This window comes from Sanguibacter antarcticus, from assembly GCF_002564005.1.
GTDB classification, from domain to species: domain Bacteria; phylum Actinomycetota; class Actinomycetes; order Actinomycetales; family Cellulomonadaceae; genus Sanguibacter; species Sanguibacter antarcticus.
Map to the genome: position 1 here is coordinate 1,667,522 of NZ_PDJG01000001.1, position 114,161 is coordinate 1,781,682.

Genomic DNA, 114,161 nt, shown 5'->3' on the forward strand with positions numbered 1-114,161 from the left:
GGCTGAAGGGACGGGAAGTTCACCCTCCAGATCGTAGGTAGCGAATCGGTCGACGGCTAGATTGCCTGGCATGGCCGATGGGGGAACCGAGCATGCAGACCAACCTGATGAGAGCTTCATCTATCTACGGTTGGCCGGGGATCGGTTCGACGCTCCGGGGATGCCTGCGAACAGCATCATCGAGGTACAGCGGCTCAGTGAGCTGATCTACGACGTTGCCCGAGGAGTATGGCTAGAGCAGAATCCAGGACGGTCACGAGTGCCGTCCGCGTTCGTTGCTGCTCTGGACCTTCGTCTTGTCTCGATCGGCGAGGGCAGTGCACTACCCGTCCTTCGTCTCCCGCGTCCGACTGCTGAGGATGAGGAGTTCCTGCCGGTCTTCGATACTGCTCGCGAAGTGATCCTGGACACGTTTGCGAGCGTGTCGGACGACCGCCGGCTCCCCGACTACTTCCCGCGAGCCGCGCTGCCCGCTCTGCGTCGCGTGGGGAAGACCTTGGCGGACAGCGACTCGATGACCTTGGGGAACCCGCGACGGGCACTCCCAGACGCCCAAGAACCGAGGCGGGTCGAAGTCGGCGTCGAGACCGTAGAGATCCTCGAGTGCATCGATGCCGCCTTGGCAGCCCAGCCAGGCCCCGCAGAGCTCGAGGGTGTGGTGACTGAGTTCGACGGGTATCGTGGGCGCTTCGAGCTCAGAGATCTGCATGGCGTGATCCACGTCTGCAAACTAGCAAGCTTCGAGCGCGAGGTTAGTGAGGCCGTCAAGGCCGCTCTCGCCCCTGACGGCGTTACGGCGCCAGACGTAGTGGTCTCGGGCATCGGCGTTCGAGACATCCGCGACAGATTGAACGACCTGTGGGACGTCCACGACGTGCGCGTGATTCGGACCTACCGAGAGAAGGCGCTCATGCAAAAGCTCTCAGTCGTTAAGGGACTCCGGCATGGCTGGTGGGGCGGAAGTAGCGAGGCCCCCGATCGCGACGCGGTCCGCTCCCTCGAGGCGGCTCTCCCGCGGCTCGGCCTCCTCGATGTCGCTCTTGCTATAGGAGCAAACGCCGAGGGGTCAGTTGTCCTCGAGTGGACACGCGGAACGACGGCATACACGGCGCACCTTGAGCCCGGCGGAAACCTCTTCCTCTGCTCGGACAACACCGACACCGACGAACTCGATGAGCGTCAACTGGACTACTCGGAAGCGCGTCTGGTCCGCTTCGTAGAGAGCGGACGAATCGATGTCTGAGCCCCAACCCGCACTCATCAGCGAGGCAGACACAGTCCTCTGCCGACAGGTACCCAGCGCGCTTCTGGATGAGGCTTGCGGCATCATGTCCACGGCCTTCACTCCCTCGCCGAGAGACGCCGGGCGGCTCTCGACTCTCCATGCCGTCGACCCCTATGAGGCTCACCGCCGTTACACGGAAGAGCTCGAGCTGGAATCGGCGGGAACCTGGGGCATTGAGGTCGGACTCGCATCCAGCCTGCACCTCCCCGCTTACGAGGACTCCTGTCTGCCTGGCATGCCAGCGGACCATGCCTCTGTGGTGTTCACTGCCCACACGAAGGGCCAGCAAGCACAGAGGGCTCGGAAGTTGCGCGACGCTGCTCTATCGCAGGGCCCCCTCTTCACGCCGTAGCCCTCCCTTCACGCCGTGGCCCCCAAGCGCCCCGCTCACCTCACGGTGAGCGGGGCGCACTCGAGGCAACGGCAGCCCCCGACGAGGACGACCGCGTGTGACCGATCCCGACTACCGCCACCCCGTCGCGTCCCTCTGGCAGGCCGTCACGAACGCTGCCGGTGTCCCGAGGGGCGCGACGTAGGAGTACGCGTCCGCGCCGCGACCTCGTCGAGCACCGCGTCCCCTCGACCGACATTCGCCCCTGGCCCATCGCAGGGACCCCACCCGCAGGAGGCTGACATGTCCTATTCCAACGGCTCGGTTCCGTCCGAACTGCTCACGCCCGCTCGCTTTGTAGCCGTTTCCGTTCATGGCCATGGCGGGCGACCCGTCAAGCCCGTTTTCTTCACATCAGGGTCCAGAGCCGAGTCGAGGCTTGCCATCGCTTGGTACTTCTTGACGAAAACTGCTAAGGAATCGAACGCTCCAGCCTCTATCGCCCAGCGAAGGAGCATGGGGGTGTCAGCGTGCCGGATCTCACCGCCCGGGACGTGCTTGGCATCCATGTGCTGCATCTTGAGGACACTTGCTTGCTGCTTTATCTTCGCCGTCCCCGCCTCTTCGTCGCAGACCAGGATGACTTTCTTACCCGTGCGGGCGAGAAGCACGCCGTGGAGTATGGCCATGTTCTCGCCCCGGTCCTTCCGAGACGCGTACATGTCATCGAAGTCCATGCTGAAGACACTGCGGCAGCACGCTCGTAGCTCATCTGTGGGTTCGTCGGAGATCACGTTCTTGAAGCGATCCGGGAACCTCGGCCACACCTCTGCGGCCCGCTTGAACTGCTTGTGCCGCATCGGCGTGTCAAAGATCTCGAAGTCTACGGCTTCCGGCACGTTGACGACGTTGTGGCCCAGCGCGGCGAGTAGCTGAGGAACGCAATCAGTGGTGAGGAACTTGAAGATGGGGCCGGTGTCAAGGATGTGCATCAGTCGGCGTCACCCATGAGCAGCGCCAACTCCTCCGGTGTGAGAGGGGTACCGACAGCAGTCGGGCGCTCACGTGCGGCATCTTCGGCTTCCAAAAGGGGCACGATCCCTGCGGCCTCCAACTGCGCGGTAATGCGGTCCGGGTCGCGCTGGCCGTCCAGCCGTGCGATGGTCGCGGGCGTGACAAGGCCCCAGCGGTATCCCTCGACAGCTCGTGCGAGCAACGCCTGAGGCCCCCGGGGCGTATTGGACTCCAAGGTGAGCGAGGCGTACTCCGCGTGCCAGCCGAACTGGGAGGCTAGTCGACCGGCGGATAAGGCGCTCCAGTCCTGGCACGTTTCTTGATCGATGGCCTTGGCATCGCGTAACTGGATCGCGACGATGTTGGGCGAAGCCTTGTACTTCTGCACGAGGTCCGACAGCAAAGCGGTCGTGGGCGCGAGCCCCTGAACCGCAGCGCGCGCGGCCTCCAATGGTATGAGGAGGTGCCGGGCGAAGGCATCGGCCTGGATCTCCTGAGGTGTGCGCTCGTCCCACTCGCTGTGGTCGAGGGTCCGATCCACGCTGCCAATACGAAAGTGCCCGAGCTCATGAGCGAGCGTGGACCTGAGCCGCATCGGGTGCTCGGTGCACCCAACTGCCATCAGATACCGATCACCGAAGCGCATGGTCATCCCATGGCCAGGCATTGATGTGTTGACGTATGCGACACCCACGCCCGTCTTCTGCTCTATCAGGCGCGCCATGTTGACGATCGGCTCTGTTCCGAGACCGAACTCGCCTCGGAAGGCGGCAGCCGCGCTCTGGCCGATCCGCTCGTTGCTCATGCGACCTCGGCTACGCCGAGCTCGTCGAGGCGGCGCGCTAGTCCGAAAGCGTAGATCATGTAGTCGGCGAGGGCTTGGGTACCAGCATCGCTCGTGCGCCCGGCGCAAAGCACCTGGTCGGTCAGGGTGCTGGTCCCTTGCAGGTCGGCAATCAGGACACCGCAGGCGTCGGCGAGGGCCGATAGCTCCAGCACCGAAGCGCTCCGCTGCCCCTTCTCGATTCGGTGGATCGTCGACTGGGAGATCCCCGAGTACTTCTCCAGGTCGCGCTGGCTCAGCCCGACGGCCTCGCGCGCCGTGACCAGCCGTGCCCCGATCTGTACATCGACGTCAGACATCTTGAATCACTCTCCTCTGTACCTGATTCTACATGATGCGGGCTCGTTTCAGGGTAGGCGGATGCCCGTGCCGGTCATGCTCACAGCATCACCCGGGCCGTCACAGTCGGCCACCAGCCAGTCTGCACCCCTCGTTCTCGGAACCTAGCCCGCGTCGAGGAGCCTTCCGAGCCGTCCCATCGCGTCATGAGTGAGCGCGTCGGCGACGTGCGTGTAGCCGGCGATGACCGTGAAGGATGAGTGTCCGAGGATCGCAATGCGCTTCATTTCGGGGACGCCGAGCTCACAGAGGAGCGTGGCCGTGGTGTGGCGTCCACCGGCTCCACCGCGACCCGCGCGGGCAGACCCGCGGTGAGTGACTACGGCGCAGGACGTGGTGCGCTTCGAGCCCCCACCAGACCGCGCCTGAGGCTGTTACCGTGGTAACGAGATGATCGAGAATCACGAGGCTTAACACGCTCCGGGGTCCTCGCAAAATCGCTAGATTTCAAGCCGATTCTGGCACCAGGACGTACCACCGGGTCGCGGGTTCAAGTCCCGTTACTCACCCCATGCAGTGAACGACGAAGGGCCGTCCCGAGTTCTCTCAGGACGGCCCTTCGTCGTTCCCGGTGCGTCTCGATGCGCCCCAGCGCCCCCTCAGCGCCCCTCAGCACTCTCTCGATCCGTGTGCCCCAGTCAACCTGCGGCGGCGTCAGGCACCGCCTGCTCAGGCGCTTCAGGGCCCGGCTCCGTGGCCGGGTCAAAGAGCTGGAAGGCGCTGTGGGGGTCCCAGTCGAGATCAGGGAGCAGCTCGAGCAGGGCCGGGCGCAGGACCCCCGCGCCGCCGAGGACGAACAACAGCACCATGACGTTCGTCAGGGTCCGGGTCGAGCGGGCCGACGGCTGCCGTGCACGACGCTTTCGCCCTCCGCGGGCGCTCCCACGTGCGGGCGATCGCGTCGGAGGTGCGAGCTGCACGATCCACCGCCCCCTCAGCCATCGGCCGCAGGGCCGCTCGACAGCGGGTCAACGGCCGGTTCCGGTCGACGTCGACCGGAACCGGCCGGCGGCGTCTAGCGTGCCGCGCGTGCCGCGATCGCGTCGGCGAACCGCTCGAGCGAAGCCGGCGCCTTCGCCAAGAACATCGACGGCTCGGTGAGCTCCAGCTCGAGAAGGATCGGTTCGCCGTCGTCGCCGGGAAGTGTGTCGATCCGCGCATAGAGCAACGACTCAGCGGCGGTACCGAGAATGGTGCGTGCTGCTTCGAGCGCTCGCTGAGCGAGAGCGAGCTCTGCCTCGCTCGCCTCGACGCTGCGCATGACCTCTTCCTGGTACAGGCCCTGTGTAGGTCGGTGACCACGGGAGAGCATCGCGTTCTTGCGGATCGCGTGGGAGAACTCTCCCGCGATGAAGACCAGCCCCGTCTCCCCCGCCACGTCCACCTGGTTGAGGTACGGCTGGACCATGACGTGCCGCCCGGAGCGCAACAGCTCACGTGCGTGGAGGATCGCCTCGCCCCGGGCCTGTGCGGTGTTCTCCTGGTAGCGCGCGGTGTCTCGCGAGCCCGCGCTCACCGTCGGCTTGATGACGTAGTCGCCGTGCGCCGGCAGACGCGTGTGGATCGCCTGGGAGGTGAGGTGACGGTCAGGGTCGAGCCAGAGCGTCCGGACGATAGGGATGCCCATCTCGCCCAACGTCTTGAGGTAGTACTTGTCCGTGTTCCAGGCGATCAGCTCTGCATCGTTCGCGAGCCGCGGCACGCTGCGCGCCCACGCGATGAACTCCTCCGGCCGCGAGGAATAGTCCCAGGTGGATCGGACGACGACGAGGTCGAACGAGTCCCAGTCGACCTCAGCGTCGTCCCACACCGCCGCTACCGCTTCCACGCCGCGTTCGGCGAGCGCTCCGATGAGCGGCACGTCGTCCGGGTCGAGGTCCGGGAGGATGGAGCAGGTCGCGAGAGCTACACGAGTTGTCGGCACACCTCAAGGATAGCGACGAGGAACGACACTGCAGGAAACGCTGTGACGCGAACACCTCTGGAGCGGGTGAAATCGATGCCTCGACGGGTGAAGATCGTCGGCCCGCCGCGGCTGGGCACGTCGCGTCGAGGAGCCGCACCTACGCTGGCGTGGACAGCACCGAGGACAGGAGGCGGACGGCATGGCGTCACAGGACCGTGTGCTCGTGGTCGACGACAACCACGACATCTGCGATCTCGTGGCCCTCAAGCTCACCAACTCCGGCTTCGGGGTCTCCCAGGCGTTCGACGGCGCCACGGCTCTGCAGACTGCCCGGGCCGAGGCGTTCGACCTCATCATCCTCGACGTCATGATGCCGGGGATGTCTGGCCTCGACGTCTTGCGAGCGCTCCGGGACGAGGCCGCCACGCGGTCGACGCCCGTGCTCATGCTCACGGCCAAGACCCAGGAACGGGACATCGAGGCCGGGTTCGCTGCTGGTGCTGACGACTACATCACGAAGCCGTTCAGCCCCCGCGAGCTCCTCGTCCGCGTGCGGGTGATCCTGCGCCGCGGGCAGCAATGATCGGGTTCGCCCTCAGCTGGACCGTGCTCGTATGGATCCTCGTCGTCACGAGCGTGACGTGCGTCCTCATCCTTCTCGCGATCGTCGTCCTCCGGTCGGCGCGCAGGCTGCGCACCCGCCGCCACGAGCGGGAGCGTGCACGCGTGCGCCCGGCGGTCCTCGGTGTTCTGGCCGCCGAAGACGAGGAGGACGAGCTGGTCGAGGCGGTCGACCAGCTGCGCAGGCTGCCCGACGCGCAGTGGCCGGCCGCTGAACGGTACGTGCTGCAGACGCTCAGCGAGGTGCGCGGGAGCTCGAGGGACGCGCTCGTCGGCGTCCTGGTCGACCGCGGCACCCTGGCTGCTGCCTTGCGCACCTCACGAGGCCGGGGGGCGATCGCTCGCGCCCGGGCTGCTGAGGTCCTCGGTCTGCTCCAGCGTCCGGAAGCACGCCGGCGACTCGTGAGCCTGGCCTCAGACCCTTCGCGGGACGTCCGAGTCGTCGCGGTCCGCGCACTGGGGACCCTCGAAGACCCCGCGCTCACGGAGACGCTCCTCGCAGCGCTCGCTCCTGGAGCGGACGTTCCGCCCAGCGTCGTGGGGACTGCGCTCCTGCGCACGCGCGGCGCCGACCCCGCCGCGCTGCGCGACGCTCTCTCCTCACCCCACGCCCCCGTGCGCGCGACGGCCGCCGCTGTCGCTGGGCACCTGCTCGTCACCGAGCTGGCAGAGCCGATCTCTGCCCTGCTCGATCACGACCCGTCCGAAGCCGTCAGGTCTGCGGCAGGGAAGGCTCTCGCGCGACTGGGGCGCGACGGCGACACCGACGACCAGGAGGTGTACGGATGAGCCAGACCATCGCCGACGTGCTGCGCGACGTGCTCCTCGCGTTCTTCTCGGTCGCCGCCATCCCGATGCTTCTCTACTTCCTCGTCATCAACACGTCCTACCTCGCGCTCATCGTGCTCGCGAGCGTGAACTTCACGCGCCACCTGCGCCGCACCCCGTTCGCCGGGACCGACTCGGTGGCGAGCTCCGCGCTCACCCCCGGGGTGTCGGTCGTCCTGCCTGCGTACAACGAGGAGATGGTCATCCTCGACTCGGTCCGTTCCGTCCTCGACCTGCGCCACCCCGACCACCAGGTGGTCGTGGTCAACGACGGCAGCACGGACGGGACCCTCGACCTGCTCAAGAACGCCTACGACCTCGTGCCGGACCCGCGGACGGTCCTCCAGCAGATCCCGGCCCGCGGGCTCGTCCGTGGGCTGTGGGTACCGTCGAACCCGTCGATCCCGCTCATCGTCGTCGACACAGAGAACTCCGGACGCTCCGACAGCCTCAACGCCGGCGTCAACGCGGCGACCCGAGAGCTCATCGTCATGCTCGACGCAGACTCCCTCATGGATCCTGACGCGCTCCTGGTGGTCTCCCAACCGTTCGCGGACGATCCGGTAGACACTGTCGCCACGGGCGGAGTCATCCGGGCAGCCAACGGCTGCCAGGTGATCGGGGGCCGTGTCGTCGACGTCCGTATGCCTCGGCAGATGGTCGCGCGCATCCAGGTCGTGGAGTACCTCCGGTCCTTTCTCCTCGGACGGACCGGGTGGTCGCAGGCCAACGCACTCATCCTCATCTCCGGGGCGTTCGGGATGTTCCGCCGCGACGTGCTCGTCGAGGTGGGCGGGCTCGACGCCGACTGCATCGGCGAGGACTTCGAGCTCGTCATGCGCATCCACCGCCACATGAAGGATGCCGGGCGCGACTACCGGGTCGTGTTCGTGGCCGAGCCGGTGAGCTGGACCGAGGTGCCGTCGACGCTGGCCGTCCTCGGCCGCCAGCGTCGCCGCTGGCACCGAGGGCTCTGGGAGGTGCTGTGGGCCTACCGCGGGATGACGTTCAACCCGAAGTACGGCCGTGTCGGCATGGTCGCCCTGCCGTACTACTGGTTGTTCGAGCTCTTTGCACCGCTCATCGAGCTCGTCGGTCTCGTCGTCGTCCCGCTCGGTCTGGCGCTCGGGGTCGTCAACCTGAACTACGCTCTCGCGCTGCTGCTCGTGGCCTACGTCTACGGCTTCTTCGTGACGTGCGCGGCGCTCCTCGTCGAGGAGGTCTCGTTCCACCGCTACACGTACTGGCGTGATCTCGTGCGCATCCTCGGCGCAGCGGTCGCCGAGAACATCGGCTACCGCCAGCTCACGGCGGTATGGCGCCTCCAGGGCTGGTGGGCAGCACTGCGGAACAAAGAAGCCGTGTGGGGCACGATGACGCGTACCGGCTTCGGCACCGACTGAGCACGCTCCCCGCGGACGGGCGGGAGGGCGCCGGGGCCGCGTCACCGGGCACGAGAAAGCCCGGAACCGTTGCGGTTCCGGGCTGTGTCGTCATGCTTCGCCTCGTCGAACGTCCGAGGTCGTGTACCTGGTGCGCCATCCTGGACTCGAACCAGGAACCCGCTGATTAAGAGTCAGCTGCTCTGCCAATTGAGCTAATGGCGCGCGATGAAAAACATTACCAGCCTGGGCAGACGGCTCACGCCACCCCTGATGTCTGCTGCGTCACACGAGCACGGCGGACATGACGTCGCCCTCGACCAGGACACCGGTCAAGGGCTGTGTCAGTGCGCCATCCTGGACTCGAACCAGGAACCCGCTGATTAAGAGTCAGCTGCTCTGCCAATTGAGCTAATGGCGCGCGGTTGGGAACCCTACCAGCAGCGGGCCACACGATGCCAATCAGGTACGACCGTCGACGAGCTGCTACTCGTCGCGCTCGCTCTCGAGGATCTCGGCAGACCGCGGACCGTGCGGGCTCGCGAGGTCAGCCATGAGTGCGAGCGGGATGCGCTCGTCGAGCAGGCGAGCAAGGAGCGCGCTCACGTCGGGGAGGTCACGGAGATCGAGGTCGTAGGCCTCGGCGTCTCGGTGTGCTGCATGAGTCTTCACAGTCGACATGTTCTCCCCTTTACGTGCGACCGACGATCTGTTCATATCATCACCCTTGCCCTGCGCAGGCAATGGTGAGAACTCCCCATCGAGCGTCTCACGCGTAGGCTTGCGGCGCAGTCCGACGACGAGGAGAACCATGTCTATCCGCTTGTCCCCCGGCCAGACCGCCCCCGACTTCACCCTGGAGACGGCTGACGGCAGCACCGTCTCGCTCGCTGACCTCCGCGGCCGGCGCACCATCGTCTACTTCTACCCTGCGGCCGCCACCCCCGGCTGCACCACGCAGGCGTGCGACTTCCGCGACAACCTCGCGTCGCTCCAGGCCGCCGGGTATGCCGTCGTCGGGATCTCCCCCGACCCCGCCGCCACGCTCGCCGCGTTCGTGGAGGCAGAGGGCCTCACGTTCCCGCTCGCATCGGACCCTGACAAGGCCGTCGCGACCGCCTACGGAGCGTTCGGGGAGAAGAAGCTCTACGGCAAGACGGTCGTCGGCATCATCCGCTCGACCTTCGTCGTCGCGGCGGACGGGACCCTCGAGGTCGCCCAGTACAACGTCAAGGCCACCGGTCACGTGGCGAAGCTGCGCCGGGACCTCGGCGTGGACGCCGCCTGAGACCACCTAGACTCGTCATCGAGCGCGAGTGGCGTAATTGGCAGCCGCGCCAGGTTTAGGTCCTGGTGTCTTCGGACGTGGGGGTTCGAGTCCCCCCTCGCGCACCGCTCGGTCGTCGCCACGACGCCCCCACACGCCTGAGAAGGACCATGCCTGACATCCCCTCCCCCGTCTCTGCGAGCCCCGAGATCGTCGACGAGGCGGCGGACGCTCCGTTCTGGGCGACGACCGTCTCCTTCGCCCAGCGCGGCGGACGGCTCAAGGAACGTCAGACCAGGACGTGGGAGGCTCTCTCGCCCACCTTCGTGGTCGATCCGCCCCGCGGTGCGTCGCGCGCGTCCGTCGACCCGGACTTCGTGCTCGACGTCGCCGGGCTGTTCGGTCGCGTCGCACCGCTCGTCGTCGAGGTGGGCTCCGGTCAGGGCGAGGCTCTCGCCCACGCGGCGCAGGCGCACCCCGAGCGGAACTTCCTCGGCCTCGAGGTCTACCGGCTGGGCGTGGTGCAGACCCTGCAGCGCATCCGCGCCCTCGGGCTGACGAACATCCGTCTCATCGAGGCGGACGCCGTCGACGCCCTGGCCACCATGCTCCCTCCTGCCTCGGTCACGGAGCTGTGGGTCTTCTTCCCGGACCCGTGGCACAAGCAGCGCCACCACAAGCGACGCCTCGTCTCAGCGGACTTCGTCCCGCTGGCAGCCCGCGTCCTGCACCCTGGCGGCACCTGGCGCCTGGCGACGGACTGGGCCGAGTATGCCGACCAGATGCGCGCGGTCATCGGCGCGAGCGACGCCTTCGACTCCGACCTCGTCGCACCGCGGTTCGACGGTCGTGTGCTCACCAGCTACGAGCGCAAGGGACTCGCGAAGAACCGTGAGATCGCCGACCTGACGTGCGTCCGGACGACGAAGGGCCCGGCCGAGGCCGGGCCCTTCGCACCACCGGTGCCCTCGCCTGCCTGAGCCGACGAGGGCGGTCGACTACTTCTACTTCGTCTCGGTCGCGTCCTGCGCAGCGATCTGCTGGCGGACCTCGTCCATGTCGAGGCTCTTCACGCCCTCGAGCACCTGCGCGAGCGCAGGAGCCGGGAGAGCCCCGGGCTGCGAGAAGACGAGGACGCCCTCGCGGAAGGCCATGAGCGTGGGGATCGACGTGATGTTCGCCGCCGCGGCGATGGAACGCTCCGCCTCGGTGTCGATCTTCGCGTGGACCACCCCGGGGTTGGCGTCCGAAGACGCCTCGAACACCGGGGCGAACTGACGGCACGGGCCGCACCAGTCAGCCCAGAAGTCCACCAAGACGATGTCGTTGTCCTTGATGGTCTGCTCGAACGTCGATTCGGTGAGTGCCTGCGTGGCCATGTTCGGTTCCTCTCGTGGATCGGATGCTCCCACCGTAAGACAACGGTCGGTGCTGTCCTATTCCCGGACAGCACCGACCGTCGACATGTCAGCCCCCGAACGGCAGGACGACAACGGAGTCGTCGCCGATCCCGAGCGTGCTCGGCGACGAGCCGATAGCGCTCCACACCTCGACGCGCACGGTCCCGTCGACGAGATCACCGAAGGCGCCTCCGGACGATGCCAGACCGCTTGCCTGGGTGTACCGCTCGTACCCGACGACAGGGTCTGTCGCGGCGTAGCGGTACGTCTCCACCCGGTCCCAGGTGCCGTCGCCCGTCAGGTCGAGCGACACCCGGAGCTGGACCGCGTTGGCGACGTGCGCGCCGGAGTCCATCGCGACGTCGAACGCGGTCGTCCCACCGTCGTAGACGCCGTCGACGCCTGTCGCCTCGAACGTCTGCGCCGCGTGCGGGACGCCGTCATAGTTCCCGTCGGCTGCGCTCACCTCGACGGTTCCAGCAGATCCTGGTCCGGTCGCGAGAGCGCCCTGCGCAGCGAGGTAGAGAGTGCCGTCGAAGCCACCGGTCGGAGGGTCCGTCGGGTCGACCGTCGGGTCAGTCGTCGGCGGATCCGTCGGATCGACCGTCGGGTCAGTCGTCGGGTCAGTCGTCGGCGGGTCCGTCGGGTCGGGTCCTGGGTCGGTCCCGACCGCGGCGCCGCCGCTCCAGGTGTGCGCACCCGACGTGGCTGTCTGGCCCGCGCCGACCTGGAGCACGGTCCCGTCGGAGAAGGTCACGTCGAGCGGGGAGGTCCCGCTGTTGGCCGCGACATACGTCCGGGCGCCGTCCTTGACGAAGACCGACGACAGCACGTGGTCGCCGGTCACCGTCGGATCGACGTTCCCGAGCGCCGCGAGGTTCGCGACCCAGTGATAGGTGTGAGCCCGCGACTCCCCTTCCTCGACTCCGTAGCCCGCGCCTGCCTGCAGCTTGGCCAGCGCAGCGTCGCCGTCCCCGAGAGCCAAGAAGCCCCAGAGGATGTCCTGCCAGACGTCGGGCTCGCCGCCACCGTTGGCGACGACCTCTGCGTAGTTCTCCAGCACATAGTCCGGCCGGGTACCCAGGTAGAGGTGGTTACCCGTCAGCGGGAGCATGTTGATGCCCTGGATCATCTCCGGGGCGGCGCTGAACCAGGTCGCGTACGAGCCGCCGTCGCCCCAGACCATGCCGACGGTCGTGTGCGGGAAGTCCTCCGGGAAGGTCTCCCCCGACTCGTTGAACCAGTAGTTCTGGATGGCCGAGGCCTGGGTGGTCCACAGGTAGACGCCTGCGTCCCGGACCTCGTCGTTGCCCGTCGCGTCGCCCCACTGGATGAGCGCCCCAGCGAAGTTCTGTCCTTCGGAGCTCGACTCCTGGTTGTTTCCGGCCCAGAACGCACCGTGTCCGGATGCCCAGTCGTGACCTGCGTAGATGTCGAAGTCGCGCAGGTACGGGAACATCGTCTCGGACCGGTCGTAGCCGTTCGCGTCACGGATGAGCAGGTCGACCATGGACCCGTACTGGCCGTCCGACGCCCACTCGGGGTCGAACTTGGCGAGAGTCGCTGCGGCGGCGATGAAGTACCCGTAGTGGAAGTGGTGGTCGTTGAGCTCGGTGTCCGAGCCGTAGGACCCTGGATACCCGACGAGCGTCCCCCACGCCTCGTTGTAGGCGAAGAGCTTCTCGCTCTCGCCGTCCCCGACGCTGAGCCAGTCCGTGAGGACGTCGCGCATCTGATCGAGGGCGGTGTCACGGACGTCCGTCCGGCCGACCTGGTCGGAGATCTCGGCGATCCGCGCCGCACGTCCGAGCCCCTTGCCCGTCCAGTAGGTGTCGTCGTTGAGGATGAGGACAGGGTCGCTGGCGACCTCGTCGAGATAGGCGTTCAGCTCGTCGAGCCCGGCACCGCTGCCTGTCGCGACGGCTGGGACCTCAGGGAGGACCCCCGTGAACGTCGTCTGGGTGGTGAACGACTCGGCGCCGACCAAGAGGTGCATCGGGCCACGCGGCGAGACATAGGACTCGTCCGAGAGCGAGGCGCCGACGAGGTTCTGCTCCTGGTGCGGGTAGAGCGCCACCACGGTGCCCTCCTGGGCCTCGTAGACGGGCTCCGTGTCGTACGAGTACGTGACCGCGACGTTCGAGTCGCTCTCGTCGTAGACGTAGTCGGCTGTCGTTCCGACGACCTCGGCGTACGCGCTCTGACCGAAGGACTCGGCGTGCTCGAGGCGTGTCGCGTCCGTGTCCTGCGCGGTGGTCGGCAGGACGGCGACAGAGAAGAAGTCGTCTCCGGCGAGGTCGCTGCTGATCTCCTGGCCGGAGACGGTCCAGCCGGCGCTGGGTGGTGCGTAGGCCACGTAGTCGTGGCCGCCGACTGTGAAGCCGACCTGTGCACCGTCGTCGAGCCAGACGTCCGGCGAGCTCGCGACCGTGAGGAGCGCGTCGCCGCCGGTGGCACGGAACGTCGTGATGGGCAGGCCGTGACCGATCGTCGCGGTGAGGGAACGTGTCCCGTCCGACCAGGACGGCGTGACCGTCCAGTCAGACCAGTCCGCGACCTTGACGACGTCTGCGTCGAGGCCGTCGACCCCGGCCACGAGGTCCTCCGAGTACACGTAGTGGTACTCGCCGACCCCACCGGCAGACCCCGAGATGCTCGGAGTGGTGGAGTACGAGATCCCGAGGCCGGTCGCTCCGGGCAGGTACGACGCCGGGTGCGCGTGCAGCGGCTCGCTGTACTGACAGTTGAACTTCTTGAACACGAGGGACGACCACCAGTCGTTGGTGGGGATCGGCCCGGCGGGCGCATCGTCGGTGAGGAACTGGCGAGGGTTCGTCGCCAGGTCTCCGCAGCCTTCCGGCAACGGTCCGACAGCGTCCGTCGTGTATCCACCGGCGCCGAGCGGCGTGACCTCAGCGGCAGCAGCGGGGCTCGTGAGCGAGAGCGCGAGCCCGCACGAGACGGTGACGGCGAGCAGCGCTCGTACCGGACGAACCGGGCGAGGCCGTCCGTCGCGGACCGGATCGGTTTGGTGAGGCAGCTCATCGTTCTGGCGTACGGCGATATGCATACCGGTCTCCTTTGACCAGGTGGTGTGCAGGAAGGGACATCGCGGTCCCCTACGGCGCTCTGCCACTGTGAGAGCGCTCCCAGGTCCGCGACCTTACGCCGCGATTACCGAGGCGTCTATTCGGTGGGGGCTCCATCAGACCCCGCGGGCGATGTCACAACCCGTCCTGCGCGCGCCCTGTGGCACCGTCCGTGCAGGTCGGGATACAACTGTGGGGTGACCGACACCGCAGACTTTCCTCCCCGAGACTTCAACCACGACGACTCTCAGCCCGCAGGATGGATGAGCGACGAGGAGATGGCCGTCGCACGGCGCCAGATGCCGATCGTCTACGTCGACGCGGTGCCCGTCCGGGTGGACGACTCCGGCGACGTGGTGAGCGTGGGCCTCCTCCTGCGCGCGTCCCGCGAAGGCGTGATGAGCCGCGCGCTCGTCTCCGGTCGTGTGCGGTATCACGAACGCATCCGCGACGCGCTCCTGCGCCACATCGAGAAGGACCTCGGCCCCGTCGCCCTGCCGCAGATCCCACCGTCGCCGCAGCCGTTCACGGTCGCCGAGTACTTCCCCACGCCCGGCATCACGCAGTACCACGACCCACGCCAGCACGCGGTCTCCCTCGCGTACGTCGTCCCGGTGCGAGGCGACTGCCGCCCGCAGCAGGACGCACTCGATCTCGCGTGGCTCTCGCCCGAGCAGGCGTGCAGCGAGGGCGTGCAGGCCGAGATGTACGGCGGACAGGGCGTCCTGCTGCGCCAGGCGATGGCGTTCGTCGGTCGTCTCGGCTGAGCCGGGCGGCACAGACGACCTGCCTCAGAGCTCGAGGCGCGGCCAGTCGTGCAGGTCCTCTTGCATGCGCCGATCGTGCGTCGCGACGACGACCGCCGCAGGAGTGACCCGCAGCGCCCGGGTCAGGTCGTCCACCAGGTCGATCGAGAGGTGGTTGGTCGGCTCGTCGAGGAACAGCACGTGCGGCGCAGCCAGGAGCGCGCACGCAAGATCCAGCCTGCGGCGCTGGCCCACGGAGAGCTCCTTCACCGGTCGGTCGAGATCCTCTTCAGAGAGGATGCCGAGGAAGGCGACCGGGACGAGCTGCTCGGGATCGAGCGCTCCGCGCTCGAGGAGCCGCAGGGCCAGCGCCGCGTACTCGTCGAAACCCGAGGCGTCGTCTCCTCGACGGACAGATCCTTCCTGAGCGACCACGCCGAGCCGGGCGTCTGGCAGGACCGCCCGGTATCCCCGGTCGAGCGCGACGGTCCCGGCGAGCGCCGCGAGCAGCGTCGACTTGCCAGCGCCGTTCACGCCGGTGAGGAGCAGGCGCCCCGAGGGCGGCACCATGATCCGCGCCCCAGGAAGATCGATCCGTGCCCGACCTCCCTCGCCGTCCACCCGCGGGTTCCGGACGTCCACGACCGGTGACCCAGGGTCCCACCCTGGTCGCATCGCCGGAAGGTCCGGGAAGTGCAGCGCCGGAGGCGGCGGCGGGATGTCGACAGCCTCCGCCTTGAGCTTCTCGACGAGCCGGTCGGCGGCTTTGACGTGGGTGCGGGCCCGCGTCGCCCGGCGGTTCTTCTGCGAGCCCTTGGGCGGCCGCCACTCGTCCGAGAGCCCCTCGTACGTGAGATCGAGCCGGCGCGCGAGCTGCTCCGCGCGCTGCGTCTCCGCCCGGAAGCGCTGGCGCCACCGGTGCAGCGCCTGGTTCTTCACGAAGCGGTAGCCGACGTACCCGGGCTGCCCGTAGAGGACCGGGCGACCGTCGACGGACGGGTCGAGATCGAGGATCGCCGTCGCGACGTCGTCGAGCAGCTGCCGGTCGTGGGTGACGATGACGACTGCGCCGCCCCAGGCGCACAGCTCACGGGTGAGGAAGTCGATGCCCGCGCGGTCGAGGTGGTTCGTCGGTTCGTCGAGCAGGAGGATGTCGGCACGCTCCGCAAGCCGGCACGCGAGCCGGACCCGGAACCTCTCCCCGACCGAGAGCGTCTCGAGGAGGCGGTCGGCCTCGCGGCACGCGCCGAGCCGTGACAGCGCGACCCCGACCCGCCGGTCGGCGTCCCACGCACCGAGGTGCTCCGTGCGCGCGAGGATCGAGGCGAAGTCGGAGAGCGAACCGCTCCCGTGGTCGAACGACGCGGCCGCGTCCTCGAGATCGGCGGCCGCTCGACGGACCTCGGCCAACGACTCGCGCACGAGGTCACCGACCGTCTGTCCCGGAGCCACCACGAGCTCCTGCGCGACGACGGACCGCGTACCGACCACACGGACAGCACCGCTCATCGGCACGAGCTCGTCGGAGAGCAGGCGGAGCAGCGTCGTCTTTCCGGACCCGTTCTCACCGACGATCGCGAGCCGTTGCCCGCTGGACACGCGCAGCGTCACGTCGGCGATCACCGGTCGTCCCGGGTAGCCGAAGGACAGTCGGTCGGTCGTCAGATGCACCCCGCCACGATACGCGCGGTACGGTCGGGAGGTGCTGACCCCTCGCAGATCGACTCTTCTCGTCGACGTCGTGTGCGTCCTCGTCTTCGCCGCAGCAGGCCGGTCGTCCCACGCGGAGCACGCGTCGATCGTGGGGCTGCTGACGACGGCGTGGCCGTTCCTCGTCGGGCTCGGCCTCGCGACGGTCCTCGCCGACGCGCTCGCGCGCCGGTGGCCCCGCAGCGACGGCCAGCGCGGTCCGCTCGCGATCCTGCCGTGGGGCTGGACCGTTCCCGTCGTCACGTGGGCGGTCGCCATGGGTCTGCGGACAGTGTCCGGTCACGGCGTGAGCGGTGCGTTCCCCCTCGTCGCCCTGGGATTCCTCGTCCTCGTGCTCCTCGGGTGGCGCGTCGCCGTCACGGCGGTCCGGTCCGCGATCAGGCGCCGAGGACCTCAGCGATCCGAGGCGCCAGTGCTCGGAACGCCTGGCCGCGGTGACTGATCGCGTTCTTCTCCGCAGGTGAGAGCTCGGCGCACGAGCGCACCTCGCCTGCCGGGCGCAGGATCGGGTCGTAGCCGAAGCCGCCCGCGCCGCGCGGGGCGGCGAGCAGGACCCCGACGAGCGCCCCGACCTCTACGGTCTCGTCGCCGTCCGGCGTGACGAGCGCTGCAGCGCACACGAAGCGCGCGCCGCGGTGCTCCTCGCGGACGTCGACGAGCTGCGCTAGGAGGAGGTCGAGGTTGGCACGGTCGTCGCCGTGACGCCCCGACCATCGTGCCGAGAAGATCCCGGGCGCTCCGCCGAGGACGTCGACAGCGAGCCCCGAGTCGTCTGCGACAGCAGGCAGGCCGGTGGCCCGGGCGAGCACTCTCGCCTTGAGGAGCGCGTTCTCCGCGAACGTCAGCCCGTCCTCGACCGGCGGTGCGATGTCGAAGGCACCTGCACCGACCACGTCCTCGGGAACGAGCCCGGGTACGGCACCGCTCTGAAGGAGGATCGCCCGGAGCTCCCCGACCTTGTGCTCGTTGTGCGTCGCCAGGACGAGTCGCGCTCGGTCCGGCGCGGTGGGCGCGATCTGGTCAGGCACAGGGCTCTCCTCGTGTCGGCGGGTGGTGTCGGCGGGCGATGTCAGTGCGGGGTCACAGGACGTGGACGGCGCCCTGCACGGCCAGGTCGACCGCCCCGGTGTACACGCTGCGGGCCTCAGCGAGCGAGACCTCGGGGTCGTTCCACGCGGGGACGTGGGTGAGCAGGAGCCGCGCAGCGCCCGCCTCCTGCGCGACGAGGCCTGCTCGTCGGCCCGTGAGGTGGATGCCACGCACCGTGTCGCGCCCCTCGACGAAGGCAGCCTCCGCGAGGAAGAGGTCGACCCCGGCTGCGAGCCCCACGAGGGCAGGGCAGCTGTCGGTGTCGCCGGTGTAGGCCAGGGTCGCGCGTGTGCCCGGGGCTGTGGTGCTCGGTCCGGTCACCCTGAATCCGTAGGCCTGGACGGGATGCTCGACGACGAACGGCTCGATCTCGAGAGGCCCCACGGAGACGCGGACGCCGGGCTCCCACGCTGCGAAGGCGAGCTGGCCCGTCATCCGCTCGTCCGCAGGCAGACCGTACGCCTCGGCGACGCGCGACTCGGTGTCAGACGGGCCGTGCACGGGAGTCGGCCGGAGCGACGCGTCCCGCTCTGATCCGCGGACGGGGTGGTACTTGCGATACACGTAGTACCCGCACAGGTCCGCGAAGTGGTCAGGGTGCGTATGGGTGATCGCGACCGCGTCGACGTCGAACGGGTCGAGGATCTGCTGCAGGGCCCCGAGCGAGCCGCTCCCGAGATCGAGGAGGAGGGACCAGGTCCGACCAGCGGCGTCGTCCGCCTGCACGAGGTAGCACGACGCGGGTGACGACGGGGAGGGGAACGAGCCGGCCATCCCGACGATCGTCAGCTTCATACGATCGATTCCACCATGAGAACCTCAGGTCCGAGGAATCGGCGCGCCAGGCCAGAGAACGTCGCGGTGTCGCCTGTCGACTGGAAGCGGTGCGCCGGAGGTCCTGCAGTGAGCGCGCGCTCGAGGTCGTGCGCGACGAGCGTCTTGTAGACGTCCTTCGCCGTCTCCTCAGCACTGGAGACGAGCGTCACACCGTCGCCCATGACGTACGAGATGGCCCCGGTGAGCAAGGGGTAGTGGGTGCAGCCGAGGATGAGGGTGTCCACCCCTGCGTCCCGGATCGGATCGAGGTACCGGTGCGCGACCTCGAGCACCTGCGGTCCGGCCGTCACCCCTGCTTCGACGAGCTCGACGAAGTCCGGGCACGCCATGGGCGTCACGTGCAGGCCGGGCGCGACCGCGAGGGCGTCCTCGTAGGCACGCGACTCGATGGTCGCCCGCGTCCCGATCACCCCGACGCGCCCTGTCCTCGTCGCGGCGACGGCACGCCGGGCTGCCGGCAGGATGACCTCGACGACCGGGATCCCGTGCTTGATCGTGTACCGCTCACGCGCGTCCCGCAAGACGGCGGCGGACGCGCTGTTGCACGCGATGACGAGCATCTTGACGCCCTCGGCCACGAGAGAGTCCATGATGTCGAGCGCAAGGGAACGGACCGTGGCCAGGGGCTGGGGTCCGTAGGGGGAATGGAGCGTGTCCCCGATGTAGTGGATGGACTCGTTAGGGAGCTGGTCGAGGATCGACCGAGCAACGGTCAGTCCTCCCACACCGGAGTCAAAGATGCCGATCGGAGCGTCGTTCACCCCCAGAGACTATCGCTGAGGACCCCCGCCACATAAAAAAGCATCGGCCCGCACGGTGTCCGTGCGGGCCGACGCCCAATGTCTGTGACCCTGCGCGATCTCAGCCCGAGGGCTTCGTCATCGGGCTGCTGGATCAGCGGGAGAGGTGAGCTAGATTCTCGACTTGCCGCGGCCGACCACGCCGAGGATCAGGCTGACGACAAGGACGATGATTCCGATCCAGATGAGGAACTTCGCGGCTTCGACGGCAACGCCGAAGACGAGAAGGACAACGCCGACGATCAGGATGAGCAGCCATGAAGGCATGGGGATCCTCTTCTCATTCGTTCCCCGGTGCGGAGTGTCCGCGGTGGGGCGATGAACTTCATCCTGGCAGGACCTTGACAAGTGCGCATCTTGAGGGGAGGACCAATTTTTCTGAGCGCCCTGCTCGCTACCGACGCCCTCGGCTCGCGCGGTAGTCCCGCAGCAGGCAGTCGGTCAACGACTCTTGGAGATACCCAGCGAGCAGGAAGACAGACCCGAGAAAGATGCGTGGACCAGAGAACTCGGCGGAGTCGTCGGGGTGCAGGTGCTCTTCGCCGGAGAGCATCGCGTCGACCTGATCGTCGTCGACGTCCCTGCTCGTCCTCGCGGCGTCGAGGGCATCGTCCGTCGCACCGACCGGCTCCGGACCAGACGGGTCGCCCCACGTCGCGGTCACCGCGTCGTAGAGGTCTTGCGAGTCGTCGTCGGTCCGCAGGTCGAGCCGTTCCCCGATGACGAGCCGGATGTCCGCCAGCGCGCCGGCGATGGCCTCGGCCTCCTCGTGGAGGACGACGAACTCGAGCTGACGTTCCTCGTCCGACGACGGAGCGGCCTCGAGCAGCAGCTGCGCGAAGAGCAGGAGACGCTCCACCTTCGTCTGGCGGAGGTCGTCGTCGGTGAACCGCCGGAACTCCCGAGCGATCTCGGGGTCGCTCGACGCGTCGGGGAGGAGTCGGCGCACAGCAGGATCGGTGGGCGGGCGCACCGGCTCGTCGTCGAGCCCGTCGAAGAGCTCGCGCAGGCCGTCGGTCGGCTCGTCCGTCGGCTCGCCTTCGGCCTCGTGGCCGTCCTCGTCGACGTCGACGTCACCGAAGACACCCTCCTCGCCGCCGAGGAGCTCCACCACGTCACCGGTCACCTGGGCGAGGACCAGCCGCTCAGGGGTGGAGAGGCCCGCGACGTACACGCGTTCCTCGTCGTCGCTCGTCTCAAATGGCCGGACCACTAGTCCCCGCTCCGTTGCATCGTCGCCCACAGTCCGAAGGAGTGCATCGCACGCACGTCCATCTCGACCTTTTCTCGACCTCCGGTGGACACGACCGCGTTGCCGTCCTCGTGCACCTGGAGCATGAGGCGGTGGGCCTTGCGCTCGGAGTACCCGAAGTAGCTCTCGAACACGTACGCGACGTAGTTCATGAGGTTGATCGGGTCGTTCCACACGAGCGTGACCCATGGCTCGGCACCCTGAGCATCGGCATCGACGTGGGTGGCCACGTCGGAACTCGTCCTGACATTCACGGAACCACTGTAGGGCCTCGCTCGGGCGCCGGTGCCCTACCGTTGGGCGCATGGGTACAGCACTGCTCACCGACAGGTACGAACTCACCATGCTCCAGGCCGCGCTGGCCGACGGCACCGCGGACCGCCACTGCGTGTTCGAGGTCTTCACACGACGGCTGCCGTCGTGGCGCCGGTACGGCGTCCTCGCCGGGACCGGGCGGGTGCTGGAGCTGCTCCCGACCTTCCGGTTCGAGGCCGACGACCTCGAGTGGCTCGCCCAGGCACGGGTCGTCGACGACCGCACGCTCGACTACCTCGCGGGGTACCGCTTCACCGGTGAGATCCGCGGATACGCGGAAGGAGAAGCCTTTTTTCCCTCCAGCCCGGTCATGGTCGTCGAAGGCACGTTCGCTGAAGCAGTCCTCCTCGAGACGCTCGTGCTCTCCGTCCTCAACTACGACTCCGCCGTCGCGTCGGCAGCGTCTCGCATGACGAGCGCAGCGGCCGGCCGCCCCTGCCTCGAGATGGGATCGCGTCGCGCGCACGAGCGGGCCGCCGTCGCGGCGGCCCGCGCGGCGTTCGTCGCCGGGTTCGCTGGCACGTCCAACCTCGAGGCTGGACGACGTTACGGCCTCGCGACGATCGGGACCGCCGCGCACGCTTTCACCCTCTTGCACGACGACGAGACGAACGCATTCCGTTCCCAGGTCGCGTCCGCAGGCTCGTCGACGACCCTTCTCGTCGACACCTACGACGTCACCCGAGGGGTCGAGCGCGCGATCCAGGTGGCTGGGACCGGCCTCGGCGCAGTCCGGCTCGACTCCGGCGACCTCGGTGTCCAGGCTGTCGAGGTCCGCCGACAGCTCGACCAGCTCGGGGCGACCGGCACCCGGATCACCGTGACGTCTGATCTCGACGAGTACGCGATCGCTTCCCTCGCCGCGTCGCCGGTCGACTCGTACGGGGTCGGCACCAAGCTCGTCACGGGGTCGGGTGCCCCGACGTGCGGGATGGTCTACAAGCTTGTCGCCCGCGAGGGTGCCTCCGGCGAGCTCGAGCCGGTGGCGAAGACCTCAGCCTCGAAGACGAGCGTGGGCGGGCGCAAGTCGGCTGCACGCCAGATCGGCGACGACGGCAGGGCCGTCGCCGAGGTGATCGTCGACGGTCCCGCCGACCAGGTCGCAGCCTGGGTCTCCGACTCCGCCGACCTGCGTCCGCTGCACCAGCCGCTCGTCACCGACGGCGTCGTCGACTCTCGCTGGGTCGGAGCACCCGGGGTGCGCGCCGCCGCCGACCGCCACCAGAGGTCGCGCGACGAGCTCCCTCGCGGAGCCCGTCGCCTCTCGACCGGAGACGTCGCGATCCCCACGACGACGCTCACGCTCGACTGAGCAGTGGCGGTCCGGCGCTCAGCCGCGCCGGACCGTCACTTCTTCCCGACGAACCAACCGCGCACGACCTCGACCCGTGCGGTGAGCTGGTCGACGCTCGCCAGCGGCACCTCGGGGCCGCCGCTGCGCCTGCGCAGCTCGTTGTGCACGGACCCGTGCGGCTGACCGGTGCGCCGCGCCCACGCGGAGACGAGCTGGGACAGCTCTTTCCGCAGGTCCGCCGCACGCCGGTGCTCGAGCTCGCTGCGCTCTGCGGCCTTCTGGACGGACCGGCTCTTGCCGCTCAGCTGGCTCGCCTGGTGCTGCTTGAGCAACGTCGTGACCTGGTCCACGTCGAGAAGACCTGGCAGGCCGAGGAAGTCGAGCTCCTCGTCCGACCCGATGTCTGCGCCCGTCCCGAACTCGCCCCCGTCGAAGAGCACGCGGTCGAACGAGGCCTGCGCCTCGAGCATCTCAAAGGACCCCTGCTCCCCCAGGCCGTCAGACGCCTTCGAGTCCCGGTTCGCGGCCGCCATCAGGGCGTCCTCGGGGTTGTACATGTCCCCTGACTCTGCTGCGCTCAGCGGCTTGTCGAGCGCATGGTCCCGCTCGAGCTCGAGGCTGTTCGCCAGCCCGACGAGGTTCGCGACGCTCGGCAAGAAGACCGAGGCCGTCTCTCCTCGGCGGCGGGCTCGGACGAACCGGCCGACCGCCTGGGCGAAGTAGAGGGGCGTCGCGGTCGACGTCGCATAGACACCGACCGCCAGGCGTGGGACGTCGACGCCCTCGGACACCATCCGGACAGCGACCATCCAGCGCTGGTCGCCGTCGGCGAAGTCGTCGATGCGCTTGCTCGCGCCCTCGTCGTCGGAGAGCACCACCGTCGGGGACTGTCCGGTGATCCGGGCCAGGTGACCCGCGTAGGCGCGCGCGTCGGTCTGGTCTGTCGCGATGACGAGCCCGCCTGCGTCAGGGACGGTCCGTCGGACCTCGGCGAGGCGCTTGTCGGCTGCCGCGAGCACCGACGGGATCCACTCGCCGTTCGCGTCCAGCGCGGTGCGCCACGCCTGGCTCGACATGTCCTTGGTCATGGACTCGCCGAGACGAGCGCTCACCTCGTCGCCGGCACGCGTGCGCCAGCGCATCTGCCCCGAGTAGGTGAGGAAGATCACGGGACGGACCACGCCGTCGCGCAACGCGTCGCCGTACCCGTACGTGTAGTCCGCTGCCGACCGGCGGATGCCGTCCGGACCACGCTCGTACGTGACGAACGGGATCGCGGCCGTGTCCGACCGGAAAGGGGTCCCGGTCAGCGCGAGCCGACGCGTCGCCCCCTCGAAGGCCTCGCGGACCGCGTCGCCCCAGGACAGCGCGTCGCCGCCGTGGTGCACCTCGTCGAGGATGACGAGGGTCGGTCCGGCAGTCGTCCGAGCGGCGTGGAGCGCCGGGTTCGCCGCGATCTGGGCGTACGTGAGCGCCACGCCGTCATAGTGCGCGGCGTGCTTGCCCTGGCTGTTCTTGAAGTTCGGGTCGATGCGGACGCCGACGCGAGCTGCCGCGTCAGCCCACTGGTGCTTGAGGTGCTCGGTCGGGGCGACGACGGTGATCCGGCGGACCACGCCGCGCTCGAGGAGATCGGTCGCGATCCGCAGAGCGAACGTCGTCTTGCCTGCGCCTGGCGTCGCCACGGCGAGAAAGTCCTTCGGGCTCTGCTCGCGATACTGGTCGAGCGCTGCCGCCTGCCAGGCGCGCAGCTTCGACGCGGTGCCCCACGGAGCACGGACCGGGAAGGTCGGTGAGAGGTGCGACGCCGCCGCCGAGGACGCCGCCTGCGGGACGGGCGCCGCCGGTGGTCTCAACGGGCTGCCGGCTGGTGTACCGGTGTGCTGGTCCTGCTCGGAGGTCACGTGCCGCTGTCGCCTGAGCCCGAGCCGGGCTCGTCGTCCTGCGGCTTGCGAAGACCGTCGTAGATCTCCTGGCAGATCGGGCAGACCGGGAACTTCTTCGGGTCGCGACCCGGCACCCAGACCTTCCCGCACAGGGCGATGACCGGCTTGCCGCTCAGTGCCGAGTCCATGATCTTGTTCTTGCGGACGTAGTGCGCGAAGCGCTCGTGGTCGCCCGGCTCGACCTCTTCACGCGTCTCGCTGCGTTCGAGGACGCTGGTCGACGTGCCGGTGCCGGAGTCTCCCGGGTTGTCGAACGGATCGAGGGGTCCGGTGCTCATCGACGGGGATTCGTTCATAGGTGCGAGTCTACGTGCGGCCTCAAGAGACCCCCAACTGCCGCGCGAGGACTGCTGCCACCGCGCCTGCCAGGACGTCGTCCTGCGGACGGACAGCCATCCGGACCCGGAAGTCGTTCCCGATCGCCGCCATCGTGCGGTCTTGGACGGTCTGCTGAGCGGTCTCTCGCACGATCCCGTCGAGGAGGTCGACCGGTCCGCTGAGCACCACCTCAGCCAGGTTGAGCGTGGCGACGACCGGGGCCAGAGCGGTGCCCAGGAGCGTTCCGACCTCCGCTCGCACCTGCGTGCCCGCCCCCTCGTCGAGCCCCACGAGGCGTGCGCGGAGCGCACTGGCCGACAGCACCGTCTCGAGACAGCCTGTCCGCCCGCAGTGGCACTCGAGACCTCCTTCCTCGACCACACGGACGTGACCGATCTCACCGGCTGCGTCCCCGTGGCCGCGGACCTGGACACCGTCGAGGACGACGCCCGCGCCGACCCCCTCGCGGACCATGAGCACCATGAGACCTGCGCCGTCAGCACCGCCGTAGGTGAACTCGCTGAGGACGGTCGCGTTCGCGTCGTTGACCACGTGGACAGGCAGCCCGAGCGCCTCGGTGAGACGCTCGCCGAGCGCGACACCGAACCACCCACGGCTCGGTGCCTGCGTGACGTCACCGGTAGCGGTGATGACTCCTGGCGCCGCGATCCCCACACCGATGACCGGCCGTGTCGCTGCCGCGACGAGCAGCCGTGCGAAGCGGGTGACGAACCCGACGAGCTCGTCGCCGGTCCGACCGTCGATCGGCAACGACCGCCGGACGACGAACTCGCCCGTGAGGTCGACGACGCCCCCGATGAGGTCCGGGCCCGTCCCCACATCGATCGTGACGACCTGGAAGGCTGTGAACCGCAGCCCCAAGAGGATCGCCGGCTTCCCGACGCGTCCCTCCATCCGGGTCCCCAGCTCCTCGACCAGACCCGCGGCCAGGAGGACCGTCACGAGGTCGGAGATCGTCACCCGGGTCAGGCCGGTCGCGCGCGCGAGGTCTGCACGGGACGTGTGCCCCTCGTGGAACAGGTGCTTGAGCACCAGAGCACGGTTGTGCGCGCGGGCATGCTCCGGAAGCACCTTGTCGCTCGGTCGCAGAGCAGCGGTGGCTGCCCGCCACCCCCCGTCGACCCCCTCGTCCCCCATAGTTCCCAGTGGACCGGCCACCGGGAGCCGTGTCAAGGCGCCTCGCACGCCACCCCACGTCACATCTCGCTCACGGTACGGTCACGAACCGGTCATCCGGCCCTGTCGTGCGGACGCTCCTGCCTAGGCTCGGACGATGACCCGTCCGCTGGCCGCTTCTCGTCGCCCTTCCACCGTGCCCCGCCTCCTCGTCGTCTTCACCTCCGGGCTCGTCGCCGCAGGCCTCCTCGCGGGCTGTTCGAGCAGCGGCACGCAGGACAGCGCGTCCGTGGCGCAGGAGGTCGACCAGCAGGCCGTCGGCGGCGTGGACGGCCTGGCTGCCGATGCTGCAGCCAGCGCCAGCGACGCCCGCAGCGTCGTCGAGACCACCCAGCAGATGGTGACCACGGGCACCGTGGAGGTCGTCGTCGACGACCCGGTCGCCGCAGCCGAGGAGATCAGCGCGCTCGTCGAGCAGGCCGGAGGACGGACCGAGCAGCGCAACCAGCAGGTACGCACCGAGACGTCCGAGCCGCGCGCCGACCTCACCGTGCGCGTCCCCGCCGACAAGGTCACCCCGACGATCACCGCGCTGGGCGACGTCGGGACCGTCGAGGCGACCCGCATCAGCTCGACCGACGTCGGCGGGCAGGCCCGCGACCTCGACGCGCGGATCAAGGCGCTCCAGACCTCCACGACCCGGCTCGAGACCCTCATGAGCACCGCTGAGACGACCGCAGACCTGCTCGACGCAGAATCCACCCTCACCGCACGCCAGGGCGACCTCGAGAGCCTCCAGGCACAGCTCAACGCGCTCGCCGACCAGGTCGACCTCTCGACCCTCGTCATCACGCTGACGACCGAGCCGACCACGCCCGACACCGAGACCCCGACGTTCTGGGAGGCGCTCGCCACCGGGTGGGGCGCGCTCGTGGCCACCGCGACGACGGTCGTCGTCATCGTCGGTGTCCTGCTCCCGTGGCTGGCGACGCTGGCGGTGATCGCGCTCCTCGTCCGCTGGCTGGTCCGTCGGCTGCGCACACGCCGCACGATGGTGCCCTCGCCGCAGCCACGAGACCCTGCCCGACCGCCGAGCGACATGCACGCGTAGCCTGAGCACCCAGGCAGGTCACACCCGCGAACAGGAGCCCACCGTGCACGACGCAGGAACGCACGCGCGCGTGGACAGCTGGGTCTGGGCGGTCCGCCTCTTCCGCACCCGCACGCTCGCGTCCGCCGCGTGCCGCGCCGGCCACGTGAAGGTCAACGGAGAGAAGGCAAAGGCCGCGACCTCGGTGCGGGTCGGGGACGAGGTCCGCGTCCGCGGCGACGGCCCCGAGCGGATCGTCGACGTCTCCCGGATCGTCGTCAAGCGGGTGGGCGCGACGGTCGCCGCCGAGTGCCTCGTCGACCGCTCACCACCGCCTCCGACCCGCGAAGAGGTGGCGGCAGTCCCCTATCGTGACCGCGGCGCTGGTCGGCCGACCAAACGAGAGCGCCGCCAGATCGACGAGATGCGGGGGCGCCACGGCGTCTAGGTCTCGTGCCCCGCTGAACCATCAGGACGGTCGGCTCTGTCGGAGCGGACGGTCCTCAGGCGAAGACTCAGGCGAAACCGCCGACGTACACGCCGCTGGCCTCGAGCTCCTCGAGCCCGGACGTCTCCGACGGGTCCGACCCCGTGAAGTCGACCCCGAGCAGAGCCGGCAGATCACGGAGCTGTGTCACGTCGGTCAGCGGGTTGCCACCGATCCACAGCTCGTCGAGCACGGGAAACCCTGTGAAGGCGGACGCGTCGGGGATCGTGTTGTCGGTGACGTCGAGCATGACGAGCACGGGCAGGTCCGCGAGCGGCCCGACGTCGGCCACCACGTTGCGCCTGGCCACCAGCCGGTTGAGGGCCTGGAGGTCGCCGAGCGGCGAGAGGTCGGAGACCTGGTTGCCGGTGATGTCGAGCTCGACGAGCCCGTGGAGAGCCGCAAGAGGTCCGATGTCACGGATCGCGTTGTCGGCGAGGCCGAGGAAGCGCACCGTCGTGAGGTCTTCCAGCGGGGAGAGGTCCTGGATCTCGTTGCCAGAGAGGCCGAGGTCGGTGAGCACCGGGAGGTCCCGCAGCGAGGCGAGGGAGCTCACTCTGGTGTTCGTCAGGGTCAGCCTGCCCAGCTTCGCGTGGCCAGCGAGCGGGCCGAGCTCCCTCACCGCGTTCCCGGACAGGTCCACGCCGGCGAGCGAGGTGAGTCGCTCGATCCCGGCGAGATCGACGATGGACTGCGCCGGGAGCGCTGCCGGGTCGTTCGCGACAGTGCGGTCGACCCGGCAGGACAGGGTGAGGACACTGTCGAGCTCGTCCTCCGACACAGCGTCCTCGGGAGAGTCGACATCGAGCGACTCGGCGACGCAGGCAGCGAGGGCCGGGTCGGGGAAGAGATCTGTGAGCGACGTCTTCGACGCCAGCAGGGAGCACCCGGCGAGAGACGAGGCGCCGAGCGCGGCGAGCAGGACGACGACAGGAGCTCTGTGCACGACGACCATGCTACGAGTGGACCCGTTCGAGGAGCATGACGACCTCGTAGTGGCGGGTCTGCGGAAACATGTCGAGCACCCGCGCCCGGCGGGGGCGCAGCGACGGCATGGCCGCGAGGTCGCGAGCGAGCGAGCCGGAGTGACAGCTCGAGTAGATGACGTGCTGCACGTTCGACTGCTCCAACCACGCGCACAGCTCTGCCCCGATGCCTCGCCGGGGAGGATTGACGATGACGAGGTCGGGCGCCGGGACGACGGACGTGGCACCTGCGTCGCGTGCGAAGACTGTCGCGTCCCCGGTCGCGAACGCGACCCTGTCGAGCCCTGCCTCGCGGGCGCTGAGCGTCGCGCTCGCGATCGCCTCGCTGCTCACCTCGATGCCGACGACGTCCCTGTCGGCTGTCGCGCCGCTGGCGTCCGTCGCGCAGTGCAGGGCGAACCCGCCGACTCCGCAGTAGAGGTCCCACACCGTGGCGGGCGCGAGCTCGTCGACCCACTGCTGAGCCTGCCGGTAGAGCGCTGCGGCGACGTCGGTGTTCGTCTGGAAGAAGCTCTGAGGGCGCAGGTGCATGTCGATGCCGTTGAGACGCATCGTGAGCGTCTCGTGCTCGGTGAGCAGGATCTCCGTCTCACCTTCGACGACCGCCTTGTGCTCCGGCTGGAGGTTGACGGACACGACCGCGAGGGCAGGCAGCGCTGCCTGCAGAGCAGGAAGGTGCTTGCGGATCCGCGTCACGGCCTCTTGAGAACGCAGGACGAAGCGGAGCATGAGCTCACCGTCGGGCGACTGCGTGACAAGGAGGAGCTTCAGCTCACCGGCGCGCCGAGCGACGTCGTACGGCTCGATGGCTGCCCGCGTGATGAAGTCGGCGAGCAGCGGAAGAATCTCGGTGAGCGACGGCGGGTAGAGCGGGCAGCTACGCAGGTCGACGCCCAGCAGCGTCTCGTCGAGGATGCCGAGCGTCGGCGCAGCGACCGTGCCACCGACGACCATCTTCGCCTTGTTGCGAAACCCGGACTCCGCGCTGGCGACAGGCGCCGACCAGACGAGGTCGTCGCTGCCGACCGCCACGTCGCCGAGCACGTGCTCGCAGTGCGTCTGCTTGCCCGCGAGCTGGTCGGCGTACGGCTGCTCGATGAGCGTGCACGAACGGCACCGTTCCGCGACGTAGTACGAGCAGTGCATGCGTCCGAGCCTACGGGACCAGGGCTCCCGAGCTGCCCCAGAGGAACAGACGGGAGGATGCAGACGTCAGAAGGCCGCCCTCCGTAGAGGGCGGCCTTCTGACGATCACACAGGGTGCTCTGGTGGAGGTGCGGGGAATCGAACCCCGGTCCGGTGACGCAAATCCACGACTTCTCCGGGCGCAGTCTGCTATGGAATTTCTCGGCCCCAGCACTCACGCAGACAAGCTGCTGACAGGCCCAGTCGTCTAAAAGTCCCTGTGACGCCAACGACGAACGTCACAAGCAGTGGCTTCCTAGATGACGCTAGGAACCAGAGCGGAAGCTACCCTGGGCTAACGGACTTCAGGACTCGCTCAAGCGGCGAGTGCGAAGTCGGTGCGCTTGGAATCGGCACCTATTGATTTGCAGGGAGCGTTTACGAGATAACCCCACATCCTCGGCCCGCTTCTCGTGTAAACACGACCACCGTCGAAACCGATCACCCCCTGTGCAGTTGTCAACCATCCGCCGCACGGTTGTGATGCCGTAGCGCCGAACAGGTCCAGCCTACTGGATGAACACCTCGGACGGCGCGCTTATTTCCAGCCTGCTCGTCAGCGGCTGCCGAGCGTCAGCGGATCTCGCGGGCCCGCATCGCCCGCTGAGCCTCACGGTTGTCCTGCTGCTCGCGCAGCGTCTGGCGCTTGTCGTACTCCTTCTTTCCTCGGGCGAGGGCGATCTCGACCTTCGCCCGCCCGTCGAGGAAGTACATCTGGAGCGGGACGATCGTGTAGCCCTTCTCCCGCGTGTGCTGCTCGAGCGTCTCGATCTCGTGGCGGTGGAGCAAGAGCTTGCGCTTGCGCCGTGGCGCATGGTTGGTCCAGGTTCCGTGGGCGTACTCGGAGATGTGCGCTCCCTCGAGCCACACCTCACCACCGTCGAGAGCGCAGTAGCCGTCGACGAGCGAGGCGCGCCCGGCGCGCAGCGCCTTGACCTCGGTCCCGGACAGGACCATGCCCGCCTCGAAGACGTCCTCGATGGCGTAGTCGTGCCGCGCCTTCTTGTTGCTCGCGATGAGCTTGCGCACAGGAACAGGTCCCGACAGCTTCTTGGGGTGCTGCTTCGAGCCGTCCGGCACCATGTACATCTTGGCCATGACCGTCACACCTCCAGGTCGTCGTCAGGGTCGTCCCGCCGCTGCTGTCGTTGCACCGGGTGCGGCCACAGAGGACCACGGACGGTGCAAGCGTAGATCACGGCCCTTCGACGCACGAACTCTTTACGACCGCTCCGCTCAGGGCGCAGCGGGACGGCCCTGCACGTGCCTCAGAGCATGGTCATCGGGTTGACGGTCGCACCGTTGACGTACACCTCGAAGTGGAGGTGGCACGCGGTGCCGACACCGGTGTTGCCCGAGTACCCGACGACCTGTCCCTTGGACACGCTCTGACCTGGGGAGACCGCGAAGCTCGTGAGGTGGTTGTAGCTCGTCATGAGGTTGGCCCCGTTGACGGTGCCGTGGTTGACGAGCACCTGGTTGCCGTACCCGTTGCGGTACTTGGTCCACTGGACGGCGCCCGCGGCGGCGGCGTAGACCTGCGTGCCGCAGTACGCACGGAAGTCCGTGCCCGCGTGGAGCCGTGTGTAGAGGAGGACCGGATGGAAGCGGTAGCCGTAGCTCGACGTGACGACGGGGACCGCCGTCGGATAGGACAAGAACTTGCCCCCCGTCGAGGGTGCAGCAGGCGCCGGCGCGGGTTGCGCCACAGGCGCGCTGCTGCCCGGGTTCGCGGCGGCTGCGGCTGCGGCCGCGTCGGCAGCCGCTTGTCGCTGGCGTTCCTGCTCCGCGGCGAGCTCGGCGCGCGCAGTATCCTGGAGACCGATGATGTTCTGGATGTCCGACGTGAGGAGCGCGCTCTCGTCGGCGAGCTCGTCGGCACGCGCCTGCTCGGCGTCCTTGCGGTCCTCGATCGTCTTCTTCTTCGCCGCCTGCTCGACGATGAGCCGCTCGACCTCAGCCTTCGCGTCTGCAGCGGCGACCGCTGCGGCATCAGCTTCGACGACCTTCGCATCGGCCTGGGTCTTGAGGTCCGCGATCGCAACCTTGACGGCAGCGAGGCGGACCTCGCTGTTCTTCGTGACAGCCTCCGTCTGACGGAGGTCGTCGAGGGAAGAGCTCTGCGTGCGCATGGCGGTCGACGCCATGTTGTACTCGCTGACGAAGTCGTCGGTCGACGTCGCACCGACCATGAACTCGAGGCCCGAGAGGCCCATGTCTCCGCGTGCTGCCTGGCGGGCCATCTCGGCGACACCGTTGCGAGCGTCCGTCGCCGCGGTGGTGTTCGTCTCGATCTCCGCGGTGAGCGTCGTCTCCTCGTCCTCGGCGTCGACGAGCCGCACGGCGAGCGCGTCGGCCTCGCGCTGAGCAGTCTCGAGCGTGGCGTTCGCCTGGAGCAGCGTCGCCTCGGCGACCGGCAGCTGCCCTTCGATCGTCTGCAGGTCGATGTACGCCTGAGCCAGCTGCGCGTCGGTCTCCGAGAGGTCGGCGGCCGTCTGGTCGAGCGCCGCCTGGTTCGCCGACTGCTTGCTCTGGGCCGCCGCGAGCCGGTCGTCGAGGTCGTCAGCGGACGCGGGCAGGATGCTCAGACCCCCGAGGAGGCCGAGCGCGAGAACAGCACCGAGTGCCGAGCGAAGTCGAGTCATGTCACACCTTCGTGTAGCGGCTCAGGGTGACGATCGAGGAGATCGCCGCCAGCAGGAATGCGACGCCGATGAGGACGGGCGCGATGATCCACACGTCCGAGGTCGTCACGTAGGGGATCCACTGGACGGACTGTCCCAGCCAGTCCTCGATGAGGTACTTCACACCGATCCACAGACCGCCGACGGCCAAGAGCGCCCCCACCGTAGCGGCGATAGCACCCTCGAGCATGAAGGGGAGCTGGATGAAAAATGTCGAGGCTCCCACGAGCCGCATGATGCCGGTCTCTCGTTTTCGGCTCAGTGCGGACAACCGGATGGTCGTCGTGATGAGCAGGACTGCCGCGAGGAGCATGACTCCAGCCAGCCCGGCGGAGAGCAGGGTCATGCGGGTCAGGACGAGGAAGATCGGCTCGAAGATCTGCCGCTGGTCCCGGACCTCCTCGACTCCTGGTCGCCCAGAGAGCACGTCGTTGATGACCTCGTACTCTTCCGGGTCGGTGAGCTTGATGCGGAACGAGGCGTTCATGTCGTCTTCGGAGACGCTGTTGAACCACCAGCGGTCGGCGAACTGGTCGGAGAACGTCACCCAGGCGTCGGCCTTGCTCTCGAAGGTGGTCGACTGGATCTCGCTGGCGACGTCAGGCGACGCGAGGAGGTCTTCGACCGCCTCGATCTGCTCGGTCGTGGCCTCGCCCGAGGCGCACGTGGGCACGGTCGACCCTTGGGGGCAGAGGTAGACGCTGATCTCGACCTTGTCATACCACTCCCCCTTGAACTTGGCGATCTGCATCTGGGTGAGGACCGCGGCACCGACGAAGGTCAGCGACACGAAGGTCACGAGGATGACCGAGATCGTCATCGACAGGTTTCGTCGAAGACCGATCCCGATCTCGGAGAGGATGAACTGGAAACGCAAGTGATTGTCCCCTTAGCGGGCAGAGCCGTAGACGCCACGGGACTGGTCGCGGACCAGCTCACCGGTGGACAGTTCGATGACGCGCTTGCGCATCTGGTCGACGATCTCGTCGTCGTGAGTCGCCATGACGACGGTGGTACCGGTGCGGTTGATGCGATCGAGCAGCCGCATGATCCCGAGAGACGTCGTCGGGTCGAGGTTTCCCGTCGGCTCGTCGCACAGAAGGATCGAGGGGCGGTTGACGAACGCTCGTGCGATCGCGACACGCTGCTGCTCGCCTCCGGAGAGCTCGTGGGGACGGCGCTTCTCCTTGCCGGAGAGGCCGACCATCTCGAGCGTCTCGGGGACGGTCGTCATGATGTGGTGGCGTGGCTTGCCGATGACCTGGAGAGCGAACGCGACGTTCTCGTAGACGGTCTTGTTCGGCAGGAGGCGAAAGTCCTGGAACACGGCGCCGATCTGGCGGCGCATGCTCGGAACCTTCCAGTTCGACAGGTTCTGGAGGTCTCGGCCGGCGATGAAGACGTTCCCGGACGTCGCGCGCTCCTCACGGAGGACGAGGCGCAGGAACGTCGACTTCCCGGAGCCGGACGCCCCGACGAGGAACACGAACTCGCCGCGCTCAACTTCTAGGGAGACGTCGTCAAGGGCAGGCCTCGCGCCTCGCGCGTAGACCTTGGTGACGTTCTCGAATCGGATCACAGCAGTCGACCGGTTCCTGTCTCGGGGCTGCGGCACGTGCCGCTGGTCGGTTCGAGGGTAGGCACGAGGCACCACGATCGACCTGCAGACACGCCGCCGAGCCCGGGACGCACAGGTTTGGGCGTTACCGCGCTGTATCGGTGCGCACAGGTGTCCTGGTCAGGGACGACGAGGGCGTCAGGACGTGGGCTTCGACCGGCGCCAGCGGATGCCAGCCTCGATGAAGTCGTCGATCTCGCCGTCGAAGACAGCACTCGTGTTGCCGACCTCGTGCTCCGTGCGCAGGTCCTTGACCATCTGGTACGGCTGGAGCACGTAGGAGCGCATCTGGTCGCCCCAGCTCGCCTTGACGTCGCCGGCAAGCTCCTTCTTCTTCGCCTTCTCCTGCGCCTGACGCTCGATGAGGAGGCGGGAGGCGAGGACGCGCATGGCCGCGGCGCGGTTCTGGATCTGCGACTTCTCGTTCTGCATCGACACGACGATCCCGGTCGGGATGTGCGTGAGGCGGACGGCAGAGTCGGTCGTGTTGACGGACTGTCCACCAGGGCCGGACGAGCGGAAGACGTCGACGCGGATCTCGTTCTCGTCGATGTCGATGTGGTCGGTCTGCTCGATGAGCGGGATCACCTCGACGGCAGCGAAGGACGTCTGGCGGCGGCCCTGGTTGTCGAACGGCGAGATGCGCACGAGGCGGTGGGTGCCCGCCTCGACCGAGAGGTTGCCGAACGCGTACGGCGCCTTGATCTCGAAGGTGGCGGACTTGAGCCCCGCCTCTTCGGCGTAAGACGTGTCGAGCACCGACGTCGGGTAACCGTGCCGCTCGGCCCAGCGCAGGTACATCCGCATGAGCATCTCCGCGAAGTCCGCTGCGTCGACACCACCGGCGCCGGAGCGGATGGTGACGACCGCCTCGCGGGCGTCATACTCCCCCGAGAGAAGAGTCTTGACCTCGAGCTCGCCGAGGTCCTTGCGGATGCCTGCGAGCTCGTTCTCGGCCTCGGCGACAGTCTCTTCGTCGTCAGCGCCGTCGCCCTCGGTCGCCATCTCGACGAGCACCTCGAGGTCGTCGATCCGCGACGCCATGCTCGTGATGCGGTTGAGGTCCGCCTGCGCCTGGGAGAGAGCCGTCGTCACCTTCTGGGCGGCGTCGGTGTTGTCCCACAGGTCCGGCGCGGACGCCTGGTCGGAGAGCTCCGCGATCCGGATCGTCAACGCCTCCGGGTCCGTCACGGCGCTGATGGTCGCCAAGGTGCCGCGCAGAGCGCTGATCTGGGTTGCAAAGTCGGTGGTAGCCACGATCCTCAAGGTTACGCGACAGCGCGGGCGTAAGGGACGGGACCGGTAGAGCAACGCCCCCGGAACGACCCCAGGGGCCGTAGACCGGACATCTGGACGTCGCCCACCAGGCCCGTCTGTGTACAAGTGGTTCCCATGGGACCGCTATGCGGCAGCTGCCGCGATGAGCACCGTGGCGAGCTGCGCGGACGACGCAGGGTTCTGGCCCGTGTAGAGCGTGCGGTCGCTCACGGTGTGCTCGGTGAACGGGTCCGCCTCGACGAAGTCGGCGCCGAGCGCGACGAGCCGGGACTGGACGAGCCACTTCGCCTTGTCCGCGAGGCCGCCGATACGCTCTTCCGCGTCGGTGAAGCCGGTCATGCGGTATCCGGCGAACGGCCAGCTGCCGTCCTCCCGCCGGGACGCGAGGAGAGCTGCGGGGGCGTGGCACAGGATGCCGAGCGGGACGCCGGCGTCGAGCGCCTGCGTGAGGAGCCTGCCTGAGGTCTCGTCGACGGCGAGGTCCTCCATGGGACCGTGCCCGCCCGGGTAGATGATCACGTCGTAGTCGGTGACGTCGATGCCGTCCAGGGTCTCGGGGTGGGCGAGCAGCCCGGCGATGGACTCGAGGTAGGCCGCGATCTCGGCTGCACGATCCTCTCCCCCGGTGCTGGCGGGCGTCAGGCTGCCAGCATCGACGGTGGGAGCCGTGCCACCGGGTGTCGCGAGGGTGATGTCCCAGCCCGCTTCGGTGAAGAGGCGGTGGGGTTCGGCCAGCTCTTCGGCCCAGTAGCCGGTCGGGTGCTTCGACCCGTCGGCGAGCGTCCAGTGGTCCGCAGCAGTGACGACGAACAGAACCTTGCTCATGAATGAACCTCCGGAGGGTGTGCTCGACGAGGTCTTCGCCGACTGTCCATCTGAACAGATCCACGTCCGTCGAGCATCCCGAGCCGGAACGAGGCCCCAGCGCCGGGTGCGGAAGCAGCGAGCGGCGTTCAGCCCCGTAGACTTGAAGCATGGGACGGTGGCTAGACGTCGGAAACCTTGTCCGACGTCTCAGCGGCGGCACCCCGCAGCTCCAGGCAGGCCTTCGGTCGCGGCCCGAGGGACTCGACTCGGCCACCGTGCGCGGCGTCCTCGAGCTCGGCCTGCGGGTCGGTGAGTCGATGCTCGCTCTCGGCGCGTCGGCGGTCGACGTCACCCAGGCGATCCGCACCGTGATCCGCGCGTTCGGGCTCTATGGCACCCAGATCGACCTCACCTTCACGTCGATCATCGTCTCGTACGACCGTGGTGACGACCTGCCCGTGACGATGATGCGCATCGTGCGTGACCGGATCCCGGACTACGGCCGGCTCCAGGACGTGGTCGAGCTGGCGCAGAGCGTCGCTGCGACCAAGGTCGCCCCTGAGGATGCACCGACTGTCCTCGAGGAGGCACACACCCGCCTCGACGAGGTCGTCAGCGCCCCGCAGACCTACCGACGCTGGGTCATCACGGTCGCGCTGTCCGGCATGGCAGGTGCCGTGGCCGTCCTGCTCGGTGGCTCGCTCGCCGTCACGGTCGTCGCAGCCGCCACGACCGCCGCGATCGACCGTGTCGTCTGGGCGCTCGGGAGACGAGGCCTGCCCCCGTTCTTCCTGCAGGTCTCCGGTGCGGGGATGGCGGCGCTCGTCGCCGTCGGGCTCTACCTCGCGGTGCCGCACCTGCCCATCGAACCCACGCTGCTCCCGCCCTCGCTCGTCGTCGCGTCCGGGATCGTCGTCCTGCTCGCCGGCCTGTCCCTCGTGGGCGCCGCAGAGGACGCGATCTCCGGCTTCCCCGTCACGGCTGCCGCACGGTCCTTCGAGGTGATCGTGCTCACCCTCGGCATCGTGGTGGGCATCATCGGTGTGCTCGACCTCGCACGCCGCCTCGGGGTCCCCCTCGTCCTGTTCGAGCCGCCGACGGCGACGTCGCACGTCGTCCTACGAGCCTGCGCCGCCGGGGTCGTCGCCCTCGGCTGGGCCGTCGCGTCGTACGCCCGGCCCCGCGCAGCCGTGGTCGCTGCCGGGATCGGGGCTCTCTCCTGGTGCGTCCTGACCGGGATGCAGGAGCTCGGTGCGGGTCAGGCAGTCGCCTCGGCCGTGGCGGCCCTGATGGTCGGTGTCCTGTCCGAGTGGGCGTCGCCTCGCCTCAAGGTGCAGTCGATCGTCACGTCCGTGTGCGGGATCGTGCCGCTCCTTCCCGGTCTCGCGATCTACCGCGGGCTCTTCGACATCGTGTCCAACACGTCGACCGGGATCATCCCCGGGTTCTCCGAGCTCTTCGGAGCGATCATGATCGGCCTCGCGATCGCCGGCGGCGTCACCCTCGGAGAGTTCCTGGGCGCCCCTCTGCGCCTGGGGACGAAGGGCGGCGGACGCACCCGCAGCGGTGCGATGCGCGGAGTCACCACACGCAACCTGCGCCAGCTCCGACGACGCGGGGCGAGCGTCGGTCGGCAGGCGGACAGGTAGGACGAGCACGTTCAGGACACCCGCAGCGCCGTCCGTAGCCCCGTGCGAACGACGGACGAACCCGTGGCTGCCCAGGTGGGACCGCACCCAGGAACCGATGAAGTGCACGCGGCCGATCGCAATCAGTCGGCTACGGCTCCCAGGCGCGTGCTGTGGACTCCGCGGTGAGGACGACGCCGTCGGAGAAGAGGCTCGTCACCGGGCTGATGAGCGTCGGTCTGGCTCGCGAGGCGAGGACGATCCTCGCCGTCCGGCCGTCGGGCGACGTCGCGGACACGACGGTCACTGCTTCGAGCCCGGCCGTCACTCCGGGGTTTGCCGCCAGGTACTCGGCGACCGCAGCGCGAACGCCCTCGTCCGTGAGCGGCGCGTGCGATGCGTCGCCCGGGGGCTGCTCAATACCGTAGATCGAGCTCTCGTCGATCGAGTCCGCTGCCTCGAGGGCGAGGTTGTCAGCCAGGTCCAATAGCCGCTTGCGCTCGAGCTGGATGCCGGTGAGCGACACGATCACCGTGACGAGCAGCAACAGGACGATCGTGAACCCCAGGGCGAGAACCATGATCTGGCCGTCGTCGGACCCCGGGTCGGGCCTGCGTCGCCGAGCCGCCACCGCGCTCACTCCCCCGCCTCCTTGTACTCGTCGACCGGAGTGACGATCCGCGCCGAGACGGGGATCGAGAGCGGTAGCCACGAGTCGGCGCCGCCTCCGAGACCAGGAAGGGTGACGTCGACACGCACGGTCGTCGTCACGTCCGACCCTGGTTCGAGGCACACGACCGTCGAGCACGAGACGGTCAGGGCACCGGCAGGGCTGATCGACGAGAAGCCCTGGTCCGCGAGCGCCAGCCCGACCGCGGCCTCCGCCCGGCGGGAACCGTCGGCGACGGAGCCCGCGAGAGAGAACGCGCGCCCGGCCTCTTTGGCGGCGCCCTCGCTCGCGAACGTCGCGGCCTGGACGCGGCCGAGGGTCACCACGAGGTAGAGCGTCGGGATGAGGAGGATGACCGCGGCGCCGAGGAACTCGACGAGCGCGCTGCCGGAGTCCTGCTCTTCTCCGGTCGTCCCGGTGGCTGCGGTCAGGTGGGAGCGGATGCTCGCCGCCGAGCGACGCAGCACCTCACGGATCGCGGTCACGGGAGCTCCTCGACGAGTGCGTGCCCGTCGACGGTGAGGACGCCTGCGGGCCCCCAGAATCCGATGACCGGGAGCGGTGCGCTGACGCTCATGCGGACGGTGCGGACGTCGGCGGCGACCTCGTACGTCGCAGACACGTCGTGCGTGTAGCGCTCGCCGAGGGCCGCGCCAGCGAGCGCGACGGTGCGCGCTTCGCCGTCAGCGAGGCCGCGGTCGGCCCGCCCGGCGACCCGTGCGCCTTCGGCTGCGCTGTCGATGAGGGTCGACCGCACGTGCAGGACGATCGCGACCTGGATGACACCGAGGAACATCGCGGTGACGAGCACGGACACGAGGACGAAGTCGACGACTGCTGAGCCCTCGTCGCCTCGTCCTCGTAAGGCCCACGACCGAGCGCTCTGGTGGGTGGTCAGGGCCCCGTGACGCTGTTGAGCGAGTTGGTGAACATCGTGGTGAGCGCGGGGCCTGCCACTGCCCAGATCGCGACGACGAGGCCGGCGGTCATGAGGGTCACGAGGACCCATCCGGGGACGTCGCCGCGGTCGGACGGACCTGATGCTGCTAGACGGCGGCGCCATGTCGGCGCCGTGGTCACGCGACCGAGCGCGGCGTGCGCTCGCTGTCCGACGTGGCGGGTGAGGGTGCTCGTGCGGAGGGTCATGGTGTTCCTCTCGGTGGTGCGGTGGGTCACGGCCTCAGAGGCCGATCTGGAGGGTGACGAGACTGGGGAAGACGGCGAAGACGACCGTGATGGGGAGGATGAGGAAGACGACGGGGACGAGCATGAGGACTTCCTTCTTGCCGCCGAGCTCCATGAGCGCGCGGCGCCCGGAGTCTCGGACGTCTTGAGCCTGTGCGCGGAGCACGTCGGCGAGCGGCGTGCCGCGTTCGACGGCGACGCTCACACCTTCGGCGAAGCGGGTGAGGCTCGCGATGCCGGTGCGGTCTGCCAGGTTCTCCAGCGCGCGGGTGAGCGGGATCCCGGAGCGGACGTCGGCGAGCGTGCGTCGCAGCTCGCCGGTGAGCTCGCCCTGGGCGGATCGAGCGACGCGTTCGAGCGCGCCGACAGGTCCCTCGCCGGCGCCGACGGAGAGTGCGAGGAGCTCGGCGATCGTCGGGAACTCGAGGAGCATGCGCTCTTCCCGGAGGCGGACCTGCTTGCCCAGCCGGTAGTCGCACGCGATGACGGCTGTCGTCGCCATGACGAGGACGAGGACGGCCAGCAGGAGCAGCGACGAGCCTCGGGTCGTGGCGAGGAGGACGGCGCACGCCAGCCCTGCAGCGAGCCCGGCCGCGCCCCAGGCGACCTGGGAGATGCGGAACTGCTCGGGCGACTCGGCCCGACCGGCGCGCACGAGCCTGCGCTGCAGCTCGGCTGTCGGCGAACCGATCCGCTCGACGAGGCGGGAGGCGTCCGACAGCCACGGGGCGACGATGCTCTCGAGCGCCCCGAAGGGGGACGACACGGGTGTGGCGCCGAGGAGCCCGGAGGTCGCGTCCGGTACGGCGAGGTAGGGCGCGAGGCGCTCGTCGAGGGTGATGGGCCGGGCCCGCAGCGCCCGCACGACGATGAGGGCGCCCAGCCCGAAGAGGGCGCCGACCACGATGCCGATCATCGGAGCACCCGCGCGTCCTGCGGGAGGCGTCCGATGCGGAGCATGAGCTGGTAGGCCACGAGCGAGCAGGCGGCACCGAGCCCGAGCACGAGCGCACCCATCGGGGTGTTGTAGGCCGCGGCAGCCTCAGGTCGGGTCGCGAGGAGCGCGAGGACCACCCATGGTCCGGCAGCCGCGATGCGGGCTCCGGCCACGGTCCAGCTCTGACGTGCCTCGAGCTCCCCACGGGTCCGGAGGTCCTCGCGCAAGAAGGTCGACAAGGTGCGCAGGAGCCGGCCGAGATCGGTGCCGCCGACGTCGCGCGTGATCCGCAGCGCTTCGACGACCCGGTCGGCGACGGGGTCCGCGAGGCGTGCCTTGAGTGCGACGAGCGACTCCTCGAACCGGCCAGACGAGCGGTAGTCCTGGGCAAAAGCACGGAAGGGTTCACGCAGCTCGACCGGGCCGCGCTCACCGATCTGGGCGACGGCCTCGGGCAGGGACAAGCCTGCTCGGACCCCGGAGGTGAGGTGGTCGACGACCTCGGGCCACACCTCTCGCAGCTGCGCACGGTGGTGGGCCGCCCTGGAGCGGACGAGCGCCCATGGTCCGGCGCTGGCGATGAGCGCGAACGCGCCCGCGATGGGCAGGGAGCTCGTGAGCACGAACCCGAGCAGGAGGACGACCGTGCCGAGGAGGATGCTCGCGCCGATGAAGCCCACGGGGGTGACTGAGCCGGCTCCGGCGTGGACGAGCGCGTCCTGGAGTCCGAGGGTCCAGCGTGCGCGCGCCGGCCGTGGCCCCGGCGCCGGTGACCAGCAGGACAACCAGATGCTCAGGAGCCCGGCGGCGAGGAGCAACCCGCAGATCACGCCCACAGGGTGCCCCTCACGCTGTCGGCCGGAGCATCGCGGCAAGATCGATGCCTGCCCGCTCGAAACGGTCCGGGTGGGGCGGGAACCCGTCGCCGCGGCGCAGCTCGCGGCCGTTCCACCCGTAGAGCTCGGCGGTCTCGACGACGCCGGCCTCGACCCGGCCGGTGACCCCGACGATCTCGCGCACGCGGCGCGCGCCGGAGGCTTCCATCCCCAGGTGCACGACGATGTCGATCGCCGAGGCGACCGTGGGCGTGACGAACTGGCTCGAGACGTTCTCCCCGGCGAGCAGCGGCAGGGTGCAGATCTTCGAGACGGCGTCTCGCGCGGAGTTCGCGTGGATGGATGCCATGCCGGGGACGCCGGAGTTCAGCGCGATGAGCAGGTCGAGGCTCTCGGCCTCGCGCACCTCGCCGACGACGATCCTGTCGGGACGCATGCGCAGCGCTTCTTTGACGAGCCTGCGCAGCGGGATCTCACCGGTGCCTTCGAGGCTCGGCTGGCGGCACTGCAGAGCGACGACGTCGCGGTTGGCGAGGTTGAGCTCGAAGACCTCTTCGGCGGTGATGATGCGCTGCTGGGCCGGGATCGATCCGGCGAGCGCGTTGAGCATCGTCGTCTTGCCCGCCTGGGTGGCCCCGGAGACGAGGACGTTGAGCCCGGCCCGGACGCACGCGTCGAGGAGCCCGGCGGCATGGGTGGTGAGGGACCCGGAGAGCACGAGGTCGCCGAGGTTCGACGCACGCATGACGAACTTGCGGATGTTCACCGCCATGTGACGTCGTGTGACGTCGGGGATGACGACGTGCAGGCGTTCACCGCCGGGCAGCGACGCGTCGACGAACGGGCTCGACAGGTCGAGCCGTCGCCCCGAAGACTTGAGCATCCGCTCGACGAGGTGGTGCACCTGCTCTTCGGTGAGGATCGTCGACGTCAGCTCGGAGCGACCGTTGCGTGCGACGAAGACCTGCGACGGGTTGTTGATCCAGATCTCTTCGATCGAGGTGTCGTCGAGGTACTTCTGCAGCGGTCCGAGCCCTGCGACGGCGTCCATGACGCTGCGCGCGGCGCCCCGTGCATCGACGATCGTGGGCACGGCCCCGCTCATCGACCGGGCGTCGTAGTCGGCCATGACCTCAGCGACGAGGTCACGGATGCCGTTCGCGTCACGCGACGGGTCGAGCCCCCGACGCCGGACCAGCTCCCGGACCTCGGACTCGAGGATCGCTACGCCGTCCATCCACGCCCCCTTGGCACTCCTGCGGACGTGGACCCTCCACGCACCTGACCGACCGTCCCCGAGGGGCACCTGGCCGAGCCGTACCGACCATAGGGGACGCACGCCCCACGCCGCTCGGGCCTGTGGACAACCCCGAGCAGACGGCCTGGCCAGCAGAGGAACGCGAGACGCGGCTGCCCCGCGGGCCACCCGCAGACAGTAGGAGACGACGCCCCGCTTGACGATGGGGAGAGGTCCCCCGTCGTGCCCGGCCCTGGCTCCACGTCACGGAGCACCCCAGCCCCCGGCCTTTCGCTCTTGAAGTGAACAAACTCCTCGACTACTGTCAGCGACTTCCGTCAAAGGAGACCCATATGACACGCATGTCCAGATCCGTCACGATCCGTCCTGGCCGCCCGCTCGCCGCTCTGCTCAGCGCTCTCGTCCTCGTCGCGGCCGGCACCACGGCGACGTCCGCAGCGCCGAGCGTCGATCTCGCAGCACCGCTCCCGACCGCGACGGGCGACGTCGTCTGGTCCCAGGAGTTCGACGGCGCTACCGGCACCGCGCCGGACACCTCGGTGTGGAACTACGACACCGGTGCGAACGGCTGGGGCAACGCCGAGCTGCAGAACTACACCACGTCACGCTCCAACTCGGCGCTCGACGGCAACGGAAACCTCGTCATCACCGCACGCCAGGAGACCGACGGCAGCTACACCTCCGCGCGCCTGCAGAGCAGCAGCAAGGTCGAGCTCTCCTACGGCCGCGTCGAGGCCCGGATCCAGATCCCCCGCGGCCAGGGCATCTGGCCCGCGTTCTGGATGCTGGGTGCCGACTTCTCTGACGCCGGCTGGCCGGGCTCTGGCGAGATCGACATCATGGAGAACGTCGGCAAGGAGCCGAGCCTCGTCCACGGCACCGTGCACGGACCGGGCTACTCCGGCGGCTCCGGCATCACCGGCACCGCGGCACACCCGCAAGGGTGGTCCTACGCCGACGACTTCCACACGTTCGCGGTCGACTGGAAGCCCGGAGAGATCACCTGGTACGTCGACGACGTCGAATACCACAAGGTCACGACGGCTGACGTCGGGACCAACGAGTGGGTGTTCGACAAGCCCTTCTTCCTCATCCTCAACGTCGCCGTCGGTGGCAGCTGGCCCGGCAACCCCGACGCGACCACGAGCTTCCCGCAAGAGATGAAGGTCGACTGGATCCGCGTGCTCGACAACGGCGCGACCGACGAGCCCGACCCTGGCACGGGCGAAGCCACCGGCACCGGCCCCCTGCGCGCCGGCGACTCCACCCTCTGCCTCGACGTGCCGTGGTACCAGGTCCAGGACGGGACGCCGATGCAGCTCGCCACCTGCAACGGTGGGACCGCGCAGGACTGGACCCGCTCTGAGGACGGGACCGTCCGTGCGCTCGGTCGCTGCCTCGACGTCGCGGCGAGCGGCACCGCGAACGGCACTGTGGTCCAGCTGTGGACCTGCAACGGCACCGGAGCCCAGAAGTGGAGCTACGACCCGTCGGCCGGGACCCTGACGAACCCCCAGTCCGGCAAGTGCCTGGACGCGGTCGGCGGGCTCCCTCTGCGTGACGGACAGCGCGTCCAGATCTGGGACTGCAACGGCGCCGCCAACCAGCACTGGACCGCCTGACAGCAGCAGCGGCAGGACGCTGTGCGGACGGTCAGACGTCTGACCGTCCGCACAGCGTCCGACCGCCCACGCCCAGGCACCCGCTCCCGCTCCCGCAGGAAATACCCAGGCACGCCAGGGATACTCTGTAGATGACGTCTATCGGCGAGAACGTGCCCGCTCCCGTCCCGCCCGGCCCACACGTCCGGTCCCCCAGGCGCCCCGACCCAGTCTTTGCAGCCCTCGCCGGCGTCCTCTCCGGCGCAGTGACGCTCGGTGTCGCATCTCTCGTGTCGGTGCTCTTCGAAGCGTCGTCGAACCCGGTCGTGGCGGTCGGCAGCGCTTTCGTCGACGCAACCCCGACGTGGCTCAAAGACTTTGCGATCTCGACGTTCGGCACCAACGACAAGACGGCCCTCTTCGTGAGCATGGCCGTCGTCGTCATCGTCCTCACTGCCGGGATCGGTCTCGTCGCCGTCCGGAACCTGCGCGTCGCGCTCGCGCTCGTCGTCGCCCTCGGTGCCGTCGCGCTCGCCGCAGTGCTCACACGCGAGGGCGTCGCGGCACCCGACGCGATCCCGACACTCGTCGGCACGGTCTCCGGCATGGTCGCGCTCCGGTCTCTCGCCGACCTCGTGCCGACGCGTGTTCCGCCACCCGACGCGCCGGAGCCACGACCGCGCGCACCCCGTGAGGGAGACCGACGCGCTTTCTTGCGCGGAGCCATCCTCACGACGTCCGTCGCTGTCATCGCCGCTGTCGCTGGTCAGGCGCTCAGCGCCTCGCGTCGCGTCGCCGACACGGCACGCGAGATCCTGAGCCTCCCGGTCCCGGTCCGCTCCGCGCCGGCCCTTCCCGCCGGTGTCGAGTCGACGACCGCAGGGGTCGCGCCGTTCGCGACGCCCAACGACGACTTCTACCGGATCGACACGGCCCTCGTCATCCCGCAGATCGACCCGGCGACCTGGACGCTGCGCGTCTACGGCCTCGTGGAGAACGTCGTCGAGATCACGTTCGACGAGCTCCTCGAGGAAGATCTTGTCGAGGCATGGGTGACCCTCACGTGTGTCTCCAACGGTGTGGGCGGCGACCTCATCGGCAACGCGAAGTGGCTCGGGCTCCCCGTGCGTGAGCTGCTGGCCCGCGCCAAGCCGCTCGCGGGTGCCGACATGGTCCTCTCGCGCAGCGTCGACGGCTTCACGGCGTCGACTCCGCTCGAGGTGCTCACAGACGACCGCGACGCGCTCCTCGCTGTCGCGATGAACGACGAGCCGCTGCCGCTGCGGCACGGCTTCCCGGCCCGCCTCGTGGTCCCCGGCGTCTACGGCTACGTCTCGGCGACCAAGTGGATCACCGAGCTCAAGGTCACCACCTTCGCAGACGACTTCGGCTACTGGACCCCGCGCGGATGGTCCGAGCTCGGCCCCATCAAGACGGCCTCACGCATCGATGTCCCTCGCGCCAACGCGTCGGTGCAGGCCGGACCGGTCGCGGTCGGCGGCGTCGCCTGGGCGCAGCACACCGGGGTGGTCGCGGTCGAGGTCCAGGTCGACGAGGGCGACTGGGAAGAAGCGACCCTCGCCGACGAGGCGTCGACCGACACGTGGCGCCAGTGGAGCTACACGTGGGACGCGACGAGCGGGAGCCACACCCTGCGGGTGCGCGCGACCGATGCCACCGGGGAGGTCCAGACCTCGGACGAGGCACCCCCCGCGCCCGACGGCGCGACCGGCTGGCACGAGGTCTCGGTCGACGTCAGCTGAGCCGCACCGGCAGCACCGACCTGTCCGACAGCGCAGCTATCCCTCGTCGCCGAGCAGCGTCGCTGCCAGCTCCCGCGCTTGTGCCTCGGCCTCCGCTGATGTGACGTCGTCCTCGCCGTAGAAGGTCAGAAAGAGCATCTGGCCGCGGGAGAACCCGTCACCGCAGTACGCCTCGGGCAGTGCGACGAGCCGCAGCAGGTCGGTGCCGCTGACCATCGCGATCATGTTCTCTGGCGACTCGTGGCACCCGAGATCGGCCGTCGCCGCCTTGAGGGCCGCTGCGTCGTTGAATCGCACGTATACGGTCCACGACGGCTCTGTGATCGACACCGCGTCGTCGGTGAGATCCTCGGCTGCCTCGTCCCGCAGGTCGACGTCGTACACCTGGGACGCGTCGAGGACCTCAGGCCCGAGAACCGCCTGGTAGACGCCGTCCGTGACGAGCACGTCGTCCTTCCCGATCGACATCGAGAGGTCGCTGATCCGCGTGAGCGAGTACGCCTGGACAGCGTAGAAGCCCACGCCGTCGGCCAGCACGCTCTCGACCACGAGCGGCGGAGCCACGGTCGGCTCGTCGGTCGAGCCCTGGGACCCGAGGTCGTCGAGCGCCTCGTCGCTCGGCTCGTCGGCAGACGCACCGACCACGACACCGGACGCCACCGGTGCGTCACGCCCCAGGTACGTCAGGAGCGCGAACGTCAGGGCACCCATGACGATCATCGTCCCGACGCCCCAGAGCACCAGGACTCCCTTGCTCTGCACGGTCGAGCTCCTCACGGTCGGCAGGTGGTGGTCCAGGCTACTGTCGCCCAGCCTCGAGCGCGTGCCACCCACCTGTGCGGAACGCGGGCGTCGCGGTCGCCAGCACGGTGACCCCGAGCGCGATGCTCGCGATCATGACGCTGACGAGGGCCACCGGCCCACCGCCGAACACACCGACGAGCGGGCTGACGATCCCGGCGATACCGGCCTGCATCGCCCCGATGAGCGCGGCCGCCGTCCCCGCCATGTGTCCGTAGCTGCCGAGCGCCAGGACCGAGGCGTTCGCGGGGATGAAGCCTTGCATCGACAGGACGAGCCAGAGTGCCACGACGAAGCCGATCAGCCCGCCTCCGCCCGTCAGCACCACGACGAGGAGCCCCACCGACAGCACCAGCTGGGTCAGCAGCGCCGCACGCAGGATCCTCACGGGCGAGACCCTGCGCACCAGGGCCGCATTGACCTGGGCGGAGAGCACGAGCGCCACGCCGTTGAGAGCGAAGATGCCGGCGAACTGCGCCGCGCTCAGCCCGTAGTCCCCCTGCAGGACGAACGGCGAACCGACGACATAGCTCATGATGACCGCCATGCCGAGGCCGGGCAGGACCGCGAGCGCCATGAAGTGGCGGTCACGCAGGAGCGCCCCGTAGCCGACGACCACTCCTCGTGGTCCGGCTGCCCGTCGACGGTGGGTGGGGAGGGTCTCGGGCATCCATCGCCAGACGATGACGACGAGGACGAGCCCGATGAGGGCGAGGGCGTAGAAGACCGCGCGCCAGTGCCAGGTCTCGGCGATCGCGCCACCGACCGTGGGTGCGAGGAGCGGTGCGAGCCCGATGACGAGCATGAGGCGAGAGAGGAGGCGTGCGGCTTCTGAGCCGACGAAGAGGTCCCGGATGACGGCGATCGCCACGACGCCGGCAGCAGCGTTGAAGAACCCTTGAGCGACGCGGAGCCCGATGAGGGTCTCGATCCCGGGGGCTATCGAGCACAGCAGAGAGGTGAGCACGTGGAGGCTGATGCCGATGAGGAGCGGGAGCCTGCGGCCGAATCGGTCGGAGAACGGGCCGATGACGAGCTGCCCGACGGCGCCGCCGATGAGCATGCCGGACATCGTGAACTGCGCCGCCGCCTGGGTGGTGGCCAGGTCGAGCTCGACGCTCGGGAGCGACGGCAGGTACATGTCGGTGCTGATCGCGGGCAGTGCTGCGAGCGCGCCGAGCATGAGGACGTACTTGAACCCCGCGGAGCGCAGGGGTGTGGCCGCTGGGGTGTCGTCGGTGGGGTCGTTCGGGCCGGTCGAGGGCGTCGTCACGTGTCGATCATATCGATTCGATCCGGAGGTCGCCGGTGCGGGCGGGGTGTGGGGACGACGGGGTCAGTCCTTGACGATGATCTCGAACGACCCGGGGGCGGTCTGGGTGGCGATCCAGTCGTCGAGAAGGCTCGTGACCTGTCGGAGGTCGCTCGAGCGAGGCACGGGGACGTCGTCGATGCGAGTGTGCGTCCATGCGTCGGGGGTCGGCGCGTCCTCGTCGTGGAACACGATGATGATGTTCTTGCCGGTCGTGTCGCTGGCGTGCTGGGCGAGGTCGGCGGCCTCGTCGGCCGCGCTCTCGGACCTGGTGCTGCTCGTCAGCTCTGCTGAGGCCGCCAGGACGTCGGCGGTGACGGACGGCGGCAGCGCCGCGTCGGTCCGGACGAGGACGGCAGGACCGCTGACCAGCTTGTAGGCGACCTGCCCGGCAGGCAGGAGCGGGGTCTGCTCTTCGGAGACGACCTCGCCTGCCTCGGTCGGCAGCGCGAGGGTCTCGGTGATCGATACCGCGGTGTGCGACTCAGCAGATCCTCGTGTCAGGCTGCCGAGCGCGCCGCAGGACGTGAGCGGTGCGGCGACGAGGATCGCCAGCGCGCCGACGATGGCTACGGTGAGCGCGTGTCGTCCTCGCATGGTGGGCCTCCCGCACCGGTCCTGAGCTCTGGATGTGATCTGTCTTACTTATCGGCAGGTCTGAAGGAAACATGATGCCTGGACGGGATGCATGACGCATCTGGTCGTCACTGTGTGCCTGACCGGCAGCACGTACGCCGTCCATGAGGCACGCTGGGGGCATGTGCGGACGCTACGCTTCCTTCCGCCAGGCACAGGACCTGGCTGATGCTTTCGCGGTCCGCGGCGGGATCCAGGACGTTCTCGCGGTCTTCGACGACGAGGTGGCCGCGGTCCCTGCCTCGTGGAACGTCGCACCGACCGACCCGGTGCGGATCGTCGTCGAGCGCGCTGCGCCGGAGGGTGCTCCCGTCCGGTCGCTCAAGGTCGCCCGCTGGGGTCTCGTCCCGTCGTGGTCCACCGACGCCCGTGGGGGCGCACGGATGATCAACGCCCGGTCCGAGTCGCTCTTGGAGAAGCCTGCGTTCCGTCGCGCGGCTGCGAGCCGTCGCTGCATCGTCCCTGCGGACGGCTACTTCGAGTGGCGCCGCCCTGACCCGGCGGCCCCGAGGCTCAAGCGCCCGTGCTACGTCCACCCGACGGACGGTGGCGTGCTCGCGCTCGCCGGCCTCTACGAGTTCTGGCGCGACCGCTCGCGCGCCGACGACGACCCAGCGCGGTGGCTCGTCACGACCACGATCATCACGGCACCGGCCTCGGGCGCGCTCGCGGAGCTGCACGACCGCCGCCCTGTGGCGCTCGACCGAGGTGTGCGGGACGGGTGGCTCGACCCGGCGGTCGGGGCCGAGGAGGCTGTCGCGCTGCTCGACACCCCGGCGCCGGACCAGTCCTTCTACGAGGTGGCGACGACCGTCAACCGTGTCGGGACGCAGGGACCGGGGCTCCTCGACCCGCTCCCGTCCTGAGGGTGCGGGCCCATCGCTCGATGACCGTCAGACGGTGGGTGTGTAGGCCTCTTGCAGACGGACGGGGGCGATGACACCCAGCCCCGGGACCTCGCGGCCCGGCTGCGCGGTGAGCGCATACTGCGCGTCGCCTGCCAAGAGCGTCGCGGTGGCATGATCCATGAGCACCGTGCCGGGCTCGGCCTCGTCGGTCAGCCGTGCGGCCAGGTTGACCGACGGTCCGAAGACGTCGCCGAAGCGGGACAGGACCCGGCCCCACACGAGGCTCACCCGCACCTGGGGCACGTCGCCCGTGCTGTCGTTCTCCTCGCCTGCGGTCGCGAGGCCGAGCGCTGCACGCGCGCCGGTCTGGACGTCGTCGGCGATGAAGAGCACCGCGTCGCCGATCGTCTTGACGACGCGCCCACCTGCGGACGTGATGATGTCGCGTGCTCCTGCTTCGAAGTTCGAGACGAACTCGGCCAGCTCGGACGAGCGCATGCTCGCGGTCCGGGTGGTGAACGAGACGATGTCGGCGAAGCCCACCGCACGCGGCAGGGGCAGCTCGCCCTGACCGCTCTCGTCTTCTCCGCGCACACCGGAGAACTCCACGCTCCACCGTCCGGCGAGCGCAGCGAACTGTCGGCGCCAGGCGTGCACGAGCTGCGCCTCGAGGACCGGCGCGAGGCTAGGCAGCCGGTCGAGGACGAGCAGGCGTGCCCGCGTGTCGTCGAGACCGTGCCGGAGGATCATCTGCTCCACGAGGGCCTCGGCCTGCCAGAGCGCCAGGCGTTCAGCGGTGTGGCCCACCGAGCGGACCAGCGTGGTGAGCGCCCGGGAAGAGAGCTGCTCGTCGTCGGCGAAGCGCGCGATGTCACGCAGCGCCTGGGCGTCGTCGTCCGTGAACATGGTCTCTTCGGAGATCACGGGGAGGCCGAGGGCCTGCCAGTACGACCGGAGGTAGGCGTGGCTGAGGTTCGTCTGCTCGGCGAGCATGTCGAGAGTGAGCCGTCGCGGCCCCCCGAGGAGCGCTTCGTCGAGTGCCTTCCCCGGATCGGGGTCGGCGGTGGTCTCGCTCGGGTCAGCGAGGTCCACGGTGGCGTGGTCTGCCGGGTCTGCTGGCTGCGGGGCGTCTGCTGGTGAAGAAGGGGAAACCGTAGGCACCGGGTCAGCCTACGCGAAGGTGATGCACGTCACCGCTGCGTACAGTCTGGGTGCGCCCCTGCGCGTCACGCACGAGCAGTGCACCGTCGGGCGCGTGGCCGATCGCCTCGCCGTAGAGAACCGACCCGTCGAGCAGGCTGACGCTGACGTCGCTGCCGACGGTCGCCGAGACGGCGGCGATCTCCTCGCCGAGACCAGACGACTCGACGTCTCCGTCGGCGGCGGCCCAGCGTCCGAGCACGGAGGCGTAGGCCTCTCCGAGCGCGGTGAGGATGACGAGGCGGTCGGTGGTCGCCGCGCCGGCGAGCGCCAACGATGTCGCACTCTCCACAGGAAGCTCCTCGGCGGTCTGGGAGACGTTCACGCCGATACCGACGATCGCGCCGCCGTCCGGGAGGAGCTCGGTGAGGATCCCGGCGACCTTGCGTGCGGTCCCCCATCCCTCGAGCGGCGGTCCTGCCTCGTCGAGGAGGACGTCGTTGGGCCACTTGGCGACAGCCTGCAGCCCGACGGTCGACCGCAGGGCGGTCACGGCTGCGAGGCCTGCCAGGAGCGGGAGCCAGCTCATCGACTCGCGCGGAAGCTGAGGGCGCACGAGCAGAGAACAGGTCAGTGCGGCTCGTGCAGGAGTCTCCCAGGCACGACCGGCGCGGCCTCGTCCCGCGACCTGGTGCTCGGCGACGAGCAGCGCGGGTGCGGGCCAGGCGCCCGGGTCGGCGGCGACCGCCGCAGCCAGATCGGTGTTCGTCGACTCCGAGCGCTCGACGATCTCGAGCCGAGCGAGCGGACCGGTCGGCCCGACGAGGAGCTCTCGGAGGAATCCCGCGTCGAGCGGCGGGCGGTCAGCACTGTCCATGTACTCATCATGCCGCAGCCGATACGTCGGTGGACGACTGCGCAGACGCGTTGTAGAGACCCACCAAACCGTCCCGGACGAACGCTGCAGATCGGCGCACATGAAACGCGAGCGACCAGCAACTAGGCTCGGCTCCGTGACTGACGCAACCACGCACGCCCACACCGGCACCGCCGCCAAGCTCGCGGACCTCGCTGAGCGCTACACGAACGCGGTGGAGACCCCCGAGGTCGCCGCCGCCGAGAAGCAGCACGCACGATCCAAGAAGACGGCCCGGGAACGCATCGACGGGCTCCTCGACCCGGGCAGCTTCGTCGAGATGGACGCGTTCGCCAAGCACCGCTCCGTGAACTTCGGGCTCGAGAAGAAGCGGATCGCCGGGGACGGCGTCGTGGTCGGGCACGGGACGATCGACGGACGGCAGGTCTGCATCTACTCCCAGGACTTCACGGTGTTCGGCGGGAGCCTCGGCGAGGTGCACGGGCAGAAGATCACGAAGGTCATGGACCTCGCCCTGCGCACCGGCGTGCCGCTCATCGGCATCTCCGACGGCGGCGGGGCACGCATCCAGGAAGGTGTCGCGGCGCTCACGCAGTTCGCTGAGATCTTCCGTCGCAACGTCGCCGCGTCCGGCGTCATCCCCCAGATCTCCCTCATCCTCGGCCCGAGCGCGGGCGGCGCGGTGTACTCCCCCGCACTGACCGACTTCATCGTCATGGCCGACGGCACGTCGAACATGTTCATCACCGGACCCGACGTCATCCGGGCGGTGACCGGCGAGGACGTCGGCTTCGAGGAGCTCGGCGGCGCCCGGACCCACAACGAGCGCTCTGGCGTGGCGCACTACATGGCTGCCGACGAGGACGACGCGCTCGACTACGTGCGCCACCTGCTCGAGTACCTGCCGCAGAACAACCTCAGCGACGCGCCGACGTTCGCCCCCGAGACCACGGAGCTCGAGGTGACGGACACGGACCTCGCGCTCGACACGCTGGTCCCCGACTCGGACTCCCAGCCGTACGACATGCGCACGGTCATCGAGGCGATCGTCGACGAGGGTGTCTTCCTCGAGATCCAGCCGCTGTACGCGCGCAACATCCTCATCGGCTTCGCGCACGTCGAAGGTCAGTCCGTCGGTATCGTCGCGAACCAGCCGCTCTCCATGGCTGGGACGCTCGACATCAACGCCGCCGAGAAGGCCGCCCGGTTCGTGCGCACGTGCGACGCGTTCAACATCCCCGTCATCACGCTCGTCGACGTGCCGGGCTTCTTGCCCGGCACAGACCAGGAGTGGAACGGGATCATCCGCCGCGGGGCGAAGCTCATCTACGCCTACGCGGAGGCGACCGTCCCGCTCGTCACGCTCATCACGCGCAAGGCCTACGGCGGCGCATACATCGTCATGGGTTCCAAGCAGCTCGGCGCAGACGTCAACCTCGCATGGCCCACGGCACAGATCGCCGTCATGGGCGCGGGCGGGGCCGTGAACATCCTCCAGCGTGGAGCGCTCAAGGCAGCCGCTGACGCAGGTCTCGACGCCGACGCGGAGCGCAAGCGGCTCACAGACGAGTACGAAGACGCCATCGTCAACCCGTGGGACGCAGCCGAGCGAGGGTACGTCGACGCGGTCGTCGCACCGCACGACACCCGCATCCAGATCGTCCGGGCCCTGCGAGCCCTGCGCACCAAACGGGCGACACTCCCTCCCAAGAAGCACGGAAACATCCCCCTATGAACAACGACGACATGACCAGCGGCGACCACGGGCACGACGACCACGGGCACGCAGACGCGGCGCACAGCCCCGAGCCGCTGCCGGACGTCGACGCGGCGGCCCTCCACGCGACGGTCGACGACATCGCGGCGGCCCTCCACGAGTACGTCGTCACCGCGACAGGCGTCCGCGCCGAGTTCGGCGCCCACGAGGCCGACGAGGACCCGCGGATCCTCTCCGTCGAGTCCCGTGTCTCGACGCTCAACGCGACGTTCTACGACCTGGTCCACGGGCGCCTGGGGATCCACTCGGACCTCACAGGCATGACGTGGGACGACGAGGCCCACGACGACGCCGGCGACGACGAGGCCCACGACGACGAGCTGGAGACCTTCCACCTCGGGTTCGTCGTCGGTCCCCCGGTCGGTACGACGGACCTCTCGATGGACTCGGTGCTCGGGATCGTCGACGCCAGCGGTGAAGAGATCGCCCAGCGGCTCATCGACAGCGGCTTCGAGGTCTCCGAGTGGGGCACGTCGCGCGGCATCCCCGTGCTCTTCGACGAGCACGACGACGGCGGTGACGAGTGACCGCGCCTGGCTCCCCGACCGGTGCCACGGTCCGGGCGTCGGCGGCTGACGTCCGCGTGATCCGGGGCACCCCGGACGACGTGGAGCTGGCAGCGCTCGTCGCAGGTCTCGTCGCTGCGGCGAGCAGCCCGGCCCTCCCCGAGGACCCTCCTCGCTCGGCGTGGAGCGACCGGTCGCGCACGCTGCCCGGCGCTCAGGGCTCGAGGGACGCTGACGGGTGGCGCTGGAGCCTGCGCTCCTGACGTACCGCTCTGCACGCAGCACAGCCCGACGCAGGCGGGTGCGCCCGTTCGGACGGACGAGTCTCAGCCCAGGAGGCGCTCGCCGTACTTCATGACGACGAGGCCCAGCAAGATGCCTACCCAGACGATGCCGGCGTAGAGGTCGTAGTCGTTGCGCACCCAGCCCGTCACACGGGCCTGTGCCCGTGCGGGCAGGTAGAGGTTGTCCTCACGCACGTTGAAGTGCAGCAGGGTGAGGAACACGAGCGACGTCGAGACCGTGATGACCAAGCACCACGGGCACACCGCGCCGATGACCCACATCGACTGGCTGAAGAGCCAGACGGCGAAGGCGAGTCCCAGGAGGTAGACGACCTGCGCCGTGAACATGAACCAGCGAGGGAAACGAACGCCCGCGAGCGCCGCGACGGCGATCGTCAGGACCACAGGTTCAGTGATCAGGCCGAGGAACGCGTTGGGGAAGCCGAAGAGGCTCGCCTGCCAGGAGAGCCCCACCGCCCCGCAGTTGAGGACTGCGTTGATGTTGCAGCTCAGTGCAGCGGCCGGGTTTGCCGCCAGGGTGACGGCGTCATAAGAGAGCACGAAGGCGGCGACGAGGCTCAAGGTCGCTGAGGCGGCCATCGTCCCGAAGATCCAGAGGTCCGAGTGCCGGAACCCTCGAAGCTCGAGCAGCGCGCGCTCGACCTCGAGCTCCTCCTCGAGCAGGGTGAGCTCTTCGGCCTCGTTGGGGTCGAGAGTGGTCAGGTCGTCGTCGGGCATCGGTCCTCGATCCGTCAGGCGGGTGCGGGCTACACCCGATGTTCTCGCACCCGTCGGAGAACCTACCAGGGACGATCGTCCCCGAACGGCACCGACCGGTACGGTCGGAGCATGACCTCTGAGCCCACGCACGTGCGTGCCCCCTCTGCCATCGACGCGGTCGCCGACGAGTTCGTCCGGGAGACTGCGCGCCTCGATCCGTTCGCTGCGACATCGCTGGGAATACCCGGCTACGACCACCTGGTGCCCGACCTCTCCCCGGTGGGGATCGCGGCCCGGACCGCCCTCGTGCGCCGGACGCTCGACCAGCTCGCGGGCCTCGATCCGATCGACGCGGTCGACGAGGTCACTCTCGCCGCGATGAAAGAGCGCCTGGGCCTCGATCTCGAGCTCGAGGCCGCAGGCGAGCACCACCGGATGCTCAACGTCATCGCGTCACCGCTGCAAGAGATGCGCGACGTGTTCGACGTCGCCCCCCAGGACACGCTGGAGCACTGGGAGAACATCGCGGCACGGCTCAACGCCCTCCCGCAGGCGATGGCCGGGTATGTGGAGTCGCTGCGGCACGCCGCGGCGCGCGGCCACGTCGCTGCCGTCCGGCAGGTCGAGGAGTGCATCAAGCAGTCGGACGAGCTCGCTGACCCGACGAGCTCGTTCTTCACGTCCTTCGTGCGCGAGGGCGCCGTCGACCTCGTCCTCGACGACTCGTCGACCTGCACGGTGGTCCGCAAGGAGCTCGAGCACGGTGCCGTCGCAGCGCGCGACGCGTATGCGGTGCTCTCTGCGTTCCTGCGCGACGAGCTGGCGCCGCAGGCCTCGCCCGTCGACGCGGTCGGGCGCGAACGGTATGCGCTCGCGTCTCGGCACTTCCTCGGAGCGACCGTGGACCTCGACGAAACCTACACGTGGGGGCTCGCCGAGCTCGCGCGTGTCGTCGCGGAGCAAGAAGCGGTCGCTGCGCAGATCGCGGGGCCTGGTGCCAGCGTCGACGACGCTGTCGCGATCCTCGACGCCGACCCGACGCGAACGCTGCACGGGACGGAGGCGCTGCGCGCGTGGATGCAGGAGACATCCGACGAGGCCGTCCGCGCCTTGAACGGCGTTCACTTCGACATCCCGGCACCCGTCCTCGAGCTCGAGTGCCGGATCGCTCCCACTCAGACCGGCGGGATCTACTACACGCCGCCGAGCGACGACTTCTCCCGCCCCGGCCGCATGTGGTGGTCGGTGCCACCAGAGGTCACCGAGTTCAACACGTGGCGCGAGAAGACCACGGTCTTCCACGAGGGAGTCCCCGGCCACCATCTCCAGTGCGGGCAGGCCGTCTACGAGCGCGCGACCCTCAACGACTGGCGCCGCCTCGCGTGCTGGGTCTCCGGCCACGGCGAAGGCTGGGCGTTGTACGCCGAGAGGCTCATGGCCGATCTCGGCTTCCTCGAGGACCCGGGCGACCGCCTCGGCATGCTCGACGCACAGCGCATGCGCGCCGCCCGTGTGGTTCTCGACATCGGTGTCCACCTCGGCAAGGACGCACCCGAGGAGTGGGGCGGCGGGGTGTGGGACGCCGACAAGGCGTGGGAGTTCTTGCGCGCCAACGTCAACATGCCTGAGGCGTTCGTGCGGTTCGAGCTCAACCGGTACCTCGGCTGGCCCGGTCAGGCGCCGTCGTACAAGGTGGGCCAACGCCTCTGGGAGCAAGCACGGGACAGCGCTCGCGCGTCTGCGCTCGCCAGCGGCGACGACTTCGACGTCCGAGCGTTCCACGCCCGCGCGCTGAGCCTCGGTTCCGTGGGCCTCGACGTGCTGCACACCGCGCTCTCCAGGTAGCAGCACGTCGCAGGACCGGGGCCGCACCCGGGACAAGACGCCGGGGGCCCGCTGCGCGCTGAGGGACGCGCGGCGAGCCCCCAGCGCGATCGTGGGGGTCAGGTTCACCCTGCCTCGGTGGACTCCTCGACCTCGTCGACGGCCGTGCCGTCGGCACGGTCCGTGACGCACCGGGCCTGAAGAGTGGACTTGTCTCATTCTCTAGCCGTCGTCCGCCGACGCAACGGGACAAAGGTCCGGACCGTCAGAGATCGCCCGTCGGCGCTCAGCCGCGGTCGGCCGGTGGTCAGCACCAGAGCGCCTCGCTCACTAGGCTGGTGGCCCGTGACCACGCTCCTGCTCGCCTCAGCGTCCCCCGCCCGCCTCAGCACGCTCACCGCCGCCGGCGTCACCCCGACCGTGCACGTCTCCGGCGTCGACGAAGACGCCGTCCTGGCAGCCGCCCGAGAACGCTTCGGCACCCTCGAGCCTGCGGACGCCGTCCTCCTGCTCGCCCAGGCCAAGGCCGAAGACGTCACCCGGACGATCGAGTCCTCGGCCGAGACCGGCAGCGACTTTCCTGACGTCGTCCTCGGCTGCGACTCGATGCTCGAGCTCGACGGCGAGATCTACGGCAAGCCCGGGAGCGTAGAGGTCGCTGTGCAGCGCTGGCGTCTCATGCGTGGTCGCTCCGGGGTCCTGCACACAGGGCACTGGGTGGTCGACCTCCGGGACGCGGACGCCGGAGGCACCGGAGGAACTCTCGGCGCGACGAGCGCGACGACCGTCCACTTCGCGGACCTCAGCGACGCTGAGATCGACGCGTACGTCGCGACCGGAGAACCGCTCGCCGTCGCGGGAGGCTTCACCGTCGACGGACTGGGTGGAGCGTTCGTCACCGGTATCGAGGGTGACTACCACTCGGTCGTCGGAGTGAGCCTGCCGCTGCTGCGGGAGCTTCTCGGTCAGGTCGGCATCGCATGGACGGACCTGTGGGCCACCAGCGGCACCGAGACACGTGCCTGAGTGCGCTCGTCGATGTGAGAACCGCCAACGCGAACCCCCGCACGGGGGCTCGCACCGTCTGCACAGGCGACCACTTTAGAGGAACCCTCCATATCCGAGCACGACCACTTGGCCCTCCCCCCAAACCTTGCGTGGAGGAAGCGTGCCACCGTGTGCTCGACGCTCTCAGCGCGTTACGGTGAGCCGTGCCACTCATCTCCAAGGTCCTCATCGCCAATCGCGGAGAGATCGCCGTCCGTATCGCTCGCGCGTGCGCTGACGCCTCGATCGCTTCCGTCGCCGTCTACGCCGACTCCGACCGTGAGGCGCTCCATGTGCGCCTGGCGGACGAAGCCTTCGCTCTCGGCGGCACCCGTGCCGCCGAGACCTATCTCGACATGGGCAAGCTGCTCGACGTCGCGCGACGGGCCGGCGCCGACGCCGTCCATCCCGGCTACGGGTTCCTCGCCGAGAACGCCGAGTTCGCCCGCGCCGTCATCGCCGCCGGGCTCGTGTGGATCGGCCCGCCGCCGTCCGCGATCGATGCGCTCGGCGACAAGGTCAGCGCCCGGCACATCGCACAGCGCGCCGGCGCGCCGCTGGTCCCCGGTACACCCGACCCCGTCGCCGACGTCAGCGAGGTCCACGCTTTCGCCGCCGAGCACGGGCTGCCCGTGGCCATCAAGGCGGCCTTCGGCGGAGGCGGACGCGGCCTCAAGGTCGCGCGCACCGTCGACGAGATCGACGAGGCGTTCGACTCCGCCGTCCGCGAGGCCGTCGCAGCGTTCGGCCGCGGCGAGTGCTTCGTCGAGCGATACCTCGACAACCCCCGCCACGTCGAGACCCAGTGCCTCGCCGACGAGCACGGGACCGTCGTCGTCGTCTCCACCCGGGACTGCTCGCTCCAGCGCCGCCACCAGAAGCTGGTCGAGGAAGCGCCCGCGCCCTTCCTCACCGACGCACAGCGCGACGCTCTCTACTCGTCGTCCGAGGCGATCCTGCGCGAGGCCGGGTACGTCGGCGCCGGGACGTGCGAGTTCCTCATCGGTCTCGACGGCACCCTGTCGTTCCTCGAGGTCAACACGCGGCTCCAGGTCGAGCACCCCGTCTCGGAGGAGGTCACGGGCATCGACCTCGTCCGCGAGCAGCTGCGGATCGCTGCCGGCGAGCCGCTCGGCTACTCCTCCGTCGAGGTCCGTGGGCACTCGATCGAGTTCCGCATCAACGGCGAGGACCCGGCCGCCGGGTTCCTGCCTGCACCGGGACGGATCACGGGGCTGCGGTTCCCGTCCGGCCCCGGAGTCCGTGTCGACACGGGCGTCGTCGAGGGCGACACCGTCTCGGGCGCGTTCGACTCGCTCCTCGCCAAGGTCATCATCACCGGCGCCACCCGCGCCCAGGCCGTCCAGCGCGCACGCCGCGCGCTGCGCGAGCTCGAGATCACAGGGGTTCCCACGGTCGTCCCGTTCCACCGCGCGGTGCTCGACGCCGAAGCGTTCGTGCCTGCGGGCGACGAGCCGTTCACGGTCCACACCCGATGGATCGAGACCGACTTCGCCGAGGTCTGTGCGGGGCTCGGCGCAGCACCGTCACCGTCGAGCGCTGAGGACGAGCCAGAGTCCGGAGCGACCGAGCGCGTCGTGGTCGAGGTGGGCGGCAAGCGGCTCGAGGTCGTCATCCCCGCCGGGATGAACATCGGCGGGCTCCGCGCACGGGGTGGCGCGTCTCGCCGCCCCGCACGCCGGAGCGCGACGGTGTCGGCGGGATCGAGCAACGGCACCACGCTCGCGTCCCCGATGCAGGGCACCATCGTCAAGGTCGCGGTCACCGACGGCGCTCTCGTGGCGGCCGGTGACCTCGTCGTCATCCTCGAGGCCATGAAGATGGAGCAGCCGCTGCTCGCTCACCGTGCGGGCACGATCTCCGGCCTGAGCGCCGCAGTCGGCGCCGGAGTGAGCTCCGGGACGGCGATCTGCCAGATCCTCGACTGACGCCGCACCCGCGCAGGGTCCTGCGCGGTCTGCCGTCCGCGTGAGAGGCTCGTCGTGTGACGACCAGAGGAGTTCCTGCGAGCGCACGGCACGCAGGCGACGGCTGGGTCGACTGCGCGTGCGAACGCGGCCGGCACTGGGGTCGGCTCGGCGCGGCCGGCCTCCTGCTCACCCGACGAGGCGACGACGGCGCCGTCTCGCACGTCGTCCTCCAGCACCGCGCGCTCTGGAGCGACGAGGGCGGCACCTGGGGCATCCCCGGCGGCGCCATCGCGCCGGGCGAGACCCCGCTCGACGGAGCGCTGCGAGAGGCGTACGAGGAGGCGGGCATCCCGCCCGGGGCGGTCCGCGTCGTCGGCGAGCACGTCCTCGACCATGGCACGTGGCGGTACACGACGATCCTCGCCGAGCTCCTCCCAGGAACGCGGGTCGAGGTCCGCCCGACCGATCCGGAGAGCCTCGAGATCGTCTGGGTCCCTGTCGACGAGATCGACGACCGCCCCCTCCTGCCTGCGTTCAAGGCTGTCTGGCGCGACCTCCTGGACCGTCTCGACGCCTGAGACGTCTGCCACATTGCCCGGCCAGGTACCTGCTCGCGCCCTCTAGCCTGTACATTTCTCACGGCGGTCATAAGGCTAGCCAAACCTATGTTCGAGCGACGAAAGGTCGGCGCCGTGCTTGCGAACTTCCTCATCGGCCTCCGCGAGGGCCTCGAAGCCGCTCTCGTCGTCGGCATCCTTGTGGCGTACCTCGTCAAGACCCAGCGCCGTGACCTGCTCCCCCAGCTCTGGGCCGGCGTCGCAACTGCGGTGATCGTGTCGCTCGCCTTCGGCGCAGCGCTGACCTTCGGTCCCCGAGGGCTGACCTTCGAGGCGCAAGAAGCGATCGGCGGCACGCTCTCGATCGTCGCCGTCGGTCTCATCACGTGGATGATCTTCTGGATGGCACGCACCGCCCGCCATCTCAAGTCGAACCTCCACGCACGGCTCGACGACGCCGTCGTCGCAGGCCGGTGGGCCGTCCTGCTCATGGCGCTCCTCGCCGTCGGACGTGAAGGCCTCGAGACGGCGCTCTTCCTCTGGGCAGGCGCCCAGGCCACCGGAGCGACCACGCAGCCGTTGCTCGGCGCCGTGCTCGGCCTCGCCCTCGCTGTCGTGCTCGGCTGGGCCATGTACAAGGGCGCGGTCCGCCTCGACCTGCGGGTCTTCTTCGCCTGGACCGGCGCCTTCCTCATCATCGTCGCTGGTGGAGTGCTCGCGTACGGCATCCACGACCTCCAGGAGGCCTCGATCCTTCCCGGGCTCGGTGCCCTGGCCTTCGACGTGTCTGCGCAGATCCCCCCGACCAGCTGGTACGCGACCCTCCTCAAGGGCGTCGTCAACTTCACTCCGGTGACCACGTGGCTCCAGGCGATCGCCTGGGTCCTCTATGTCGTCCCCGTGCTCTTCTTCTTCATCCGTTCCGTGCGCTCTGCCCGTCCACGCACCGTGTCCTCAGCCGGCGCTGCGCCTGCTGCACCCTCGTCTACGGTCCCGGCCGTCGACGTCACCACCGGAGGTACCCCATGAGCCGCACCCTCGGACCTGTCCGTCCTGCACGCCACACCGTCGCGGCCCTCGGGGCCCTCGTCCTCCTCGCTCCCCTCGCGGCGTGCACGAGCAACGAGAGCGCTCCGAGCACGGAGACCGACAACGCCCGCCTGACGGTCGACTCGTCGGCCGACGCCTGCTCGCTCTCCGCCAGCGAGGCGCCCTCGGGCAACGTCGTCTTCTCCGTGACGAACACCGGGGACGACGTCACCGAGTTCTACCTCCTCGCCGAGGACGGCCTGCGCATCGTCTCCGAGATCGAGAACATCGGCCCTGGCCTCACGCGCGACCTGGTGCTCGTCGCCAAGCCGGGCAGCTACATCACCGCGTGCAAGCCCGGCATGGTGGGCGACGGCATCCGCTCCGAGTTCACCGTCACCGACTCCGGCACCGACGTGGCACCGACAGGCGAGCTCGCCGACCAGATCGAGGCCGCGACGACGAACTACGTCGCGTACGTCAAGGACCAGAGCGAGCAGCTGCTCACCGGGACCGAGGCGTTCGTCGCGGCATACCAGAGCGGCGACGACGAGACCGCCCGCGAGCTCTACGCCTCGACGCGCGTCCACTGGGAGCGCATCGAGCCTGTCGCCGAGTCGTTCGGTGACCTCGACCCTCGGATGGACCTGCGCCAGGCAGACCTCGAAGAGGGCCAGGAGTGGACCGGGTGGCACCTGCTCGAGAAGGACCTCTGGCAGCCCACGCCCGAGGCCGACGGCGGGGCCGTGTACGTGCCGCTCACGGACGCGGAGCGCACGCAGTACGCAGACCAGCTCCTTGCAGACACCCAGGAGCTCGACGACCGGGTGCACACGACCGAGTTCGCCGAGCTCATCGACGCTGCGACCATCGGCAACGGAGCGAAGAGCCTCCTCGACGAGGTCGCGACCGGCAAGGTCACCGGCGAGGAAGAGATCTGGTCGCACACGGACCTCTGGGACTTCCAGGCGAACGTCGACGGCGCCAAGGTCGCCTATGACGGCCTCCGCGACGTCGTCCTCGCCCAGGACGCCGACCTCGCCGGCGAGCTCGACGCCCAGTTCGAGACCATCCAGGGCCTGCTCGACGCCCAGCGCGACGGTGACGGCTTCCGGCTCTACACCGACCTCAGCACCACGGAGGTCCGCGAGCTGGCCGACGCCGTGAACGCTCTGGGCGAGCCGCTCTCCCGCCTCACGGCCGCGGTCGTCCTGTGACCGCTCCCCCCGAGCCCGCTCGGGCACCACAAGTCACGCGGCGGGGGCTGCTCGGCCTCGCCGGCGCCGGGATCGCCGCCATCGGCGCCGGTGCAGCAGGCGGCTTCGCCACGGCGCGCGCGACGGAGAACCCGACCGCCGCGGCGGCGAGCGACGTCTACGAGTTCACCGGGGCCCACCAGGCGGGCATCACGACGCCTGCTCAGGACCGCGTCCACTTCGCCGCGTTCGACATCGTCACCGACTCGCGCGAGGAGCTCGTCGAGCTCTTGCGCGACTGGACCGACGCAGCCCGCCGCATGACGCGCGGCGAGCCCGCCGGCGAGCTCGGCACGACGTCCGGCCCGTACGACGCTCCCCCGGACGACACCGGCGAGGCAGAAGACCTCAGCGCGTCCGGGCTGACCCTCACCTTCGGGTTCGGGCCGTCCCTCTTCACCGACGCGGGAGGCGAGGACCGCTTCGGCATCGCGCACCGCAAGCCCGACCTCCTCGTCGACCTGCCCCACTTCCCCGCGGACGCGCTCGAAGACGCCCGGTGCGGGGGCGACATCGCCGTTCAGGCGTGTGCCGACGACCCCCAGGTGGCTGTCCACGCGATCCGCAACCTTGCCCGGATCGGTTTCGGCAAGGCCTCTGTGCGATGGAGCCAGCTCGGCTACGGCCGCACCTCGTCGACCTCCACCCAGCAGGTGACGCCGCGCAACCTCTTCGGGTTCAAGGACGGCACGTCGAACATCAAGTCCGAAGAGACCCAGGCGGTCGAGGACCAGGTCTGGGTCCAGCCCGAGGACGCGACGAGCACCGACGAGCACGACTCCGCCTGGCTGACCGGCGGCTCCTACCTCGTCGCGCGACGCATCCGCATGACGATCGAGACCTGGGACAGGTCCTCGCTGCGCGAGCAGGAGACGATCGTCGGCCGGACCAAGCACACCGGTGCGCCGCTCTCTGGCGGGGACGAGTTCACCGAGCCCGACTTCGCTCTCACAGGTCGCGGCGACGAACCGCTCATCGACCCGGCCTCGCACGTCGCGCTCGCGCACCCGGACGCCAACGGCGGTGCACGCATGCTCCGCCGCGGCTACAACTACACCGACGGCTCGGACGGCCTCGGCAGGCTCGACGCCGGGCTCTTCTTCATCGCCTACGTCCGCAACCCCGCCACTCAGTACATCCCCGTGCAGAACACCCTCGCGCGCGACGACCTCATGAGCGAGTACCTGCGGCACACGGGCTCAGGACTCTGGGCGGTCCCCGCGGGAGTCCCCACGGGCTCGACCACCGGTGGGACGGACGGCGTGTTCGTCGGACAGGCGCTCTTCGAGGAGTAGCAGGGTAGCGTCACCCTATGGTCGCCCACCCTGCTCTCGAGGACCGCCCGGTCACGCCCGGAGCGGTCGGCGCGTCCGTCGCACTGCTCGCAGTCCTCACCGCGACCTGTCTGGAGCTCGTCCGCACGAGCGGACCGCTCATCGACCTGGCGTTCTCGTCCGGCCTGGCGACAGCAGCGATCACAGCCCTCGGGACCTTCGTCGCCGCTGGTGTCTTCGTGCTCGTCCTGGCCGCACGCCGGCCCCTCGACGGGCGCGTCCTCCTGCTCGGGGTGACGGCCCTCGCGGTGGGCAGGCTCGCCTCCCAGGCGCTCGACGGCCCGTTGCGCTACGGGATCACCCTCGCGACCGTCGCGCTGTCGCTCGCCGTCGTCCTCGTCGCCGCGTCGGTCGTCGGACGCGTCTCCGGGACGGCTGTCGCGGTGGCCGTCGCGGGAGGTGCTCTGGGCTCCGCGGCACTCAACCTGCTCCTGGCGACGTGGGACGCCGTGTGGCGGACCGGTCCCGTCGGGTGGGCGGTCCCGGTCGTCCTCGCGCTCACGTCGCTCGTCCTCGCATGGCGGTTGCGCGCGCTGCCCGCGGCCCCGGCCGTGCGCGGGCTGTGGGTCCTCGGGCCGTTCCTCTCGCTCGCCGTGTCGACCTTCGCGAACCCTGCGTTCATCGCCTCCCAGTCGGGAGCCCACCTGGCGTTCGCCGGGCTGACGATCGTCATCACGACGGTCGGCGTCACGACCCTCATGACCCGTTCGCTCGTCGACGTCTCCGCCATCCCCGGCCGGTTCGACGGAGCGCTCGTCGCCGTTCTCGTCCTTGCCCCGGTCGGGCTGTTCTTCGCGCGCGACTGGCCCGGAGCAGCGTCCCCGGCGGTGTCGGTGCTCGTCCTCGTCTGTGTCGTCCTCCTCGGCACGAGCGCCACCGTCGCGCTCGCTCAGGCGCTCACCCGCCCGGTCCACCGGCAGACAGCGCTGCGCCTAGGCGGGAGCGCGTCGTGCGCCGGGCTCGGCGTCATCCTGCCGCTCCTCGTCTACCAGCTCGACTACGAGGTGCCTCTCGGTGTGCCGAACGCTCTCGTGCCCGTGCTCGTCGCGCTGATCCTCGCCGTCATGGGATTGCGTGCCCGACGCCTCGCCCGCGCGCTGCAAGACGAGATCAGCGTCGTCGCCCAGCCGCTCACCCACGGCACGGTCCGTCCCGTCGCCGCGCTCGTCGGCCTCCTCGCGGTCGTCGGGACCGTCGTGGCAGCCGTGCCCTCGTCCGCGGCAGAGGCCGCAGACGAGGACCCCACGAGCGTCAGGCTCCTCGACTGGAACGTCCACTACGGCGTCAACGCGGAGCCCGGTGTCGACCTCGACGCGATCGTCCAGGTGATCGACGCCTCAGGGGCTGACCTCGTCACCCTCCAGGAGGTCTCGCGCGGATGGATCATGGGAGGCGGCGCAGACATGGCTGCGTACCTCGCAGACCAGCTCGGGATGGACTACGTGTACTCCCCGGCAGCCGACCAGCAGTTCGGGAACGCCATCCTCTGGAAGCCCCACCTCGGTGACGTGTCGGACGTCGAGCAGACCGGGCTCCCCTTCGGGATGGGACCGCAGAAGCGCTCCGCAGTCTCCGCGACGTTCGACATCGACGGCACCGCGCTGCGGGTCACCTCCGTCCATCTCCAGCACCGGGTGCAGAACACCCCCACCCGCATCGACCAGCTGGAGACCCTCCTCGCCGCCGAGCCCGTCGAGGGTGCCTATGTGCTCGCCGGCGACCTCAACGCGGAACCAGGATGGGCCGAGACGCGTCTCCTCGAACGCTCAGGCCTCGTGAGCGCGCAGGACGAGGCCGGCCAGCCGACAGCGCTCACCTTCCCCAGCACGTCGCCAGACTCGCGCATCGACTGGGTCTACGGCTCCGACGTCTCCTTCAGCGACGTCGAGGTCATCGCGACCTCCGTCTCCGACCACCGACCGATCGTCGCGACGATCAGCGTCGCCCCCTGACCTCCCTGACCGCCCAGCACGCGGCCCGCCCCGCACGCACCCGTCGAACCGAGGACCACCATGCAGCTCGTCGTCTCTGTGTCCGAAGCCCTCTCGCTCGCGCTCGCCCGCGGGCCCCTGCCCACCGTCCTGCGGTCCGTCGTCGCCGACGGATCGACCATCCACGCCGAGATCGACCTGAGGGCCGTACCTGACCCACCCACCGCGCTGCGCCTGGCCGCGAGCGCTCTCGGAACCGTGAGCGTCGCACTGCGGTTCCTCGCGTTCGACGGAGCGGTCGCGACGTTCGAGGTGTCGGCACAGGCTCGCGCCCTCCCTGCGCACAAGCTCCTCAACTACCTCGTCGGCCCGATCAACCGGGCGCTCACCACCGAAGGACTGCCCGACGGGCTCGTCGAGATCCGCAAGGGGACGGGCGAGCCGGTCCTCGCGATCGGGGTCCGGGACGCGGTCGCCGCACAGGTCGACGGCATCACGCTCACGGCGCTCGCCGTGCGCGACGGTGCGGTGCACGCCTCGGCGACCGTCGGCGACGTCCGCTTGCGGTAGTCACCCCGTTCTCGGGCTACCCGATCCGGTGGTGCCCCATCCGCGCGACCTCGGCGATCGATCCGGAGAGCGACGGGTAGACGGTGAAGGCCTCGGCCACGTCGTCGACCGTGAGGCGGTGCGCGACAGCGAGCGTGATCGGAAAGATCAGCTCGCTCGCACGCGGCGCGACGACGACCCCGCCGAGCACGACGCCCGCCTCAGGGTGGGCGAACATCTTGACGAAGCCTTCCCGGATGCCGAGCATCTTCGCGCGCGGGTTGCGGTTGAGCGGCAGGATCGTCACCGAGTACTTCGAGCTCTGCTCGCGCAGCGCCTTCTCGCTGTAGCCGACGGTCGCGATCTCTGGCGCGGTGAAGATGTTCGCCGCGACCGTCCGGAGCTTGAGCGGCTGGACGGCGTCGCCGAGCGCGTGGGACATCGCGACCCTGCCCTGCATGGCGGCGACGGACGCGAGCGGGAAGATCCCGGTGCAGTCACCTGCTGCGTAGATGCCGCGGACGCTGGTGCGGGAGACCTTGTCGACCTCGACGTGGCCGGACTCCGTGAGGCGGACGCCGGCCTCCTCGAGGCCGATCCCGCGGGTGCTGGGGATCGATCCCACAGCCATGAGGACGTGCGATCCGGTGACGACGGTGCCGTCGGACAGGACGACCTCGACGTGGGCGTCCTCGCCCTCGCCGACGACCCGGGCAGCCTCGGCGCGCTGGCGGGACATGACTGTCATCCCGCGCGAACGGAAGACGTCCTCGATGAGGTTTGCCGCATCGGCGTCTTCGCCCGGCAGGACGCGGTCGCGGCTGGACACGAGGACCACCTCGCACCCGAGAGCGTTGTAGGCCCCGGCGAACTCCGCTCCGGTGACGCCTGACCCGACGACGACGAGCTTGGTCGGCAGGGCATCGAGACGGTAGAGCTGGGTCCAGGTGAGGATGCGCACGCCGTCGGGCTGGGCATCGGGGAGCACCCGGGGCGTCGCACCGGTCGCGACGAGGACGACGTCGGCGTCGAGCACGATCTCGTCGGCTCCCGTCCCCTCGGGGGTCACGACGACGCGCGACGGCCCGTCGAGGCGACCGTCACCGATGAGCATCGTGATGTTCTCGCGCTCGAGCCGGGCACGGATGTCGGCGGACTGCGCCGCAGCGAGCGCCATGACCCGGGTGTTCACGGCTGCGAGGTCGACGACGAGACGATGGGCGGCGTCACCGTCTGCATCGACCGTGCGGATGCCGAGCTCGGAGGCCGTCCGTGCGACGGCCATCCACTCCGCTGTCGCGATGAGCGTCTTGGAGGGGACGACGTCGGTGAGCACGGCCGCGCCGCCGAGGCCCTGGCGTTCGACGACGGTGACGTCGGCGCCGAGGCGCCGGGCGACGAGCGCTGCTTCGTAGCCTCCCGGGCCACCTCCGAGGATGACGATGCGGGTCGCCTGGAGGTCCTGGGTGGGGGTCGGTCCGGCGGGGCTGGGGACGGGCGGCGGGGTCTGGGTCTCAGTCACGGGCCAAGTATCCCAGGAACGCCCCGGAGCATCATCTTCCGTACCGTCGGTCTCCGGGGCGCGCGTGCTCGTGGACGGCCCTAGACCCAGATAGCCTCGTGTCATGACAACCTTCTCCACCTCTCACGACACCGTCGACCCGTTCGACCTCGCCCGCGACGCCGCGGCACACATCGCCCGCGCGACGGGCGTCGCCTCCCACGACATCGCTCTCGTCCTCGGTTCTGGCTGGGGCGGGGCGGCCGACCTCCTCGGCGAAACCGTCGCCGAGCTGTCGAGCGACGAGGTCCCGGGCTTCAGCAAGCCCGCTGTCGCCGGGCACGTCGGGACGCTGCGCTCGATCAAGATCGAGGCGACCGGCAAGCACGCTCTCGTGCTCGGCTCGCGCACGCACCTGTACGAGGGCAAGGGCGTGCGGGCCGTCGTGCACGGGATGCGTACGGCCGCCGCCACGGGTGTGCGGACCGCGATCCTCACCAACGGCTGCGGTGGCCTCAACACCGACTGGGCACCGGGCACGCCGGTCCTCATCTCCGACCACATCAACCTCACAGCGACCTCGCCGCTCGAGGGCGCGACGTTCGTCGACCTCACGGACCTCTACGCAGCGCGGTTGCGCGCGGTGGCCCGCGAGGTCGACCCCTCCCTGGCCGAGGGCGTCTACGTCCAGTTCCCCGGCCCGCACTACGAGACCCCTGCCGAGGTCCGGATGGCTGGACGTCTCGGTGGAGACCTCGTCGGGATGTCGACGACGCTCGAGGCGATCGCTGCACGACACGCGGGCATGGAGATCCTCGGGATCTCGCTCGTGACGAACCTCGCTGCGGGCATCAGCCCGGTGCCGCTCTCGCACGCTGAGGTCATCGAGGCTGGACAGGCCGCTGGTCCGCGCATCAGCGCGCTCCTGGCCGAGATCACGAAGAGGGTATGAGATGAGCACGCACAACCTGCACCAGCTGATCGAGCAGGCAGAACGGTGGATCGCTGACGACCCCGACGAGAAGACCCGCGCCGACCTGACCACGCTCCTGCATACCGCGGGGTCGCCAGACGACGAGCTCGACGAACCGCGCGCCCAGGCGTTCCTCGAGCTCGAGGACAGGTTCTCGGGGTTGCTCCAGTTCGGCACAGCAGGGCTGCGGGGCGCGATGGCGGCCGGCCCGAACCGGATGAACCGCGCAGTCGTCATCCGCGCTGCAGCCGGCCTGGCTGCGTACCTCCTCACCGAGGTCCGCACCGTGACCGGCGACGAGGACGCCGTGCCTCGCGTCGCGATCGGCTACGACGCACGGCACAACTCGCACGCGTTCGCGATCGACACCGCTGCGGTGCTCACGGCTGCCGGGATCGAGGCCCTGCTGCTCGACCATGCGCTGCCGACACCTGTCCTGGCGTTCGCTGTGCGGCACCTCTCCGCCGACGCGGGCGTCATGGTGACTGCGAGCCACAACCCTCCGGCCGACAACGGCTACAAGGTGTACCTGGGCGGACGCGTGGTCGTCGGCTCCGGCCGGGGAGCCCAGATCGTGCCTCCGTTCGACGCTCAGATCGCCGAGCGCATCTCGGCCGTGGACTCCGTGGCGTCGGTCCCGCGCTCCACCGACGGGTGGACGGTCGTCGGACCAGACCTGCTCACCGACTATCTCGCGTCTGTCGGCCGGCTCGCGGACGATGCCGCTCCGCGCAACCTGTCGATCGTCGCGACCCCGCTGCACGGTGTCGGCGGCGCCGTCCTCCAGAGCGTGCTGCACACCGCCGGGTACCGCGAGCTCGTGCTCGTCCCTGAGCAGGCAGAGCCGGACCCGGACTTCTCGACGGTCGCGTTCCCCAACCCCGAGGAGCCTGGTGCGATCGACCTGGCCCTCGCCTACGCCCAGACGCTCGACGCTGATCTCGTCGTCGCGAACGATCCCGACGCGGACCGCTGCGCGATCGCTGTCCGGGACCCGCGTGCCGCCCAGGATCTCAAGAAGAACTCCGGCAGCGACACCGCGCGTGCTGAGGGGTGGCGGATGCTCCACGGCGACGAGGTCGGTGCGCTCCTCGGTGAGCTGGTCGCTGCCGAGGCCGCGAACACCCCGGGCGCGTTCCTCGCGAGCTCGATCGTGTCGTCGCGCCTTCTCGCGCGGATCGCCGAGTCTCACGGGCTGCAGTACGCGTCGACGCTGACCGGCTTCAAGTGGATCTCGCGGGTCGACGGCCTGGTCTTCGGCTATGAGGAAGCCCTCGGGTACTGCGTCGACCCAGGTTCCGTCCGTGACAAGGACGGGCTGAGCGCCGCGCTGCTCCTCGTGCAGCTTGCCGACCGGCTCAAGGCCCGTGGACGCACGCTCGTCGACGAGCTGGACCGGCTGGCACGCATCCACGGCCTGCACCTCACCGACCAGCTGTCGCTGCGCTTCGCCAACCTCGCGAGGATCCCTGAGACGATGGCCCGGCTGCGCGAAGCGCCGCCCACCACCCTCGCAGGCTCACCGGTGACGGAGATCGTCGACCTGGCCGAGGGAAGTGCGCTCCTCCCCCCGACGGACGGTCTGCGCCTGGTCGCGGAGGACGGCACCCGGGTCATCGTGCGTCCGAGCGGGACAGAACCGAAGGTCAAGTGCTACCTCGAGGTGATCGTGCCTCTCGAAACGACCGCGACCGACGAGCAGGTCGCGTCCGCACGGCACACGGCACGAGCCCGCCTCGACGCGGTCCGCGCCGACATGTCTGCCGCGCTCGAGGTCTAGCAGGCGCCCTCCCTGAGGCACGCCACCTCAGGGAGGGCGTGCTGCCCCCGTGCCTCAGGCCGACCAGAGACCCGCCGGTCAGCCGGTCAGCCGGCGGAGCCTGCCTCGTCCGCTTCGACCGCAGCCTTCCAGGCACTCTTCTCACTGCGCCACGTCTCTTCGCTGCGCCCCCGCCGCCAGTACCCAGAAGCCGACAGGCGTGCCGCAGGGACTGCGCGCTCGACGCGCAGGTGCCGTCGGAGATCACGGACCATCCCGGCGTCACCGTGAAGAAAGACGTCCGGGACACCGGCGGGGAGCTCCCACGCCGACACGCTCTCGACGATCCCCGGCTCTGTCCCTGCGCCGGGCAGGCTGGCGTCCCTGTGCACCCACGTGACGAGATCACCGTCGACGGCCTCCGCGGGCGTCCTCAGCGGGACCTCGTCCGCGGTCGTCGCGACCTCGACGAACGCCTTCGCGCGCGCACCCGCCGGAAGAGCCTCGAGCGCTGCCGCTATCGCTGGCAGAGCACTCTCGTCACCGATGAACAGGTACCACGGAACGTCGAGCGCCGGTGCGTACGCACCACCGGGACCGACGAAGGAGATCTCGTCCCCCGGCGTCGCCCGGGCAGCCCACGGCCCGGCGATCCCCTCGTCGCCGTGCACGACGAAGTCGATCGTGATCTCACCCCGAACCGTGTCCCAGGTACGGACCGTGTACGTCCGCAACCGGGCACGCTGCCCCTCGATCTCAGGAGCGAACTGCAGCTTGACGTATCGGTCGGTGAACTCGGTCGGGTCGAGCCTCGCGAGCGCCTCTCCGGTCAAGACGAGACGCACCATGTGCGCGGCGATCCGCTCGGTGCGGACCACCGTCACCCGGGTGACAGGCCGTTCCTTCTTCGGAGGTACCGGGCTCGAGGGTGTGGACGTCACCAGATCTCCTCCGTACGCGCCGCCTCAGTAGGCGCCGTCACTGACCTTGACGTCCCCGGGACCGGCCGGTGTCTCGCCGTCACTGCGTCCGCCACCGCCCAAGAGCTCCGCCGTGTCGAGACCGTCCAGGCCTGCCAAGACGGCTGCCGTACCGGACAGTCCGAGCCGTGTGGCGCCGGCGGCGACCATCGCGAGCGCGTCTGACGCCGTCCGGACGCCACCGCTGGCCTTGACGCCCAGCCGGTCCCCGACGGTTCGTGCCATGAGCGCCACGGCGTGCACGCTGGCGCCTCCGGCGGGGTGGAAGCCTGTCGACGTCTTGACGAAGTCTGCACCTGCGGACTCGGCGGCCTGGCACGCAGAGACGATCTCCTCGTCGGTCAGTGCAGCAGACTCGATGATCACCTTGAGGACGATCGGGCTCGGCGCTGCGCCACGGACGGCGGCGATGTCGCCTTCCACGTACGCCCAGCTGCCGGCCTTGACCGCACCGAGGTTGATGACCATGTCGACCTCGTGCGCACCAGACGCGACCGCCTGCGCTGCCTCGGACGCCTTGGCCTCGCTCGTGTGCGCACCGGACGGGAAACCGCAGACCGTGGCGATCTTCACGCTGCTTCCGGCCGGCAGCGCCAGCGGGAGCATCGAGGGAGACACGCAGATGGAGTAGGTCCCCAGCTGGGTCGCCTCCTCCGCGAGCGCGGCGACCTGCGCGGAGGTCGCTTCGGGCTTGAGCAGCGTGTGGTCGACGAGCTGAGCCAGCTCGTCAGCATCCATGGTGGTGTGGCTCATGTTCTTCTCCATCGGTCGGGGCATGCTGGGTAGGGCGTGCAGGTCACCGCACGCCGAGGGGGTGGTTCTGCTCAGAGCGCGGCGTGCGCGGCGAAGGCCTCGATGATCCGCTCGCCGAGCGCGTGGCGCTCGTCGTGGTGGATGAACGCGCTCCAGGCGGCAGCGAGCGTCGCGTCCCGCAGGTCGTCGAGCGTCCATCCTGCCTCGTCGACGAGGAGGGTCATCTCACGAGTCATCGAGGTTCCCGACATGAGCCGGTTGTCGGTGTTGATCGTGACAGCGAAGTCGAGGTCGCGCAGACGCGAGATCGGGTGCTCAGCGATCGAGACGGCTGCTCCGGTCTGGAGGTTCGACGAGGGGCAGAGCTCGAGCGGGATCTGGTTGTCCCGGATCCAGTGGGCGAGGCGCCCGAACACCGGGCTGTCCGTGCCGAGGTCCTCGATGTCTTCCACGATGCGCACGCCGTGGCCGATGCGGCTCGCCTGGCCGAGGTGCACGGCTTCGGCGATCGAGTCGACACCGGCGGCCTCGCCCGCGTGGATGGTCACGGGGAACGACGCGTCGTTGAGGGTTCGCCACGTGCCCGGGAACCGTGAGGGCAGGAAGCCGTTCTCCGCGCCGGCGATGTCGAATCCGACGACGCCGCGGTCGCGGTTCGCGAGCGAGAGCTCGACGATCTCTTCCCAGCGGTCAGCGTGCCGCATGGCTGTGAGGAGCTGCCCGACGCGGATGTCCTGGCCGCGCTCGGCGGCGAGCGCGACGCCTTCGTCGAGCCCCGCCTGGACGGCGTCGACCGTCTCTTGCAGCGTGAGGCCACCGGTGAGGTGCTGCTCGGGCGCCCAGCGCTGCTCGGCGTAGACGACGCCGTCGGCGGCGAGGTCGAGGACGGCCTCGCGGGCGACCCGCTGGAGGGCCTCGGCCGTCTGCATGACGGCGATCGTGTGGTCGAAGGTCTCGAGATAGCGCACGAGAGAACCTGAGCTCGCTGCATCGACGAACCACTCTGCGAGAGCGTCAGCGGTCGTCGCAGGCAGCTCGTGACCGATCTCGAGCGAGAGATCGATGAGGGTCTGGGGCCGCAGGCCACCGTCGAGGTGGTCGTGCAGGAGGACCTTGGGCAGTGTTGAGATGGGGAGCTGAGACGTCATAGGTCAACGGTACCGCCGGAGGCTGCAGCATCAGGCCGACTCTCCTCAGCGGGTCCCTGAGGTGGCGTGCACGAGCGCCATCGCCGCTCCGAGCAGCGCCAGCGCGACGACGACCCCGACGATGCGCACGAGCCCGTCGGAGATCGCTGTGCGGCGCCCGCCACGCAGCTCGTGCGCGGGACCGCGGTGCCCGAGCCGCCACGCGACGTAGACGACGAGCGCACCGGAGGCGCCACCGATGAGCGTGGCGTCGGTCCGGATAGCCGTCAGGGTGAGGAGGATCCCGCCCAGGGCTGCCGACATGAGGGTGCGCTGCCAGGCGAGCGCGGTGCGCTCGTGCTGGGCGCCCGGCGGGAGCGGTGCCGACGAGGCTGCGTCGTCCGGGACGGCGTTCATCGAACGCCCCTAGAAGGCCGACGACACGGCGTACACGGAGAGGAACAGAGCCATGACCACGACGCCTGCGACGAGGGCCGGGAGCGCCGTCGGCGCAGGCAACGGGGTACCCGTTCGCAGAGCCAGCTCGTTGCGGCGCCACGTGTGCATCGCGTACAGAGCGAGCGCTGCGCCCGCGAGGCAGGCGATCGCCGCGATGAGGTCGAGGACGAGGGGCAGCTCGGCGAACGTCGCGAACGACGTCAGCGCCACTCCACCTGCGACGAGCCCCAGCCCGGTGCGCACCCACGCGAGCGCCGTGCGCTCGTTGGCGAGCGAGAAGCGGATGTCAGGCTCGTCGCCGTGGCTGTACACCGAGCGTGGTCGGCGATCGTCGGACATGTCAGTCCACGCGAGCCAGGACGATGTCACGAGGAACCACGGGCCCGTCGCTGATCGTCACGGCCGAGCGCGCGGACTCGAGCGCCCGAGCGAACCGCTCAGGGGTGTCCGTGTGGAGCGTGAGGAGTGGCTGTCCCTTGACGACCCGGTCACCAGGGCGAGCGTGGATCTCGACGCCTGCGCCTGCCTGCACCATGTCTTCCTTGCGGGCTCGGCCTGCACCGAGGCGCCATGCGGCGACCCCGACGTCCATCGCGTCGAGCGTCGCGAGGACGCCGTCGGACTCGGCGAGGATCTGCTCGGACTCGGTCGCGACAGGCAGCGGCGCGTCGACGTCTCCGCCCTGGGCGGAGATCATCGCGCGCCAGCGGTCCATGGCGCGGCCGTCGCCCAGCGCTGAACGCACCTCGTCCGCACCGATCTCACGGCCTGCAGCAGCAAGCATCTCGACCGCCAGCGCGACGGTCAGCTCGACGACGTCGGCCGGTCCGCCGCCAGCGAGGACCTCGACGGACTCACGGACCTCGAGGGCGTTGCCTGCGGTGAGCCCGAGCGGTGTCGACATGTCCGTGATGAGGGCGACCGTGCGGACGCCTGCGTCGGTGCCGAGGTCGACCATCGTCCGTGCGAGCTCGCGGGCCTGCGCCTCGTCCTTCATGAAGGCGCCAGAACCGACCTTGACGTCGAGCACCAGCGCGCCGGTTCCCTCGGCGATCTTCTTGCTCATGATCGACGACGCGATGAGGGGGATCGCCTCGACGGTGCCCGTGACGTCGCGCAGCGCGTAGAGCTTGCGGTCGGCGGGCGCGAGCCCGGAGCCTGCCTGGCAGATGACTGCGCCGACGCTCTCGAGCTGAGCCATCATCTCGGCGTTGCTCAGCGCGGCGCGCCAGCCCGGGATCGACTCGAGCTTGTCGAGGGTCCCGCCGGTGTGCCCGAGCCCACGGCCCGAGAGCTGCGGGACAGCGACCCCGAACACGGCGACGAGCGGAGCGAGCGGCAGCGTGATCTTGTCACCGACACCACCGGTCGAGTGCTTGTCCGACGTCGGCTTGGACAACGACGAGAAGTCCATCCGCTCGCCCGAGGCGATCATCGCTGAGGTCCAGCGCGCGATCTCGGCGCGGTCCATCCCGTTGAGCAGGATCGCCATGTTGAGCGCGGCCATCTGTTCTTCGGCGACGACACCACGGGTGTACGCGTCGATGACCCAGTCGATCTGCTCCGGGGTCAGGGTGCCGTGGTCACGCTTGACGCGGATCACGTCGACCGCGTCGAAGGCCTCGGCCCGGTTGGTGGTGTGCTTGCTCGTCATGTCGCTCATCGTCTCGTCCTCATCGTTCAGGCTCGCTCGACGAGGTCGTCCGGGCCGAAGGCGTCGGGCAGCACCTCGCTCATGGGTCGGATACCGCGCGTCGTCTCCACCTGCAGGTTCGGGCCACCGTGCTCCCAGAGGAGCTGGCGGCACCGCCCGCACGGCATGAGGGTGTTTCCGTGGCCGTCGACGCAGGTGAACGCCACGAGGCGACCGCCCCCTGTCGCCGCGAGCGACGACACGAGTCCGCACTCAGCGCAGAGGACGACGCCGTAGGCGGCGTTCTCGACATTGCACCCGACGACCACACGGCCGTCGTCGACGAGCGCTGCTGCGCCCACGGGGAAGTGTGAGTAGGGCGCGTACGCGCGAGTCATGATCTCTCGCGCGGCGGTCCGCAAGGCCGACCAGTCGATCTCGACCGGCGCCCCGTCGCTGAGTCCCTGCGGAGGTCCCTGTGAGGTGTCAGCCATGGTCACTCCTTCACGTAGGGCAGGCCGGACGCACCGGGTGCCCGCGAGCGTCCGACGAGGCCCGCGACAGCGAGCAGGGTCACGACGTACGGGAGCATGAGCATGAACTGGCTGGGGACGGGCGCTCCGACGATGCTCAGCGCACCCTCGAGGTTGGACGCGAAGCCGAAGAGGAGCGCCGCCAGCGCTGCACGGACAGGGTCCCACTTGCCGAAGATCACCGCAGCGAGCGCGATGTACCCTGCGCCTGCGGTCATGCCCTTGCCGAACGACGACACCGAGACGACCGTGTAGAAAGCACCGCCGACGCCGACGATCGCGCCAGCGATGACGAGGGCGCGGTAGCGGACGAGCTGGACCTTGATACCGACCGTGTCTGCGGCCTTCGGGTGCTCTCCCACCGCGCGGACGCGCAGACCCCACCGGGTCCGGTACATCGCGAACCAGACGGCCGGGACGGTGACGTACATGAGGTAGACGAGGATCGACTGGTCGAACAGCGCCGGGCCGATGATCGGGATGTCCGCGAGGAACGGGATGTGGACCGTCGGGAACCGGGTCGTCCTGTTGAGCGTGGACGCCTGTGGGACGAGCACCTGGGAGTAGAGGAATCCTGTGAGCCCGACGACGAGCACGTTGAGGACCACACCGACGATCACCTGGTTGACGCGGTACGTGATCGTGAAGACACCGAGCACGAGGGCGACGAGCGCCCCAGCGGCGATCGCGGCGACGAGGCCCATCCACGGGCTGTGGGTGATCGACCCGACGATCGCGGCGCAGAAGGCTCCGGCGAGCAGCTGGCCCTCGATAGCGATGTTCACCACGCCGGCCTTCTCGCCGATGGCGCCGCCGAGAGCACCGAAGACGATCGGCACGGAGAGGAGCACAGCACCGCCGATGAGGCGGACGACCGGGAAGTCGCGCAGCGAGCCAGCGCCTGCCCAGGAGAGGAAGGCGACGAGAACGAGAACCGCGAAGAGGACCGAGACGAGCACGGGGACCGGCTTGTTCGTGCGCACCCTGACGAACGCGAGGAGCGTGAGGACGACGAGCACGACGATGCAGGCCCAGGCGACTCCCGTGCCAGGGACCGCGATGTCGGGGATCTGGAAGAAGTCTCCGTCCGAGGAGAAGCGGAACTTGGTCTTTCCTTCACGCGGAGAGAGAGCGACGAGCAGCACCATGAGCACGGTGACGATGGAGAAGGCGATCGGTGCCTTGTTGCTCGTGACGACGACTCGCCTGGGCTGGTCGGAGACCGACCCTGCGCTGGGGACCAGTGCAGCATGGACGGCGGTCATGCGGCCACCTCCTTCTTGTCACGACGCGGGCGGCGCTTCGCGCCAGGCTGCGGGAGGCGGAACACGGCACGCACGAGGGGCGGGGCCGCGATGAACAGGACGATGAGCGACTGCACGACAGAGACGATCTCGATCGGGATGCCCTGCGATGTCTGCATGACGGCACCACCGGCTTTGAACCCGCCGAAGAGGATGGCGGCAGCGAGCACGCCGAACGGTGAGGAGCGTCCGAGGAGAGCGACGGTGATGGCGTCGAAGCCGATGCCGGCGTCGATGTCGGAGCTGAAGCCCGTCGTGACCGTGCCGAGCACCTGGGTGGCACCAGCGAGGCCGACGAGACCACCCACGACGAGCATGACGTAGACCGTGGTGCGCCGGACGTCGATGCCGGCGACACGGGCTGCCTCGGGATTCTCACCGACCGCACGGAAGACGAACCCTGCCCGAGACCGCTGCAAGAGCCACCAGGTGAACACCACTGCGACGAGCGCGAAGACGAAGCCGAGGTGCAGAGGGAACTGGTCACCGAGGATCTTCGGCATGATCGCCGACTCCTTCATCGGCGCGGTCTTGGGGTTCGACGACCCTGCCGCCTGGAGCAGACCCGGCGTCGCCAAGAGGTAGGACAACGCATAGAAGGCGATGTAGTTGAGCATGATCGTCACGATCACCTCGTGTGCACCGGTGAAGGCCTTGAGGAGACCGGCGATGCCGGCCCAGAGCGCACCGGCTGCGATACCCGCGATCATCGCGACGAGCATGTGCAGCGGCCACGGCATGTCGAGACCGAAACCGATCCAGCCTGCAGCGATCGCGGCGACGAGCATCTGGCCCTGTCCACCGATGTTGAACAGACCCGCGCGGAAGCCGAGCGCGAGGCCGAGGCCCGCGCCGATGAGCGGTGTCGCGTAGTTGAGAGAGTTCATCAGCGGACGGATGCCGCTCACGAAACCGTCTGCGCGATAGTTCCACACGGCTCCGCGGAAGAGTGCTGCGTAGGCTTCTCCGACGGAGGTGCCGACAGCAGAGAAGGTGTCTCCGGGCCGGGTGAAGAAGTACTTTGCCGCGGCCTGGACGTTCTCGTCGGTCGTGGCGATCATGATCGAGCCGGCGATGATCGCGAGCACGATCGCTCCGACAGACACGAGCCAGTTGCCTGAGACGATCCGTCGGAAGGCCTCGGACCACCGTGCTTCGTCGTCGTCGTCACGCGGAGGGGCGCTCTTCTCCCGCGCGGGCGTCGTGGTCACTGTGGAGTCAGCAGGCTGGTGCGTCGCCTCCACGGCCTCGTTGTCAGCGTCGGCGGCATACTGGTTCCGCTCGTCCGGCGTACTCATGCCGCGTCCATCCCTTCAGGTGCGATGCCGGCCATCATCAGGCCGAGCACGTCGCGGGGCGTCGTCGACGGCACGATGCCGACGACGCGTCCGCGGTACATCACGAGGATGCGGTCGCCGAGAGCGACCGCCTCGTCCAGCTCTGTCGCGACGACGATGACGGGCACGCCCGAGTCACGCGTCGCGACGATACGTTTGTGAATGAACTCGATCGATCCCACGTCGACGCCGCGCGTCGGCTGCGAGGCGACGAACAGCCGGAGGTCGCGCGAGAGCTCACGGGCCAAGACGACCTTCTGCTGGTTTCCACCGGAGAGCCTGCCGGCAGGCGCGTCGATCCCTTGCGTGCGGATGTCGAACTCCTCGACAGCATGACGCGCGAACTCGTCGCGTGCCTTGAGCTGGAGGATGCCGTGCCGCACGAAGGGGGGTCCGTCGGTACGGTCGAGCATGAGGTTCTCGGCGACGGAGAACGATCCCACGAGCCCGTCGACGTTGCGGTCCTCGGGGACGAAGCCCACACCTGCGTCGAGGAAGCTGCGGACCGACCCGCCGTCGAGTGCTGCACCGTCGAGCCGGATGCTCCCGCCGGACGGTTGGACGAGCCCGAGGAGCGCGTCAGCGAGCTCGGTCTGGCCGTTGCCCTGGACACCGGCGATGACGAGGACCTCGCCGCCGCGCACAGTGAAGCTCACGTCGTCGACGAGGACCGAGCCTGCGGGGTCGGTGATCTCCAGGTGATCGACCTCGAGCGCCGCCTTGCTGTACTGCGGCGCGTCCTTGTGGACGGTGAGCTCGACAGCGCGTCCCACCATGAGCGCAGCGAGCTCTGCGTCGGTGGAGGTCGGCTCGGCCTCACCGACGACGGCACCGCGGCGGATGACCGTGATGCGGTCAGCGACCGCGCGGACCTCACGAAGCTTGTGCGTGATGAAGACGATCGCCGTGCCCGCGTCGCGGAGCTGGCGCATGATGCCCATGAGCTCATCGGTCTCCTGCGGTGTCAGGACGGCCGTCGGCTCGTCGAACACGAGGACCTTTGCGTCGCGCGAGAGTGCCTTGATGATCTCGACGCGCTGCTGCACGCCGACCGGCAGGTCTTCGACGACGGCATCGGGGTCGACATGGAAGCCGAACCGAGCAGCGATCTCGACGACCTTCGTCCGTGCGCTGTCGAGGTCGAGCCGGCCGAGACCTCGGGTCTGCTCGTGGCCGAGCATGACGTTCTCGGCGACTGTGAAGACAGGGACGAGCATGAAGTGCTGGTGCACCATCCCGATCCCTGCCGCCATCGCTTCGCCGGGGCCGTTGAAGTGCTGGACCACCCCGTCGAGGAGGACGTCGCCCTCGTCTGCGGTGTACAGGCCGTAGAGGACGTTCATCAACGTCGACTTCCCCGCACCGTTCTCACCGAGGAGGCAGTGCACCTCACCGGGCTCGATGGTGAGGTTGATGTTGTCGTTGGCGACCAAGGCGCCGAAACGCTTGGTGATGCCACGGAGCTCGAGCTTCATTGACCGCGATCCTTGCGAGCAGAAATGTATGGAGACACGACGACGCTCTCCCCGTTGAGGATCAGGTCCTCCACGGGGAGAGCGTCAGACGGTCACTGGTTGAGGTAGGAGGTGACTGTCACGTCACCGTTGATGATCGATTCCTTGAGCGCGTCAACCTCTTCGACGAGGGCAGAGTCGACCTTGCCTTCGAAGTTGTGCAGGTCGGCGAGGCCGACGCCACCGTTCTCGAGGGTTCCGACGTACGGCTCGGAGTCGAAGGATCCGCTGCCCGCGGACATGATGGTGTCGTAGACCGACACGTCCATCTCCTTGAGGATCGAGGTGAGGATCATGTCCTCCGTGCTCGGGTCCGTCACGAAGACGTCAGCGTCGACGCCGATGAGTGCGATGTCGCGGCCGGAGTCGTCGATCGCGTCCATGGCCGACTGGTAGATGGGTCCACCGACGGGGAGGATGACGTCGACGCCCTGGTCGATGATGCCCGCTGCGATGCCCTTAGCGGTGTCGTTGGCCTCGAAGCCACCCGTGAAGGAGCCCTGGTCGGCGCCGGAGTAGCCGACGACCTCGACCGCGGTGCCCTTGACCTCGTTGTAGTAGTCGACGCCCTGCTTGAAGCCGTCCATGAAGATCGTCACTGTCGGGTACGGCTGTCCGCCGAACGTTCCGACCTTGCCGGCCTCCGAGTAGCCCGCCGCCATGTATCCAGCGAGGAACGCTGCCTGCGCGGTGTCGTAGAGGAGCGGCTTGATGTTCGCCGCGTCCTTCTCGCCGTCGAAGTCGTTGTCTGCGCCGTCGTCGACGAGGACGTAGTCGATGTCCGGGTTCGCGAGTGCCGACTCGACCGTCGCGGCGGAGAGCGCGAAGCCGACCGCGACAACCGTCTCGCAGCCTTCGGACACGAGGGACTCGAGGTTGTTCTTGAAGTCTGTCTCAGAGTCGGACTGGACCTCGGCGTGCTCGGCACCGAGCTCGTCGGACGCCCGGACCAGGCCGTCGAAGCTCAGCTGGTTGAAGCTCTTGTCGTCGAAGCCACCGGCGTCGGAGACGATGCAGGGGCGGTAGTCGGAGCCGAGGGCTGCCGTCGCGCCGCTGTCGGTCGTCTCGTCCGGTGCACTGCCACAAGCGGTCAGCGCCAGGGCCGCGATGGCGCCTGTCGCCGCAAACTGAGCAACTCTCTTCACGTGAAACTCCTGTTGATCTCGATGAGGTACCAGCCCGGTGAAACCGGATCGGGCGAGTGCCCTTGGCTAGCGGTCGGACGGGTCGTGTTCCCACGAGAATACGGTTCGTTCGGTCACGTCGAGGTTACTAGGGCGTAACAGCGTCGCTTCGTTACCAAAGCGCAAACCTCGGTCTGATCCCTGGGACTTGGGGGTCCACGCCTCGGGATCTACGGTGCTCGAGCGTCGCGGACGGTCGCCGTGGCATCCTCTCGAGGTTTGAGGACCCCGCCGCTCGTGGCGACCCGTGACAGCAGCGCCACCCCCACCGAGATCGCCGTCTCGTCGATCTGCAGGTCTCCTTGATGGATGTCGAAGGTGTGCCCGCCCGGCGACCGTGTCCCGAGACGGGCCAGCGCTCCGGACACCTTCGTGAGGTACCAGGCGAAGTCCTCGCCCCCGAGAGACTGCTCGGTGAGGACCACCGAGCGGTCACCGAGCACTGCGTGCGCCGCCGCCTCGAGCACACCTGTGCAGCGGCCGTCGTTCTCCACGGGCGGCACCCCGCGCTGGTGGTGGACCTCGACCTCGACGCCGTACGGCTCGGCGACCTGCGCGACAGCATCATGGAGGACCTGTGCGGCGTGCTCCCAGGCGCGTACGTCGAGGCACCGCAGGGTTCCCTTGGCCGTGCCCGTCGTCGGGATCGCGTTGTGGGCCGCCCCCGCGTGCACGGCACCCCAGGTGAGGTTGACCCCGGATCGTGGGTCGAGACGCCGTCCGAGGATCGCGGGCACCTGGGTGATCACCTGACCGAGCGCGAACACCACGTCACCGGTGAGGTGCGGCCTAGACGTGTGCCCTCCGCTCGACGTGACCGTCACCGTCACCTCGTCTGACGCGGACGTGATCGGACCGATCCGGGTGCCGATGGTCCCGACGTCGACCTTCGGGTCGACGTGCAGCGCGTAGATCTCGCCCACGCCGTCGAGCACGCCCTGGTCGAGGAGATCGAGCGCTCCCCCGGGCTGGACCTCTTCGGCCGGCTGGAAGATCAGGCGGACTGCACGGTTCAGATCACCTGCGGAGTGCAGCTCGGCGAGGACGAGGCCGACGCCGAGCAAGATCGTCGTGTGGACGTCGTGCCCGCAGGCGTGCGCGACGCCACGGACCGTCGACGCGAACGGGACGCCGGACGTCTCAGCGAGCGGCAGCGCATCGATGTCCGCGCGCAGCGCTAGCCTGCGCTGACCGGTCAGCGCAGCGCTGGGGCCGATGTCGCACGTGAGCCCCGTGCCGGTCAGCAAGCGAGGCTCGAGGCCCGCGCGCCGGAGACGGTCCGCGACGAGCGCGGTCGTCCGGGTCTCGGTGCGCGCAGTCTCCGGGTGAGCATGGAGGTCACGACGGATCTCGACGAGCTCGTCGTGGAACCCGTCGACGAGCCCTCTGATGCGCTCGGCCGTGACGGACGAGCTCACAGCAGCTCTTCCATCCCGCGCTCGCGCAGCTCGGTCACGATGTCCTTGACCTGCTGCGCCCGGGCACGTGTCGTGACGAGGAGCGCGTCCGGGGTGTCGACCACGACCACGTCGTCCAGCCCGAGGATCGTCACCACACGACCGCTCGCGGGGACGACCACCGAGCCGGCGCTCTGCACCCGCACGACTGAGCCCGCGTCGCCCAGGACCTTCGACCCCGACTCGTCGGCTGCGGGCAGGAGCGCCGCGAGGGAGTTGAAGTCGCCGACGTCGTCCCAGCCGAAGTTGCCGGGCACGACGACCACGCCGCCCGCGTCCGCCACCGGCTCGGCCACCGCATGGTCGATCGCGATCTTCTCGAGGCCCGGCCAGACCTCTGCGAGAACCTCGTCACGCTCGGGCGTGTCCCAGGCCTTGGCGATGGTCCGGAGCCCGGCGTGCAGCGTCGGACGCTGGGTCGCGAGGTGGTCGAGGAGCACGGACACCCGCGTGATGAACATCCCCGCGTTCCAGCGGTACTCCCCCGTCGCCAGGTACCGCTGTGCAGTCGTCGCGTCGGGCTTCTCCGTGAAGCCGACGACGTGCCGCGCGCTCTGTGCGCCCTCGAGCCCGAGCGGCTCGCCGCTGTGGATGTACCCGAACGCGGTGGACGGCCGCGACGCCGCGATGCCGATCGTCACGACGTACCCCTCCTCGGCGGCTCGGACCCCCTCGCGGACGGCCTGCTCGAAGGACTCCTTGCCCGCGATGACCTGGTCCGCCGCAAACGACCCGATGACGACGTCGCCGTGACGCTCTGACAGCACCGCGGCAGCAAGACCGATGGCAGCCATCGAGTCTCGCGGCGACGGCTCGGCAAGGAGGTTCTGCGCATCGATCTCGGGGAGCTGCGCGCTCACGGCGTCGACGTGCGCGACACCCGTGACGACGACGACCCCGGACTCTCCGGCCAGAGGCACGATCCTGTCCATGGTCGCCTGGATGAGCGAGCGACCGGATCCGGTGAGGTCATGGAGGAACTTCGGCGCACCGGAGCGCGACAGCGGCCAGAGCCTCGTCCCCGCTCCGCCAGCCGGGATGACCGCATAGAAGTTGGGCACACGGGCGGAGGAGGTCGATGACATACCTCTGAGCATAAACAACGAACCGCCTGTGGATTGCGTCACAAAACGGAAACACACCTGCCGAAGGAGGTCCGCCCGGGCGCAACCACCACCGAACACTCACTAGAGTGAACAGTGACAAACGGTCTGGGCAACGATGCCTGGAACTTCAACGGGAGCACCGGACTCGCTAGTTCCGCCCCCCTGACTCGCCACAGGAGGCGCCAAAGTGCCCAGTGCACCTGCTGGCACGCTGTACCGCGGCCGCGAAGGTATGTGGTCCTGGGTTGCGCATCGCGTAACCGGCGTGCTGATCTTCTTCTTCCTGCTCGTCCACGTGCTGGACACCGCGCTCGTGCGAGTCTCGCCCGAGGCCTACAACGCGGTGATCGGTACCTACCAGACCCCCGTCATGGGACTCGGCGAAGCCGGCCTCGTCGCGGCGATCGTGTTCCACGCCTTCAACGGTATCCGCATCATCCTGGTCGACTTCTGGGTCAAGGGTCCTAAGTACCAGCGCGTCATGCTCTGGGTCGTCGTCGGCCTCTTCGTCGTGACCATGGCCGGGTTCCTGCCGCGCCACCTCATGCACGTCTTCGGGGGGAACTGATGAGCTCGGCACCAACGATCGCGAACCCGCGTGACTCCTACAAGCGGAACGCGGCCAGCCGCTCGAACTTCGAACTCTACGGCTGGGTCTTCATGCGCGCCTCAGGCGCCGTGCTCCTCGTCCTGATCTTCGGTCACCTCTTCGTCAACCTCATGGTCGGCGAGGGCGTCAACGCGATCGACTTCGCGTTCGTCGGTGGCAAGTGGACCTCCTTGTTCTGGCGGCTCTGGGACCTCCTCATGCTCTGGCTGGCGATGACCCACGGCACCAACGGCGTGCGGACGATCATCAACGACTACGCCGAGCGCCCCGCCGTCAGGCTCACGCTCAAGCTCTCGCTCTACGTGGCGTTCGTCCTCGTCACCGTGCTCGGCACGCTCGTGATCTTCACGTTCACCCCGTGCCCGGCCGGCGCTCCGGCAGACCTGCTGCCGTCCATCTGCACGGCCTGACCCACCTTCCTACTCGCCTCGAGGAGGCATCGCCCACGATGCAAACCCACCAGTACGACGTCGTCATCGTCGGCGCGGGCGGCGCAGGCATGCGCGCCGCCCTCGAGTCATCCGGCGAGGTGCGCACCGCCGTCATCTCCAAGCTCTACCCGACGCGCTCGCACACGGGTGCTGCGCAGGGCGGGATGTGCGCCGCGCTGGCCAACGTCGAAGAAGACAACTGGGAGTGGCACACGTTCGACACCGTCAAGGGTGGCGACTACCTCGTCGACCAGGACGCTGCCGAGATCATGGCCAAGGAAGCGATCGAGGCGGTCCTCGACCTCGAGCGCATGGGCCTGCCGTTCAACCGCACGCCTGAGGGCAAGATCGACCAGCGCCGCTTCGGCGGGCACACCCGCAACCACGGCGAGGCGGCCGTCCGTCGCTCCTGCTACGCGGCGGACCGCACCGGACACATGATCCTCCAGACGCTCTATCAGCAGTGCGTCAAGCAAGAGGTCGAGTTCTTCAACGAGTTCTACGTGCTGGACCTCCTCGTCGACCACGACCTCTCGGCCGGGCACGTCCCGGACGGCGAGGCCGTCAACGTCACCGGCGTGGTCGCCTACGACCTCGCGAGCGGTGAGATCCACGTGTTCCAGGCAAAGTCGGTCATCATCGCGACCGGCGGCGCCGGCAAGATCTTCAAGACGACCTCGAACGCCCACACCCTCACCGGTGACGGGATGGCGCTCGCCCTGCGGCGCGGGTTCCCGCTCGAGGACATGGAGTTCTTCCAGTTCCACCCGACAGGCCTCGCCGGCCTGGGCATCCTCCTCTCCGAGGCAGCCCGCGGAGAAGGTGGGATCCTTCGCAACTCCGACGGCGAACGTTTCATGGAGCGTTACGCCCCGACCATCAAGGACCTGGCCCCGCGCGACATCGTCGCCCGCTCGATGGCGCTCGAGGTCCGTGAAGGTCGTGGGTGCGGACCGAACAAGGACTACGTCCTGCTCGACCTCACGCACCTGGAACCCGCGCACATCGACGCCAAGCTCCCTGACATCACCGAGTTCGCGCGCACGTACCTCGGCATCGAGCCCTACACGGAACCGATCCCCGTCTACCCCACCGCGCACTACGCGATGGGTGGCATCCCGACGAACGTCGACGCCGAGGTCCTGCGCAACAACACTGACACCGTCCGCGGCCTGTACGCAGCCGGTGAGGTGGCGTGCGTGTCCGTCCACGGGTCGAACCGTCTCGGCACCAACTCGCTCCTCGACATCAACGTGTTCGGCAAGCGCGCCGGGCGGGCCGCGGCGGCGTACGCCAAGACGGTCGACTACCTCGATGTCCCGGAGAACGCGACCTCCGCGGTCGTTGCACAGCTCGACGAGATGCGCGAGCGTCCGACCGGCGAGCGCGTCTCCGACCTGCGGACGGCACTGCAGGAGTCGATGGACCTCAACGCCCAGGTGTTCCGGACCGAGACCTCCCTGCGCCAGGCCCTCGCCGACATCAGGGAGCTCCAGGCACGCTACGAGAACGTGTCCGTCCAGGACAAGGGCAAGCTCTTCAACACCGACCTCCTCGAGGCCCTCGAGCTCGGCTTCCTCCTCGACATCGCGGAGGTCGTCGTGATCGGTGCGCTCAACCGCAAGGAGTCGCGCGGCGGACACTTCCGAGAGGACTACCCCGACCGGGACGACGCGAACTGGATGCTGCACACGATGGCGTACCGCCGACCGATCGGCGACACCACCGTCGTGAGCGCGGACGGCACCGAGGGCTCTTTCTCCGAAGAGAGCGTCTTCGAGAACTACAAGGTCGTGCTGGGCGGAAAGCTCGTCACACAGACGAGGTACGAGCCGATGGAGCGTAAGTACTGATGACTGCAACCATAGAACAGGCACCTCAGGCAGAGATGGGCGCGATCCCGAGCTTCGAGGTCACGATCCGGCTCCGCCGGTACCTTCCCGAGTCGTCGCACGGCGACGAAGCGTACTGGGAAGACTTCACGGTCACGGCCTACGGGACCGACCGCGTCCTCGACGCGCTCCACAAGATCAAGTGGGAGCACGACGGCTCGCTGACCTTCCGCCGTTCCTGCGCGCACGGTGTCTGCGGCTCGGATGCTGTCCGCATCAACGGCCGCAACAGGCTCGCGTGCAAGACGCTCCTCAAGGACGTCAACCCGGACAAGCCCATCACCGTCGAACCCATCAAGGGTCTGCCTGTGATCAAGGACCTCGTCGTGGACATGGAGCCGTTCTTCGCGTCCTACCGCGAGATCATGCCGTTCCTCATCACGACAGGCAACGAGCCGAGCAAGGAGCGCATCCAGTCTGCTGAGCAGCGCGAGCGCTTCGACGACACCACAAAGTGCATCCTGTGCGCCGCGTGCACGTCCTCGTGCCCGGTCTTCTGGACCGATGGCCAGTACTTCGGTCCGGCGGCGATCGTCAACGCGCACCGCTTCATCTTCGACTCCCGCGACGACGGCGCAGAGCAGCGGCTCGAGATCCTCAACGACAAGGAAGGCGTGTGGCGCTGCCGCACGACCTTCAACTGCACCGAGGCCTGCCCTCGTGGCATCGAGGTCACCAAGGCCATCCAAGAGGTCAAGCGAGCGATGATCACGCGCGCGTTCTGACCACCTGCACGACGACGAAGGCCCCCAGGCCCGTGAGCCTGGGGGCCTTCGTCGTCTCCAGCTCGTGGAGGACGGAGCAGTCAGCCGAGCGGGAAGTCCCGCACAGGACGCCACACGTCGTCGTCACCGTGCTCGTACAGGGAGATGGCATGCACCTCGAAGGTCGCCTCGAAGTCGGCCATCTCGTCGAACGCCACGTCGAGAGCAGTGTCAGGCACCTCGTGAGCGACGGTCACATGAGGGTGGTAGTTGAAGCGCAACGGCTGTTCGAGCGGGCCCGAGCGAACCGCACGCTCGAGGGCCTCGCACTCGACGATCCCTTGCGCCAGCTGGACGAAGACGACAGGCGAGACCGGACGGAACGTCGCCGAGCTCCGCAGGTGGACGACGAAGGACCGTGACGACGCTGCGATCTCGGCAAGGTGCGCGTAGACGGAGTCGAGGTTTTCCTGCTCGACGACCGTCGGCCCGAGGAGCGTGATGTGCGGCGGGATGAGAGCAGCCAAGGGATCGCCGAACCGTTGGCGCGCAGCCTGAAGCTCCGGACCGAACGGTGGTGGCACCTCGATAGCGATGCCCACGCGGCGCTGGTCGCCTCGACGGTCGGGGACGTTCACCGGGGTTCGACCACAGCAGGGAGCAGCCCGACACGGTCGTAGACCCGGGCGATCGTCTCTCGCGCGACAGACCTGGCTTGCTCAGCACCGCGTGCGAGGATCCGGTCGAGCTCAGCAGGGTCAGCCAGGTACTGGTTCGCGCGGGCCTGGAACGGCGTGAGGAAGTCCACCATCACGCCCGCGAGGTCCACCTTGAGGTTGCCGTACTGCTTACCCGCATACTCGGTCTCGAGCTCGCTGACCGTCTGGCCCGTGAGGGAGGAGAAGATGGTCAGCAGATTCGAGACGCCAGGCTTCGTCGCCGGGTCGAAGCGGATCTCCGAGCCGGCGTCGGTCACGGCCGAGCGAATCTTCTTCGCGGAGACGGCCGGGTCGTCGAGCAACCAGATGGTGCCCTTGCTTGTCCCCGACTTGCTCATCTTGGCCGTCGGTTCCTGGAGGTCGTAGATCTTCGACACCGCCTTGACGATGTGCGCCTCCGGCACGACCACCGTGCCCGCGCCGAACCGCGTGTTGAGCCGCTCAGCGAGGTCGCGCGTGATCTCGAGGTGCTGGCGCTGGTCTTCTCCGACCGGGACGCGGGCCGCGTCGTAGAGCAAGATGTCCGCCGCCATGAGGACGGGATAGGTGAAGAGCCCGACAGTCGTGCCTTCGGTCCCCTGCTTTGCAGACTTGTCCTTGAACTGGGTCATCCGGCTCGCCTCGCCGAACCCCGTCTGACACGACAGGATCCACGCGAGCTGTGCGTGCTCGGCCACGTGCGACTGGACGAAGAGGGTCGACCGCTCAGGGTCGACGCCACCGGCCAGGTACTGGGCCAGGGTCCGGCGTGTGCGCTCGCGCAGCTTCACCGGGTCGGGGTTGACCGTCAGCGCGTGCAGGTCGGCCATCATGTACAGCGTGTCGTAGGAGTCCTGGAGGGCCACCCACTGGGTGAGAGCACCGATGTAGTTTCCGAGCGTCAACGAGTCGTCGGTCGGTTGCATGCCGGAGAGGATCCTGGGACGCGGTGCATCGGTGGCCATCCCCACATTCTGGCAGCAAGGACGGTCAATACCGAATCAGCTCCGCGCCGCTGGGCAGGGCCCCTGGATCAGGTCGCCTCGGCGTCGAACGGGGCAGGCGCTCCGGCCTCGAGCCGCTGCTCAGGCGCAGGCCGCGCCGCAGCCTTCGTCAGTCCGACGCCCGTCGCCGCCGCGGCTGCTCCCCCGGCGGGACCCGCACCGGTCTTCGTCTTCTTGGTCCGCGGATCGAGGACTGTGTCCTCGAGCAAGGCGTCTCGGACGATGCGCCGCGGGTCGTAGCGGCGCGGGTCGAGCTGGGCCCAGTCGACGTCACCGATCTCGGGGCCGAGCTCCTCGGTGACCTTGACCTTGGCCTCGGCCAGGAAGCCTTTGCCCCTGCGCACGAGGGTCGCAAGCTGCTCCGCGTACCCGGGGAGCCGTTCAGGCCCGATCACGAGCACTGCGAGGACGAGGATGATGATGAGCTCGCCGCCGTTGATTCCGAACACGGTTCGTCCACTTCTCGTCGTCAGGCACTGGGTGGGCTGGTCTCGCGCCGCTAGCTGCTCGTCGCACTGTCGAGGACGATCGAGACGTCACGGTCATCGCCCCCTGAGCGTACGCGCAGGACGACCGTGTCACCGGGGGCCTTGGCACGGATCGCGACGATGAGCTCGTCCGGTTGTGTCACAGGACGTCCGTCGATCGACACGATCACATCACCCGACTCGACCCCGGCCCCGTCAGCAGGCCCGCCGGGGGTGACCGCAGCCTGGCCTGCCTGGTCGTCCTCAGACACGCGGACGCCTTCGCCGTCGTACGTCGAGTCGAGGAGGACGCCGATGATCGGGTAGCTCGCGACGCCCGTCTCGATCAGCTCCTCCGCCGTGCGGCGTGCCTGGTTGGACCCGATGGCGAAACCGAGCCCGATGCTCCCGGACGCTGAGAGCTGTCCTGGCGGCTGGGCGATCGCCGAGTTGATGCCGATGACCTCGCCGGCCCCGTTGACGAGCGGGCCACCAGAGTTGCCGGGGTTGATCGCTGCATCGGTCTGGAGCGCGTTGATGAAGGCCGTGTCCGTCACGTCCCCCGCCGAGACAGGCCGGTTGAGCGCGCTGATGATCCCGGACGTCACGGTCCCGTCGAGCCCGAGGGGTGCCCCGATCGCGATGACAGGATCGCCGACCACGACACCGTCGGAGTCTCCCAGGACCAGCGGGACCAGGCCCTCGCGCTCGACCCGCAGCACCGCCAGGTCGTAGTCCGCCGTGCGCCCCACGAGCGTCGCGTCGTCTTCGGTGCCGTCGGCGAACGTCACCCGGATCCGGCCGTCGGGCACCGCGCCGGCGATGACGTGGTTGTTCGTGAGGATGTACCCGTCCTCCCGCAGGACGAAGCCGGAACCTGTTCCTTGACCGTCCGCACCAGAGACCTGGATCGACACGACGCTCGGAGCGACCGTGGCCGCGATGTCGGCGATCGAGCCGTCCGGCCGGGTGAGGTCGTCCGACGGCACGACCGTCGGAAGGCTCGCGTCGTCCGGACGACCCGCCACCGCGTCCAGCGCCACGGGTGCGAGCACGCCGCCGAGCGCTCCGACCACGAGAGCTCCCACGAGGAGGACCACCACGAGACCTGGCCCCAGCCCACGCACAGGTTCCCGAGCAGGACGGGGCAGCGGCTGCCACGGAAGCACGAACGCGTCGGCGTCCGGGAGGTACCCGTCTGGCTCCGGCAGCTGAGCCTCCTGGCTGGACGGGGCGGCGACCGGGACAGCAGCGTCGTCACCAGGAGGCGGGGGAACAGGACCGTGCCCGGGGACCAAGCCCTCGGGGGCGTTCTCATGCACCTAGAGGACTCCTGTCAGAGTGGACCAGCCGCGCTCGACACGCGCCTGGAATCCGGTGTCGAACTCATCGACGGTGAACGTGGAGACAAGTTGTAGCACGTCCTCGAGGTCCATCTCCGAGACGACGTCGATGACGGTGTCCGAGGACTGCCACACGAGGTGGACCGGCGTCTCGGAGACGACATAGACCGGGTTGCCCCCGATGCTCTGCGCGGTGCCGTCGAGCGCGGTCGAGTCGAGCCTGCCCTTCTGCTCGCGCACGACCACGCGTCCGAGCGGGCTCTCGAGGTCGACCTCGAGGATTCCGTCGTTGTCTCCGGCGAACCGCACCTGAGTCAGTCGGACGCCGTCGGGGAGTGTCGCCGGCCGTTCCCAGCCGTGCTCGCCCAACCACCCGAAGACGTCGTCCGTGGGTGCTGCTCCGACCGACGTCGGGATCTCCAGGACGACGGGTGCCGGGCCGTCGGTCGATCGGAGCGGAAGCGGCGCGGACGCCAGGACAGACAGCGCGTCGGTCGTCGCGCGGGACGGCACGACCACAGGGCGCGCACCGAGCACGAACAGACCGGCTGCCGCGATCCCCGTCACTGCGAGTGCGCTGAGCGCGCCCGCGCGGGCCCACCGAGGCAGGCCACCGTCGCGAAGGTCACCGCAGAGCGCGAGCGAGCGGGGCGGCAGGTCTTCGCCCGACCACGAGGACGACGCTCCCGGCGGGCACGGGATCCGCTGTGCGCCCGGCCCGTCGTCGACGCTCAGCGCGAGGAGCCGCGACACAAGCTCCGGGGCCGGCAGAACCTCGGTCAGCTGCCCCCGGAGGGACTGTCGTGCATCACGCGCAGCCACGAGATCACCCGCACACCGCGAGCACCCGGCCACGTGGACGAGCGCCCGGTCGCGCGCCGCCGCGTCCAGCTGGCCGTCGACCAGAGCGCTCACCTGCGAGCCGAGATGGGGGCTCACGAGGCCTTCTCGGTCGCGAGGGCCTCGAGGAGCGCGAGCGATCCCGTCCCGGTGACGTCACCGGCTGGACGACGTGACCGGTGCGCCAAGAGCACCCGCAGCTGGGACCGCGCACGGTGGATCCGCGACCGGACGGTCCCCAGCTTGATACCGAGGGTGACGGCGATCTCCTCGTAGGACAGCCCTTCGATGTCGCAGAGCACGACAGCGGCGCGGTACTCGGGCACCAGCGAGTCCAGCGCACGCTGGACATCGTGATCGAGGTTGGCGTGCTCGTAGCCGCGCTCGGGATCGTGCAGCTCACCGCTCGCGGCATACTGCACGTCGCTCTCCCCCATCGCGTCCATGCGGATGCGCTGCTTGCGTCGGACCTGGTCGAGAAAGAGGTTCGTCGTGATCCGGTGCAGCCAGCCTTCGAAGGTGCCCGGTGTGTACCCCTTGAGGGAGCGGAACACGCGGACGAAGACGTCCTGGGTGAGATCTTCGGCATCGTGCTGGTTGCCGGTCAACCGGTATGCGAGCCGGTACACGCGTGCGGAGTGGTCCTGAACGATCGACTCCCAGCTCGGCGCTTCCCACGCGGGGGCTCCCGCCTCGGGCGCAGCGGCGCGCACAGGCTCAGGAGAGAGGGACGAGGCCGGATGGTCAGAGTCGCGCATCGCGCCATTCTCCCAGGATCGCCAGCGTGATGTCGCCTCCGTGACGGAACATTCACGCAGAGCGGACACCGCCGGTCGGTCGTCCGGTCTCGATCAGGTCTCAGCGGTACCATCGGCTCAGACCATGACGACCGCACGACCCCTGGAGGGCACCATCTCCGCTGACACGTCTCAGAGTTGGGCGTACGCCGAAGACTTCATCGACGAGGACGACGTCCTGCTGCGCGCCCGCGAGAGAGCCGCGCAGCTGGGCTGCTCGTCGATCCTGCCCGGCGCTGGTGCTGCGCTCAGCGTCCTGGCTGCAGCGGTGGCCGCCCGCTCCGTGGTCGAGATCGGGACGGGGACGGGTGTCGCGAGCCTCTACCTCCTGCGCGGGATGCAGCCCGACGGCGTCCTCACCACCATCGACATCGAGATGGAGCACCAGCGTGCTGCGAAAGAGGCGCTCGTCGAGGCAGGCATCCGGCTGACACGTGCCCGGGCGATCTCTGGCCGCGCGCTGGACGTCCTGCCCCGCCTGACCGACGGAGCCTACGATCTCGTGCTCATCGGTGCCGACACGGAGAGCTACCCCGCCTACGTCGAGCAGGCACTGCGGCTGCTGCGGCCCGGCGGCGTCCTCGTGGTCGACGATGCCCTCTGGCACGGGCAGGTCGCCGACCCCGCACGCCGTGACGCGATGACGACGACCGTACGAGACGTCGGCCGTCACCTCCGTGACGACGACCGGGTCGTCACGGCGCTGCTGACCTCAGGGACCGGCCTGCTCGTCGCTGTCCGCCGCTGACCCGCTGCCCGCGAACACGTCGCGCGGGCGGCGGCCAGCACGAGTCAGCGCAGCTTCTCGAGGAACCGCAGGACGAGGCGCGCACCGTAGCCGGTCGCGCCCTTGGGCACCTCGTGCGCCGTCGTCGTCGAGCGTGCCGGCCCGGCGATGTCCAGGTGCACCCACCGGCGCTCCCCCGCGAACTCTCGGAGGAAGAGCGCCGCGGTGATCGACCCGCCGCCAGGCGCGTCGATCGGTACGTGGCGCAGGTCCGCGACGGTCGATCTCAGCGCCGACCGGTACTCCTCCACCAGCGGCATGTGCCAGACCTTCTCCCCGCTCACCTGAGCCGCGGCCTCGAACCCGGCGAGAAGCCGCTCGTCCGCCGAGTACAGCGCGCCGTGCCCGCGGCCGAGACCTTGGCTCGCAGCCCCGGTGAGCGTCGCGACGTCGATGAGGATGTCCGGGTCGAGCGAGTCGTCTGCGTACGCCATCGCGTCCGCGAGAACGAGCCGGCCCTCGGCGTCGGTGTTCGCCACCTCGACGGTCGTTCCTCCACGGAGCGTGAGGACGTCACCGGGACGGTAGGAGCTGGCTCCGAAGTGGTTCTCAGCGAGCGGCAGGACTGCCGTCACCCGGTGCTTGGAGCGTGCACGCGACGCACCGACGACGACGGCGAGTGCGACCGCCGCTCCCGCCATGTCGGTCTTCATCGGGATCATCGCCTCACGAGGCTTGATCGAGAGCCCACCGGTGTCGAAGGTGATGCCCTTGCCGACGACCACGACGTGCTTCGACCCGCGGGCGGGCTCCTCCTCGAACGGCGTATAGGTGACGGTCACGAGCCGCGGCCCGTCGACCGATCCGCTGCCGACGGCGAGCAGGCCGCCGAACCCTTCAGCGGTCAGCTCCTCGGGACCGCGGACCGACAACTCGAGCCCTTCCGCGTCAGCCAGCTCGGTGACGCGACGCGTGAACCACTCGGGCGTCTTGATGTTCGACGGGACGGACGTGAGGTCGCGGACGAGCCACGTGGCCCACGCGCTGCGCGACGCTGCCTCGACCACGCTCTCGGGAGTCGAGCCGAGGAGGACGAGCTGGTGTGCGGGGCGCGGCCCTGCGCCGGAGCGCGAGAGAGCGGGCTGCCGGTAGGCGCCGAGGAGATACCCCTCGACGAAGCCGCGCGCAGTCTCTGTCTGCGTGCCCGCTGCGACCGTCGTGACGACCCGACCGAGCCCCACCGTCGCGCGTGCGAGTGCCGCGCCTGCTCGGCGCAGGTCTTGCGCCGAGCCGTGCCCGGTCCCCACGAAGATGATGCGGTGAGGCAGGTCTGACCACGGGAGCGGACCGACGGCTCGGCCGTGGGAGCGAGGGAGGTCGACCGTGTGGCTCGTGCCGGCCGCACCTGTGAACGACGCACGCTCAGCGAGCTCAGCAAGGTCGATGCCGTACCGCGCCGAGGCGTCTACGGCACCTGCACGAGGCTGGAGCTCGTCGTCCCCTTCGACGGGCGCGCCGACTGCCACAGCGATGGCATCGACGTCACCGTCTTCGAGGAAGACACACTGTGCGATCCGGCCGCGAGAGACCACGACCTCAGGGACATCACGCCCGATCGCGGCTGTCGCAGCGTCACCGACCGAGGCTCGAACAGTCCGAGGAGGCAACGTCAGCCCACGACCGCTTTGAGCGCCTCGCCCAATTCGCTCGCCTCGACCGCGTTGAGCTCGACAACCAGACGGCCGCCACCCTCGAGGGGGACGCGCATGACGATGCCGCGCCCTTCTTTGGTGACCTCAAGTGGGCCATCACCCGTCCGTGGCTTCATCGCAGCCATTGGTGGCTCTCCATTTCCGTCGATACCGCCGATAGTCTTCGATGAATATTCTAGTTCACCCCAGGTGTTGCTCGTGCCGCACATAGAGCGCCCGCAAATACACAATTCACGCGGGGCAATGGAGGCGGACGGCGCTGCGCGCCTCGGCCCTCCACGGTGGGTGTCAGGCGGTGCGGGTTCCCAGGACCCAGACCCGTCGGCGCAGGTACACACCCGTGCCCAGAAGGATCAGCGCGACCGCCACGACACCACCGATCGTGGCACCCGTGAGAGCCAACACGCTCGAGCGCAGCACCAGATCCACGTCCGTACGATCCTGCCCAGCCCCCAAGGTCACCGACGCCACCAACAGATCACCACCATCAAGATCCGAGTACGCCACCGTCCCCTTCGGGAACGTCGACCTGTCGAACGCCACCACATACTCCCCCGCAGGCAACCCCTCCACGAGATAGACGCCGTCAGCATCGGTACGCACCTCGACGACCAGATCATCACCGCCACCGAGCACACCATCACCACCCAGCCACGTCACCACCACACGCACCCCAGGAGCACCCACGTCACCAGGACCACGCACCCCGTCCTCGTTCACATCAACCCACACCAGATCACCGATCGACCCCGTCCCCATGACCGCCGTATCGATGTCCGAGATCACCTCACCAGCACCCAACGACCCCACGAACACACCATCAGGACCACTCACCCCGTTCGACCGGTCCCACACCACCGACGTCCCCGCCGGCACCGTCGAAGAATCCACCACCGCAGTGAACGCACCCGGCGGCATGTCCTGAACCGACCACACACCACCAGCACCCGTCACCGCCGAGATCACCACATCATCACCAGAACCCACAACACCATCCGGACCACCCCACGTCACCACGACGACAACCCCAGGCAACCCCACCTCAACCCCAACCTCCAACACACCATCCACAGCCCGCTCCAACCAGACCGTCCCACCCACAGCACCCGTCCCCGCAAACCCGAAGTCCGCAGTGCGGTAGTCCTCAGGCCCGTCCGAACCCAGACCGTCGACCACAGAGAACCGGTCCAGCCGACCGGTCTCGTCAAAGCTCTCGTCATAGCCCGCCGGCACACCACCCGTGACAGCTACCTCGTAGCTGCCGTCAGGAAGGCCACCGACCAGATACCTGCCGTCGCCGTCGGTGACCGCGACGAACACGATGTCGTCGCCCCCACCTCTGACGCCGTCCTGCCCGAGCCAGAGGATCTCGACCGTGACGTCACGCAAGCCCGGTTCTCCGGCGTCCTGCACACCGTCCGCATCGACATCGACCCACACCCGGTCACCGATGCTGTTCGCACCCACATACCCGAAGTCCTGCAGACTGTTGAAGGCGTCGAGCAGGAGGACGGTCTCGCTCGAGCCCACCGACCCGATGCCGTCGGCGTCGTAGGTCTGTGTCAGGCCGCCGGGCAGGCTTCCCGAGATCTCGACACGGGTCTCCCCCGCCGGAAGACCGAGAACCTGGTAGTGCCCGTCAGAGTCGGTCGTCGTGACCACCGTGAGGTTGTCGTCGGGCGTCGAGAGCAGACCGTCCGGGCCACCTGAGGTCACAGTGACCTCGACACCGGCGATCCCCGGCTCGCCCGGATCCTCTGAGCCGTTCCCGTCGAGGTCGAGGAAGACGGTGTCTCCCACGCCGGTCTCGGCAACATAGCCGAAGTCAGCGTTCGGCTCGTCGGGGCGCAGCTCCGTCAGGGAAACCACGGTCGTCCCGTTCGGGGTGTCGACGCCGCCGTCGAGGTCGTACGTCGGCGCGAGCGCCGTCGGCAGCGAGATCACCGCGACGGTGTAGTCACCGAGCGGGAGGTTCCCGACGGCGTACTCGCCGTCCGGACCTGTGGTCACCGTGAACACGGCGCCTGTTCCGCCGTTCGGCGCCGTCCACACGACCTCGACGGTCGCGCCGGCGATACCTGGCTCGGTTCCGTCGGTCGCCTGGGTGCCGTCGCTGTCGACGTCGAGCCAGACGAGGTCGCCGAGCGAGCCTGCGCCTCGCAGACCGAAGTCGTAGTCGAGGTCTTCGACGCCGTCGAAGGTCAGGTCCACCGAACCGTCGACCGTGGCGTCCCGCTCGGAGACGGGAGTCACACCGAGCGGGAAGGTCGCTGCGTCGAGAGAGACCGTGAGGTCACCCGCCGGCACGGTAGGCAGGGACCACGAGCCGTCCAGACCGGTGGTCGTCGTGAACGTGACGTCGCCGTCCGGACCGTGCCAGAGGACGGTGACGCCGATCCCGGCCAGGCCGGGCTCGGAACCGTCGACAGCCTGCGCCCCGTCACCGTCCGAGTCGAGCCAGACCAGGTCGCCGACCGTGCCCGTGCCGGCGATGGCGAAGTCGGCGTCGAGATATTCGGGGGCTGTCTCCGTGAGAGTCACCTCGGTCCGGCCGTCCGGGCTCACGCGCCCGTCGTCCTCGTCGAAGACGACGCTCGTCCCTGCCGGGAGCGTTCCGAGGACGACGGAGTACTCCCCCTTGTCGAGCCCCGTGGCCAGGTAGATGCCGTCTGCGTCCGTCGTTCCGGCGAAGACCTCGACGTCATCAAGGGTTCCGAGATTTCCATCCGGCCCTGCAGAGAACACGGTCACCGGGATGCCCGAGACACCGAGCTCCGAGGCGCTCTGCGTGGAGTCGCCGTCGAGGTCGAACCAGACGGTGTCACCGATCACGCCAAGGTCTGCCTCGAGGCCAACGGTGTCCTCGACGACGTCGTCGTACTGACGCTCGCCCGTAGGCGTGCCCGGGAGCGAGGAGTATGTCGCGTCCGCCGTGTTGACGACCTCAGGGCCGACGACCTCGTCGTCCGGGCCGAGCTCAGGGGCGGTGAGCGTGTACGTGATCGTCACCGATGAACCGACCGCGAGCGGGTCGAGGAGCGTGAACGTCGCACTGTCTGTGTCGGAGGTCGCGGTCACGACCGCGCCCTGCCCAGGGGTGAGTGCGAAGTCTGTCATCCGCGCATCAAAGGCATCGGAGACGACCACGTTGTTGGCCGCCGAGGTGCCGTCGTTCGTCACGGTGACCCGGTAGGTCACCGTCTGCTCGGACGCGATGTGACGAGACTCGAGCCAGCTCCCGTCGTCTTCGACCTCCTTGGTCAGGACGACGTGCGGCTCGAGGACTCCGACGTCTACGGCGACAGGGTCGCTCTCGACGTCGAAGGGAAGGACGTCGGTCACATCGACGGGCGTCGTCAGGACCGTGTCGAGGAGGTTCGAGTCGATCGTTGCCGAGTTGGTCAGCGTCGCACCGTCAGCGGCCGCTGTCACGTCTGCGACACGAACCCTGTAGACGATCGTCACCCGGCGATCGAACGCCGTCGACGTCTGGACGTCGCCGATGAACCATCCAACCTGCTGGCCATCGGGAGCAAGCGCGATGATCGATGCCTGCGGACCTTCAGGAAGCCCGCACGCCGGCGTGGGCGCCGGCCCTGGCACGGTGCACACCGCAGGATCTGCGTCCACGAAGACCATGCCTGCTGGCAGCGTGTCCAAGATCGTCGCATCGAAGGTCGTCACGTTCGCCGGGATGGTCCCCACGAGCGTGTAGGTGACGATCTCGCCGATCGTCGCCTCGGTCTTGTCTGCTGACTTCGTGATGGGTGCCGCTGGGCCGTCGAGGGTCACCTCAGCGTTCGCGGTATACCTGGTCGGGCTGAGCCCGCCGGGACCACGCTCCCCGGCGACGCTCGTGTCGAGGCTCCGGGTCGTGGCCTCTGCCGTGTTGGTGAAGTCGGTCGGAGCCGGGATCGGGCTGGCGACCTTCACCTCGTAGGCGAGCGAGACGGTGGATCCAGGATCGATCGTCTCGAGTGCCAGGGTGGCGACCGAGGTCCACGTCAGCGTCCGAGCAGAGCTGTCCCAGAGGCCCCCGCTCGGGACGGAATCACCGTCCGTGAGAACGGTGCCCGCGCCGTCGGTCGGAGACATCGAGGACGGGAGCGTGTCGACGACCACGACGTCGTGCGCGGTGGATGCGCCCGCGGCGTTTCCGGCTGTGACAGTGAAGTCGATCAGGTCGCCCGGATCGACGACGCCATCGACGTCTGCATCCGTCTTGGTGATCGTGACCTGCGGCTCGACGATCCTTGTGGTCACGCGGTCCGAGACGTTCGACATCCCGGTCGCTGTCAGGAACGCCCTGTTGGGCACGTTGTCTCCCGCGACAGGTCCGTCAACGTCCTTGACCGTCACGTCGTAGGTGACCGTGATGACCGCCCCTCCGGTAGGGACCGTGTAGGGGCTCGGGAGCGTCACGGTGATGTCGTCCGCATCCGTCACGATCGTCCAGCCCACAGGGAGCGAGGCAGACAGTCCCGCTCCGACCGTCAGCTCGCCTTCGACCGTCGACTCGTCGAGCAGGAGCTGGGAGTCGATGCTGTCTGTCACCGTCGCGTCAGTGAGGGTCGTTCCCTCGGGGAGGGTGGTCACCACCGTGTAGCTGACGACCTCACCGATGGTCGCCCGTGCCAGGCTGTTGCCCGCTTCGTCGACGTTGGTCGTGTACGACTTGGCGACCGTCGCAGACTCGATGTCCACTGCCGCCGTGTCTCCGGCGGGACCCGTGTTCGGCACCGCCGTCGGGTCGATGTTGTCCTCAGGAACGTACGGGAACGGGGTCCCGTCGTTCGCCGCGCCGGTATATGCGCGCACGCCGGCAGTGTTGGTCAGCGTCGCTCCTGGGACGGCTGTCACGGGCACGACGACGGTGAAGACCACCGTTGCCGAACCATTGGCGGGGACACCGTCCAGGGTCCCGTCGATCACACCACCCGCACAGCTGAACGGCGTCGTTGCGGTGGTTCCTGTCACCGTGTAGCTCGCGGCGACGACATCGGTGCATGCAAGCTGTGAGGGCAGGATGTCCCGGACCGCCACGTCGTTCGCAGCGACGGAACCGTCGTTGAGCACCTCGATCGTGTATGTGAGCGTCTCGCCGCCCAGAACCGGTCCAGCAGGGCTGACCGACTTCGCCAGCGTCAGCTGCGGCTCTGCCCAGCTCACGTCGACGCTGTCCCGGAGCTGATAGACGTCACCGGAGGTGTTCTCATAGGCAAGCTTGGCAAGGTTTCCGACGACGTCCCCGTCCTGCGCGACGCTCTCGTCCACGACCTGCGTCCGCAGGACCACCGACCCGGTCGAGCCGCTCACGAGGTCTCGGTCGCCTGCACCGAAGGTCCAGGTCACTGCGGCCCCGTCCACCGTCGGCGTCGGGAACGTGATCGCGCTGGACGCACCGTCCTCCGCGCTGACGAAGACGTAGCCAGGCGGGAGGAAGTCGACGAGGGACCCGTTGGAGGTGTCGAGCCCAGCTGGTGTGACGATGTCGATCTTCCAGCAGACGTAGTCACCGGGAGCGAACCCGCCGACAGGTGGCGTCGACGACCAGCCGAGACCTGATCCATCCCCGCACGTTCCCGCCCCGCCCGTCGGCGCTGCGACAGTCTTCACGAGCCCGATGGCGCCGGCAGACTGCCCTGCGGAGGACGAGTCCTGCACGTCACGGTCCGTACCGTCGCGGTCGATGGTGCGCGCCTGCAGCTCGACGGCGTTCGTCCACGCGTCGTTCGCACGGACCGGGTTGCCGGTGTCGTCGGCCAGGTTCTCACGATAGAAGTTCCGGGTGAGCGTGTCGACCTCGTACGTCGAGGTGCCGTTCGCCAAGAGGTCGTCCGCAGCGGCGCCTGCCCAGGTGACGACCGTCGTACCGTCGGCCTGCTCGACGACCGTGGCCGCCGGGCGGGTGGCAGTGACCTGGAGGCCGTCCGGGACAGTGTCCGTCACGACGACCCCGGTCGCTCCCGTCGAGTACTCGCTGGCCTCGACCAGCATCGTCCAGGTGCTGGTCTGGCCCTGCGAGATGACGCTCGTGTCAACCGTCTTGTGGATCGACACGTCTTCGAGATAGGTCTGCTCGGTGCCGCTGTCTGAGTAGGACTGGACTCCACCACCGGCGTTCGGGTCGTCATAGCTGCCCGTGAGGATCGCGAGATTGGTCACGCTCTGCTCGTCGGCATCGAGCTCGATGGTCGAGCCACCGGTGTTGTTGTCGAGGTTCGAGGCCTGCTCGCCCACCTGGTCGACGGTGCCGGCGAAGGTGTCGGTGTTCGCGTTCTCCGGGATGCCGACGACATAGGAGATGGTCGCCGACCCACCGGCGCCCAGGCCCCCGCCCGAAGTGAGGTTCGTCCCAGCAGCCGTACCGAGAGCCGCGCTGCTCCACGTGACGACGGTGTAGACAGCGTCAGGCAGCGGCCCCGCAGGCCCGTCGGGGTCGAGAGTCTGCGTCACGACGGACGACGGCTCCGGGCAGGTGCCCGCAGCAACGCCGAACGAGGAAGCGTTGAGACGTCCGGATCCCGCGTACTCCTCAGTCCCGGCAGCCGAGTTGTCACCGTCGATGTCAGTGTCGCCGTCGACGCCGGGTTCACCGCAACCGAGGAACTCTAGGCCCGCCGGGATGTAGTCGACGATCTCGAAGTCGGTGGATCCTGCGACCAGGTTGTTGTCGAGGGTCAGGTCGACCCGTGCGCGGTGCTCGTGAACGCCACGCAAGAGCTCGTTCTCATCGGTGTCGAGCGCCTTGGTGACAGTGAACGGCACCAGCGCGACGACAGCGGAGATCTGCTCCGACGCAGTGTTGGCTCCGGTCGCCACCCCGGCGGCGTCGAACTCAGACATGTCGCGCGCCTCGGTGCTCGCGTAGGCCTGGCCGTTCAACGTGATGTCGCCGAGCGCTACGGACCCGGCCACGTTCAGTGTCACCGGCAGCGAGACGAGCGGACCAGGCGTGCCCCCCAGCAGGTCGGAGACGTTCTCCCACACGACCGTCGTCTCGCCCGCACCCGGCCCTGGTGTCGACGACGTTGCGCCCGGCGTCGACGTCCCGAACGACACCCCCGCCGGCAGCACCAGCCGGAACGACGTGTTGTATGCCGGCGTCGCGCCCGGGTTCTGTGCCGTCAGCGTCACCTCGATCGGCGCTCCTTGGAGCGAGGATGCCGGTGCATCGATCGATGCGGTGAACTCCAGGACCCCGTCCGCGTGGGCGGCCGGCGCGACCACCAGAGCTCCGAGCACCGCCAACGCGAAAGCGGTGACGAGCGCGACGAGGCGTGCGGACAATGTCCGTAGCGCCGGGTGAACGACCGTGGACCGCGCAGCAGCGGGGTGGAGCATGGGATGAGCGCCTTTCGCCAACGACCGCGCAGGTGAGAGAGCATGTGGCACGTCGGGAAGCCACGATGCGGTCACGTCGACGCTACGTGCACGGGCTTCCGAGATCGAGGAACGGCAAAGACTTCATCCACTGATGTCCGATTAGCGGCTTTTCTTCACCCGCAGACGTGCTCAAGCCATCCGAGCAACGAGACCCACGTTCACTCCATCCCGCGCACCGCGAGCAGCGGCGCAAGGTCCCCCCGGACCGCCGCCACCATGTCCAGCACCCTGCGCGTGGCGAGGACGTCGTGCGCGCGGAAGACGCTCGCTCCCATCCAGGCCGCGAGCGCGGTCGCCGCGAGCGTGCCTTCCAGCCGTTCCTCCGCGGGGAGCCCGAGGGTCTCGCCGACGAAGTCCTTGCGCGAGAGCGCCATGAGGAGCGGGTACCCGAGCTCTACGAGACGTTGCGTGCTCCGGACGAGGTGGAGGGAGTGCCACGTGTTCTTCCCGAAGTCGTGCGTCGGGTCGACGAGGATCGACTCCGGCGGCACACCGCACGCCCGGGCGCGCTGCGCAGCGCGCAGGAGTGTCGCGATCACGTCGAGAACCACCCCGTCGCGCGGGTCGGTGCCCTGGGGGGCGTCGCCGGAGAGCGGGTACGCGACGCGGAACGGGTCCGTCCGGGGGATGGCTCCCCCGGTGTGCGAGCACACGATCCCCGCGCCGGTCTCGGCTGCGACCTCGACGACCTTCGGGTCGTGCCCGGCCCACGTGTCGTTGATGAGGTCGGCGCCGGCGAGCACCGCCTCACGGGCGACCTCGGAGCGCCAGGTGTCGATGCTCACGAGCACCTGAGGGAATGCCTCACGCACGTGCGCGACGAACGGCACCGTGCGTCGGATCTCCTCGCTCACCGTGACCGGCTCGCCTGTTCCCGCACGGACACCGCCGACGTCGACGATCTCGGCGCCGTCGGCCACCGCGCGGGCGACCGCCTCGAGCGCGACGTCCTCGTCCATCTGTCGGGCGCCGGCGAAGAACGAGTCGGTGGTCCGGTTGATGATCGCCATGACGGCCGGTGAGCTGGCGCCGACAGCCCGCCCGCGCAGGACGAGCGCAGGAGCCCGTGGTGGGACGGGGTCGCCGCGCACGCCGGGGTCGGTGCTCGCTCCGGGCTCTGCCTCGGTCCGGCCGTCGGGCCCCGCTGGTCTCACGCCTCGGCGTCTGCGGCGGCTCGGAGCGCCTCGTTGTGGGTGCACACGATCCGCACCGCCTCGTCGGGGTCGTCGACCACCTTGAGGAGCTCGAGGTCGATGGGGTTGATCATGCCGCGGTCGACGACAGCGGTCTTGATCCAGTCCAGCAGGCCTCCCCAGTACGCCGCTCCCACGAGGACGATCGGGAACTCCGTGACCTTGTGCGTCTGGACGAGGGTCAGCGCCTCGAACAGCTCGTCGAACGTGCCGAACCCTCCAGGCAGCACGACGAAGCCGCTCGAGTACTTCATGAACATCGTCTTGCGGGCGAAGAAGTAGCGGAAGTTCACGCCGAGGTCGACCCACTCGTTCATGCCCTGCTCGAAGGGGAGCTCGATCCCGAGACCGATGGACAGCCCGCCGGCCTCCTTGGCGCCCTTGTTCGCGGCCGCCATGACGCCGGGGCCACCACCGGTGATCACCGCATACCCGTTCTCCACGAGACCGCGCCCGACCTGCTCGCCCAGCGCGTAGTCCGGGTGGTCCGGCTGCGTGCGCGCCGAACCGAAGACGCTCACGGCGCGCCCGACCTCGGCGAGCGCGCCGAACCCCTCGACGAACTCGCTCTGGATCCTCATGACGCGCCAGGGATCGCCGTGCACCCAGTCGGTGTCGTCCTGACGGTCGAGCAACCGTTGGTCGGTCGTCTCCTTCGGGATCTGGTGCCCTCGGAGGATCACCGGACCCTTGCGGTAGCCCTTGCCGACCTGTGCGATTCCCTCGTCTGTCATGGCTCCGAGCCTAGGTCCACATTCATGGGACGGCCTACTCTTTCTCGCTGGTCGCCGGGCTACGCCGCGAGCCAGGCCAGCAACGCAGCATGGCAGACCTCGATCTGGTACGCCGGGCAGCGCTCGTCGTCCTTGTGCGCCAGCAGCGGGTCGCCAGGACCGAAGTTCACAGCAGGGATCCCCAGCTCGGCGAACCGTGCGACGTCGGTCCAGCCGTACTTCGGTGCGGGGACCCCGCCGGTGAGTCCGAGGACCGCGTCGGCGAACTCGACAGCCATCGGCGCGTCGAGCCCCGGACGTGCCCCTGCTGCGAGGTCGTCGACCGTCACCTCGAAGCCGTCGAAGAGCTCGAGGACGTGCTCGAGCGCCTCCTCGGGCGTACGCGAAGGAGCAAACCGGAAGTTGACCGTCACGACGCACTCGTCCGGGATGACGTTCCCGGCGAGACCTCCCCGGATCCCGACGGCGTTCATCCCCTCGCGGTACACGAGGCCCTCGACCTCGATCGACCGGGGCTCGTAGTCCGCGAGACGCCGCAGCACCTCGCTCGCGCCATGGATGGCGTTGACCCCGATCCATGCCCGTGCCGAGTGGGCGGCTACCCCAGGGACACGGACGTGCACCCTCAGCGTGCCGTTGCAGCCGCCCTCGATCCCGGCCGCCGTCGGCTCGCACAAGACGGCGAAGTCGCCCTGGACCAGCTCTGGGGCCTCTCGCACGAGCCGACCGAGCCCGTTGCGCTCGGACGCGACCTCTTCGTTGTCGTAGAAGATCCACGTGATGTCTCGCGACGGCGCGACGAGCTCTGCCGCGAGCGCGAGCTGCACCGCCACCCCGGCCTTCATGTCGACCGTGCCGCGTCCCCACAGCTCGCGGTGGATCCCTTCACCGACGATGCGGACCGGCAGGTTGTCCGCGATCGGCACGGTGTCGAGATGGCCCGCGACGACGACCCGCTGGGCACGACCCTGGACCGTCCGGGCGACGACCGCGTGAGCGTTGCGCGTCACCTCGAGGTGCTCGTAGGGACGCAGCGCAGCCTCGACTGCGTCAGCGATCGTGGCCTCGTCCCCGCTCACCGAGGGAATGTCGCACAGGTCGCGAGCGAGCGCGACGACGTCGCCTGTCAGTCGGAGGACGGGCACGTCGGTGGGATCGGCTGGAAGCATGAGTCGACCATATCGCTCCTGCCCAGGGTCCTTCGGCACGTCCAGCGCGATCGTGGGATGCGGTGCTCGCAGCGTGCGCCGCCTAGTGTTGGACCATGACTTCCACGACCTCGCGCCCCGCATGGGGATACGGCCTCGCCACCGTCACGACCAGCGGCACCACCCTCGACGTCTGGTACCCCTCCCCCGCGCTGGGGAGCGCGCCCTCCGGAGCAGAGGCACCTGCCGACCTGAGTGCACTGGCGGGTTCCGACGCCGCGCGCGACGTCGAGGTCGTCGTCGTGCTCACCCAGATCGACCTCGACGAGGCCCCGGCCGACGCCGCCGACGCCTACCTGCGCCTGCACCTGCTCTCGCACCGGCTCGTCGCCCCCCACGGACAGAACCTCGACGGACTCTTCGGCGTGCTCGCGAACGTCGTGTGGACCAATCACGGCCCGTGCGCGGTCGACGGTTTCGAGAGCGTCCGCGCACGGCTGCGCGCACGCGGCCCCGTCACCGTGATCGGTGTGGACAAGTTCCCGCGGATGGTCGACTACGTCGTCCCGTCGGGTGTTCGGGTCGCTGACGCCGACCGGGTCCGTCTCGGAGCCCACCTCGCGTCGGGCACCACCGTCATGCACGAGGGCTTCGTGAACTTCAACGCCGGCACCCTCGGCACCTCGATGGTCGAGGGCCGCATCTCGGCAGGCGTGGTCGTCGGCGACGGCAGCGACGTCGGTGGCGGGGCCTCGATCATGGGGACGCTCTCCGGCGGCGGGCGTGAGGTCATCGCCCTCGGTGAGCGGTGCCTCCTCGGCGCGAACGCCGGTATCGGGATCCCGCTGGGCGACGACTGCGTCGTCGAGGCCGGGCTGTACGTCACTGCAGGAACGAAGGTCGTCGTCGTCGGGTCGGGCGTCGGCGACGGTGCAGACCAGGTCGTCAAGGCGCGCGAGCTCGCCGGCCAGGACAACCTGCTGCTCCGTCGCAACTCGCTCACGGGCGGCGTCGAGGCGGTGTCGCGCGCAGGCGTCGGTATCGAGCTCAACGCAGCTCTCCACGCGAACTGAGGCGCGGCGTGCCCCGGCGCTCCCGCTCGCGGGGAGCCCTGCGTCGCGTCATCGTCGTGAGCGTGGTGGGAGCGCTCGCGGTGACCGGGGTCGTCCTGCTGCTGGACCGCACGGTACCGGTGATCCCCCGCCGTGAAGCCTGCTCGGTGGAGGTCGACGGCACCACCTGGTCGTTCTCAGCGGCGCAGGCCGACAACGCCGCGCTCATCGCCGCGGTCACGGTGAAGCGGACCATGCCTGCCCGGGCTGCCACGATCGGCCTCGCGACCGCGCTGCAGGAGTCGAAGCTCGTGAACATCGACTACGGCGACCGGGACTCGGTGGGGCTCTTCCAGCAGCGCACGTCCCAGGGCTGGGGAACGATCGCGCAGATCATGGACCCGGTCTACTCGACCAACGCGTTCTTCGACGGGCTGGAGCAGATCGCCGGATACACGGAGCTTCCGGTCACCGAGGCGGCCCAGGCGGTCCAGCGGTCCGGATTCCCCGATGCCTACGCTCAGCACGAGAACCGCTCCCGGGCGTGGGCCTCGGCCCTCACGGGCAACTCGGCGGCTGCCGTGACGTGCACCCTCGACCCGCTCGAGGACACCGACCTCACCGACGAGGCGGGTACTGCCTCGGCGCTCGAGGTCGTGCGTGCTCGGATCCTCCGCGACTTCGGTGACCTTCCGGTCACTGCCGACCTCGGGACAGGTTCTGTCCTCGTGGAGGTCGCACCGCTCGCGCCGGAGCCCGAGCAGGAGTCCCGCGTCTCGTGGGCTGTCGCGCAGTGGGCGGTGGCGACAGCTCGTGCCACCGAGGTCGACGCGGTGCTCGTCGGAGACCAGGTCTGGACCCGCGCCACCCGCGAGTGGACCGCGGTCGTGGATCCTGCATCCCACATCCCGGCAGGAGCCGTCCGGCTCCGGCTCGCGTCCGCCTGACGACCCGCCCGCACGCCAGGGCAGTCCCGCCACAGACGACGAGAGACCGACGCCGGGGACCAGGAGTCCCCGCCGTCGGTCTCTCGTCAGACGCCGCTCAGGTGCGGCGCGGTTCAATGGTGCGCTAGCGGGCCGAGAGGTCCGTGTAGTCGCGCGCGGTCGCACCCGTGTAGATCTGACGTGGGCGACCGATCTTCGTCTGCGGGTCCCGCATCATCTCGCGCCACTGGGCGATCCAGCCCGGCATGCGGCCCAGGGCGAACAACGGCGTGAACATGGCGGGCTCGAAGCCCATCGCCTTGTAGATGAGGCCGGTGTAGAAGTCGACGTTCGGGTAGAGCTTGCGCTCGATGAAGTAGTCGTCGCTCAGAGCGATCTCCTCGAGCTCCATCGCGATGTCGAGCAGCTCGTCCCGCTTGCCGAGGGTTGAGAGCACCGCGTCGGCGCTCTTCTTGACGATCGCGGCACGCGGGTCGTAGTTCTTGTAGACGCGGTGGCCGAACCCCATGAGCCGGACGCCGTCTTCCTTGTCCTTCACCTTCTTCATGAAGTCGTGGACACCGGTCCCCGACCCCTTGATCTCGGTGAGCATCTTGAGGACCGACTCGTTCGCGCCTCCGTGCAGCGGACCCGAGAGCGCGTTGATCCCGGCCGAGACGGACGCGTAGACGTTCGCCTGGCTCGACCCGACGATGCGGACCGTCGACGTCGAGCAGTTCTGCTCGTGGTCGGCGTGGAGGATGAGGAGCTTCTCGAGCGCGTCCACGACGGTGGGGTCCGAGTCGTACTGCTGGTACGGGACCGCGAACGTCATGCGCAAGAAGTCGTCGACGTAGCCGCGCGAGTAGTCGGGGTACAGCAGCGGCTCTCCGACGCGGCGACGGTGCAGGTAGGAGGTGATGGTCCGCGACTTCGCCAGGAGCAGCACCGTCGCGAGCTCGATGGTCTCGTCGTCGAACGGGTCGAGAGACTCGGGGTAGAAGGTGGAGAGGGCGTTGACGGCAGACGCCATCACCGCCATCGGGTGCCCGGTGCGGGGGAACGTCCCCATCAGCGTGCGGAAGTCCTCGTGGACGAGGGTGTGACGGTTCACACGCTCCACGAACGCGTCGTGCTCGACCGGGGTCGGTAGCTCGCCGTGGATGAGGAGGTACGCGACCTCGAGGAACGTGGACTTCTCTGCGAGCTGGTCGATCGGGTATCCCCGATACCGCAGGATTCCCGCATCTCCGTCGATGTAGGTGATCTCAGACTCGCACGACGCCGTGTTCATGAACCCGGGGTCCACCGTGACCATACCGGTCTTGCTGAGCAGCGAGGAGACGACGATCCCGTCGTTCCCCTCGGTAGCCTGCACGACCGGGAGGACCTGGGACTCGTCGCCAACGCTGAGCGTGACCCTTGCTTGCTGGGTGTCCGGCATATCTTCCCTTCCTGCTGCACGTCTCACCCGGTCGGGTGGAGCGGTGCTCCTCCTGTTCGGCCCTGTCGGCGCCGCGGATGACCACAGTCGATCCTTCAGAGAAGTCGACGTCGGCCCAAGGTGACGGTACCGCCTCTACCGGTTCGTGCCCAATTGATGAAGGTTCGGCGACCAACATTCGACAGTGAGACAAATCACACCACATCGACGCGGGGCGTCGTGCACCCGTCAGCGCACGCCCAGCCGCTGTGCCGCCTGGTCGATCCGTTCGTCCGTCGCCGTGAGCGCGACGCGGACGTGCCGCTCCGCGGCCGCGCCGTAGAACGCGCCGGGCGCGACGAGCACACCGGACTCCGCGAGCTCGGCGGCGATGCTCCAGCCAGAGCGTCCCGGGTCGTCAGCAGACCTCGCCCAGAGATACAGACCCGCCTCGGAGCCGTCGATCGCGAGACCGGTCGCAGAGAGCGCAGCCACGAGCGCCTCGCGGCGCCTGCGGTAGACCTCTCGTTGGGCGGCGACGTGCGCATCGTCGGCGAGAGCCGCGATCATCGCGGCCTGGACAGGTGCGGGGACGATCATCCCGAGGTGCTTGCGCAGCCCCACGAGGCGCGTCACGAGAGCGAGGTCACCAGCGACGAGCGCAGCCCGGTAGCCCGCGAGGTTGGACTGCTTCGACAACGAGTACGCGGCGAGCAGACCCTCGTGAGACCCACCGTTCACGCGAGCGTCGAGGATGCTCGGCACGCCCTCAGACGCCCACGGCTCGGTCCACGCGAGCTCGGCGTAGCACTCGTCGCTCACGACGACAGCACCGATCGCGCGGGCAGCGTCCACGATCTCTCGCAGAGCGTCGACGCCGAGCACCGTGCCTGACGGGTTCCCTGGCGAGTTGACCCAGACGAGCCGCACGTCGGACCTCCCCGCCCAGTCGTCGACGCCCGCAGCGGGCAGCGGCGTGGCACCGGCGAGCCGAGCCCCGACGTCGTACGTCGGGTACGCGACCTCCGGATGGACCACGACGTCGCCCGGCCCGAGGGAGAGCAGCGACGGCAGCAGCCCGACGAGCTCCTTCGAGCCGATCGTCGGCATGACTGCCGCCGGGTCCAGCCCCGAGACCGAGCGTCGGCGCTCGAACCACGCCACCACGGCCTCGCGCAGCGCAGGTGATCCGTGCGTGGTCGGGTACCCGTGCGCGTCAGCAGCCGCCGCGAGAGCAGCCTGGACGACCGCCGGCGTCGGGTCGACGGGAGTACCGACCGACAGGTCGACGATGCCGTCCGGGTGCGCACGCGCACGGTCGGCCAGCGGCACGAGCGTGTCCCAGGGGAAGACGAGGTCTGTCAGGTCGGCGAACCCCACGGCGGGCGAGCTCCTCAGACCTGCGGTGGCAGAACAGAGATGACCGCGTGGTCCTTGTCGATCTCGCCCATCTTCGCTGCACCACCGGGAGACCCGAGGTCGTCGAAGAACTCGACGTTCGCCTTGTAGTACTCGCTCCACTCTTCGGGGACGTCGTCCTCGTAGTAGATCGCCTCGACGGGGCAGACAGGCTCGCAGGCGCCGCAGTCCACACACTCGTCGGGGTGGATGTAGAGGGACCGTTTTCCCTCATAGATGCAGTCGACAGGACATTCCTCGATGCACGCCTTGTCCTTGACATCGACGCAAGGCTGAGCGATCACGTAGGTCACTTCGAGGTCCTTCCCGGACTCCAGTCCAGACGATCAGCACGCCAGACGGCGTACGGCTCCTATTATCGCCTAGACGACGCGCGCCTGATCCCGCGTGCCCACTGTGTGGAAGGACTACCGGCCATGGTCGACGACATCACCCAGCCACGACCGGAGGCTGACGGTCCCCCCTGGCGTTCCTGGGAGACCGGGACTCGCGTGATGATCCGCCGCAGGTTGCCTGCTGACGCGACGCATCTCTTCAGCGACGTCATCGGCACGATCACGAGGACGGACGTGACAGGAGTCACTCTCGAGACGCGGTCTGGTCCGGTGGACGTCCCAGCGTCCGAGATCGCGCTGGGCAAGCAGGTCCCCCCACCACCCGTGCGACGCAGCCGGGGGTGATCCCACCGGGAGCCCCTGCCGTCACACCTGCGGGTCTTCGACGACGAGGCTCGATGCCTCGCCGATCCCCGTGATCCGACCGCCACGCGCTCCCCAGGACGCGAGGTCCGACTGCCAACGGTCGTCCGCGCGGAGCACCATGGTCCGCAGCGCCTGAGATCCCAGGTCCGCACCGCCGGAGCGCAGCGCGTCGCCTCGCGAGAAGAACCAGCCTGTCGGCGCGTTCGACTCGAGGTCCTGAGCCAGTCGTTCCAGGTCACGGGCGGCCAGCAGGAGCGCAGGAGCGACCCAGCCGGCGTTCTCGACGATCATCGCCTCCGTCCGCGCCGGGTCTGTCCGTGCGACGCGCGTCCCGTCACGGAAGCTGCCCGCCGCGAGCCCGACAGCGACGTCTCTGATGCTCGAGTGCGCCACGATGTTGAGCAGCTCGGTGGCCACCACGTGCGGGACGTGGCTGATGAGTGCGGCCGCCTCGTCGTGCGCGCTGTCGCTCAGCGGGTGCACCGTCCCCGCGAGGACCTCGACGAGGAGCTCGACCACCGAGCAGAACCCGTCCAGCGGAGTCGTGTCGTCGAGGGTCACGGCCCAGCGCACCCCCACCAGCAGGTCTGGGTGAGACGCGTGGAAGCCGCTGTGCTCGGTGCCCGCCATCGGGTGCGCCCCGACGAACTGCGTGGCCAGACCTGCGGCGACCATCGCGTCACGGACAGGACCCTTGACGCTGCCCACGTCGGTGATGACGGCGCCGGGCGAGACTGCCAGCGCCACGGCGCGCGCAGTCTGCTCGACGACGACGAGGGGCACGGCGAGCACGATCAGCCACGGCTGCGCCGTGCACGCCTCCTCGATGGACTCGACCGCACGGACGCCGGCGGCCTCCGCTGCCACCATCGTCCGAGGGTCCGGGTCCCAGCCGACGACGTCGATCCCTGCGCGGACCAGCGCCCGGGCCAAGGACCCGCCGATGAGACCGAGCCCGACGACCGCGACGGGCCCCTGCGGAAGCGTCATGAGCCGACCACCCCGTCGGTCACGGCGGGCGACCACAAGAGCCCACGGTCGAGAACTGCATCCGACGCGTCGACGCGCACGCTCCCGGAAGGCACGCGGTGGGCGTCGACCGTGCCGTCGAGCTCGCCACGCGCTGGGAGGACCCCGAGCGTCTTCAGCGAGTCCCCGGCTGCGAGAAGTCCCTCGAGGACCCCGCGGACCCCGGTGTCCCACGGCGCGCCGTCGATCGTGACGATGAAGACGTAGCGTCCTTCGAGCGCTTTCACCGGGCGTGTGATGAGGCTCGAGAGGTTGACGCCGAGCGCGCCGAACGCTTGCGTGATGCGCGCCAGGACGCCAGGGCCCGTGGCGTGGGGCGTGATCGCGAGCATCGTCCGCCAGGCGTCGCCGTCCAGCGCAGCAGGCCGTGCACGAGCGGCGACGTCTCGGCTCGTCACGAGGAGGAACCGCGTCCGTGCGCCGTGGAAGTCTTCGACGCCGCGTGCAACGGTCTGGAGCCCGTAGAGCTCGCCGCAGATGCGCGGGCCGAGAGCGAGCTGCCCTGCCTGCACGTCTCGGCAGGCCGCAGCGTTCGACGCCGCAGGCACGGCGAGGAGGTCCCTCCCGGTGACGAAGGACTGGCACTGGGCCAGACCGTGGGGATGGCTCGTCACCTGGGTGACTTGCTCGGTCGCCCCTGGCCGTGCGAAGGCGTCGAAGGCGATCTCGACGAAGGTCTCGTCCACCGCCACGACGTTCTCGGCACTGACGATCGCGTCGAGCGACGGCACCACATATCCCTCGACAGAGCTCTCGATCGCCACGACGCCGTGCGTGAACGCACCTGACTCGACGCCGTCGTAGACCTCAGCGACCGTCCGGACGGCCTCGAGACCGATACCGTGCGCGCCGGGAGCCTGGGCCCACCGCAGCGCGGCCTCGTGCGTGAAGGTCCCGTCGGGCCCGAGGTAGGCGAGCCGCGAGCCCGCGTCCGGCGTGGTCACCGGTCGCTCAGCGTCCGACGACCGCAGACGGTGCCCACAACGGGGTCAGTGCGTCAGGTCCGGGGATGAACTCCTGCCCGGGCAGCACGGCGAGCACCCGCAGCGCCACGCCCCGCGCACGGAACTCGCCCAAGAGCTGGTGCAGAGCGCCAGAGTCGCTGCACGTGAAGGACGTGAGGAAGACGTGCGGCCCGTCCTGCGACCGCTGGCTGCGCAGGTGCTGCAGGTCGATGCCCGCAGCGGAGATGACGCCTAGCGTCTCCTGCAGAGACCCGCGGTGGTCGTCCCGCGGGCCGAACGCGAGCCAGACCTGCGCGGGGTTCGAGAACTCCTGCGGCGTCCCTGCGGTCTCGAGCAGTCCGTACCAGATGAGCGGGATCTGCTGCAGCCGGTCGCTCCCCGCGAGCTCCTGGAAACCGTGAGGGATCGCGGAGCGCTCGACCACGAGCGTGCCGGAGTCTCCCGCGACCTGGATGCGCTCGGCCAAGGACGTCATGGTCGGGACGAGCCGCGGGCTCAGACCCATCGCACGCAGGACGTGCCTGCAGTCGCGCATGCCTGCCTCGTCGACGACTGCCGCCCCGTGCGCGTCCGCCGTGCGGCCGACCCACGTCCACTCGGACGGGACAGGGACCGCCTGGGTCAGGACGAGCGACCGGTCTGCTGACAGGAGCGTGCGCTCGAGCTCGGGTGCAGGCTGCGCCGGGTGCCCGATGTGCACGACTGCTGAGAGGTTCTCGATGCTCGCGACCGTCGCGAGGGTCTGGCTCGTCGACCCGAGGTCCAGCAGCTCGGATCCTCCCCCTGGCCACCCTCCGACGGACGCAGCGAGGCTTGCGTGGGGTCCGGACTCGCGTCCGCTCTTGCCGAGCATGGGTCTACCTCATCTGGGGGCGTGGATGGGACGGGCATGGATGGGGCGGGGCGACGGGCCGGCACCGGCCCCTCGGGGTCACGGGTCGCAGACGACCGCGTTCTGCGGCTTGTAGCGCCACGAGTTCGTCTCGTCGACGACGACCTCGGAGGTCTCGGTCACCGTCACCTTGCGCCACACGGACACGGAGAATCCCAACGATCCGGCGCTCTGCGGGCTGCAGGTGGGGCCGCTCTTGTGCTGGGTGGTCGGCTCGACGACGTTAGACCGAGCCGATGTGCTGGTCTCGACCGTGTAGTACGGGGTGCTCCAGGCTGCGACGTGCACGAGACCGTCCGCTACCCACGACTGCATGAGCACACCGT

General features: G+C 69.1%; 110 protein-coding genes, 3 tRNA genes and 1 other RNA gene (1 of these 114 cut by a window edge). 38 read left to right on the forward strand and 76 right to left on the reverse strand.

What is annotated here, in order from left to right:
• Positions 1–70: 70 nt before the first annotated feature.
• Positions 71–1,243: a hypothetical protein gene (locus tag ATL42_RS07580; RefSeq protein WP_098454829.1), complete on the forward strand. Its 1,173-nt coding sequence runs from the start codon at positions 71–73 to the stop codon at positions 1,241–1,243.
• 744 nt (positions 1,244–1,987) lie between these two features.
• Here the strand turns inward: ATL42_RS07580 and ATL42_RS07590 are convergent.
• The 6 genes from ATL42_RS07590 to ATL42_RS07610 all read right to left on the reverse strand — a co-directional run bounded on the left by ATL42_RS07590 (position 1,988) and on the right by ATL42_RS07610 (position 5,737).
• Positions 1,988–2,608: a PIN domain-containing protein gene (locus tag ATL42_RS07590; RefSeq protein WP_098454831.1), complete on the reverse strand. Its 621-nt coding sequence runs from the start codon at positions 2,606–2,608 to the stop codon at positions 1,988–1,990.
• Positions 2,608–3,435, reverse strand: coding sequence for an ImmA/IrrE family metallo-endopeptidase (locus tag ATL42_RS07595; RefSeq protein WP_098454832.1), 828 nt, complete (start codon positions 3,433–3,435; stop codon positions 2,608–2,610). Before ATL42_RS07595 ends, ATL42_RS07590 begins: the two co-directional genes overlap by 1 nt.
• Positions 3,432–3,773, reverse strand: a complete 342-nt coding sequence (locus ATL42_RS07600; protein ID WP_098454833.1) for a helix-turn-helix domain-containing protein — start codon at positions 3,771–3,773, stop codon at positions 3,432–3,434. Before ATL42_RS07600 ends, ATL42_RS07595 begins: the two co-directional genes overlap by 4 nt.
• A 144-nt stretch (positions 3,774–3,917) precedes the next feature.
• Positions 3,918–4,040, reverse strand: coding sequence for a hypothetical protein (locus ATL42_RS16845; RefSeq protein WP_281254289.1), 123 nt, complete (start codon positions 4,038–4,040; stop codon positions 3,918–3,920).
• A 411-nt stretch (positions 4,041–4,451) separates the two neighbouring features.
• A complete protein-coding gene (locus tag ATL42_RS16405; RefSeq protein WP_169925363.1) occupies positions 4,452–4,622 on the reverse strand; it encodes a hypothetical protein in 171 nt (56 codons plus the stop codon).
• Between the two features lie 206 nt (positions 4,623–4,828).
• Positions 4,829–5,737, reverse strand: coding sequence for an ATP-grasp domain-containing protein (locus ATL42_RS07610; protein ID WP_098454835.1), 909 nt, complete (start codon positions 5,735–5,737; stop codon positions 4,829–4,831).
• Positions 5,738–5,918: 181 nt separating this feature from the next.
• Between ATL42_RS07610 and ATL42_RS07615 the strand changes: the two genes are divergently transcribed.
• From ATL42_RS07615 to ATL42_RS07625, 3 genes are read left to right on the forward strand one after another with little or no spacing between them, the layout of a single operon-like run.
• Complete coding sequence (locus ATL42_RS07615) at positions 5,919–6,302, forward strand: response regulator transcription factor (RefSeq protein ID WP_098454836.1); 384 nt, start codon at positions 5,919–5,921, stop codon at positions 6,300–6,302.
• A complete protein-coding gene (locus tag ATL42_RS07620) occupies positions 6,299–7,129 on the forward strand; it encodes a HEAT repeat domain-containing protein (RefSeq protein WP_098454837.1) in 831 nt (276 codons plus the stop codon). Before ATL42_RS07615 ends, ATL42_RS07620 begins: the two co-directional genes overlap by 4 nt.
• Positions 7,126–8,571: a glycosyltransferase family 2 protein gene (locus ATL42_RS07625; RefSeq protein WP_098454838.1), complete on the forward strand. Its 1,446-nt coding sequence runs from the start codon at positions 7,126–7,128 to the stop codon at positions 8,569–8,571. Before ATL42_RS07620 ends, ATL42_RS07625 begins: the two co-directional genes overlap by 4 nt.
• A gap of 128 nt (positions 8,572–8,699) precedes the next feature.
• Here the strand turns inward: ATL42_RS07625 and ATL42_RS07630 are convergent.
• From ATL42_RS07630 to ATL42_RS07640, 3 genes are all read right to left on the reverse strand, one after another.
• Positions 8,700–8,775, reverse strand: a tRNA-Lys gene (locus ATL42_RS07630).
• Between the two features lie 123 nt (positions 8,776–8,898).
• Positions 8,899–8,971, reverse strand: a tRNA-Lys gene (locus ATL42_RS07635).
• Positions 8,972–9,036: 65 nt separating this feature from the next.
• On the reverse strand, positions 9,037–9,222 hold the full coding sequence (locus ATL42_RS07640; protein WP_211281788.1) for a hypothetical protein: 186 nt from the start codon (positions 9,220–9,222) through the stop codon (positions 9,037–9,039).
• Between the two features lie 139 nt (positions 9,223–9,361).
• On the opposite strand from ATL42_RS07640, the gene bcp reads away from it, so the two are divergent.
• The 3 genes from bcp to trmB all read left to right on the forward strand — a co-directional run bounded on the left by bcp (position 9,362) and on the right by trmB (position 10,797).
• Positions 9,362–9,838 (forward strand): thioredoxin-dependent thiol peroxidase, encoded by a 477-nt coding sequence (bcp, locus tag ATL42_RS07645; RefSeq protein WP_098454840.1) that lies wholly within the window; start codon positions 9,362–9,364, stop codon positions 9,836–9,838.
• 22 nt (positions 9,839–9,860) lie between these two features.
• Positions 9,861–9,942: transfer RNA gene (locus ATL42_RS07650), tRNA-Leu, on the forward strand.
• A gap of 45 nt (positions 9,943–9,987) precedes the next feature.
• Entirely contained in the window at positions 9,988–10,797 is an 810-nt protein-coding gene (gene trmB / locus ATL42_RS07655; RefSeq protein WP_098454841.1) for a tRNA (guanosine(46)-N7)-methyltransferase TrmB, read from the forward strand.
• 24 nt (positions 10,798–10,821) lie between these two features.
• Here the strand turns inward: trmB and trxA are convergent, their stop codons facing one another.
• Positions 10,822–11,196 carry a thioredoxin gene (gene trxA / locus ATL42_RS07660; protein WP_098454842.1) on the reverse strand — a complete coding sequence of 125 codons (375 nt, stop codon included), beginning with the start codon at positions 11,194–11,196 and terminating at the stop codon, positions 10,822–10,824.
• An 88-nt stretch (positions 11,197–11,284) separates the two neighbouring features.
• The gene (locus ATL42_RS07665) at positions 11,285–14,287 is read right to left on the reverse strand and encodes a glycosyl hydrolase (RefSeq protein ID WP_098454843.1); all 3,003 of its coding nucleotides are present in this window, start codon (positions 14,285–14,287) and stop codon (positions 11,285–11,287) included.
• Between the two features lie 216 nt (positions 14,288–14,503).
• Between ATL42_RS07665 and ATL42_RS07670 the strand changes: the two genes are divergently transcribed.
• On the forward strand, positions 14,504–15,073 hold the full coding sequence (locus tag ATL42_RS07670) for an NUDIX hydrolase family protein (protein WP_098454844.1): 570 nt from the start codon (positions 14,504–14,506) through the stop codon (positions 15,071–15,073).
• Positions 15,074–15,097: 24 nt separating this feature from the next.
• Here the strand turns inward: ATL42_RS07670 and ATL42_RS07675 are convergent, their stop codons facing one another.
• A complete protein-coding gene (locus ATL42_RS07675; RefSeq protein ID WP_098454845.1) occupies positions 15,098–16,723 on the reverse strand; it encodes an ATP-binding cassette domain-containing protein in 1,626 nt (541 codons plus the stop codon).
• Between the two features lie 31 nt (positions 16,724–16,754).
• Here ATL42_RS07675 and ATL42_RS07680 point away from each other — a divergent pair, with 31 nt between their 5' ends.
• On the forward strand, positions 16,755–17,204 hold the full coding sequence (locus ATL42_RS07680) for a DUF3054 domain-containing protein (RefSeq protein WP_211281789.1): 450 nt from the start codon (positions 16,755–16,757) through the stop codon (positions 17,202–17,204).
• Here ATL42_RS07680 and rdgB read toward each other — a convergent pair.
• The 6 genes from rdgB to clpS form a co-directional block, all read right to left on the reverse strand.
• Complete coding sequence (gene rdgB / locus ATL42_RS07685; RefSeq protein WP_245862287.1) at positions 17,140–17,790, reverse strand: RdgB/HAM1 family non-canonical purine NTP pyrophosphatase; 651 nt, start codon at positions 17,788–17,790, stop codon at positions 17,140–17,142. The genes ATL42_RS07680 and rdgB overlap by 65 nt on opposite strands.
• 52 nt (positions 17,791–17,842) lie before the next feature.
• On the reverse strand, positions 17,843–18,646 hold the full coding sequence (locus tag ATL42_RS07690) for an MBL fold metallo-hydrolase (protein WP_098454846.1): 804 nt from the start codon (positions 18,644–18,646) through the stop codon (positions 17,843–17,845).
• Positions 18,643–19,449: a glutamate racemase gene (gene murI / locus ATL42_RS07695; protein WP_098454847.1), complete on the reverse strand. Its 807-nt coding sequence runs from the start codon at positions 19,447–19,449 to the stop codon at positions 18,643–18,645. The genes ATL42_RS07690 and murI overlap by 4 nt, the downstream gene beginning before the upstream one ends.
• A 150-nt stretch (positions 19,450–19,599) precedes the next feature.
• Positions 19,600–19,755: a hypothetical protein gene (locus tag ATL42_RS16410; protein ID WP_169925364.1), complete on the reverse strand. Its 156-nt coding sequence runs from the start codon at positions 19,753–19,755 to the stop codon at positions 19,600–19,602.
• Positions 19,756–19,882: 127 nt separating this feature from the next.
• Complete coding sequence (locus ATL42_RS07700) at positions 19,883–20,701, reverse strand: DUF2017 family protein (protein WP_169925365.1); 819 nt, start codon at positions 20,699–20,701, stop codon at positions 19,883–19,885.
• Positions 20,701–20,970, reverse strand: coding sequence for an ATP-dependent Clp protease adapter ClpS (gene clpS, locus ATL42_RS07705; RefSeq protein WP_245862288.1), 270 nt, complete (start codon positions 20,968–20,970; stop codon positions 20,701–20,703). Before clpS ends, ATL42_RS07700 begins: the two co-directional genes overlap by 1 nt.
• 74 nt (positions 20,971–21,044) lie before the next feature.
• Here clpS and ATL42_RS07710 point away from each other — a divergent pair, with 74 nt between their 5' ends.
• Positions 21,045–22,367, forward strand: a complete 1,323-nt coding sequence (locus ATL42_RS07710; protein WP_098454850.1) for a nicotinate phosphoribosyltransferase — start codon at positions 21,045–21,047, stop codon at positions 22,365–22,367.
• Between the two features lie 35 nt (positions 22,368–22,402).
• Here ATL42_RS07710 and ATL42_RS07715 read toward each other — a convergent pair whose 3' ends face one another.
• The 3 genes from ATL42_RS07715 to ATL42_RS07725 are packed head-to-tail and all read right to left on the reverse strand — an operon-like array spanning position 22,403 to position 25,771.
• Positions 22,403–24,205 (reverse strand): DEAD/DEAH box helicase, encoded by a 1,803-nt coding sequence (locus tag ATL42_RS07715; protein WP_098456422.1) that lies wholly within the window; start codon positions 24,203–24,205, stop codon positions 22,403–22,405.
• Between the two features lie 44 nt (positions 24,206–24,249).
• Entirely contained in the window at positions 24,250–24,591 is a 342-nt protein-coding gene (locus ATL42_RS07720) for a DUF3039 domain-containing protein (protein ID WP_098454851.1), read from the reverse strand.
• 22 nt (positions 24,592–24,613) lie between these two features.
• Positions 24,614–25,771 carry an ROK family transcriptional regulator gene (locus tag ATL42_RS07725; RefSeq protein ID WP_098454852.1) on the reverse strand — a complete coding sequence of 386 codons (1,158 nt, stop codon included), beginning with the start codon at positions 25,769–25,771 and terminating at the stop codon, positions 24,614–24,616.
• A 136-nt stretch (positions 25,772–25,907) separates the two neighbouring features.
• Between ATL42_RS07725 and ATL42_RS07730 the strand changes: the two genes are divergently transcribed.
• Both ATL42_RS07730 and ATL42_RS07735 read left to right on the forward strand, forming a co-directional pair.
• A complete protein-coding gene (locus ATL42_RS07730) occupies positions 25,908–26,861 on the forward strand; it encodes a DUF4349 domain-containing protein (protein ID WP_098454853.1) in 954 nt (317 codons plus the stop codon).
• Positions 26,862–26,904: 43 nt separating this feature from the next.
• Positions 26,905–27,288, forward strand: coding sequence for an RNA-binding S4 domain-containing protein (locus ATL42_RS07735; RefSeq protein WP_098454854.1), 384 nt, complete (start codon positions 26,905–26,907; stop codon positions 27,286–27,288).
• A gap of 67 nt (positions 27,289–27,355) precedes the next feature.
• Here ATL42_RS07735 and ATL42_RS07740 read toward each other — a convergent pair whose 3' ends face one another.
• From ATL42_RS07740 to ATL42_RS07780, 9 genes are all read right to left on the reverse strand, one after another.
• Positions 27,356–28,273 (reverse strand): leucine-rich repeat domain-containing protein, encoded by a 918-nt coding sequence (locus ATL42_RS07740; protein ID WP_143556714.1) that lies wholly within the window; start codon positions 28,271–28,273, stop codon positions 27,356–27,358.
• A 10-nt stretch (positions 28,274–28,283) separates the two neighbouring features.
• Positions 28,284–29,459, reverse strand: a complete 1,176-nt coding sequence (gene rlmC / locus ATL42_RS07745; protein WP_098454856.1) for a 23S rRNA (uracil(747)-C(5))-methyltransferase RlmC — start codon at positions 29,457–29,459, stop codon at positions 28,284–28,286.
• Between the two features lie 120 nt (positions 29,460–29,579).
• Positions 29,580–29,947, reverse strand: a transfer-messenger RNA (tmRNA) gene (gene ssrA, locus ATL42_RS07750).
• Between the two features lie 124 nt (positions 29,948–30,071).
• A complete protein-coding gene (gene smpB / locus ATL42_RS07755; protein WP_098456423.1) occupies positions 30,072–30,581 on the reverse strand; it encodes an SsrA-binding protein SmpB in 510 nt (169 codons plus the stop codon).
• A gap of 185 nt (positions 30,582–30,766) precedes the next feature.
• A complete protein-coding gene (locus ATL42_RS07760; protein WP_098454857.1) occupies positions 30,767–32,143 on the reverse strand; it encodes a M23 family metallopeptidase in 1,377 nt (458 codons plus the stop codon).
• A 1-nt stretch (position 32,144) separates the two neighbouring features.
• Positions 32,145–33,059 carry a permease-like cell division protein FtsX gene (ftsX, locus tag ATL42_RS07765; RefSeq protein ID WP_098454858.1) on the reverse strand — a complete coding sequence of 305 codons (915 nt, stop codon included), beginning with the start codon at positions 33,057–33,059 and terminating at the stop codon, positions 32,145–32,147.
• 12 nt (positions 33,060–33,071) lie between these two features.
• Positions 33,072–33,761, reverse strand: coding sequence for a cell division ATP-binding protein FtsE (ftsE, locus tag ATL42_RS07770; protein ID WP_098454859.1), 690 nt, complete (start codon positions 33,759–33,761; stop codon positions 33,072–33,074).
• A gap of 177 nt (positions 33,762–33,938) precedes the next feature.
• Positions 33,939–35,057 carry a peptide chain release factor 2 gene (prfB, locus tag ATL42_RS07775; protein WP_098454860.1) on the reverse strand — a complete coding sequence of 373 codons (1,119 nt, stop codon included), beginning with the start codon at positions 35,055–35,057 and terminating at the stop codon, positions 33,939–33,941.
• Positions 35,058–35,201: 144 nt separating this feature from the next.
• Positions 35,202–35,903: a type 1 glutamine amidotransferase domain-containing protein gene (locus tag ATL42_RS07780; RefSeq protein WP_098454861.1), complete on the reverse strand. Its 702-nt coding sequence runs from the start codon at positions 35,901–35,903 to the stop codon at positions 35,202–35,204.
• A 149-nt stretch (positions 35,904–36,052) separates the two neighbouring features.
• On the opposite strand from ATL42_RS07780, the gene ATL42_RS07785 reads away from it, so the two are divergent.
• A complete protein-coding gene (locus ATL42_RS07785) occupies positions 36,053–37,534 on the forward strand; it encodes a threonine/serine exporter family protein (protein ID WP_098454862.1) in 1,482 nt (493 codons plus the stop codon).
• A 130-nt stretch (positions 37,535–37,664) separates the two neighbouring features.
• Here ATL42_RS07785 and ATL42_RS07790 read toward each other — a convergent pair whose 3' ends face one another.
• The 7 genes from ATL42_RS07790 to ATL42_RS07820 are packed head-to-tail and all read right to left on the reverse strand — an operon-like array spanning position 37,665 to position 42,378.
• Positions 37,665–38,153 carry a pilus assembly protein TadG-related protein gene (locus tag ATL42_RS07790; RefSeq protein WP_098454863.1) on the reverse strand — a complete coding sequence of 163 codons (489 nt, stop codon included), beginning with the start codon at positions 38,151–38,153 and terminating at the stop codon, positions 37,665–37,667.
• Positions 38,150–38,668, reverse strand: coding sequence for a pilus assembly protein (locus tag ATL42_RS07795; protein WP_245862291.1), 519 nt, complete (start codon positions 38,666–38,668; stop codon positions 38,150–38,152). The genes ATL42_RS07790 and ATL42_RS07795 overlap by 4 nt, the downstream gene beginning before the upstream one ends.
• Complete coding sequence (locus tag ATL42_RS07800) at positions 38,665–39,081, reverse strand: TadE/TadG family type IV pilus assembly protein (RefSeq protein ID WP_245862731.1); 417 nt, start codon at positions 39,079–39,081, stop codon at positions 38,665–38,667. Before ATL42_RS07800 ends, ATL42_RS07795 begins: the two co-directional genes overlap by 4 nt.
• Entirely contained in the window at positions 39,078–39,329 is a 252-nt protein-coding gene (locus tag ATL42_RS07805; RefSeq protein WP_169925297.1) for a hypothetical protein, read from the reverse strand. Before ATL42_RS07805 ends, ATL42_RS07800 begins: the two co-directional genes overlap by 4 nt.
• A 34-nt stretch (positions 39,330–39,363) precedes the next feature.
• Complete coding sequence (locus ATL42_RS07810) at positions 39,364–40,284, reverse strand: type II secretion system F family protein (RefSeq protein WP_098454865.1); 921 nt, start codon at positions 40,282–40,284, stop codon at positions 39,364–39,366.
• Positions 40,281–41,141: a type II secretion system F family protein gene (locus ATL42_RS07815; RefSeq protein WP_098454866.1), complete on the reverse strand. Its 861-nt coding sequence runs from the start codon at positions 41,139–41,141 to the stop codon at positions 40,281–40,283. The genes ATL42_RS07810 and ATL42_RS07815 overlap by 4 nt, the downstream gene beginning before the upstream one ends.
• Positions 41,142–41,151: 10 nt before the next feature.
• On the reverse strand, positions 41,152–42,378 hold the full coding sequence (locus ATL42_RS07820) for a TadA family conjugal transfer-associated ATPase (RefSeq protein ID WP_098454867.1): 1,227 nt from the start codon (positions 42,376–42,378) through the stop codon (positions 41,152–41,154).
• A 353-nt stretch (positions 42,379–42,731) separates the two neighbouring features.
• Here ATL42_RS07820 and ATL42_RS07825 point away from each other — a divergent pair, with 353 nt between their 5' ends.
• Both ATL42_RS07825 and ATL42_RS07830 read left to right on the forward strand, forming a co-directional pair.
• Complete coding sequence (locus tag ATL42_RS07825) at positions 42,732–44,021, forward strand: glycoside hydrolase family 16 protein (protein ID WP_245862292.1); 1,290 nt, start codon at positions 42,732–42,734, stop codon at positions 44,019–44,021.
• 131 nt (positions 44,022–44,152) lie between these two features.
• The gene (locus ATL42_RS07830; RefSeq protein ID WP_098454868.1) at positions 44,153–45,763 is read left to right on the forward strand and encodes a molybdopterin-dependent oxidoreductase; all 1,611 of its coding nucleotides are present in this window, start codon (positions 44,153–44,155) and stop codon (positions 45,761–45,763) included.
• Positions 45,764–45,799: 36 nt separating this feature from the next.
• On the opposite strand, the gene ATL42_RS07835 is transcribed toward ATL42_RS07830, so the two are convergent.
• From ATL42_RS07835 to ATL42_RS07845, 3 genes are all read right to left on the reverse strand, one after another.
• Entirely contained in the window at positions 45,800–46,525 is a 726-nt protein-coding gene (locus ATL42_RS07835) for a hypothetical protein (protein WP_098454869.1), read from the reverse strand.
• A gap of 37 nt (positions 46,526–46,562) precedes the next feature.
• Positions 46,563–47,837: a multidrug effflux MFS transporter gene (locus tag ATL42_RS07840; protein ID WP_425443192.1), complete on the reverse strand. Its 1,275-nt coding sequence runs from the start codon at positions 47,835–47,837 to the stop codon at positions 46,563–46,565.
• 63 nt (positions 47,838–47,900) lie between these two features.
• Positions 47,901–48,473, reverse strand: a complete 573-nt coding sequence (locus tag ATL42_RS07845) for a hypothetical protein (RefSeq protein WP_098454870.1) — start codon at positions 48,471–48,473, stop codon at positions 47,901–47,903.
• 161 nt (positions 48,474–48,634) lie between these two features.
• Between ATL42_RS07845 and ATL42_RS07850 the strand changes: the two genes are divergently transcribed.
• Entirely contained in the window at positions 48,635–49,378 is a 744-nt protein-coding gene (locus ATL42_RS07850) for an SOS response-associated peptidase (RefSeq protein WP_098454871.1), read from the forward strand.
• A 27-nt stretch (positions 49,379–49,405) separates the two neighbouring features.
• On the opposite strand, the gene ATL42_RS07855 is transcribed toward ATL42_RS07850, so the two are convergent.
• Positions 49,406–50,521, reverse strand: a complete 1,116-nt coding sequence (locus ATL42_RS07855) for an adenylate/guanylate cyclase domain-containing protein (protein WP_245862294.1) — start codon at positions 50,519–50,521, stop codon at positions 49,406–49,408.
• A gap of 4 nt (positions 50,522–50,525) precedes the next feature.
• Positions 50,526–51,377: a biotin--[acetyl-CoA-carboxylase] ligase gene (locus ATL42_RS07860; RefSeq protein ID WP_098454872.1), complete on the reverse strand. Its 852-nt coding sequence runs from the start codon at positions 51,375–51,377 to the stop codon at positions 50,526–50,528.
• Between the two features lie 100 nt (positions 51,378–51,477).
• Here ATL42_RS07860 and ATL42_RS07865 point away from each other — a divergent pair, with 100 nt between their 5' ends.
• From ATL42_RS07865 to ATL42_RS07875, 3 genes are read left to right on the forward strand one after another with little or no spacing between them, the layout of a single operon-like run.
• The gene (locus ATL42_RS07865; protein ID WP_425443193.1) at positions 51,478–53,112 is read left to right on the forward strand and encodes an acyl-CoA carboxylase subunit beta; all 1,635 of its coding nucleotides are present in this window, start codon (positions 51,478–51,480) and stop codon (positions 53,110–53,112) included.
• Positions 53,109–53,681 carry a hypothetical protein gene (locus ATL42_RS07870; RefSeq protein ID WP_098454874.1) on the forward strand — a complete coding sequence of 191 codons (573 nt, stop codon included), beginning with the start codon at positions 53,109–53,111 and terminating at the stop codon, positions 53,679–53,681. Before ATL42_RS07865 ends, ATL42_RS07870 begins: the two co-directional genes overlap by 4 nt.
• On the forward strand, positions 53,678–53,923 hold the full coding sequence (locus ATL42_RS07875; protein ID WP_098454875.1) for an acyl-CoA carboxylase epsilon subunit: 246 nt from the start codon (positions 53,678–53,680) through the stop codon (positions 53,921–53,923). The genes ATL42_RS07870 and ATL42_RS07875 overlap by 4 nt, the downstream gene beginning before the upstream one ends.
• Positions 53,924–53,986: 63 nt before the next feature.
• On the opposite strand, the gene ATL42_RS07880 is transcribed toward ATL42_RS07875, so the two are convergent.
• Positions 53,987–54,682 carry a vitamin K epoxide reductase family protein gene (locus tag ATL42_RS07880; protein ID WP_098454876.1) on the reverse strand — a complete coding sequence of 232 codons (696 nt, stop codon included), beginning with the start codon at positions 54,680–54,682 and terminating at the stop codon, positions 53,987–53,989.
• 111 nt (positions 54,683–54,793) lie between these two features.
• On the opposite strand from ATL42_RS07880, the gene ATL42_RS07885 reads away from it, so the two are divergent.
• From ATL42_RS07885 to ATL42_RS07925, 9 genes are all read left to right on the forward strand, one after another.
• The gene (locus tag ATL42_RS07885; RefSeq protein ID WP_098456429.1) at positions 54,794–56,509 is read left to right on the forward strand and encodes a DUF885 domain-containing protein; all 1,716 of its coding nucleotides are present in this window, start codon (positions 54,794–54,796) and stop codon (positions 56,507–56,509) included.
• Between the two features lie 324 nt (positions 56,510–56,833).
• Positions 56,834–57,514 (forward strand): Maf family protein, encoded by a 681-nt coding sequence (locus ATL42_RS07890; protein ID WP_098454877.1) that lies wholly within the window; start codon positions 56,834–56,836, stop codon positions 57,512–57,514.
• Positions 57,515–57,699: 185 nt separating this feature from the next.
• Positions 57,700–59,484: an ATP-binding protein gene (locus ATL42_RS07895; protein WP_098454878.1), complete on the forward strand. Its 1,785-nt coding sequence runs from the start codon at positions 57,700–57,702 to the stop codon at positions 59,482–59,484.
• A 56-nt stretch (positions 59,485–59,540) separates the two neighbouring features.
• Positions 59,541–60,044 (forward strand): NUDIX hydrolase, encoded by a 504-nt coding sequence (locus ATL42_RS07900; RefSeq protein ID WP_098454879.1) that lies wholly within the window; start codon positions 59,541–59,543, stop codon positions 60,042–60,044.
• Between the two features lie 114 nt (positions 60,045–60,158).
• Entirely contained in the window at positions 60,159–61,052 is an 894-nt protein-coding gene (gene efeU / locus ATL42_RS07905) for an iron uptake transporter permease EfeU (protein ID WP_098456430.1), read from the forward strand.
• A complete protein-coding gene (gene efeO / locus ATL42_RS07910; RefSeq protein ID WP_098454880.1) occupies positions 61,049–62,269 on the forward strand; it encodes an iron uptake system protein EfeO in 1,221 nt (406 codons plus the stop codon). The genes efeU and efeO overlap by 4 nt, the downstream gene beginning before the upstream one ends.
• Positions 62,266–63,603, forward strand: coding sequence for an iron uptake transporter deferrochelatase/peroxidase subunit (efeB, locus tag ATL42_RS07915; protein WP_098454881.1), 1,338 nt, complete (start codon positions 62,266–62,268; stop codon positions 63,601–63,603). Before efeO ends, efeB begins: the two co-directional genes overlap by 4 nt.
• 17 nt (positions 63,604–63,620) lie before the next feature.
• Positions 63,621–65,594, forward strand: coding sequence for an endonuclease/exonuclease/phosphatase family protein (locus ATL42_RS07920; protein ID WP_098454882.1), 1,974 nt, complete (start codon positions 63,621–63,623; stop codon positions 65,592–65,594).
• A gap of 60 nt (positions 65,595–65,654) precedes the next feature.
• Positions 65,655–66,143 (forward strand): hypothetical protein, encoded by a 489-nt coding sequence (locus tag ATL42_RS07925; RefSeq protein WP_098454883.1) that lies wholly within the window; start codon positions 65,655–65,657, stop codon positions 66,141–66,143.
• 16 nt (positions 66,144–66,159) lie between these two features.
• Here ATL42_RS07925 and ATL42_RS07930 read toward each other — a convergent pair whose 3' ends face one another.
• A complete protein-coding gene (locus ATL42_RS07930; protein ID WP_098454884.1) occupies positions 66,160–67,644 on the reverse strand; it encodes an NAD(P)H-quinone dehydrogenase in 1,485 nt (494 codons plus the stop codon).
• A 103-nt stretch (positions 67,645–67,747) separates the two neighbouring features.
• Between ATL42_RS07930 and ATL42_RS07935 the strand changes: the two genes are divergently transcribed.
• Both ATL42_RS07935 and ATL42_RS07940 read left to right on the forward strand, forming a co-directional pair.
• Positions 67,748–68,575: a purine-nucleoside phosphorylase gene (locus tag ATL42_RS07935; protein WP_098454885.1), complete on the forward strand. Its 828-nt coding sequence runs from the start codon at positions 67,748–67,750 to the stop codon at positions 68,573–68,575.
• 1 nt (position 68,576) lies between these two features.
• Positions 68,577–70,376 (forward strand): phospho-sugar mutase, encoded by a 1,800-nt coding sequence (locus ATL42_RS07940; protein WP_098454886.1) that lies wholly within the window; start codon positions 68,577–68,579, stop codon positions 70,374–70,376.
• An 86-nt stretch (positions 70,377–70,462) separates the two neighbouring features.
• Here ATL42_RS07940 and ATL42_RS07945 read toward each other — a convergent pair whose 3' ends face one another.
• The 13 genes from ATL42_RS07945 to ATL42_RS08005 all read right to left on the reverse strand — a co-directional run bounded on the left by ATL42_RS07945 (position 70,463) and on the right by ATL42_RS08005 (position 83,721).
• Positions 70,463–71,296, reverse strand: a complete 834-nt coding sequence (locus ATL42_RS07945; RefSeq protein ID WP_245862297.1) for a siderophore-interacting protein — start codon at positions 71,294–71,296, stop codon at positions 70,463–70,465.
• A gap of 24 nt (positions 71,297–71,320) precedes the next feature.
• The gene (deoC, locus tag ATL42_RS07950) at positions 71,321–72,088 is read right to left on the reverse strand and encodes a deoxyribose-phosphate aldolase (protein ID WP_098456432.1); all 768 of its coding nucleotides are present in this window, start codon (positions 72,086–72,088) and stop codon (positions 71,321–71,323) included.
• Positions 72,089–72,159: 71 nt separating this feature from the next.
• On the reverse strand, positions 72,160–73,236 hold the full coding sequence (locus ATL42_RS07955) for an adenosine deaminase (protein ID WP_098454887.1): 1,077 nt from the start codon (positions 73,234–73,236) through the stop codon (positions 72,160–72,162).
• A gap of 45 nt (positions 73,237–73,281) precedes the next feature.
• Positions 73,282–73,632 carry a DUF202 domain-containing protein gene (locus tag ATL42_RS07960; protein WP_098454888.1) on the reverse strand — a complete coding sequence of 117 codons (351 nt, stop codon included), beginning with the start codon at positions 73,630–73,632 and terminating at the stop codon, positions 73,282–73,284.
• Positions 73,633–73,641: 9 nt separating this feature from the next.
• Positions 73,642–74,013: a YidH family protein gene (locus ATL42_RS07965; protein WP_098454889.1), complete on the reverse strand. Its 372-nt coding sequence runs from the start codon at positions 74,011–74,013 to the stop codon at positions 73,642–73,644.
• A gap of 1 nt (position 74,014) precedes the next feature.
• Positions 74,015–75,328, reverse strand: a complete 1,314-nt coding sequence (locus ATL42_RS07970) for a thymidine phosphorylase (protein ID WP_098456433.1) — start codon at positions 75,326–75,328, stop codon at positions 74,015–74,017.
• Positions 75,329–75,354: 26 nt separating this feature from the next.
• Positions 75,355–75,801: a cytidine deaminase gene (locus ATL42_RS07975; protein ID WP_098454890.1), complete on the reverse strand. Its 447-nt coding sequence runs from the start codon at positions 75,799–75,801 to the stop codon at positions 75,355–75,357.
• 2 nt (positions 75,802–75,803) lie between these two features.
• Positions 75,804–77,105, reverse strand: coding sequence for an ABC transporter permease (locus ATL42_RS07980; protein WP_098454891.1), 1,302 nt, complete (start codon positions 77,103–77,105; stop codon positions 75,804–75,806).
• Complete coding sequence (locus tag ATL42_RS07985; protein WP_098454892.1) at positions 77,102–78,442, reverse strand: ABC transporter permease; 1,341 nt, start codon at positions 78,440–78,442, stop codon at positions 77,102–77,104. The genes ATL42_RS07980 and ATL42_RS07985 overlap by 4 nt, the downstream gene beginning before the upstream one ends.
• Positions 78,439–79,956, reverse strand: a complete 1,518-nt coding sequence (locus ATL42_RS07990) for an ABC transporter ATP-binding protein (protein WP_098454893.1) — start codon at positions 79,954–79,956, stop codon at positions 78,439–78,441. The genes ATL42_RS07985 and ATL42_RS07990 overlap by 4 nt, the downstream gene beginning before the upstream one ends.
• A gap of 92 nt (positions 79,957–80,048) precedes the next feature.
• On the reverse strand, positions 80,049–81,140 hold the full coding sequence (locus ATL42_RS07995) for a BMP family lipoprotein (RefSeq protein ID WP_098454894.1): 1,092 nt from the start codon (positions 81,138–81,140) through the stop codon (positions 80,049–80,051).
• Between the two features lie 209 nt (positions 81,141–81,349).
• A complete protein-coding gene (locus ATL42_RS08000; RefSeq protein WP_098454895.1) occupies positions 81,350–82,597 on the reverse strand; it encodes an amidohydrolase in 1,248 nt (415 codons plus the stop codon).
• A complete protein-coding gene (locus tag ATL42_RS08005) occupies positions 82,594–83,721 on the reverse strand; it encodes a mannose-1-phosphate guanylyltransferase (protein ID WP_098454896.1) in 1,128 nt (375 codons plus the stop codon). The genes ATL42_RS08000 and ATL42_RS08005 overlap by 4 nt, the downstream gene beginning before the upstream one ends.
• 208 nt (positions 83,722–83,929) lie before the next feature.
• On the opposite strand from ATL42_RS08005, the gene sdhC reads away from it, so the two are divergent.
• The 4 genes from sdhC to ATL42_RS08025 are packed head-to-tail and all read left to right on the forward strand — an operon-like array spanning position 83,930 to position 87,400.
• Positions 83,930–84,310, forward strand: coding sequence for a succinate dehydrogenase, cytochrome b556 subunit (gene sdhC, locus ATL42_RS08010; protein WP_098454897.1), 381 nt, complete (start codon positions 83,930–83,932; stop codon positions 84,308–84,310).
• Positions 84,310–84,762, forward strand: coding sequence for a succinate dehydrogenase hydrophobic membrane anchor subunit (locus tag ATL42_RS08015; RefSeq protein ID WP_098454898.1), 453 nt, complete (start codon positions 84,310–84,312; stop codon positions 84,760–84,762). The genes sdhC and ATL42_RS08015 overlap by 1 nt, the downstream gene beginning before the upstream one ends.
• A gap of 38 nt (positions 84,763–84,800) precedes the next feature.
• Positions 84,801–86,636, forward strand: coding sequence for a succinate dehydrogenase flavoprotein subunit (gene sdhA / locus ATL42_RS08020; RefSeq protein ID WP_098454899.1), 1,836 nt, complete (start codon positions 84,801–84,803; stop codon positions 86,634–86,636).
• Complete coding sequence (locus ATL42_RS08025) at positions 86,636–87,400, forward strand: succinate dehydrogenase iron-sulfur subunit (protein WP_098454900.1); 765 nt, start codon at positions 86,636–86,638, stop codon at positions 87,398–87,400. Before sdhA ends, ATL42_RS08025 begins: the two co-directional genes overlap by 1 nt.
• A gap of 80 nt (positions 87,401–87,480) precedes the next feature.
• On the opposite strand, the gene ATL42_RS08030 is transcribed toward ATL42_RS08025, so the two are convergent.
• The 6 genes from ATL42_RS08030 to sigE all read right to left on the reverse strand — a co-directional run bounded on the left by ATL42_RS08030 (position 87,481) and on the right by sigE (position 92,489).
• Positions 87,481–88,017, reverse strand: a complete 537-nt coding sequence (locus tag ATL42_RS08030) for a 2'-5' RNA ligase family protein (RefSeq protein WP_098454901.1) — start codon at positions 88,015–88,017, stop codon at positions 87,481–87,483.
• Positions 88,014–89,042, reverse strand: a complete 1,029-nt coding sequence (trpS, locus tag ATL42_RS08035; RefSeq protein WP_098454902.1) for a tryptophan--tRNA ligase — start codon at positions 89,040–89,042, stop codon at positions 88,014–88,016. Before trpS ends, ATL42_RS08030 begins: the two co-directional genes overlap by 4 nt.
• Positions 89,043–89,110: 68 nt before the next feature.
• Positions 89,111–89,530: a twin-arginine translocase TatA/TatE family subunit gene (locus ATL42_RS08040; RefSeq protein WP_098454903.1), complete on the reverse strand. Its 420-nt coding sequence runs from the start codon at positions 89,528–89,530 to the stop codon at positions 89,111–89,113.
• Positions 89,531–89,580: 50 nt separating this feature from the next.
• Positions 89,581–90,870, reverse strand: coding sequence for a S1C family serine protease (locus ATL42_RS08045; protein ID WP_098454904.1), 1,290 nt, complete (start codon positions 90,868–90,870; stop codon positions 89,581–89,583).
• Positions 90,871–91,830: an anti-sigma factor family protein gene (locus ATL42_RS08050; protein WP_098454905.1), complete on the reverse strand. Its 960-nt coding sequence runs from the start codon at positions 91,828–91,830 to the stop codon at positions 90,871–90,873.
• On the reverse strand, positions 91,827–92,489 hold the full coding sequence (gene sigE, locus ATL42_RS08055) for an RNA polymerase sigma factor SigE (RefSeq protein ID WP_098454906.1): 663 nt from the start codon (positions 92,487–92,489) through the stop codon (positions 91,827–91,829). The genes ATL42_RS08050 and sigE overlap by 4 nt, the downstream gene beginning before the upstream one ends.
• 154 nt (positions 92,490–92,643) lie before the next feature.
• Here sigE and ATL42_RS08060 point away from each other — a divergent pair, with 154 nt between their 5' ends.
• Complete coding sequence (locus ATL42_RS08060) at positions 92,644–93,276, forward strand: O-methyltransferase (protein ID WP_281254317.1); 633 nt, start codon at positions 92,644–92,646, stop codon at positions 93,274–93,276.
• 44 nt (positions 93,277–93,320) lie between these two features.
• On the opposite strand, the gene ATL42_RS08065 is transcribed toward ATL42_RS08060, so the two are convergent.
• From ATL42_RS08065 to dapE, 6 genes are all read right to left on the reverse strand, one after another.
• A complete protein-coding gene (locus tag ATL42_RS08065; RefSeq protein WP_245862299.1) occupies positions 93,321–94,847 on the reverse strand; it encodes a leucyl aminopeptidase family protein in 1,527 nt (508 codons plus the stop codon).
• 77 nt (positions 94,848–94,924) lie between these two features.
• Positions 94,925–95,092 (reverse strand): DUF3117 domain-containing protein, encoded by a 168-nt coding sequence (locus ATL42_RS08070; protein WP_082543807.1) that lies wholly within the window; start codon positions 95,090–95,092, stop codon positions 94,925–94,927.
• A gap of 163 nt (positions 95,093–95,255) precedes the next feature.
• Positions 95,256–102,311, reverse strand: a complete 7,056-nt coding sequence (locus tag ATL42_RS08075) for an SdrD B-like domain-containing protein (RefSeq protein ID WP_098454908.1) — start codon at positions 102,309–102,311, stop codon at positions 95,256–95,258.
• Between the two features lie 200 nt (positions 102,312–102,511).
• Positions 102,512–103,444, reverse strand: coding sequence for a dihydropteroate synthase (folP, locus tag ATL42_RS08080; RefSeq protein WP_425443212.1), 933 nt, complete (start codon positions 103,442–103,444; stop codon positions 102,512–102,514).
• Positions 103,445–103,503: 59 nt separating this feature from the next.
• On the reverse strand, positions 103,504–104,280 hold the full coding sequence (locus tag ATL42_RS08085) for an LOG family protein (RefSeq protein WP_098454909.1): 777 nt from the start codon (positions 104,278–104,280) through the stop codon (positions 103,504–103,506).
• Between the two features lie 59 nt (positions 104,281–104,339).
• On the reverse strand, positions 104,340–105,449 hold the full coding sequence (gene dapE, locus ATL42_RS08090) for a succinyl-diaminopimelate desuccinylase (RefSeq protein WP_098454910.1): 1,110 nt from the start codon (positions 105,447–105,449) through the stop codon (positions 104,340–104,342).
• A 95-nt stretch (positions 105,450–105,544) separates the two neighbouring features.
• Here dapE and dapD point away from each other — a divergent pair, with 95 nt between their 5' ends.
• Both dapD and ATL42_RS08100 read left to right on the forward strand, forming a co-directional pair.
• The gene (gene dapD / locus ATL42_RS08095; protein WP_098454911.1) at positions 105,545–106,501 is read left to right on the forward strand and encodes a 2,3,4,5-tetrahydropyridine-2,6-dicarboxylate N-succinyltransferase; all 957 of its coding nucleotides are present in this window, start codon (positions 105,545–105,547) and stop codon (positions 106,499–106,501) included.
• An 8-nt stretch (positions 106,502–106,509) separates the two neighbouring features.
• Positions 106,510–107,427: a hypothetical protein gene (locus ATL42_RS08100; protein ID WP_245862302.1), complete on the forward strand. Its 918-nt coding sequence runs from the start codon at positions 106,510–106,512 to the stop codon at positions 107,425–107,427.
• A gap of 124 nt (positions 107,428–107,551) precedes the next feature.
• On the opposite strand, the gene ATL42_RS08105 is transcribed toward ATL42_RS08100, so the two are convergent.
• The 3 genes from ATL42_RS08105 to fdxA form a co-directional block, all read right to left on the reverse strand.
• Positions 107,552–108,850: a citrate synthase gene (locus ATL42_RS08105; protein ID WP_098454912.1), complete on the reverse strand. Its 1,299-nt coding sequence runs from the start codon at positions 108,848–108,850 to the stop codon at positions 107,552–107,554.
• A 228-nt stretch (positions 108,851–109,078) separates the two neighbouring features.
• Positions 109,079–110,209 (reverse strand): succinyldiaminopimelate transaminase, encoded by a 1,131-nt coding sequence (gene dapC / locus ATL42_RS08110; protein ID WP_098454913.1) that lies wholly within the window; start codon positions 110,207–110,209, stop codon positions 109,079–109,081.
• Between the two features lie 14 nt (positions 110,210–110,223).
• Complete coding sequence (gene fdxA, locus ATL42_RS08115; protein ID WP_098454914.1) at positions 110,224–110,541, reverse strand: ferredoxin; 318 nt, start codon at positions 110,539–110,541, stop codon at positions 110,224–110,226.
• A gap of 123 nt (positions 110,542–110,664) precedes the next feature.
• Between fdxA and ATL42_RS08120 the strand changes: the two genes are divergently transcribed.
• Complete coding sequence (locus ATL42_RS08120; protein ID WP_211281790.1) at positions 110,665–110,928, forward strand: putative acetyltransferase; 264 nt, start codon at positions 110,665–110,667, stop codon at positions 110,926–110,928.
• Between the two features lie 21 nt (positions 110,929–110,949).
• On the opposite strand, the gene ATL42_RS08125 is transcribed toward ATL42_RS08120, so the two are convergent.
• The 4 genes from ATL42_RS08125 to ATL42_RS08140 form a co-directional block, all read right to left on the reverse strand.
• Positions 110,950–111,939, reverse strand: a complete 990-nt coding sequence (locus ATL42_RS08125; RefSeq protein ID WP_143556716.1) for a prephenate dehydrogenase — start codon at positions 111,937–111,939, stop codon at positions 110,950–110,952.
• Positions 111,936–112,922, reverse strand: a complete 987-nt coding sequence (locus ATL42_RS08130; RefSeq protein WP_169925368.1) for a prephenate dehydratase — start codon at positions 112,920–112,922, stop codon at positions 111,936–111,938. Before ATL42_RS08130 ends, ATL42_RS08125 begins: the two co-directional genes overlap by 4 nt.
• Before the next feature lie 7 nt (positions 112,923–112,929).
• Entirely contained in the window at positions 112,930–113,796 is an 867-nt protein-coding gene (locus tag ATL42_RS08135; protein ID WP_098454917.1) for an ACT domain-containing protein, read from the reverse strand.
• A 78-nt stretch (positions 113,797–113,874) separates the two neighbouring features.
• Positions 113,875–114,161 carry the end of a VanW family protein gene (locus tag ATL42_RS08140; RefSeq protein ID WP_098454918.1) on the reverse strand. It continues 2,491 nt past the right edge of the window, so only the last 287 of its 2,778 coding nucleotides appear in the window; the start codon falls outside the window, past its right edge — the gene reads right to left on this strand; the stop codon is at positions 113,875–113,877.

Coding starts and splice junctions, on each gene's coding strand:
- ATL42_RS07720 (WP_098454851.1), bottom strand. CDS start 24,591: ATGAACGAATCCCCGTCGATGAGCACCGGACCCCTCGATCCGTTCGAC.
- ATL42_RS07965 (WP_098454889.1), bottom strand. CDS start 74,013: ATGTCCGACGATCGCCGACCACGCTCGGTGTACAGCCACGGCGACGAG.
- ATL42_RS07785 (WP_098454862.1), top strand. CDS start 36,053: ATGGGACGGTGGCTAGACGTCGGAAACCTTGTCCGACGTCTCAGCGGC.
- dapD (WP_098454911.1), top strand. CDS start 105,545: ATGACTTCCACGACCTCGCGCCCCGCATGGGGATACGGCCTCGCCACC.
- ATL42_RS07690 (WP_098454846.1), bottom strand. CDS start 18,646: ATGAAGCTGACGATCGTCGGGATGGCCGGCTCGTTCCCCTCCCCGTCG.
- ATL42_RS07920 (WP_098454882.1), top strand. CDS start 63,621: ATGGTCGCCCACCCTGCTCTCGAGGACCGCCCGGTCACGCCCGGAGCG.
- ATL42_RS08125 (WP_143556716.1), bottom strand. CDS start 111,939: ATGACGCTTCCGCAGGGGCCCGTCGCGGTCGTCGGGCTCGGTCTCATC.
- ATL42_RS07760 (WP_098454857.1), bottom strand. CDS start 32,143: ATGACTCGACTTCGCTCGGCACTCGGTGCTGTTCTCGCGCTCGGCCTC.
- ATL42_RS07665 (WP_098454843.1), bottom strand. CDS start 14,287: ATGCATATCGCCGTACGCCAGAACGATGAGCTGCCTCACCAAACCGAT.
- ATL42_RS07600 (WP_098454833.1), bottom strand. CDS start 3,773: ATGTCTGACGTCGATGTACAGATCGGGGCACGGCTGGTCACGGCGCGC.
- dapE (WP_098454910.1), bottom strand. CDS start 105,449: ATGCTTCCAGCCGATCCCACCGACGTGCCCGTCCTCCGACTGACAGGC.
- ATL42_RS07940 (WP_098454886.1), top strand. CDS start 68,577: ATGAGCACGCACAACCTGCACCAGCTGATCGAGCAGGCAGAACGGTGG.
- trpS (WP_098454902.1), bottom strand. CDS start 89,042: ATGGCCACCGATGCACCGCGTCCCAGGATCCTCTCCGGCATGCAACCG.
- ATL42_RS08025 (WP_098454900.1), top strand. CDS start 86,636: ATGACTGCAACCATAGAACAGGCACCTCAGGCAGAGATGGGCGCGATC.
- ATL42_RS07810 (WP_098454865.1), bottom strand. CDS start 40,284: ATGATCGGCATCGTGGTCGGCGCCCTCTTCGGGCTGGGCGCCCTCATC.
- ATL42_RS08005 (WP_098454896.1), bottom strand. CDS start 83,721: ATGTCATCGACCTCCTCCGCCCGTGTGCCCAACTTCTATGCGGTCATC.
- efeO (WP_098454880.1), top strand. CDS start 61,049: ATGAGCCGCACCCTCGGACCTGTCCGTCCTGCACGCCACACCGTCGCG.
- trxA (WP_098454842.1), bottom strand. CDS start 11,196: ATGGCCACGCAGGCACTCACCGAATCGACGTTCGAGCAGACCATCAAG.
- ATL42_RS08070 (WP_082543807.1), bottom strand. CDS start 95,092: ATGGCTGCGATGAAGCCACGGACGGGTGATGGCCCACTTGAGGTCACC.
- ATL42_RS08075 (WP_098454908.1), bottom strand. CDS start 102,311: ATGCTCCACCCCGCTGCTGCGCGGTCCACGGTCGTTCACCCGGCGCTA.
- ATL42_RS08015 (WP_098454898.1), top strand. CDS start 84,310: ATGAGCTCGGCACCAACGATCGCGAACCCGCGTGACTCCTACAAGCGG.
- ATL42_RS07710 (WP_098454850.1), top strand. CDS start 21,045: ATGGGTACAGCACTGCTCACCGACAGGTACGAACTCACCATGCTCCAG.
- ATL42_RS07880 (WP_098454876.1), bottom strand. CDS start 54,682: ATGCCCGACGACGACCTGACCACTCTCGACCCCAACGAGGCCGAAGAG.
- ATL42_RS08105 (WP_098454912.1), bottom strand. CDS start 108,850: ATGCCGGACACCCAGCAAGCAAGGGTCACGCTCAGCGTTGGCGACGAG.
- ATL42_RS07580 (WP_098454829.1), top strand. CDS start 71: ATGGCCGATGGGGGAACCGAGCATGCAGACCAACCTGATGAGAGCTTC.
- ATL42_RS07860 (WP_098454872.1), bottom strand. CDS start 51,377: ATGGACAGTGCTGACCGCCCGCCGCTCGACGCGGGATTCCTCCGAGAG.
- ATL42_RS16845 (WP_281254289.1), bottom strand. CDS start 4,040: ATGAAGCGCATTGCGATCCTCGGACACTCATCCTTCACGGTCATCGCC.
- ATL42_RS08135 (WP_098454917.1), bottom strand. CDS start 113,796: ATGCTCGGCAAGAGCGGACGCGAGTCCGGACCCCACGCAAGCCTCGCT.
- ATL42_RS07830 (WP_098454868.1), top strand. CDS start 44,153: ATGACGTCTATCGGCGAGAACGTGCCCGCTCCCGTCCCGCCCGGCCCA.
- trmB (WP_098454841.1), top strand. CDS start 9,988: ATGCCTGACATCCCCTCCCCCGTCTCTGCGAGCCCCGAGATCGTCGAC.
- ATL42_RS07970 (WP_098456433.1), bottom strand. CDS start 75,328: ATGACGAGCAAGCACACCACCAACCGGGCCGAGGCCTTCGACGCGGTC.
- ATL42_RS07870 (WP_098454874.1), top strand. CDS start 53,109: ATGAACAACGACGACATGACCAGCGGCGACCACGGGCACGACGACCAC.
- ATL42_RS16405 (WP_169925363.1), bottom strand. CDS start 4,622: ATGGTGCTGTTGTTCGTCCTCGGCGGCGCGGGGGTCCTGCGCCCGGCC.
- deoC (WP_098456432.1), bottom strand. CDS start 72,088: ATGAGCCACACCACCATGGATGCTGACGAGCTGGCTCAGCTCGTCGAC.
- ATL42_RS07590 (WP_098454831.1), bottom strand. CDS start 2,608: ATGCACATCCTTGACACCGGCCCCATCTTCAAGTTCCTCACCACTGAT.
- rlmC (WP_098454856.1), bottom strand. CDS start 29,459: ATGCACTGCTCGTACTACGTCGCGGAACGGTGCCGTTCGTGCACGCTC.
- ATL42_RS07935 (WP_098454885.1), top strand. CDS start 67,748: ATGACAACCTTCTCCACCTCTCACGACACCGTCGACCCGTTCGACCTC.
- ATL42_RS07730 (WP_098454853.1), top strand. CDS start 25,908: ATGACCCGTCCGCTGGCCGCTTCTCGTCGCCCTTCCACCGTGCCCCGC.
- ATL42_RS07925 (WP_098454883.1), top strand. CDS start 65,655: ATGCAGCTCGTCGTCTCTGTGTCCGAAGCCCTCTCGCTCGCGCTCGCC.
- ATL42_RS07805 (WP_169925297.1), bottom strand. CDS start 39,329: ATGACCCTCCGCACGAGCACCCTCACCCGCCACGTCGGACAGCGAGCG.
- sdhA (WP_098454899.1), top strand. CDS start 84,801: ATGCAAACCCACCAGTACGACGTCGTCATCGTCGGCGCGGGCGGCGCA.
- ATL42_RS07985 (WP_098454892.1), bottom strand. CDS start 78,442: ATGAGTACGCCGGACGAGCGGAACCAGTATGCCGCCGACGCTGACAAC.
- ATL42_RS07980 (WP_098454891.1), bottom strand. CDS start 77,105: ATGACCGCCGTCCATGCTGCACTGGTCCCCAGCGCAGGGTCGGTCTCC.
- ATL42_RS07885 (WP_098456429.1), top strand. CDS start 54,794: ATGACCTCTGAGCCCACGCACGTGCGTGCCCCCTCTGCCATCGACGCG.
- ATL42_RS07960 (WP_098454888.1), bottom strand. CDS start 73,632: ATGAACGCCGTCCCGGACGACGCAGCCTCGTCGGCACCGCTCCCGCCG.
- ATL42_RS07845 (WP_098454870.1), bottom strand. CDS start 48,473: ATGCGAGGACGACACGCGCTCACCGTAGCCATCGTCGGCGCGCTGGCG.
- ATL42_RS08120 (WP_211281790.1), top strand. CDS start 110,665: ATGGTCGACGACATCACCCAGCCACGACCGGAGGCTGACGGTCCCCCC.
- ATL42_RS07825 (WP_245862292.1), top strand. CDS start 42,732: ATGACACGCATGTCCAGATCCGTCACGATCCGTCCTGGCCGCCCGCTC.
- ATL42_RS16410 (WP_169925364.1), bottom strand. CDS start 19,755: ATGCCTTCATGGCTGCTCATCCTGATCGTCGGCGTTGTCCTTCTCGTC.
- ATL42_RS07975 (WP_098454890.1), bottom strand. CDS start 75,801: ATGGCTGACACCTCACAGGGACCTCCGCAGGGACTCAGCGACGGGGCG.
- ATL42_RS07625 (WP_098454838.1), top strand. CDS start 7,126: ATGAGCCAGACCATCGCCGACGTGCTGCGCGACGTGCTCCTCGCGTTC.
- ATL42_RS07595 (WP_098454832.1), bottom strand. CDS start 3,435: ATGAGCAACGAGCGGATCGGCCAGAGCGCGGCTGCCGCCTTCCGAGGC.
- bcp (WP_098454840.1), top strand. CDS start 9,362: ATGTCTATCCGCTTGTCCCCCGGCCAGACCGCCCCCGACTTCACCCTG.
- ATL42_RS07780 (WP_098454861.1), bottom strand. CDS start 35,903: ATGAGCAAGGTTCTGTTCGTCGTCACTGCTGCGGACCACTGGACGCTC.
- ATL42_RS07850 (WP_098454871.1), top strand. CDS start 48,635: ATGTGCGGACGCTACGCTTCCTTCCGCCAGGCACAGGACCTGGCTGAT.
- ATL42_RS07990 (WP_098454893.1), bottom strand. CDS start 79,956: ATGAAGCTCGAGCTCCGTGGCATCACCAAGCGTTTCGGCGCCTTGGTC.
- ATL42_RS07865 (WP_425443193.1), top strand. CDS start 51,478: ATGAAACGCGAGCGACCAGCAACTAGGCTCGGCTCCGTGACTGACGCA.
- ATL42_RS07820 (WP_098454867.1), bottom strand. CDS start 42,378: ATGGACGGCGTAGCGATCCTCGAGTCCGAGGTCCGGGAGCTGGTCCGG.
- ATL42_RS07620 (WP_098454837.1), top strand. CDS start 6,299: ATGATCGGGTTCGCCCTCAGCTGGACCGTGCTCGTATGGATCCTCGTC.
- ATL42_RS08085 (WP_098454909.1), bottom strand. CDS start 104,280: ATGACAGACGAGGGAATCGCACAGGTCGGCAAGGGCTACCGCAAGGGT.
- ATL42_RS07725 (WP_098454852.1), bottom strand. CDS start 25,771: ATGGGGGACGAGGGGGTCGACGGGGGGTGGCGGGCAGCCACCGCTGCT.
- smpB (WP_098456423.1), bottom strand. CDS start 30,581: ATGGTGCCGGACGGCTCGAAGCAGCACCCCAAGAAGCTGTCGGGACCT.
- sigE (WP_098454906.1), bottom strand. CDS start 92,489: ATGCGCGACTCTGACCATCCGGCCTCGTCCCTCTCTCCTGAGCCTGTG.
- ATL42_RS07955 (WP_098454887.1), bottom strand. CDS start 73,236: ATGACGTCTCAGCTCCCCATCTCAACACTGCCCAAGGTCCTCCTGCAC.
- ATL42_RS07615 (WP_098454836.1), top strand. CDS start 5,919: ATGGCGTCACAGGACCGTGTGCTCGTGGTCGACGACAACCACGACATC.